Consider the following 92,191-nt stretch of genomic DNA (forward strand, 5'->3'; position numbering starts at 1 on the left):
GGGCCTCGTCGACGTTGATATCGCTGATGGTCATGTCACCGCATAGACGTGCCGAAGGATCAGGCACACTATGCCAAAAAAATCAGGTGGTTGGCGACATGCCATCCGCAGCCACCTGAATAGTTACGGGGCAGCTACGCCCAGAAGAAGGCGAGCTTCGTCGATCGTGGCAAGCATCTGGTGCTGCATGCCCCGCACCCTTCGCCGCTGTCGGCACATCGTGGTTTCTTCGGCACGCGCCACTTCTCGCAAGCCAACGCCTTTCTTCAGGAGCGCGGCGCGGCGCCCGTCGACTGGCAATTGCCTGTCAGCGTCGCCTGACCCCCGGCTCGTCGCGTACAATACCGGCGTTTCCTCCATTTAGACGAAGGCGCCATCATGAGTGTGCATCCCATCTCCCACCCCCTGGTCAAACACAAGCTCGGACTGATGCGGGCGGCCGACATCAGCACCAAGAGCTTCCGTGAGCTGGCTTGCGAAGTGGCGAAGTTGCTGACCTACGAGGCGACTCAGAACCTGGAGGTGGAACCGGCGACCATCGAGGGATGGAATGGTTCTCCGATCGATGTCGAACAGATCAAGGGCAAGAAGGTCACCATCGTTCCCATCCTGCGCGCCGGCCTGGGGATGCTCGATGGCGTGACCGACCTCATTCCCAGTGCGCGTATCAGCGTCGTGGGGCTCTATCGTAACGAAGAGACGCTGGAGCCGGTTCCCTATTTCGAGAAGTTCGTGAGCGACCTGGACGAACGTCTGGCGATCGTGATCGACCCGATGCTGGCCACCGGGGGATCGATGGTGGCTACGCTGGACATGCTCAAGGAGCGTGGCTGTCAGCAGATCAAGGTGATCGTGCTGGTCGCCGCTCCGGAAGGGATCGAGCGGGTGCAGAAGGCGTATCCCGATATCGAGATCTACACCGCGTCCGTCGACGAGCGTCTCGACGAGAACGGCTATATCGTCCCTGGGTTGGGTGACGCCGGCGACAAGATCTTCGGTACGCGGTGATCGAGCGTGCCGAGGTCACGGGAGTGCTGCTCGCGGGAGGGCGCGGGCAGCGCATGGGAGGCGTCGACAAGGGCTGGCTGAGCCTCGGTGGCCGACCGCTGGTCGGGCATGCGTTACAGCGCCTCTCGCCTCAGGTCGGTCAGATCGTCATCAGTGCCAACCGTCACGTGGATCGCTATCGGCGTCTGGGCTACCCCGTGGTATCCGATCCGATGCCCGACTATCCCGGCCCATTGACCGGCGTGCTGGGTGCCCTGCAGACGGTTTCCACGCCTTGGGTTCTGTTGGCGCCCGTGGACATGCCCTGGCTGCCGGCCGACATGCTGAGCCGACTTGCGAACGGGATCGGCGAGGCGGATATCGCGGTCGCGCATGATGGCGAGCGGCTGCAGCCCTTGATCGCGCTGGTGCGCAGCTCGCTACGAGAGGATCTGTCGCAATGGCTGGAGGCGGGCGGCGGCAAGGTCGTCGCCTGGTATGATCGGCATCGCTGGTGCCAGGTCGACTTTTCGGCCCACCGCGCACGGTTGGCCAATCTCAACACCCCGCAGCAGCATGCCTGGGCGGAGCAGCACGAGGCTCACGTGAACGCGTCGCAGGGCAGCCATGATGGATAGCGGCGTCGAAGGGCTCGAATGCGATATTCCCTTGCTGGGTATCGCCGCCTGGAGTGGCACCGGCAAGACGACACTGCTGGAAGCCTTGCTGCCGCGACTGCGCGAACGGGGCTGGCCGACTGCCGTCATCAAGCATGCCCACCACGAATTCGATGTCGATAAGCCCGGCAAGGATAGCCATCGTCTGCGCGAGGCGGGAGCCGCGCCGATGGTGGTGGCGTCCGGCAGCCGTTTTGCGCTGATGATGGAAACGCCCGGTCGACAAGAGCCCGATCTGCCGCTGTTGGTAGCGCAGGTTGCGGCCCTGAAGCCAGCGTTGATTCTGGTCGAGGGCTTCAAGACCTGGCCTATCCCCAAGCTTGAGCTGTATCGCGGTGACCACGACCGGCCGCTGGCTGCCGGCACCGATCCCTGGGTTCGGGCGCTGGCCTGCAAGCCGGAGGAGATGCCTTCCGAGATTCTCGATCGGTTGCCGGCGGGGATGGCATATCTGGATCTGGATGATCTCGATGGCATTCTTGACTGGATCGTCGATTGGGCAGCGGGACAGCGCAGCGCAAAGCGCTGAATGGCAGCGGTGCAAATTGCTGAAACCCTGGAATGTCCCCGAATCTTGCCCGATGAATGACAGGCGTCGTTACGCCATCCACACTACACTCAACGTTTGATCCAATGACTGGAAAGCGAGGCGAATTCAGCATGACGCTCACGCATCTCAACGCGCGTGGTGAAGCGCACATGGTCGATGTCGCCGACAAGCAGGAGACGCGGCGGGAGGCACGGGCGCGTGGCAGCGTTCATATGCAGGCAGCGACCCTGGCGCTGTTGTCCGAGGGCGGGTTGCCTAAGGGCGATGTTCTGGCCACGGCGAGAATCGCCGGCATCCAGGCGGCCAAGCGGACCCATGAACTGATACCGCTCTGTCACGCCTTGGCACTGTCGAAGGTCACCATCGAATTTACGCTGGATGCGGCCGAGAACTGCGTTCATGTCGAGGCATTCTGTCGGCTCAATGGGCGCACTGGCGTCGAGATGGAAGCGCTGACGGCGGTCTCGGTGGCGTGCCTGACGCTCTATGATATGTGCAAGGCAGTCGACAAGGGCATGACCATCGACGGCGTACGTCTGGAAGAAAAGCGCGGCGGACGTTCGGGGAACTGGTCGCGGGAGCCGATGCCCGAGGCGGCGGTGGCGTCTGACAATGACTCGTCGCCGGAAGCGGGAAAGTCAGAGGCGATATCGCCGACGAGCGGAGTGAAGATTCAGTTTCTGGCGGAGCTACGCGAACGATTCGAGACCGCCGAGTGCTTTCTGGCGTGGGCCCGGCTTCCTTCCCATGACATCGCCGGTGTCAAGCTGGCATTGATCAATCAGGATCCGAAGTACAAGGCGTTGCTGAATCAACGTGTCCTGTGCGCGCGCAACGAAGCCATGAGCCAGGTCGGAGCCACGGTTTCGCCTGGTGACGAAATCGCGTTCTTTCCTCCGGTTACCGGCGGTTGAACGAGAAGGAGCCGTCATGAAGATTGCCATCAACGTACAGGAAGACGCTTTTGACACCAGGGTGGAACAAGAGCGTCTGACGGAAGGGCGTTCCGATATCGGTGCCATCGTCAGCTTTACCGGGTGGGTCAGGGATTTCAACGAACGACCTGATGTCACTGCACTGACGCTGGAGCATTTTCCCGGAATGACGGAGAAGGCGCTGCATGAGATCGGCATCGAAGCCGGGCAACGTTGGCCACTGCAGGGCGTTACCATCATTCATCGGGTCGGGCGTCTCGCACCCGGGGATGCTATCGTTCTGGTCATGACTGCCAGTGCGCACCGCCGCGCGGCGTTCGAGGCGTGCGATTTCATCATGGATTATCTGAAAACACGGGCCCCTTTCTGGAAAAAGGAGCATACCGATAACGGCTCTTACTGGGTGTCCGAACGGCAAAGCGACCGCGAAGCCGCGAGTCGCTGGGAGCATTCATGACCGTTTTGATAGACAAGTTCTCGCGTCAGGTTCGTTATGTCCGGATCTCGGTGACGGATCGGTGCGATTTTCGCTGCGTCTACTGCATGAGCGAAGAGATGACCTTCCTACCTCGCGCAGAGGTTCTGTCGCTGGAAGAGCTGTCGCAGGTGGCGAGAGCCTTCACGGAGCTGGGCGTGGAAAAGATTCGCCTGACCGGCGGCGAGCCTCTGGTGCGCAAGGGGATCGATGATCTGGTAACGGATATCGGCGCGCTGCCGGGGTTGAAAGACTTCGCCATGACGACCAATGGTGCCGGGCTTCGTCGTCACGCCCGGGCGTTGCGTGAAGGTGGCATGACTCGTCTCAACGTCAGCCTGGATTCGCTGGATCCGGAACGTTTCAAGCGGCTGACGCGAACGGGAGATTTGGCCAAGGTCATCGACGGCATTCATGCGGCGCAGGATGCCGGCTTCGAGCGTATCAAGCTCAATGCGGTCATATTGCGCGGTCGCAATGATGACGAGATTCTCGATCTGGTGGACTTCGCCCGCGAAGAGCAACTGGATATCAGTTTCATCGAGGAAATGCCGCTGGGTGATGTATCGGATCATTCCCGTGGCGAGACTTTCTATTCCAGCGACGACGTTCAGACATCGATCGAGTCTCGCCACGCTCTGATTCCGTCGCCGGAAACGACATTGGGGCCCTCGCGTTACTTCCGGATGCCCGACAGTGACAGCCGGGTGGGTTTCATCTCGCCTCATAGTCATAACTTCTGCAGTACCTGCAATCGGGTTCGCGTGACGGTCGAAGGCCGATTGCTGCTCTGCCTGGGCAACGAGCATTCGGTGGATCTGCGTGACACCTTGCGCCGTTATCCGGGAGAGCTGGAACCCTTGAAGGATCAGATTATCGCAGCCATGGATTTGAAGCCGGAGCGCCATCACTTCTCGACTGATGGTGACGTACAAGTTGTCCGCTTCATGAATATGACCGGCGGTTAATGCACTTTTCTCCCTGCCCCCCCCAAAACATTTTCTCGACAAAAGGCACGCGAATAACGCGTGCTTTTCTGATTTAATTTCTTGCCAAAAAGGGCAGTAAGAATATACTTTTATCAAAACAGTCGGTGTAATGCCGTATCGGAATCTAGCAAGGAGAGGACGATGTCCACCGAATCACTGGAACGCATTGCTCGCAACAAGAACGTTGCTCGAGCTGCAGCGCGTCAACTGAGCATGGAGCAGTTGCACAAGCTGTCCGAAGTCATCGGGGAAGTGATCGAACAGAAGCAGCAGGAAGATCATCAACGCCTGCGAGAGGAAGCCGACAAGCAAAAGAAGTTGGCTGAGATCCGCGAGGCGATGAACAATGCCGGATTGTCTATGGATGATCTTGTCGGTGAGCAGCCGCGCAAACGCCGGGGTCGTCCGCCCAAGAATGCCAGCAAGGGCTGATTCCGCGCGTGATGCCATGTCGCGTGGTGTTGCCTGTATGGTCGCACGCGACGTAGCTGCCGACTGAGTGACTCTATCGGGTCTCTAATGTTCGTTTTATATAAAGCGCGTCTGCTGTAAAGCAGGCGCGCTTTTCTGTTTAAGCACATCCGAGGTGCCGGCCAAACTTCTTTCTCTAGGCACCTGACCTGGCTATTTCGAAATACGCTTGTGTTCGTGCGATATATCAAACCAGGTTTACGCCGCTTTCACGGCAGCAGGCGCTAGCGTGAGGATGCCGTGCGCACTTCATACTCCGGCTGAGGGTCGACCGGCATTAATTGAAGGTGAATTTCCGGGAGAACGGGAAGGTGGTCCTGTAGCCAGTCACGCAGCGGGCCGAAGAGCTGTTGCCGCAGTTGCAGCAGCGTATCCGCCTTGATCGAATCTACGCGCTCATCGAGCCAGTCAGCCAGGGCGTCCTCGTCCAGGGGTAGCGATATTTCGCTATCCCACATCAGCCGGCCGATTCGAGTCCAGCCCGTCGCGGTCGGTAGCACGTTCATTGCAATCGACAGCGAATGCGCGTGCTGACGAGCGGAAACCGGATGCATGCGCTCACCGGGACGGGCGCGCGAGGCAATCAGTTGCGGTCGTAGGTGGTGCTGAGCTCTGGGTACCAACGTTTCCGCTTCCAGGGCAAGCACGGCGCCGTTCTTGACCAGTTGGGGGACTTCAATGCCGAGCTCGGACGCCAGTTCGCGATGGGCTTCCTGGTGCGAGGCTTCTCCATGCACCGGCAGCAGCAGTTTTGGCTGTATCCAGCGGTAGAGCTGACGCAGCTCTTCTCGCGCCGGATGTCCCGAGGCGTGAAGGGCAGGATCGGTATGTTCGTCGTGCACGTTGACGCCGAGCCTTTTGAAGCCGGCCTTGAGCCGTTCGATGGGGCGCTCGTTGCCCGGAATGGCCCGGGCCGAGAAGATGACGTCATCGCCCGGTTGCAGGTCCAGGGCGGGGTGCCTGCCCTGGGCCATGCGTGACAATGCCGAACGGGGCTCGCCCTGACTTCCGGTGGCGATGATCAGGACTTCCTCGGGAAGGAGGTAGCCGAGATCGTTCGCCGGCACTCGGGACGGGAAGTCATCCAGATACCCGAGTTGCAGGGCAATCGACACCATGCGTTCCATCGAACGGCCCAGCAGTGCCACTCGCCGCCCGCTGCGTTCCGCAATGCCGCCCAGCGCCTTGATCCGGGCGATATTGCTGGCGAAGCAGCTGACGATGACACGACCGCGACAGTTGCGGATGACCGCCTCCAGCGCGCTTGCGGCTTCCGCTTCGCTGCGCGAGTGGCCTTCCACATCGGCGTTGGTGGAATCCGCCACCACCAGGTCCACCGGAGCCAGCGCCTGGAATTGGGCGGCGGATAGCGGCGGGCCGATGAGCGGGCGCTGGTCCTGCTTCCAGTCGCCGGTATGCAGAATGCGATGGCGCGGCGTGATGATCGAGAGGGCGCAGCTTTCCGGTATCGAATGCGTCACCGGCAAAAAGGTGACCTCGAAAGGGCCGGTCGTCACGCTGGCGCCGGGCTGGATAGGCTTGAGCGCGTCGGTCTTGAGCCCCTGTTCGATGAACTTGGCTCGCAGCAGCTCGAGGGCCAGCGGGGTGGCGTAGACGGGGCAGTTCCAGCGTGGCCAGATCCAGGCGAGGGCGCCAAGGTGGTCTTCGTGGCCGTGGGTGATGTAGACGGCAGAGGGCACCATCGCCTGGGTTGCCAGATGCTCGACATCGGGAATCTGCAAAGGCTGATCCGGCAGATCCTGACGAATCATCATGCCGCAGTCGACGGCTATCCAGTCGTTTTCGTAACCATAGAGCGACAGATTCATGCCGATCTCACCGCAGCCACCCAGAGGGTGGAACAGCAGTGGTGGGTAAGTGCGGGGGCGGATCTGCGCGCGCGGACGAAACATCGGCATCCTTAAAGGGTGAAATCTGGCTTCACTATAAGTCATGCGTCTCGACCCGCTCAAACCCATCGCGGCGCTGGCCGACGCTCGGCATTGGGGTACAATGCCGCTCTCGCTGACGTGGCAGGCCGTGCCGGGGCGCGCCGAGCCCTATCCGTTGTGCTGAACAGGGCTCCAGGGCGTTTCCGAACCAGGGCATGTTTTCGAGTCAAAGCGTCTTTTCGAGTCAAAGCGTCTTTTCGAGTCAAAGCGTCTTTTCGAGTTAAAAAATAGTTCCGAGAGCCATGTCGCACAATTACCGTTTGATCGTTTCCTGTCCCGATCGCGTGGGCATCGTTTCGCGCGTGTCGGGCTTCATCGCTGCCCAGAACGGCTCGATCGTCGAAGCCAACCAGCATTCCGACCTGGATACGGGGCGCTTTTTCATGCGTTACGATATCCAGTCCAACGCCCTGAGCGCGGATGCTTTCCGGGCTTCGTTCGCGCCGATTGCAGATGAGTTCGAGATGGACTGGCGGCTGAGCGATTCTGCCCGCCGCCCGCGGGTGGTGATCATGGTGTCGCGGGAGTCTCACTGCCTGGTCGATCTACTCTACCGCTGGTCGGCCGGAGAGCTAGACTGTGACATTCCTTGCGTGATCTCCAATCACGAGGATCTGCGGCCGCTGGCGGCGTGGCACGGTATCCCGTTCCATCACGTGCCGGTCGATCCTCGGGACAAGGGTCCCGCCTTCGCCCGGACCGAACGTCTGATCGAGGAGGCCGAAGCCGATAGCGTGGTCCTTGCCCGCTACATGCAGATCCTGCCGCCGGATATCTGCCAGCGCTACGCCGGGCGTGTGATCAATATCCACCACAGCTTTCTACCGTCGTTCGCTGGCGCCAAGCCCTACCATCAGGCGTTCGATCGTGGCGTCAAGCTGATCGGCGCGACCTGCCACTATGTCACCGAAGAGCTCGATGCAGGGCCGATCATCGAACAGGACATCCAGCGCGTATCGCACTGCCACACGCCGCAGGATCTGGTGCGCCTGGGGCGTGACGTGGAGAAGTCGGTGCTCTCGCGGGGGCTGCGCTGGCACCTGCAGGATCGGGTGCTGATCCACGGCAACAAGACCGTAGTGTTCTCGTGATGCCTATTGCTTGAGGCTCATGGCGACACCGAGCCGGGATCGGTGTCGTCGAACAGCCCGAGCTGGCGCTGGTCCGGTTCCGGCATCAGACGTACCCCGACGCCCAGCAACCGAACCGGCCGCTCTCCCCGACGCCAGGCGCTCTTCAGCAGTTCATGGAACCGTGCGTGGACGATACCGCGAGCGCCTGTTTCCTGCGTCGTGCTGGCAAAGTCATTGAAACGAATCTTGACGAACTGCTTGGCAATGGCCGGGTCGCCGTGCCGTGCCAGGCGGTCGTGGAGCTTCTCGATTAGAGGCTCCAGTGCCTGGTGACAGTCGACGAGACCGGGAAGATCGTGGTCGTAGGTAGTCTCGACACTGACCGATTTGCGTTCGCGGGAGACGTTGACCGGCCGCTCGTCGATGCCGTGGGCCAGCTCATATAGCCTCTGGCCGAACTTGCCGAACTGATCCAGTAGCCGGTCCAGCGGCTGGGTTCGCAGGTCGTGGCAATTGGCGATTCCCATGGCATCGAGTTTGGCGGCCGTCGCCGGGCCGACACCGTGAAGCTTCTTGACGGGGAGATCGGTGATGAAAGACTCCGTTTCCTCCGGCGGGATCACGAACAGGCCATCGGGCTTGTCCCAGTCACTGGCGATCTTGGCGAGAAACTTGTTGGGCGCGGCGCCGACCGACACGACGATTCCCGTTCGTGCGAGTGCCTCTTCCTTGAGCCAGCGGGCCATCCAGGTAGCGCTGCCCTGGAACTGCGTGACCGCCGTGACGTCGAGATAGGCTTCGTCGAGAGAGAGCGGCTCGACCAGCGGCGTCAGCTCGTGGAAGATGGCCTGAATCTGTCGCGAGACTTCGCGATACTTGTTGAAGTCCGGCGATAGCACTTTCAGTTGAGGGCAGAGACGTACCGCCCGTGCCGTGGGCATCGCGGAGTGTATGCCGTACTTCCTGGCCGGATAGTTGCAGGTGGCGACGACACCACGACGATTGGCGCTACCGCCGATCGCCAGGGGGATATCTCTCAGGGCAGGATTGTCACGCATCTCCACGGCAGCATAGAAGCAGTCGCAGTCGGCATGCAGAATCTTGCGCATGAAACCGGAGGCCCGCGCCTCAATGCAGGCCGGAGCCGTTGCCGCCGCGGATGACGCCGACCCCCAACCCCTCGATTTCCAGGTGCTGGTGTTCGAGATCGACTACGATCGGCGCGAAGTCGGCATTCTCGGCGCTCAACGTGACGCGATTGCCTTCGCGCTGGAAGCGTTTGACGGTGACGTCGTCGTCTATCCGGGCGACGACGATCTGGCCGTCGCGTATCTGCTGGGTGCGGTGCACGGCAAGCAGGTCGCCGTCGAAGATGCCGGCATCCTTCATCGAGAGACCGCGTACGCGGAGAAGGTAGTCGGCACTCGGCGAAAAGTAGTCGGCCGGCAATGGACAGTAGCGATCGATATGCTCGGTGGCGAGAATCGGGCTGCCGGCCGCGACGCTCCCGATGATCGGCAAGCCGGGAGACTGGGGCTGGGACTCCGCGGGCTCGGTCTCGTTGCCATTGGCCGGCAGCCGGATGCCGCGGGACGTTCCGGGGATCATGCGGATGACGCCTTTTCGGTCCAGCGCCCGCAGGTGTTCCTCTGCAGCGTTGGGAGAGCGAAAGCCCAGGGCCCGAGCGATTTCGGCCCGCGTCGGGGGGTAGCCGAATTCGCTCATCGTCTTGACGATGAAGTCATAGACGTTTTGCTGCCGTGCGGTGAGCGGTCTCGCCATTGGTTTCTCCCGGGCCTGTGCCATCATTGTGATCGTCGATCAGGCGTGTTCATGTATACAGCCTGGAATTGTATCCAGTCATTGCCGGTGAGGGAAGTCCTTCGGCGCTCGAGTCGTCGGCGTTGCGACTTGGGCCCGACCAAATGCTGGATTGTGCCTCTTGTCGCGGAATGATTAGAATCGTAATCGTTCTAAGTTGTTGTTCTTTGGTTGCCGTTCTCTGGCGCGAGGTATGACATGGCCCAACCCGATACCGTTACGCGTATTCTCGATACGGCGGAGGTCCTTTTTGCCGAGAAGGGTTTCGCCGAAACCTCGCTGCGCAACATCACTACGCGGGCCAAGGTCAATCTGGCCGCGGTGAATTACCATTTCGGATCCAAGAAGTCTCTCATCCAGGCGGTGTTTGCCCGCTATCTCGATCCGTTCTCCGAACGCTTGAACGCGGCGCTCGACGAGCTGGAGGCCCGCTATCAGGGCAAGCAGGTACCGCTGGAAGTGCTGCTCGAGCAGCTCGCTATCACGGTTCTGGAGGTGCCCGCCGAGCGCAACAGTCTCAAGGTGTTCATGAAGCTTCTGGGTCTGGCATATGCGCAGGCGCAGGGCCATCTGCGGCGCTATATCCAGGAGCATTATGGCGAAACCTTTCGTCGCTTCGTGGAGTGCCTGCGTCTGGCAACGCCGGACCTCCCCGATGCCGAAAGGTTCTGGCGCCTGCATTTCATGCTGGGCACCGTGGTCTTTACCTTGTCCGGCCTGGATGCCTTGCGGGATATCGCCGACAGCGAGTATCAGGAGCACATGTCGGTACGGGAACTGATCCGGCATCTCCGTCCCGTGGTGGTTGCCGGCATGCAGGCACCGCTACCCGAGTCGCTGGAGAAGCTCGGTTCGGCCGCCGAGTAGGCCAATGGGCCCCAGTAGCGGGCTGCCTCTGTCATGCATCCCCCGTGTCGTCTAGAATCGGGCGCTCAATGGTCTCAGGTGTTTGCTATGACTCAACCTCTCGGTCCGGTCATGCTGGATGTCGAAGGCACTCGGCTACGTGATGAAGAGCGGCAGTTGATCTCTCGTGCAGAGGTCGGCGGCGTACTGTTGTTTGCTCGAAATGCACCGGACGTTGCCACTACCCAACGGCTGATCGGCCAGATCCGCGAATGTCGTCCCGATATCCTGGTTGCCATCGATCAGGAAGGTGGCCGGGTACAGCGATTGAAGGAAGGAGTGACACAAATTCCGTCCATGGCCACGCTGGGGCGGCAATTCGCCGAGTCTCCCGAAGCGGCGCTGACGCTGACGCAGGATACTGGCTGGCTGCTGGGTATGGAGATGGCGGCTTGCGGCTTCGATGTGACCTTTGCCCCGGTTCTGGATCTCGACGACGACCAGTCGCCGGCCATCGGTTCGCGGAGTTTTTCGCCGGATCCCGAGGTAGTGACGGCCTTGGCTGGCGCGTTCATCGAAGGGCTTCACGAGGCGGGAATGGTGGCGATCGGCAAGCATTTTCCCGGCCATGGCGGGGTGCGCCAGGATTCCCACTTCGATGTTGCGGAAGATCCGCGCTCGCTGGCGGAGCTGCGCGAGCACGATCTGATTCCTTTCACCCGGCTGGCCGGCAAGCTGGATGGCATCATGCCGGCGCATGTCATCTATTCGGCCTTCGATGATCGGCCGGCCGGGTTCTCGCCCAGCTGGCTCGGCATGCTGCGGGAGGAGCTGGGTTTCAAGGGCGCCATCTTCTCGGATGATTTGACCATGGCCGCGGCGCATGCCGCCGGATCGCCCAGCGAGCGGGCCGAGGCCGCCTGGAGCGCCGGTTGCGACATGGCCGTGATCTGCAACGCGCCCGATGCGGCGCGCGAGGTCGTTGCCGCCTGCGAAGGCCGGCAGGCCCAGCGCATCGCCAAGCTGCGCTATGCGCGCGCGCGTCCCAGCCTCGAATCGCTGGCCGCCATCTCCCGGTGGCGGCGTACCCACGTACGTCTGGAAGCGCTCAGCGAATCCGAATGACGTGCACCGTTTCTCGTTCTTCGGCGGCAGCGCTCGATGGTCTGCCGCCGCTCATTGCATGGTGAATCGTAAACGATGACTCAATCCCCACCGATCGACGCCCTGAGCTCGATGCAGGAAGTCATGGACAGTGCGGACTGTCTGATCGATCAGGCTCAGGTCGAGCGAGCGCTGGACCGCATGGCGGCCGATATCACGCGCGAACTGGGAGACAAGCTGCCGGTTTTCTACTGCGTCATGAACGGTGGTCTGATCACCACCGGGCATTTGCTGACGCGGCTCGGGTTTCCTCTGGAAGTCGATTATCTCCACGCCACGCGCTATCGCGGCGGGATGCGAGGCGGCGAGTTGTTCTGGCGGGTGTCACCGGAAGTGCCCATGGCCGGTCGTCACGTGGTGATCGTCGACGACATCCTCGACGAGGGCGCGACACTGGCGGCGATCCTGGATTACTGTCGGCAAGCTGGCGCGGCGAGCATTTCGACAGCGGTGCTGGTCGACAAGCGTCACGACCGCAAGGCATCGCCCGATCTCAAGGCCGACTATTGTGGCCTGGAAGTCGTCGACCGCTATGTCTTCGGTTTCGGCATGGACTACAAGGGTTACTGGCGTAACGCGCCGGGGATCTTCGCGCCCAAGGGGATGTGACGCGCGCCCGACCTGTTGGCGAATCGCCCGCCCGAGCACGTCGGGCGTTGCGATTTCCCAATCTCCTCTTGTTCACAATCTTCTCTTGCTCCGTTTCGGCCCGCTCAACGCGGGCTGAATCGTCTCTGTAGCCCGGTCTCGTTCATCATCCGCGTCGAGATCTCCTCGATCGAAAAGCGGGTGGTATCGATGTAGGGAATGTTGTGGCGTCGGTAGAGCGCTTCGGCCTGGCCGATCTCCTGCATGCATTGATCCATCGAGCAGTAGCGGCTGTCGGGACGGCGTTCGGTTCGAATCGCCGATAATCGGCGAGCGTCGATGGTCAGTCCGAACAACTTGTGGCGATGCTTGGCCAACGATGGCGGCAGGTTGAGGATGCCGTTTTCGTCCAGGTCGTCTTCCGTCAGCGGGTAGTTGGCCGCGCGGATGCCGAACTGCAACGCCAGATAGAGCGAGGTCGGCGTCTTGCCACACCGGGAGACGCCGATCAGGATCACGTCCGCCTCCTGGTACTGGTGCGTGCGCGCACCGTCGTCGTTGTCCAGCGCGAAATTCACCGCCTCGATACGATGCATGTAGACATCGTCGCGGCCGATCGCATGGGTACGGCCGACCGTGTAGGTCGAATGGGTCTCCAGTTCTTCTTCCAGCGGGGCGAGAAAGGTGGAAAAAATATCGACCTTGAACGCCGATGCCTGGGAGACGATGTCACGAATCGACTGATCGACGATGGTGTCGATGACGATGGGGCGCATGCCGTCGCGTTCGCCGGTCGCTTCGATGATGCTGACCAGCGAGCGTGCCTTGTCGAGGGTGTCGATGTAGGGCTTGGTGACCTGGATGAAATCCGTATTCTCGAACTGCGAGAGCAGGCTGCGACCGAGCGTTTCCGCGGTAATGCCGGTACCGTCGGAGATGAAGAAAGCAGTGCGGGGCATGGCGTTCATCCGTGTGTGTCGATGGCTCATTGTCGGCCGAAATTCCCTGTCCGGGCAACTCGCTGGCATTCCGGGTGCGGCTTGCCGTGGTCGACTACAGAAATCCTGAAAAACTCGGGATTCTTGTAGAAATACTCCAAACTCTACGCCTTTAAACTTCTGGCTAAGCCGAAAATCGCCTGTTAGCTTCTGGCTCCATCGAGGTGCAGCGGAACGCGCCACATGCCGTTGAAGATGGTCCGTGGACCATGGCCGGACGAGACTACCAGGAGATGACTTTGGAACCGTTCATCATCACTTTCGAGCAATTGGGGATGTCCGACGTCGAGCGCGTCGGTGGCAAGAATGCGTCGCTGGGAGAGATGATCTCCAACCTGGCGGACGCTGGCGTCACCGTGCCGGGCGGGTTCGCGACCACGGCGCATGCCTATCGCGAGTTTCTGGCCCATGACGGCTTGAACGATCGAATCAACGCAGAGCTCGCCAGGCTCGACGTCGACGACACCGAAATGCTGGCCAAGGTGGGCGAGAAAGTCCGGCAGTGGGTGATCGACACGCCGTTGCCGCCCGCCTTCGAAAGCGCGCTGGCCGATGCCTATCAGACGCTGCAGGCGAAGCATCCCAATCTCAAGGTGGCGGTACGCTCATCGGCGACGGCAGAGGATCTGCCCGACGCCTCGTTCGCCGGACAGCAGGAAACCTTTCTCAACATCGACGGCTTCGACAACGTCAAGCGGGCGGTCCACGAGGTCTTTGCCTCGCTGTTCAACGACCGCGCCATCTCCTATCGTGTGCACCGCGGCTACGCCCACGAGAACGTGGCGCTTTCCGCCGGCGTGCAGAAGATGGTGCGCTCCGAGACGGCAGCGTCCGGCGTGATGTTTACCCTCGACACCGAATCCGGCTATCGGGATGCGGTCTTCGTCACCGGTGCCTGGGGCCTGGGCGAGACGGTCGTGCAGGGTGCGGTCAACCCTGACGAGTTCTACGTGCACAAGCCGACACTGGCGGCCGGCAGGCCTGCCGTGCTGCGCCGTACGCTGGGTTCCAAGCGGATCAAGATGGTCTACACCGATGACGCCGCGGCGGGCCGGTCGGTCAAGACCGTCGATGTCGCCCATGCGGACCGCCAGCGGTTCTGCCTGAGCGACGAAGACGTGATGGAGCTGGCGCGCCAGGCCGTGACCATCGAGCAGCACTACGGCCGGCCGATGGATATCGAATGGGCGCGTGACGGCGACGACGGCAAGCTCTATATCGTCCAGGCCCGACCGGAAACCGTGGTGTCGAATCTCGAAGGTGGCACGCTGGAGCGGTTCACGCTCAAGAGCAAGAGCCGCGTGCTGGTCGACGGTCGCGCCATCGGTCAGCGCATCGGCCAGGGCAAGGTCAAGCTGGTGGAATCGCCGGAAGACATGCACAAGGTGCAGCCCGGCGACGTGCTGGTGACCGACATGACCGATCCCGACTGGGAGCCGATCATGAAGCGGGCCTCCGCCATCGTCACCAATCGCGGTGGTCGAACCTGTCACGCGGCGATCATCGCCCGCGAACTGGGCATCCCGGCGGTAGTCGGCTGCGGTGATGCCACCGAACTGCTGGAAGACGATGTCGAGGTGACGGTTTCCTGCGCCGAGGGCGACACCGGCCATGTCTACCAGGGCAAGCTCGACTTCGACTGCCAGACCACCAGCGTCGACGCCATGCCGGAAATTCCGTTCAAGATCATGATGAATGTCGGCAATCCGGACCGGGCTTTCGCCTTCGCGGGACTGCCCAACGAAGGTATCGGGCTGGCGCGGCTGGAGTTCATCATCAATCGCATGATCGGGGTGCATCCGCGCGCGTTGATGGACTACGACACGCTCTCGCCTGACCTGAAGCAGACCATCGATCTCCGCACGGCAGGCTATGCCGATCCGGTCAGCTTCTATGTCGACCGGCTCGTCGAAGGGATCTCTACCCTAGCGGCGGCGTTCTATCCCAAGCGCGTGATCGTGCGGCTGTCGGACTTCAAGTCCAACGAATACGAGAACCTGATCGGCGGCAAGCTCTACGAGCCGGGCGAAGAGAACCCGATGCTCGGCTTCCGTGGCGCCTCGCGCTACATCTCCGACGATTTCCGCGCCTGTTTCGAGCTGGAGTGCCGAGCCTTGAAGCGCGTTCGCGACGAGATGGGGCTGAACAACGTCGAGATCATGGTGCCGTTCGTGCGTACGCCCGCCGAAGGCAAGGCCGTCGTCGATCTGCTCGAAGCCAATGGTCTCAAGCGTGGAGAGAACGCTCTCAAGGTCATCATGATGTGCGAGCTGCCCTCGAACGCGCTGCTGGCAGACGAGTTTCTCGAGCACTTCGACGGCTTCTCCATTGGCTCCAACGACCTCACACAGCTGACGCTGGGGCTGGATCGCGATTCCGCCATCATCGCGCACCTTTTCGACGAGCGTGACCCTGCGGTCAAGAAGCTGCTGTCGATGGCGATCCAGGCCTGCAAGGCACAGGGCAAGTACGTGGGGATCTGCGGCCAGGGCCCGTCGGATCACCCGGAACTGGCCAAGTGGCTGATGGAGCAGGGGATCGATTCCGTGTCGCTGAACCCGGATGCAGTGCTGGAGACCTGGTTCATGCTGGCGGGCGAAACGCTGGGCTGAGCCCGACGACAGAACCACCGAGCCGGTGCGATACTCTCGCGCCGGCTTTTTTCTGCGCAGAGATATTGTCCGGGGCCGTTGGCATCTGTGCCGCGAGCTGCGTTGCCTCAGGTGCGAATCCAGTTGCGCAACTTCACCAGCAGCAGTTCGCCGTCGGACATCTCGCGGCGCGCTTCCAGAATGCCGGTCAACGCGTCGGGTCGATCGGTAATAATGTTGTCGACGCCCATGTCGATATAGCGCGACATGTCGCCAATCCCGTTAACGGTCCATACCGCGACTTCACGGCCCGTGTCGTGGATGGTTCTCAGCAAGCTCGGTGTGGCCTGAGTGTGGCGCAATCCGATGATATCGGCATCGGTGGTATTGAGCGCGCCGGGCAGCACGAACTGCAGAAAGAGCGTGGTGCGGATGTCGTCGTCGATCGTCTTGACCCGTTCGATGACCTCCGGCGACAGCGAGGCGAGGACGGCCCGGTCCGCCATGTCGGCAGCGTTCAACTGCGCGATCACCTTGCGGGTCAGTTCCTCGGCCGTGCCGGGCGCGGGCTTGAGCTCGACGTAGAGCCCGATACGGCCCCGCGCGTTGTCGAGAATCTGCTGAAAGGTCGGGATGCGTTCGCCGACGAAGGCATCGCCAAAGTAGGAGCCCACGTCGACCTGCTCGATCTCCGCCAGCGTCATGTCGCTGATCCGGCGATCGACGCCGGTCAGTCGGCTTAGATTGTCGTCGTGGGACACGACGATCCGGCCGTCACCGCTCAGACGCACGTCCAGCTCCAGGTAGTCGGCGCCGTCGGCAATGGCCTGGTTCATCGATGCCAGCGTATTCTCCGGCGCCACCAGCGAACTGCCGCGGTGGGCGGTGATGGTCACATGGTCGTTGATCTCGAAGCCATGCAGTATCCAGCCCGCCTGGCCGAGCGCAAAGATCAGCAGCAGGATCTCCGCGCCCCAGGCAATGAAGCCGGAGCGGTGTGGTGCCGGGGTAGGGCGGAATACCGGGGCGTGATCGCTGGCGCGGTGGTAGAGCGTGACGACCAGCATGCTATTGGCGGCGATACCCAGGAAAGTCAGGGCGATGGTGGCGAGAATATAGAGCGCCAAGTAAAGCAGCATGCCGGGAATCAGTACGCTGGCGCGCTCCGGCAGATGGCCCAACAGTGGACCGCCGAGGGAATTGAAAACCAGCGTGAAGCCGACCGGAAGCGCCGCCACCGCGATGGCCATGCCGACTGCCAGCAGCGCCATACGCCAACGTCGCCTCCGGGTCAGTTCGCGGCTGCGCTTCAGCGCGGCAACGGGTTTCAGGTTGTCGAGCATCATCGCCGGCAGTGCCAGGAACCAGCGAAAATAGAGGGCGGCGCTCAGCAGGACGAGGATCAGAAAGATGGGCGTGGCGACGGCCAGGAACTCCCACAGGACCGGCGGCTTGAGATGAATCAGGATGTAGGGTTCGATATCACCGAGCATGACGTCATAGAGGTGGGCCAGCCCTACGGCAAACGGCGCGGCCAGAAGCAGATGGCTGCCTACCTGAAGAAAGGTGAGCGCCACCAGCGCCGGGAATCGGCGCAACACGTGCCATAGCGAGCCCATGGCCGCCCGATAGCGGTTGCCGGCCGGGTTCGAGACGACGAGCATCATCCCGGCCTGTTGAAGGAAGATCACCAGGAAGCTGAGCCCCGTTGCCGTGAGCAGCCATATCAACCCCCAGGGCGAAAGCGCAACGTCCAAGATCTGACCGTTGCTGAGCACCGGGCGACCGATGCGGTGAAGCAGGCCGGAGAGGGTGTTGGCCGACAACGGCACCCAGACGGCCGATGCCAGCAGCGTGAAGAAGAGATGAAAGGCGACCAGCGAGCGCAGATGGACGCGAATCTGTCGGGCGATGTCCTGAATCAGTGATCGAGGGGCTAGCATGGCTTGGAGGCGGCGTTCCTTCCTGAATCGAGTGGGTGCGGCGGAGTAACGGCAAGGATGAATGGATTGTCAGTGTTGTCGTCAAACCGTCATCCGCGCAAGTCCAGGCGTGTCTGGCATCGAACGAAAAAGCCGCCCTTGGCGGACGGCTTGAAACGGTTCCGGGACAAGCACTGCCTAGAATTGCCAGCCTACCGAGGCGGTAAACGAATCCATTTCGTAATCGCTGTCGAAGTCGTAGCGTTCGTACTCCGCACGCAACAGCAGCGGATGGAAGTTGAGCTGGGCGCCGGCGCCGTAAACGGGATCGATGCCGTCGTTGTCGTCGAGATCGACTGAGGCGTTGCCAAGATGACCGTCAACATCGGTTTCCCACTTCGCCATGCCCGCCTTGGCGAAAAGCTCGAACCAATCGGTAATCGGTAATTTCCCGACCAGGCTGAGGCCATAGGCCTTGCTCTCGAGATCCGTATTCGACACATCATTACCCTTTAACCTGACCTTGCCGAGATCGGCGTAGAAGGCTTCGGTAGCGAAGTAGCGGTTGTATTCGTAGCCGACGAACGCCTTGTAGACGTTGTCGTCGTCATCGACATCGAAATCGTCGCTGCCGGATTCGATGAAGTCGCCGACATCGCTGTCATCGTTCTTCAGCGAGCTGAAACCGGTCCCTACGCCGAGATAGAGGCCGTCGGCATTGGCTGCCTGCGCTGTCGAAGCCAGGGCAACCAACGTTACGGAAGCCAGGGGGAGGGCGAGCAAAGCCTTGAATTTCACGTTGTGACTCCTTGTAGAAACTGTCGCGGTCCGTGTGTGTAGAGAGGTATCAAGCCTTCAGCATGAATGGTCTGCTCAGCCAATCGTGAGAGAGTATGGAAATCACGATTTGGGCAGACCGTGGCAAATATTGGCAGAACAGCGATGATACGCATACCCGTACATGGCCTCATGTAGACCGGAATGGCCGAGCAGACGTCGAAATCGACATGGCAGCCGCTGGAAAACGGGATAACCATCACGCCTTGCTTGTGCTTGCCAGAAGCTTTCCCATGACCGACAGTCACTTGTCTCCATTTTCCCATCAGGTCGAATGCCATGTTCTCTGCTATCAAACAATGGTTGCCAGCCTTCCGGACCGATAACAGAAAGCGCATCGTCATCTGTGGCAGTGATAGCGCGCACTATGGGCTGTTGCAACGACTTCGTTCCCACTGCGATGTCCTTGCGTTAGTCACCACCGAACCCTGGCAGCACGGTATTCGTCTCGACGACGTGCCGCTTCGCTATCCCAGCGAAGTGCCGTCTCTCTACCGTCGCCTATCCATCGACTACCTGGTCATTGCCACGGAAGACGACCGACTGGAAATAAAGCGTGCCACGGCCGACGATGCGCATTGGCAGCCGCAATGGCGTGTCGGCGAGTCGCTATTGGAGGAACTCGGTGCGAGGGAGCGGCAGCGTTAGTCTTGTCACGATGCCCGTTCGCCACCAGTAAGGTGAAACCGGGCATCCGGCGAAATGAAGAGACAAAAAAAACGCCCCGCATGGCGGGGCGTTTCGGTGACCTCTTCTTGAAGCTGCGAGCATCGGAAGAGACGTGTCAGGCTTCCTGGGCGACCGGAATGACAGTAGCGGCCGCTTTCTGGAAATCCTCTATCTCATGGAAGTTCAAGTAGCGGTAGATTTCTCCCGCCATGGCATTGAACTCGCCCATGGTAGCTTTGTACTCCTCGACCGTTGGCAGGCGACCTTCGACGGCAGCGATTGCCGCGAGCTCTGCCGATGCCAGGTAGACATCGGCGCCGTCGCCCAGACGGTTGGGGAAGTTACGGGTAGAGGTGGATACGACGGTGGATTTCGGCGCCACGCGTGCCTGGTTACCCATGCACAGCGAGCAGCCCGGCATTTCCATGCGCGCGCCCGCCTTGCCGTAAATACCGTAGTAACCTTCCTCGGTCAGCTGATGTTGGTCCATCTTGGTCGGCGGCGCAAGCCACAGACGCGTCTTCAGGCTACCGGCGGGCTGCTTCTCGAGCAGTTTGCCGGCGGCACGGAAGTGACCGATGTTGGTCATGCACGAACCGATGAACACTTCGTCGATCTGGGTGCCGGCCACTTCGGAGAGCAGGCGGGCGTCGTCCGGATCGTTGGGTGCGCACAGCACCGGCTGGTCGATCTCGGCCAGGTCGATCTCGATGACCGCGGCGTATTCGGCGTCGGCATCGGCACGCATCAGGCTCGGATCGGCCAGCCAGGCTTCCATCGCCTCGATGCGGCGTTCCAGCGTGCGGCGATCGCCGTAGCCTGCGCTGATCATCCACTTCAGCAGCGTGACGTTGGAGTTCAGATACTCGGTAACGCGATCTTCACCCAGCGTAATGGTACAACCGGCGGCGCTGCGCTCCGCGGAAGCATCGGAAAGCTCGAAGGCCTGCTCGGCGGTGAGATCTTCCAGACCTTCGATTTCCAGAATGCGGCCGGAGAAGATGTTCTTCTTACCGGATTTGGCGACGGTCAGATGGCCCTGCTGGATAGCGTAGTAGGGAATCGCATGGACCAGGTCGCGCAGGGTGATGCCCGGCTGGCGCTCGCCCTTGAAGCGCACCAGCACCGATTCCGGCATATCCAGCGGCATCACGCCGGTGGCGGCGGCAAAGGCCACTAGGCCCGAGCCCGCCGGGAAGGAGATGCCCATCGGGAAGCGGGTGTGCGAGTCGCCGCCGGTGCCGACGGTATCGGGCAGCAACATACGGTTGAGCCAGGAGTGGATGATGCCGTCGCCAGGACGCAGCGAGACGCCGCCACGGTTCATGATGAAGTCGGGCAGGGTGTGATGCGTCTCGACGTCTACCGGCTTCGGGTAGGCCGCCGTGTGACAGAAGGACTGCATGACCAGATCGGCCTGGAAGCCGAGGCAGGCCAGATCCTTCAGCTCGTCCCGCGTCATCGGGCCGGTGGTGTCCTGAGAACCGACGGTGGTCATCTTCGGTTCGCAGTACATGCCCGGGCGAACGCCATCCATGCCGCAGGCCTTGCCGACCATCTTCTGCGCCAGGGTGAAACCCTTGCCGGTGTCGACCGGCTGCTCCGGCTTGCGGAAGATGTCGGAGTCCGGCAGCCCGAGCTCGTTGCGGGCCTTCTCGGTCAGACCGCGACCGATGATCAGCGGGATACGGCCGCCGGCACGGACTTCGTCGAGGATGACCTGGGTCTTGAGCTGGAAGGTGGAGACGACTTCGTCGCTGTCGTGCCGGGTCACCTTGCCTTCGTAGGGATAGACGTCGATGACGTCGCCCATCTCGAGCTTGTCGACATCCATTTCGATCGGCAGGGCGCCGGCATCTTCCATAGTGTTGAAGAAGATGGGAGCGATCTTGCCGCCGAAGCAGAAACCGCCGGCGCGCTTGTTGGGCACGTGGGGAATGTCGTCGCCGAAGAACCACAGCACCGAGTTGGTGGCGGACTTGCGCGAGGAGCCGGTGCCGACCACGTCACCGACATAGGCGACCGGGAAGCCTTTGGCCTTGACCGCTTCGATCTGCGACATCGGGCCCTTGGTACCGGCGACTTCCGGCTCGATGCCCTCGCGCGGGTTCTTGAGCATGGCGTTGGCATGCAGTGGAATGTCCGGGCGTGACCAGGCATCCGGGGCAGGGGAGAGATCATCGGTGTTGGTCTCGCCCGGCACCTTGAACACGGCGATGCTGATTTTCTCGGGCAGAGCCGGTTTGGCAAGAAACCACTCGGCTTCGGCCCAGGATTCGAGCACGCCTTGAGCAATGGCGTTGCCGTTCTTGGCGCGTTCGGCGACATCGTGAAAGGCGTCGAACATCAGCAGTGTGTGCTTAAGCTGCTCGCCGGCTTCCTGAGCGAGCTCGCTATCGTCGAGCAGTTCGACCAGCGTGGCAATGTTGTATCCACCCTGCATGGTGCCGAGAAGCTTGACCGCATGAATCTTGTCGATCAGTGGTGAGGTCGCTTCACCCTTGGCGATAGCGGTGAGAAAGCCTGCCTTGACGTAAGCGGCTTCGTCGACGCCCGGTGGTACGCGATCGGTGATCAGTTCGAGGAGAAATGCCTCTTCGCCAGCTGGCGGCTGTTTCAGCAGCTCGATCAACTGGGCAGTCATTTCGGCGTTCAACGGCTTCGGCGGCACGCCTTCGGCGGCGCGCTCCTCGACATGTTGGCGGTAAGCTTCAAGCACGGTGGAGAGCCTCATCTAGTGTTAGAGCCCGCATGAGCGATGTGTATTCGTAACCGCTACGTGGGTACGTTTCGGTCGGTAAATAGATCGGCTGCGGTGGGCGCAGCGAAGTCTACGTGAAACTGTCGACAATGTTAAGAAGCCGTCTTTGCTCGGGCTGGGCAGGGGGAGAGTGGAGAGTGGAGAGTGGAGAAAGTAACAGAGAAAGTCACAGAGAAAGTCAATGTCACCATGGTCGAGCAGATGGGTGTCGAAGTCTGACCGGCCAGGCGCTACCATAGGGCGAAAATTCAGCGAATCCACTTTGATTCAACGCACTGATGCTTACGCGTCTCATCACGCTCGAATCAACGATCCGGCGGAGGGCGCCGGTCGGCGAGGCCCCGACCCGCTTTTCGGCGGGTCGCGTCGTATCAGGACGCGCTGTCCGGATCGTCGTCTGCCCATGTGCTCCGCTTTTATCATGTACTCGACATGGCCTGTCGAGTGTTCGACGAACGTCAATGACGACTGAACGAATGACTGCTTATACCGATTGCACTACCGACGACCTGCTGCCTGCCGAGCTGCTCGATTTTCTGCCGTGTGAAACTCCGATGCGTTGGATAGAGGCAGCGCTGGAGAACCCCGCGTTGTTGCTGATCGACCACGCACAGTGCGAGAAGAAGGCGGCGTCGACGGCCATGAGTCTGATGTTTCGCTACGTGGACCGCCCCGAACTCTTGACCAAGATGTCTCAGCTCGCCCGCGAGGAGCTTCTGCACTTCGAGCAGGTAGTGGGGCTGATGCAGGAGCGGGGTGTCGACTATTCCCACATTCAGGCCTCGCGTTATGCGGAGGGGCTGCGCGAGCACGTGGCGCGCGAGGAGCCGCACCGCCTGATCGATATCCTGATCGTCGGGGCCTTCATCGAAGCGCGTTCCTGTGAACGTTTCGCCAGATTGATTCCCTACCTTGATGAGACGCTTGCCAAGTTCTATCGCTCGCTGGTGCGGTCGGAAGGGCGCCATTTCGAGGATTACCTGGGGCTTGCCGAGCGCTATGCGGGAAAGGAGGTCGTCGCTGAACGGGTGGCCCGCTTTGCGATTCACGAAAAGGCCCTGATCGAAGGCGAAGACGCCATGTTTCGCTTTCATAGCGGCGTGCCAAAACCCCGTGCCTTCTGATCGCCGCTTTGGAACCATGACTCTCGGGCCATGGCACGCCGACGGCCGTCTCGTTCGTGACCACCGGGCGGCCGTACCTCTCACCGGATGAATGGAAAGCAATGAACCCAGGTTCAGCCACAACAACAATCTCGCTCTTCGGGCACTTCGGTTACCAGCAGGGCGAGCGGGCTCTGACGCAGTTCAGCTATGATAAGGTGAAGGCGCTGCTGGTCTATCTCCTGATGCAGGAGACACCGGTCAGTCGCGCCGCCCTGGCTGAAATGCTATGGCCGGATCAGGGCGTCAAGTCCGGCCGAACCAACCTTCGTCACGCCTTGCACTGCCTGCGTCACAGCCTCGGTGATCTTGCCGAGGTGTCCCTGTCCGTCACCCGGCAGACGATCGCCTTCGATCTGCCGGCATCCGTCATCTGGGATCTCCGCGCGGCGGATGATTTGCTTCAGCAGCCACCCAGCGTAGCGACCCTGGAACGGTTACTCGACTACTACCGGGGTGATCTGCTGGCGGAGCTTCATCTGGGGCAGTGTGTCGCCTTCCAGCAGTGGCTGGTGCGTACGCGAGGTGAGTGGCGCCAGCGTCTGATCGAATATGCGGAGCGGGTTCTGGAGACTGCCTCGGCGCTACCGGAGGCGCTGCTGCGTACCTTGATTCATCGTATTCCCGACTATGGCCCCTTTCATGAACGTCTCGTCCGGCAACTCGCCGAGCATGGACAGTTTGCTGCCGCTCGGGAACAGTTCAACGCTTTCCTGCAGCATCTTGCGCTTTCGGGACAACAGCCGGAGCCCGGCTTCTTGCAGTTGGCGCGATTCTGGTCGGAAGTGCCGACTCAGGGGCTGGCTGGCGCCGATTGGCTGAGTCAGGGGAGGTCGCCCGCCGCTCAAGCGGGGCAGCAGGGCGCCTTGGGTTATGCCGCGGAAGACATCGATTACCGCCAGATTACAGTGATGGCGATTGCTCTCAGGCCGGTAGATGCCGGGAATGATCTCGGCCGGGCGCTGGCATGCCTGAAAGCGCAGGGGCGATTGTTTCAATGGCTGGAAACCCAGTGCCGACATCTGGGCGGTTTCTGGCAGGCCGCCGTGGGCAGCGGGGTCGGTTTGGCATGTTTTGGTACTCATGGGCCGACGCATCAGTTGGCCGAACTGGTGGCGCTGTTCGAGCACTGCCGACAAGGCTTGAACCGCGAGCTCGACAGTGTGTGGGAAGGTGACGATTTACCCCCGCGGTTCACGCTGACGGCCGGGCTGGATAGCGGGCGCGTGATCTGGTTGCCGGAGCGGCAATCGATCGATCCGTTCGGTGACGTGACGCAGGTGGCGTTGGCCATGATGGCGGCAGCGCAGAGCAGCGAGCTGGTGATATCGCTCAATGCGAGCCAGCATTTGCCGCCCGCGTTCGATCTCCAGTCTCGTTTGACGCCGCGCCTGATCAGCAGTGACGGCCGTGTCCAGCGGCGTGGGCTGGTGCTTGGCGTGGAGTCCTCCAGACGCGAGGCATTGCCACCCAGTCTGATGGGGCGCGAGGCGGAGCTGCGCCAGTTGCGCGATGCGCTGGCTCGGGTTTCGTTGGGGTTGCGCCAGAGCCTGCTGGTGCTGGGGGATACCGGCATCGGCAAGTCCGCCTTGATGATCCATTTTCGTGAATATCTCCAGCACGAGGATGTCGCGGTGTTCTGGCGGCCCACGACTCGGCTTTCCAGCCAGACCTCGTACGGGCTGATTCAGTCGCTGCTCAGATGGTATCTGGCACAGGAGCCGGATAGCGAAGCGCTCGGCAAGCTGATCGATCGCACTGCTGCACTGGAGAAGATCGGTAACGAACGCCGGCGACTGCTGATCGATGTGCTGGGTCGCGAACCCCTGGCGCGCGAAGACGCCGACGAGGCAGTGGAACTGGTCACCCAACTGGTCCAGGCGTTGATTCTCGAGATGACGGCATCTCGTCGTCCGCTAGTGATCATCGTCGATGACCTGCAGTGGCTGGATGAGCCCTCGCTCAAGGCGTTGCAGAACCTCCAGGCCAGATTGCCGATCCATACCGCTTTCCTGCTGGTGGCCTCGCACCAGAATCGAGAAGTGCCTTCCGTCAGGTTGAACTGGGACCAGCAAGTGATACTGGCACGCCTGGATGCGCGGCAGTCCGAAGACATGCTGGAGTATCTGGCGCGTCGCCATCGCCTCAAGCTCGGGCCCCGGTTGCGCGAACAGTTGGTCCAGCGCTGCGAGGGTGTTTCGCTCTATCTGCAGGAAATCTGCCGCCGGTTGGAAATCGATCGGCGCGAAGGCCGGCGGCTGGATGTCGACAGCCTGCCGAGCGGTTTATTGGGGCTGCTGGCCAGCCGTATCGATCAGTTGCAAGGCGACCGCCAGGTTGCTCACATGGCAGCCATCTTTGGCCGGCAGTTCGAAGCCGGCATGCTGCGCGACTGTCTGGAAGTCGATGACGGTACTCTCAAGGCCGCGCTGGAGCAGATGCGGCGGCTGGAGATCATCGAGCCCTGCGAAACCTATCCTTACGATTTCCAGTTCACGCATCCGCTGCTGCAGGAGGCAGCCTATCTTTCCTGTCCGCAGGACGTGCGTATCGTCCTGCACCAGCGGGTGGTCGAGATGATCGAATCGCGTCATCCCGCCTGGATCAGCCGTCATCCCGGCGACTTCGCCGAGCACCTGCGGCGAAGTGGCGATCCGGCGCGTGCCGCGCGTTACTTCGAGATGGCGGCCCGAAGCGGGCTCAAGGTGAGTGCCAGCCGTACGGCGCTGAGGCTGGCGGAGTCCGGCCTGGCCTGCCTGAACGAGGTGCCCGCCGGTGGCGCCGAGCGTCAGATCAGTCTGCTGACCGTCAAGGGACAGGCGTGTTATGCCCTGGAGGGGCACGGATCGCGCGCGGCGCATGAGAGTTTCCTTCAGGCTCAGGCGCTCTGGCAGAGTGCAGATCTGGACGACGAGGCTGCCGATGACCAGGCGTTTCTGGTGACCTGGGGGCTCTGGGTCGGCGCCAGCCAACGTCACGCCAACCGCGACGCGGAGTCGCTGGCCATGCAGCTGCGCGAGCTGGCCCAGCGCATCGACGACCCCCGTTACCAGCGCCTGGCGCTCTATGCCCGGGCTCACGGAGAGTACTGGAGCGGCAGGATATCGCTTGCCTACGAACATCTAGACCAGATCGACCCGTTGAATCAGCCGATGGTGCTGGAATGGTTGCCATACTCCGATCATCCGCAGGTGGCGGCAGCCTGCTACCAGAGCTGGGCGCTCTGCCTGCGCGGCGACTACCTGCGCGCGGAACAGCAGATGGAGACCGCCATTCGCTTGGCCGAGTCGGTTCGCCATCCGGGATCGCTGGCCCTGGCACTGATTTTTGCCGCCTCGCTCTACCGGCAACTGGGGCATATCCATTTGGCCACGGAGCGCGGTCGTCGAGCGTACGAAATGACCCGGACCGAGGATCTCCAGCGCTGGCATTGGGAGGCCGACTGCGTACTGGGTTGGAGCCAGTCGCTGGCGGGGGAGACGTGCGGCCTGAAACGAATCGAGGCCTGCATCGCGCAGTTGAGCGAGCTGACCGGCCGGGAGCCGCATCAACGGCCTTTGCTGTGGTACGGCGACGCCTGCCTGGCGCTCAACGATGTCGCGCTTGCTGTGACGTATCTGGAGCCTTGCCTCGACCAGGCGCGAACCAGACGTTCGCTGATGATGCCGCAGCTTGCGCTGCAGATGGCTCGCGCCAGGCATCGCATGGGGGACGACATGAAGACAGTTGCGGCCCTGATCGAGGAGGCGGGAATCTGGGCGGTCGAGGCGGGCAGCGCCCATATGGAGCTGAAGAGCCTGGAAATGTGGCTCTCGTTGGTCGATTCCGGCGACAAGGAAAAGCAGCAAGCGCTGCGTTATCGGCTGGGAGAAGTGGCGCTGTCCGATGCGCCGATTCTGACTCGCTGGCGGACGCTCCTGGACAACGTCAGCGCTGCTTCCCGGACCCCGGATTATCAGATGTAGCCACTTTTTGGCCGTAGTCATTGGGCGGCTGTCGCTGCAGGCATCGCTACGAGGGATGATCGGTGCGGTGTGGGACTGGCGTCGTCGTAGGAATGACCTGTATAGCCGCAGAAAAGCAGACGCCCGGCTCGAGTCTTAGAGCCGGGCGTTGGCATTGGCTGGCCGGTTCCGAAATGCTCAGATGGCGAACGACTCGAGTGTCAGCGCGTCGTCTTCGACTCTCAACTGCCAGCCCACGCCGGGACGCCAGTCGCCGATGACGTAGCGCTTTGCCGGCTCGCCACCGACGGCGAGATCGTGGACGGCCGGACGATGGGTATGGCCGTGAATCATGACCTTAACCTCGTGAGCCTGCATGGTCTCGACGACGGCTTCGGGCGTGACGTCCATGATGTCTTCCGCCTTGTTGGTATTGGCTTCGCCGGATTGCTGGCGCAACTGCTTGGCCAGCCCCAGGCGCTCCTCGACCGGCATCGCCAGGATCTGCGCCTGCCAGGCCGGATTGCGCGCCTGCTGGCGGAAGGCCATATAGGCTTCGTCGCGGGTGCAAAGGTTGTCGCCGTGCATCAGCAGAACGCGCTGACCCGCGAGTTCGACCACGGTCGGGTCGTCGAGCAGGGCGCAGCCGCTGTCAGCCGCGAACGACTCCCCGATCAGGAAATCCCGATTACCGTGCATGAACGCCAGCCGCGTGCCGGCATCGCTGCAGGCCTTCAGTTCGGCAATGATCTGCTGTTCGAACTCGCCACGGTAGTCATCGCCGATCCAGGCTTCGAACAGATCGCCGAGGATGGTCAGCGATGATGCCTGTCGGGCCGGACCCCGAAGGTAGTCGATGAACCCCTTGGCGATATCCGGCTGGGAGGGGTGAAGATGGAGGTCGGCAATCAGCAGTTGCATGCGAGAGATCGTTCCTTTCGATAGTCGGCCAGTATCGGGATGAAGGTCAGGCGGTGACTTCGGCGCGTTCGATGATGACGTCTTCCGTGGGAACGTCACTGTGCATGCCACGACGCCCGGTAGCGACCTGACGGATGCTGTCGACGACATCCATGCCTTCGATCACGCGGCCGAACACGCAGTAACCCCAGCCCTGCAGGCTCTTGTCGCGATGATTGAGGAAGTCGTTGTCGCCGACGTTGATGAAGAACTGTGCGCTGGCGGAATGCGGGTCCTGAGTGCGCGCCATGGCCACCGTGCCCTTCTGGTTGGTCAGGCCGTTGTCGGCTTCGTTGTCGATCGTGGCGCGAGTCGGTTTTTGCTCGAAATCGGTATCGAAGCCGCCGCCCTGGACCATGAACCCGTCGATCACGCGGTGAAACAGTGTGCCGTCGTAGTGGCCGTCCTTGACGTACTGCTCGAAGTTGGCGGCGGTCTTCGGGGCTTTTTCGAAGTCGAGTTCGAGCGTGATGGTGCCGTGATTGGTATGCAAGACGATCATCGGAAATCCTGGGTGATTCTGGGCTGTCGGGAGGTGGCGGACGGCTTGGCGCCGGCCGCGCGCGTCGCGCTATAATAGCCGTTTTGGGCCGCTGGAAGAAACCGCGGTACGCGCGTGTTAACCTGCTGCCATCAGGGCCGTGACGTCGGCCGATCATTCGAATCACAGAGGTTGCCTGCATTCCATGAGCGTCGAAAGCAACACGAGCGCCGAGAGCCCCAACCACAACCCCGAGATCCAGCACGGTGCCGATGTCCAGCAAGGGGCATCGAACTTCCTGCGTAACCAGATTCGGGACGAGATCGAGTCGGGCCAGGCCAAGACGATCGTGACTCGCTTCCCGCCGGAGCCGAACGGGTTTCTGCACATCGGCCATGCCAAGTCGATCTGGGTCAACTTCGGCCTGGCGGAGCAGTTCGGCGGACGCTGTCACCTGCGTTTCGACGACACCAACCCGGCCAAGGAAGAGCAGGCATACATCGACGCCATCCAGGAGGACATTCGCTGGCTCGGCTACGAATGGAGTGGGGTGGTGCGCTTTGCCTCCGACTACTTCGATCAGTTGTACGCCTGGGCCCAGCACCTGGTGCGGGAAGGGAAGGCGTACGTCGACGATCTCTCGCCGGAGGAGATCCGCGAATACCGGGGCACGCTGACCGAGTCGGGCCGCCCGAGTCCGTACCGTGATCGTAGTGTCGACGAGAATCTCGATCTGCTCGAGCGCATGCGCCTGGGCGAGTTCGACGAGGGATCGAAAGTGCTTCGGGCCAAGATCGACATGGCCGCGCCGAACATCAATCTGCGCGATCCGATCCTCTACCGCATTCGTCATGCGCATCACCACCAGACTGGCGATGCGTGGAAGATCTATCCCTCCTACGACTTTACCCATGGGCAGTCCGACGCCATCGAGGGCATCACGCATTCGCTGTGCACGCTGGAGTTCGAGGACCATCGACCGCTGTACGAATGGTTCCTGGATCACTTGCCGGTTCCGTCCAGACCCCGGCAGACCGAGTTCGCGCGGATGAACGTCAACTATACGGTGACGTCCAAGCGCAAGCTCAAGCTGTTGGTCGACCAGAACGTGGTCGATGGCTGGGACGATCCGCGCATGCCGACGATCTCCGGGCTGCGCCGTCGGGGCTACACGCCGGCGTCGCTGCGCAAGTTCTGCGACATGACCGGTGTCAGCCGTGCCGCCAACGTGGTCGACATCGCGATGCTGCATTTCGCCATTCGCTCGGATCTCGAGGACAACGCGCCGCGGGCCATGTGCGTTCTCAACCCGCTGAAGGTGGTGTTGACCAACATCGCGGCGGATCACGACGAGGTCTTCGAGGTGCCCGGGCATCCGGCGCGCGAGGACATGGGCATGCGCCGGCTGCCATTCACCCGCGAGATCTGGATCGATCGTGACGACTTCATGGAGGAGCCGCCGAAGAAATTCTTCCGCCTGGCGCCCGGCAAGGAAGTCCGTCTACGCAACGGCTATGTCATCCGCTGCGACGAGGTGGTCAAGGGTGAAGACGGCGAGATCGAGGCGCTCCACTGCAGCGTCGACTTCGACACCCTGGGCAAGAATCCGGAAGGGCGCAAGGTCAAGGGCGTCATTCACTGGGTCAGCGCGGAGCATGGCGTACCGGTGGAGGTCCGTCTGTACGACAACCTGTTCCTCGACGAGGCGCCGGACCGTGACAAGGACGCCGATTTCCTCGAGCACCTGAATCCGGAGTCGCTGATTGTCGTGGAAGGCATCGCCGAGCCGGCGCTGGCGGATGTCCAGCCCGAAGCGCGCTACCAGTTCGAACGCGTTGGCTACTTCTGTGCCGATCGTCACGCCTGTCGTGATGGCAAGCTGGTGTTCAACCGCACCGTGGGGCTCAAGGATAGCTGGGCCAAGATTCAGAAGAAGCAGGGCTAAGGTAACGACAACATGAGCGCGCTGGAGATCTACAACACGCTGACGCGACGCAAGGCGGCGCTGGAGACGATCGAGCCCGGCAAGTTGCGGATGTACGTCTGCGGCATGACGGTCTACGACTACTGCCACCTGGGCCATGCCCGCGTCATGGTGGCGTTCGACGTGATTACGCGCTGGCTGCGTCAGACCGGGCTGGACGTGACATACGTTCGCAATATCACCGATATCGACGACAAGATCCTCAAGCGCGCGGAGGAGAATGGTGAGTCGATCTCGGCACTGACCGAGCGCATGATCGCGGCGATGCACGAGGATGAAGCACGGCTTGGCGTGCTGCGCCCGGATGCGGAGCCGCGCGCGACCGGCCATATCCCCGAGATCGTGGCGATGATCGAGCGGCTGATCGAAGGCGGTTATGCCTATGCGGCCGATAACGGTGATGTCTACTATCGGGTCCGGCGCTTCGCCGACTACGGCAAGCTCAACAACCGCAATCTCGACGACATGCGGGCTGGCGCCCGAGTCGATGTCGATGCGCACAAGGAAGACCCGCTCGACTTCGTCCTGTGGAAAGCGGCCAAGTCAGGCGAGGCGAGCTGGTCGTCGCCGTGGGGCGAAGGGCGGCCCGGTTGGCATATCGAGTGCTCGGCGATGTCGACCTGCTGCCTGGGCGAGACCTTCGACATCCATGGCGGCGGGCCGGATCTGACCTTTCCGCATCATGAGAACGAGATCGCCCAGAGCGAGGCGGCGACGGGCAAGCCCTACGTCAACGTATGGATGCACGCCGGGGCCGTGCGCGTCAATCAGGAGAAGATGTCCAAGTCGCTGGGCAACTTCTTCACCATCCGTGATGTATTGGAAGTGCACGATCCGGAAGTGGTTCGCTACCTGCTGGTAGCGAGCCACTATCGCAGCCCGATCAACTACGCGTTGGAGTCGCTCAACGAGGCGCGCAAGTCCCTCGAGCGCTTCTATCACGCGCTCGATGGCGTCGAGCTAGTCCACGGCGATGTCGAGGGAATCTACGCCGAGCGTTTTTCGACGGCGATGAATGATGATTTCAATACGCCGGAAGCGCTATCGGTGCTGTTCGATATGGCCCGGGAGATCAACCGGCTGCGCGACGCCGAGCCGGCGCATGCCGGGGCGTTGGGGCAGGAGCTCAAGCGATTGGCCAGCGTGCTGGGGCTGCTCGAGCGGGAACCTGCCGAGTTCCTCAAGGCGGGGGCTGCCGATTTGCCGCTGAGCGAAGCCGAGATCGAGTCGCGCATCGAGGCGCGGGCCGCAGCCAAGGGCAATCGGGATTTTGCCGAAGCCGACCGGATCCGCGACGAGCTGGCAGCGCTGGGTATTGTGCTCAAGGACTCTCGCGAAGGTACCCGTTGGAGTTTCGAGGCGCCTCCGGCGTGATGGCGTGATGCCCCTGAAACGACAAACCCCGCCAATCGGCGGGGTTTGTCGTTGGGGGTGTCGTCATGATTCGGGAAACGGGATCATTGCCCGGCCAGGCGGGCGATGATCGCATCGACCATCTTGGCGGAGTGGGTTGCCGCTCGTTCCAGAAAGGCATCGAAAGAGAGTTCGGACTGCTTGCCGGCGATGTCCGACAGCGCTCGAATGACCACGAACGGACACTCGAACAGGTGGCAGGTCTGGGCAATGGCGGCCGCTTCCATCTCTACGGCCAGCATCTGGGGGAAGTGTGCGCGCACGGCGTCGACCCTCTCCGGGTCTGCCATGAAGCTGTCGCCGGTACAGATCAGGCCTTCGTGGACGCGCAGATCCCCGAGGCTTTCGATGCAGGCGCGTGCCGTCTCGATCAGCTTGGGATCAGGGGCAAAGCCTGCCGGCATGCCGGGAACCTGGCCCATTTCGTAGCCGAAAGCGGTGACGTCGACATCGTGATGGCGCACCTCGCTGGAGATGACCACGTCGCCGACTTCCATGGCCGTGCCGAAGCCGCCGGCAGAGCCGGTGTTGATGACGGCGTCCGGCCGGTAGTGGGTCATCAGCTGCGTCGCGCCCACCGTGGCATTGACCTTGCCGATGCCTGACTGGAGTAGCACGACCCGAAGTCCGTGGCGCTCACCTACATGAAAAGTGCCGCCGGGATGATGTTCGATCCGGGCGTTGTCCAGCTGGGAAGCGAGCAGGGCGACTTCCTGCTCCATGGCGCCAATGATGCCGATAGTCTGCATGCGTTATCCGTCGTGTTGGTCCGTCAGATCAGTGCGTAAGGTTGAAGTGTCGTCGGTGCGTCATTGCGCATCGTGAAGTTCGGCCGCTTGCAGGGTGTTCTGCAGCAAGGTGGCGACCGTCATCGGTCCGACACCGCCGGGCACCGGGGTGATCCAGCTGGCGCGCTCGGCTGCGGTGTCGAAATCGACATCGCCCACCAGAGTGCCGTCTTCCCGACGGTTGATGCCGACATCGATGACAATGGCGCCGGGTTTGACCCAGTTGCCATCGATCAGGCCGGGCTTGCCGGTAGCGACCACCAGCAGATCGGCCTGTCGGACCTTGTCTTCGAGCCCCTGGGTGAAGCGATGACAGATCGTGGTGGTGCAGCCGGCGAGCAGCAACTCCAGTGCCATCGGCCGGCCGACAATATTGGAAGCGCCGACGATGGTGGCGTCCAGCCCTCGGAGCGGGATCCCGCTCTGTTCGAGCAGCGTGATGATGCCCTTGGGCGTGCAGGGGCGCAGTAACGGCAACCGCTGCGCCAACCGGCCCAGGTTGTACGGATGAAAGCCGTCGACATCCTTGTCCGGGCGAATGCGCTCGAGCAAGGGGTTGGCATCGAGATGCGCGGGTAGCGGAAGCTGTAGAAGGATGCCGTCGACGGCGGGGTCGTCGTTCAGGCGATCGATCAGCGCTTCCAGGTCCTGCTGCGTCGTGGTGGTCTCGAGCCGGTGGCTGAAGGAGAGAATGCCGGCGTTCTCGCAGGCACGGTGCTTGTGGCTGACATAAACCTCCGACGCCGGGTCATGACCGATCAGTATGACGGCCAACCCCGGGCGACGCAGCCCGCGCTGGGTTCGATGCTCCACGTCGACTTTCACTCGATTGCGGATTGAGCCGGCAATGGCCTTGCCATCGATCAACTGAGCGGTCATCGACTTTCCTTTATGAGTGCTGTAGGGGTCGGCGGAAGGCCGACGAAGGTCGGCAATTTTCGCATGCCCAGAGATGCAGTCAACGCGCGACGGGGCGTTAGTGAGATCTGCGGCATTTTTTGATGCCGTGCTGCGAGAGGCAATCGAGGTTAAGTGCACGTAAGGGCTTGACCCGACAGAAAGGATCCGTAGAATACGCAGCGCATCGAGGGGCTCGTAGAGTCATCGGGCATGAATGGCATCATACGGGGTATAGCGCAGTCTGGTAGCGCGCCTGCTTTGGGAGCAGGATGTCGGGGGTTCAAATCCCTCTACCCCGACCATGATGATACCGCTCGTGCCGGTGGAAATGCAGCCGGTATTGGAATGCGCCTATAGCTCAACCGGATAGAGCAACGGCCTTCTAAGCCGTAGGTTGCAGGTTCGAGTCCTGCTGGGCGCGCCATTCATCACTTGTTGATGTGGCCCCGGTCGATGCGGAATTGGTATGGTGGGTGTAGCTCAGTGGTAGAGCCCCGGATTGTGGCTCCGGTGGTCGTGGGTTCGATCCCCATCATCCACCCCATGCCGATCAGCTTCAAGAAATGGTGGGTGTAGCTCAGTGGTAGAGCCCCGGATTGTGGCTCCGGTGGTCGTGGGTTCGATCCCCATCATCCACCCCATTTCTTTCTCGATTGTCATCCCTTCTTTTTGATAGCACCTCTAGTTTGTTATTGCGCTCCCGTCTGGGTCTTATCTCCGGTTTTGGGGTTCGATACGCCTGCAAAGTTGGTCTTGAGTCGATTTTTATGGCCTCGGGCTTGTATTTCATCCCCATTGGCACCATTTACCGCGCTAGTCTGCTTGCCAGTAGGCATGGGGATTCATAAAATCGCCCTCTTGTTTTGAAATGAGTGCTTTGAAATGACAGTTTTGAAGCCTGGTTTTTGAGTTGCAATCACAGAACGCCCCCGTCGGTAGAGGATCATCTATGCAAGTTTCCGTTGAGACGACATCCCAGATCGAACGTCGCATCACTGTTCAGGTTCCGGCAGCCGAGGTTGACGAGGCCGTTTCTGCTCGCCTGCAAGACACCGCCAAGCGCGTTCGTCTGAATGGCTTTCGTCAAGGGAAGATCCCGATGGCGGTCGTGCGTCAGCGCTACGGCAAGGACGTGCGCAACGAAGTCGTCAGCGAGCTCATGCGCCAGCACTACGTGCGGGCGATCACCGAGCAGAGCCTGAACCCGGCCGGTTATCCATCGATCGAACCCAAGGTCGATCAGACGGGCAAGGATCTGGAGTTTGTCGCGACGCTGGAAGTCTATCCCGAGATCGAACTGCAGAGCATCGACGGTACGGTCGTGGAACGCCCCAAGACGGAAATCACTGACGCCGATATCGACACCATGATCGAAACGTTGCGCGGTCAGCGCGCCAAATTCCAGCCGGTAGAGCGCGCGGCGGAAAATGGCGATCAGGTCAAGATCGATTTCCAGGGCTTCCTGGGAGACGAGCCGTTCGAAGGTGGCGCTGCCGAAGGTCACGAGCTGGAGCTGGGCTCCAACCGTTTCATCCCCGGCTTCGAAGAGCAACTGATCGGTGCCAAGGCTGGTGAAGAGAAGCGTATCAGCGTGACCTTCCCGGAAGACTACCAGGCCGAACACCTGGCGGGTCAGGAAGCGACCTTCAAGGTGACGGTCCACGAGGTCTCCGCCAAGGCGCTGCCGGAAGTCGATGCCGACTTCATCAAGGAATTCGGCGTGGAAGACGGCGATGCCGACAAGTTCCGTGCCGAGATCAAGAGCAACATGGAGCGCGAGGTCAAGCAGGCGGCGCAGAATCGCGTCAAGCAGCAGGCTCTCGATGCGCTTCAGAAAGCCAATGACGTCACCGTGCCCCAGTCACTGGTCGACCAGGAGACCGAAGGGCTCAAGCGTCAGGCGGCTCAGCAGTTCGGTCTTGGCGAAGACTTCGATGTCAGCCAGTTGCCCAACGAGCTGTTTGCCGACCAGGCTCGTACTCGCGTCAAGGTTGGTCTGTTGCTGGCAGAAGTCATCAAGCAGCACGAGCTGGATGCCAGTGACGACGAGATCCGTGCGCGCGCCGAAGAACTGGCATCTCAGTATCAGCAGCCCGAGCAGGCCGTCGAGCAGTACATGAAGAACGATGAGCTCAAGGGGCAGATCAAGTCCGCGGTGCTGGAAGACAAGGCCGTTGACAAGCTCCTCGAGCAGGCTCAGGTTAACGAAGTCAGCATGAGCTACGAGCAAGTGCTTCAGGCGGCTCAGCAGGCCGAGCAATCGGCTGAAGAAGACGAGGCCGAGGAAAGCGATTCCAAAGCATGATGGGTGCTTGGTAAGCGAGCGGCCCGGCAGAAGCCGGGCCGCTAGTCGATGGGCCTGACAATCACCAGCTGTAAGGAAATCGCGATGCGTAACGAGTTCGACATCAGTAATGCCGGCGGCCTGGTCCCGATGGTGGTGGAGCAGAGTGCGCGCGGCGAGCGGTCGTACGATATCTACTCTCGTCTGCTCAAAGAACGTGTCATCTTCCTGGTCGGCCCGGTCGAGGACTACATGGCCAACCTGGTCGTGGCACAGCTGCTATTCCTCGAGTCCGAAAATCCTGACAAGGATATTCACCTCTACATCAACTCGCCGGGTGGTTCAGTGACGGCGGGCATGTCCATCTATGACACCATGCAGTTCATCAAGCCGGATGTCTCGACGGTCTGTATCGGCCAGGCGGCTAGCATGGGCGCGCTGTTGCTGGCTGGTGGCGCGAAGGACAAGCGCTTCTGCCTGCCGCATTCGCGCATGATGATCCATCAGCCGCTTGGGGGTTATCAGGGGCAGGCAGCGGACATCGAGATCCACACCCGTGAAATCCTGACCATTCGCCAGAAGCTGAATCGTATCCTGGCGAACCACACGGGTCAGGATATCGACAAGATCGCCCAGGACACCGACCGTGACAACTTCATGGATGGTAGTCAGGCCGTCGAATACGGCCTGATCGACGCCGTGCTGGATAAGCGTCCGGTATCCTGATAGCGTTTGAGTCAAGGTTTCACACGACGGCGCGCTGCGCCGTCGTCCTGACGAGGTACACGAATGGCCGACGGTAAAGGCAAAGACGACAACGGCAAGCTGCTGTATTGCTCGTTCTGTGGCAAGAACCAGAACGAAGTTCGCAAGCTCATCGCAGGCCCGTCTGTCTACATCTGTGACGAGTGTGTCGATCTCTGCAATGACATCATTCGCGAGGAGGTTCTGGAAGCCGACGCCGAGAGCGATGAAGACCGTCTTCCCGTACCCCGAGAGATCCGTAACACGCTCGACGACTATGTGATTGGTCAGGACCGTGCCAAGATGGTGCTGTCCGTTGCGGTCTACAATCACTACAAGCGTCTGCGTAGTGGTGGCAAGAGCGACAGCATCGAGCTGGGCAAGTCCAATATTCTGCTGATTGGTCCGACGGGCAGCGGCAAGACGCTGCTGGCGGAGACGCTGGCGCGTCTGCTCAACGTTCCGTTCACGATCGCGGATGCCACGACGCTCACCGAAGCGGGCTACGTGGGCGAGGACGTCGAGAACATCATCCAGAAGTTGCTGCAGAAATGTGACTACGACGTCGAGAAGGCCCAGCGCGGGATCGTCTATATCGACGAGATCGACAAGATTTCGCGCAAGTCGGACAATCCCTCCATCACGCGTGACGTATCCGGTGAGGGCGTCCAGCAGGCGCTGCTCAAACTGATCGAAGGGACGACGGCTTCCGTTCCACCACAGGGTGGCCGCAAGCATCCACAGCAGGAGTTCCTGCAAGTGGACACCGGCAATATCCTGTTTATCGTCGGCGGTGCCTTCGCGGGCCTGGACAAGGTCATTCGCGACCGTGCCGAAAAAGGCGGTATCGGTTTCAACGCCGCGGTGAAGAGCAAGGAGAGCAACAAGGGTGTCGGTGACATCCTTGCCGGCGTCGAGCCCGAGGATCTCGTCAAGTTCGGGCTGATTCCCGAGTTTGTCGGGCGTCTGCCGGTGATCGCGACGTTGACCGAACTGACCGAAGATGCGCTGGTCCAGATCCTGACCGAGCCCAAGAACTCGCTGGTCAAGCAGTATGCGCACCTGTTCGAGATGGAAGGGGTGGAGCTGGATTTCCGCGAGGACGCCTTGCGAGCCGTGGCGCACAAGGCCATGGAGCGCAAGACGGGCGCACGGGGGCTACGTTCGATTCTGGAGTCGGTGCTGTTGGAAACGATGTACGACGTGCCGTCACTCGACGGCGTTACCAAAGTCGTGATCGACAGCTCCGTCATCGCCGGCGACAGCGAACCGTTGCTGATCTACTCCAAGCAGGAAGAGAGTCGCGTTGCCAACAAGGACGGATGATCGGGGCGCGTCGTTACCCGTCCATCTGTCTAGCGAGGGGGCCTGATGGCCCCCTTTTTTATGGATTCGGTCTTTCATGGATTCGCTAGTCTATCGGTTGCTACTTGCATCTGAACGATGACGCCCCCACGTACTTCTCATATTGATATTGCCGCTCTGGTGGCTCACCCATCCGAAAGTTTGTCGAGGAAATGCTGTAATGGCGCAGAGCTCTGACCAGACATTGACGCTTCCGCTCTTGCCGCTACGTGACGTGGTGGTCTATCCCCAGATGGTCATACCACTGTTCGTTGGGCGGGAGAAATCGATCCGGGCGCTGGAGACCGCAATGGAGCACGACAAGCGCGTGCTGCTGGTGGCTCAGCGTGAGGCGGCGCATGACGATCCTGGTGTCGACGATCTTTTCAGTATCGGCACGGTGGCGGATATCATGCAGCTGCTCAAGCTTCCCGACGGTACGGTCAAGGTACTTATCGAAGGAAGCTTTCGGGCCGATATCCAGAAGGTCCTGCAGGACCAGGAAGGCTTCATCAGCGCCCAGGCAGTGGCGCGCGATAGCGAGCCATTGAGCGAGCGTGAGCAGGAGTCCCTGGTTCGCGTACTGCTCAATCAGTTCGAGCAGTACGTCAAGCTGTCCAAGAAGGTGCCTGGCGAGGTTCTCTCTTCGCTACAGGAGATCGAGGATCCCAGCCGACTCGTCGACACGATCTGTGCGCACCTGTCACTGAAGATCGATGACAAGCAGGAACTGCTCGAGATGGATCGCGTGCGCGATCGGGTCGAACACCTGATGACACTGATCGAGTCCGAAATCGATCTGTTGCAGGTCGAGAAGCGCATCCGCTCGCGGGTCAAGGATCAGATGGAGAAGTCCCAGCGCGAGTACTATCTCAATGAGCAGATGAAGGCCATCCAGAAAGAGATGGGCGAGCTCGAGAACGTACCCAACGAGGCGGAAAAGTACGAGCAGCGCATCAAGGAAGCCGGGATGCCTCAGGAGGCCGTCGACAAGGCCACCCAGGAGCTCGGCAAGCTCAAGATGATGTCGCCCACCTCTGCCGAAGCCACCGTCGTCCGCTCCTATCTGGATTGGGTGCTGTCCGTGCCGTGGAAAAAGCGGACTCGGGTGAAGCATGACCTGCCGCATGCTGCCAAGGTACTGGACGAAGACCATTATGGTCTGGAAGAAGTCAAAGAGCGCATTCTTGAATACCTTGCCGTACAAAAACGGGTCAAGAAGCTCAAGGGGCCGGTGCTGTGTCTCGTCGGTCCTCCCGGCGTAGGCAAGACGTCACTCGGTCAGTCGATTGCGCGCGCCACGAACCGGCGCTATGTTCGCCTGGCGTTGGGGGGCGTCCGCGATGAGTCCGAGATTCGTGGTCACCGACGTACCTACATCGGCTCGCTGCCGGGTAAACTGATTCAGCGCATGAGCAAGGCAGGGGTACGTAACCCGCTGTTCCTGCTCGACGAAGTCGACAAGATCGGCATGGATCATCGTGGTGATCCTTCCTCTGCGCTGCTGGAAGTGCTGGATCCTGAGCAGAACGACAAGTTCAACGACCATTATCTCGAGCTCGACTACGACCTGTCGGACGTGATGTTCATCTGCACGGCCAACTCGATGAACATTCCCGGTCCGTTGCTGGACCGTATGGAAGTCATCCGTCTGCCGGGCTATACCGAGGACGAGAAGCTCGCGATCGCCAAACGCTACTTGATCCCCAAGCAGCTCAAGGCGAACGGTCTCAAGGAGGGCGAGCTGACGTTCAGCGATGAATCCGTGCTCGAGCTGATCCGTTACTACTCCCGCGAAGCCGGCGTGCGTGAGCTCGAGCGCCAGATCGCCAAGGTGAGCCGCAAGGTGCTGCGTGAGCGCCTGGAAGCGGTGAAAGGCCAAGGTGCTCAGGCCGGGCTGACCCTGGCGGCGGACGATATCGAACGCTACGCGGGTGTGCGTCGATACAGCTATGGCCTGGCGGATCAGGAGCATCAGGTCGGTCGTGTCACGGGCCTGGCCTGGACTTCGGTCGGCGGCGAGCTGCTGTACATCGAGTCTGTCGTGACGCCGGGCAAAGGGCGAGTCAACAAGACTGGCTCGCTGGGCGACGTCATGAAGGAGTCCGTCAGTGCCGCTCATACCGTGGTGCGGGCGAGAGCGCGCCAGTTCGGTATCGACCCCGAGCGTTTCGAAAAGGAAGACCTGCATATTCACGTTCCCGAGGGCGCTACGCCGAAGGACGGTCCGAGCGCGGGTATCGGTATGGTAACGGCCATGGTGTCAGCCTACACCGGGCGTCCCGTACGCTGTGACGTCGCAATGACCGGTGAAGTGAATCTGCGCGGCGAGGTCATGCCGATCGGCGGGCTCAAGGAGAAATTGCTGGCTGCACGGCGCGGTGGTATAAAGATCGTACTCATACCGGAAGAGAATCGTCGGGACCTCAAAGAGGTGCCCGAGAACATCAAGAATGCATTGGACATTCGTTCGGTGAAGTGGATTGATGATGTGTTGTCAACGGCATTGACGAACCATGTCAACGACGATGATAAACTCGCCGAAGATGTAGCTTCTTCGCAAACCAATGTCAGCACACATTGATCTCATCGATGCGTAAATTTCGTACGCCAGGCCCGATATGACGCGGTTTTTCTGATGATCTCGATTGACAGCAGAAACTCGGCATTGCTATAAAATGCCCACTTGTTGTGATCGTGATCGCGTCTCTGATTACGCATCGATGTCCTGTTAATTTCGTATACAGTCAAGGGGTGAAGTGTGAATAAATCCGAGCTGATTGAAGCCATTGCTGCGTCTGCCGACATTCCCAAGGCGGCTGCAACGCGTGCTCTCGATGCAATGATCGAGTCCGTGTCAGACAGCCTGAAGAAGGGCGACTCCGTAGCACTGGTAGGGTTCGGGACTTTTGCGGTGAAAGAGCGCGCAGCGCGTACTGGCCGTAACCCGCAGACTGGCAAGCCGATCGAGATTAGCGCTGCCAAGGTGCCGAGCTTCAAGGCAGGCAAGGCGCTGAAAGACGCGGTGAACTGAGTTTCGCTCCGTCGCGCGGACCGACGTTCCGGCGTGCATGGAAAACCGAGGTCTTCCAGCCGGTAAGAGTTCGCAAAACATAAGCGCATCGCCCCAGCGATGCGCTTTTTTATTGTCGTGCTGCAAGAGCGAAACTTTTGCAGAAAGGATAGCCAATGTTTCGTGTACGGATGCGCTGTGGTGACATGGCGGTGTACGATACGCGCGCGACACATTGGGTAATCGACATGCGAGGACAGCATGCTGCAACGAATTCGTGAGGGTTCCCAAGGTTGGGCGGCAAAAGTCGTCGTGGGGGCTATCATCGTGACTTTTGCGCTTTTCGGCGCGGAATCCCTGGTCAGCTACTTCTCGGCGGGCAGTAACGATGCGGCAACCGTCAATGGTGAATCCATCAGTCGTCAGGCGGTCGAGACGCAAGTGCAGCGGGGTATTCGCTCCGGGCAGGTGCCGCCCGAGCAGGAGCGGCAGTTTCGCGGACAGGTACTCGACCAACTGATCCGCCAGCGAACGCTGGATCAATATGCCGACGAGGGCGGTCTGCATATCTCCGACAGTCAGTTGGACCAGCTCATCGTCTCGCTGCCTGAGTTCCAGGATCAGGATGGCCGCTTCTCCGAAGAGCTATTTACCAATCGACTGGCGCAGGCCGGCTATACGCCCGCTTCCTTCCGCCGTGAACTGCGCGCGGACACGCTGCGTCGGCAGGTTCAGCAGGGGCTTGCGGCATCAGCTTTCCTGTTGCCGTCGGAAAAGGCGCGACTGGCATCGTTGCAGCAGCAGCAGCGAACATTTCGCTACGCGCAGTTGAGCCCCGCCGATCTCGACCAGCCCGTTGCTCCGAGCGATGCCGACCTCCAGCAGTACTATGACCAGCATCAGGAAGATTTTCGGCGCCCGGAGCAGGTCAAGGTCAACTATCTGGTATTGAACCAGGAGGACGTGGCCAAGGATGTCGAGGTTACCGACGAGCAGCTGCGCCAGGTCTATGAACAGGCCAAGGCCGCGGCCCCGCGTGAGGTTTCCCATATTCTGGTGACGTTCGGCGACGACCGGACCGAACAGGAAGCCCGCGACCGCATTGCCGAAGTGCAGCAGCAACTCGAGCAGGGAACGGATTTCGCCGCGCTGGCGCGTGAGTATTCCGATGATTCCTCGTCTGCTGGCGATGGGGGCGATCTTGGCGCGATCCAGAAAGGGTTCTTTGGCGATAGCTTCGACGACGCCGCGTTCTCGCTCGATCCGGGACAGGTATCCCAGATCGTGCAGACTCAGTACGGTCTTCATCTCATCAAGGTGACGGGGGTCGACATTCCCTCTTTCGAGGAGGATCGCGAGACGCTTGCCCAGCAGGTAAAGCTCGAGCAATCCGAGTCGCTGTTCAACGAGCGGGTGCAGAAGCTGACCGACGATGCGTATCAGGCAGACGATCTCGAGTCGGTCGCAGAAGAAATGGGGCTGACGGTTCAGACCAGCGACTGGTTTTCTCAGGATGCCGGTGGTGAAGACGTGCTCTCCAACCCTGATGCCGCCGCTGCTGCGTTTTCCTCGGATGTGCTCGAGGATGGCTATAACAGTGATGTCATCGAGACGGATGACCAGCAACGTGTCGTGCTGCGGGTCGTGGACCATCGTGAGGCAAGCACGCTACCGCTCGACGAGGTTCGTGACCAGGTCCTGGCGGCAGTCAAGATCGAGCAGACTCGGCAGCAGTTGCAGGCCCGAGCGGAAGAGGTGTTGGTGGCGCTACGCAACGGGGATGATGTACCGGGGCTCGACTGGCAACAGGCCGATAGCGTGACTCGCGATGCCGATAGCGTACCGGCGCCGATTCTGCAGGAAGCTTTCCGCCTTTCCCGCCCGCAGGCGGGTGCGGTTACCTGGGGGCAGACCGAAAGTCAGAGTGGCGTTGCCATTGTCGGCGTCGAGGCGGTCACGGCAGGTGACGCCAGTTCAGACGATGCGGATTTCGTGACGCGCCTGGCGCAGCGGCTGCAAGCCCAGATCGCCATTCAGGGCTTGAGTCAGACGCTGGAGGAAGAAGCCGACGTCGAGCGTCACTGAGGTATCGAGACAGGGCGGAGGCGTTAGTCTGGGTTCATCGAACCGTCACTGCGACCTTGCCCGACTCCTGCCAACCCTCCTAGGCTGAACGGTATATCTACCGTTGGCCAGGAGGGTTTTTCATGACAGTCACCCGATACTTTGCACTGCTCGAGATCCCGCAAGGATTACCGCAGCCGAGTCAATTCGCCATCAGAGAAGAGGCGTTGTCGGACCTCGCGCCGAACGAAGTTCGCATCCGCAATCGCTGGCTATCGGTCGATCCCTACATGCGCGGCCGGATGAGCGGTGTCACGACTTATGTCGAGCCCTACGCGCTTGGCGAGCCGATGTCCGGCGGCGCCGTGGGCGAAGTCATTGCTTCTCGTCACCCGCACTTTCAGCAGGGAGACCGAGTTCGACACATGGCGGGTTGGCGAGATGTCGCTCAATTGCCAGGGGAAGAGGTCGAGCCGCTGCCTAAGTTCGACGTGTCGGAACAGGCTTACCTCGGCGTGCTGGGAATGCCGGGCATGACGGCCTGGACCGGGCTCAACCTCATTGCCGAGCTACAGCCACGGCAGCGCGTCCTCGTGAGCGCGGCTTCGGGCGCCGTGGGCTCGTTGGCCGTGCAGCTAGCCAAGGCGGCGGATTGCCATGTCGTCGGCGTCGCTGGCAGTCCGGCCAAGTGCGACTGGCTGGAATCGATGGGCGTCAAGGCAGTCAACTACCGGAACAAGGATGTCGAGGCGCTGACACAGGCACTCCACGAAGCTTCCCCCGAAGGATATGACATCTACTACGAAAACGTGGGTGGCCCTCTGCTGGAGGCGGCGCTCGCCAATCTTCGCGATCATGCTCGCATTGCGATCTGCGGGATGATCGACCGTTACAACGCGACAGGGCCGTCGGGTGGTCCCGGCAATCTCAACCAGTTGCTGTTTCGCAAGGCGCGCATGGAAGGGTTCATCGTCGGCGAACACTGGAGTCACTATCAGACGTTCCTGGAGCAGGTGGCCCCGGAGGTCGAGCGGGAGGCGATCCGTTACCGCGAAACTGTCATCGAGGGGCTGGAGCAGATGCCTGACGCCTTCCTGAAGCTTTTCTCGGGAGAGAACGAGGGCAAGATGCTGGTCCGCCTTCCCTGAACCCGGAAGCCTCGATGATGGGGAGGGCGCCTACTGAGTGGCGCGCTCCCATTCCCCCAGAATTCTGAGTGCCTGCTCGCGGTCATCGCTGCACAGCTGCCTGTCGTACTCGAAGTGATGGCAGACAGCCGGGCGCCGAGAATCTCCGAACAGTCGGCACAGGTTGTTTTCGTCCAGCTGTACGCAGCGCTCCCCGGCGGGTTTGCCGTTGGGCATGCCGGGGATGGGCGAGGTGATCGAGGGCGCGATGCAACACGCGCCGCAGCCGATCCGACAACTCATTGTGTTTCGGTCTCCTTAACCTGCCGTAGCCGTACCACGGCTCTCGGCGAGAGCGCCTTTGTCGATCCCTTCGAATGCCTGCACCCGAATATGCGCGCCGGTGGATTGCGCAATCTGATGGGCCAGCCAGGCCGCGATATTTTCGACGGTCGTGGGCGCTGGCAAGATGTGACAGCGCTCTTTCGGCAACTGGAGCTGAAACTGCCCCTGTCCGGAGCGGTAGCGAACGCGCATGACGTCATCGTTGCGGCGAGGGTCGACGATATCGGCATCGTCGACGAGATAACCATTGTCCAGACGTTGCGCCCAAAACGCTTCCAACTCCGGGTCGCGTTGGCCGTCGCGCCAGATTCTCAGATGCGAACGGTGGCCATGGGCGATGCGCTGGCAGTTCCCCTTGTGGTGCTTGAGGCCATGGCTGTAGCTATAGATCGCGCCGTCGGCCAGTTCCTCGCGCAGTCGAATGCGGATCGCCTCGACGCGAGGTGGCGGCCTCTTGCTGAGTTCGTTACTGAGATGCGCTCCCAGCCGCTCCGCAGTGATTTCCCCCCAGGGGAATAGCGTGAAGCCTTGGCGAGGAGCGCGCACCTCGAAGGGGAAGGGGAGTTCCGCCGCCATGTGCAGCCCTTCGCTGCACTCCTCGATCCTGACGCCCGCCGCCTGGGTTGGCACGAGCAAGGTGTGGTCCAGGCCGGCGTCGAGACGTGACTTGATCCAGGGTTTGACCTCGCCGAAATCGAACAGCATGCCGTCTTCCCCCAGTTCGCCGTCGAGCTCGACATCGACGTGCCAGCTGGCGCCGCTCAGGCCGCGTTGAGGTGACCAGATCGAGGCGTCGATATTGGTCAGGTTGTTCACGAACAGGGTCATCAATCGATTCCTGCAATCTTGTGGGTCTGCAGCGACAGTCGCCATTGAGGATGGCGCATGCAGTACTCGACCGTCGCCTCCATCGGGCTGCCATCGGTGATGATGGCACCTGGTGCGAGATCCATCGGCTGCAGAAAGAAATGGGTGAAATTCAGTCCGGCGAACGTTTCAGGGTCGACGCCGGCCTGGGGGTAGACCAGCTTGAGCTCGTCGCCTCGGGTCTGGCGTAATGTCGTGTCGCTTTTCGGACTGACGCAGATCCAGTCGATGCCTTCGGGTGCCTGGATCGTGCCATTGGTCTCGACGGCGATCTCGAATCCTCTGGCATGCATGGCATCGATCAATGCCGCGTCCAGTTGCAGCAGAGGTTCGCCACCGGTGAAGACCACGTAACGTGTGAAGTTGCCTCGGGCGGGCGTCGGCCAGAGTTGTTCGAGATGTGAAGCCAATGCGTCGGCGCCGTTGAATTGGCCGCCATTCTGGCCGTCGGTGCCGACGAAGTCGGTATCACAGAAAGTGCACTGGCTGTCGGCACGATCCCGTTCCCGGCCAGACCAGAGGTTGCATCCGGTAAAACGGCAGAAAACGCTGGCGCGACCGGCTTGGGCGCCTTCCCCCTGCAGGGTGTAGAAGGCTTCTTTGACGCTATACATGCAGATTTCCGTACTGGGGGCTATCAGACGCGGCGTGCTGGATATCGCTGCAAAGCCTGGCGGTCAATCCTGGCGCCAGGCCTCGGTGTCAGATCTCGTCGTAAGCTTCCGGGTATCAGCGCTTGGCGTATGGGAGTGGATCCGTCTTTCCCATGCTGGCAAACGCAGCGAGCCGCTCTCGACAGCTGCCGCATTCGCCGCAAGCGGTGGCTTCGCCCAGGTAGCAGGTCCAGGTCTGAGCGTAATCCAGACCCATTTCGAGCCCGTCGGCAAGAATCTGGGCTTTATCGCTATGCAGATACGGCGCTTCGATCCTGACGGCCTCGAAGTTGGCGATGGCGGCGACATCATTCATGCGCTCGACGAAAGCCGGGCGACAGTCGGGATAGAGGACATGATCGCCGCCATGGGCGCCGTAGAAACAGATCGGTGCTCCGATGTTGACCGCATGCCCGATTGCCAGCGACAACAGGATCATGTTGCGGTTGGGGACCACGGTATCCGCCAGGTTGTCCTCGGCGTAGTCCGCCTTCGGCATGGCTCGATCGCTGTCGGTCAGTGCCGAATTGCCGATCAGCTGATGAATGGCACGGATATCGACGATTCGGTGCGAGACACCCAAATCGCTGCATACCTGGCGAGCGACATCGAGCTCGCGAGCATGACGCTGACCGTAGTGAAACGATAGCGCATGGACGTCATGGCCCTCGCGCAACGCTCTATGCAAGACCGTGTAGGAGTCCATGCCGCCGGAATAGATCACGACGGCCGGTCTGGACGTAGTCTGGGAAGTCGAGGATGTCATGCTGTCAACCTATAACAAGCAAGCTGTCTGGAACTTGAAGTGATGGAGGGCGGCCGACGCGGCGTACGATCACGTCGCGAAGGCGCCTCTTTCGCCGACCAGGGGGGTTAGAAAGCGTTGTCTCAGCGTCTCTTGTGACGATCCCTGGGCGAGCAGATGAATGAGCTTGCAGTGGGCTGCTTCCGGCGTCATGTCATCGCCGGACAGAATGCCGATTTCCTCGAGTATTCGACCAGCGGCGTAGGTGCCGAGATGGACGCCGCCGAAGGGACATTGGCTGATGGCGACCAGCACCTTGCCTTCCGCGCTGGCGCGGGCCAGAACACCGAGTAGTGCTTCGTCTTCCGGCAGATTGCCGCTGCCCCAGCACTCGATCACGACGCCACGTATGCGGTCGTCATCCAACCATCGGTCCACGTCCTGAGCACGAATGCCCGGCCACAAGGTCAGGCGAACGACCACCGGCGTCGGGCCGGTGGCCAGTTCGAAACGAGGAGCACCCTGAATGCCACTGCAGCGTGCAGCGTAAATGACCGGGGCGTGATCCACTATTTCGCCCAATAGCGGCCAATTGGGGCTTTCGAAGCCCTGAGCGTCCTGAGTGTACCATTTTCGTGTCCGGCACCCTCGCATCAGGCGATTTGCGAAACTCACGCAGACTTCTCGCAAGTCGGTTTGTGTCGCGAACATCAACGAGGCTTCCAGATTGTCGAGTGCGTCGCTGCCCTCGATACCCAGTGGCTTCTGCGAACCCGTGACGATGACCGGTTTGGACAAGCCCTGAAGCTGAAATGCCAGACTGGACGCACACCAGGCGAGAGTATCGGTGCCGTGAAGCACCACGAACCCGGCATAATCCTGATATCGCTCGGTGATCAGCAGTGCCAGCGCAGCCCAGTCGGCTGGCGTGGCACTGCTGGAGTCGATCGGGCGTGGTGTTTCCCAGACTGCATACCGGGGCAGCTTGCCCTGTCGGTCGGGCGGCAGCGTCGACAGCGCTGCCGCCATGCGGGAACCGAAGTTACCGGCGGCCACCAGGCCGCGGTCGCTGTCGCGCATGCCGATGGTGCCGCCGGTGTAAATCACCAGAATAGGGAGAGGGGCTTGGTCGTTAGCTGTGAGGCACATGGCTGTCTAGAGATCGTGACCCAGGAGGACCTGACAGATCGACGAGAAGGTACGTGCTTCCGGCGGGTGGTTCAGGTCGACGCCCAATGCTCGGCTGATATTGGAGGCCGAGATGATGCCGCGAATCCTGCCGCCGCCGCTGCCGTCCGGCTCGGTAATCAACACGTGCTGATCGCCCGAAGACTTCAGCGTTTCGACCAGATCGCCGACGCTGGCGTGGGAGATCTTGGCATACGAGAGCGAATGCAGCTCGCTACGCGGGGTCTGGATCATCTCTGCGGTGACTTCGTCCCGGCCGATCTGGTGTTTCTGCATCGCCAGTGTGATGCGACGCCCGCCAATCAGTTCGCGGGCATTGACCACGCCGGTGAAATTGCCGCTGGCATTGACCAGCATCAGCAGGCGTACGCCGGCCTGCTTCATCGTTTCCAGCGCTTGCGCAATAGAGCTCCCGGTAGGCAGGGTATACGGATGACTGACGCTGAAATCTGTGACCAGCATGGTGGCGGAACTTTCCAGCGTCACGGATTGCGTCTGGGTTACCGGCTGTACAATGCCGCTGACACCATCCAGGTTTTCCAGGATCAGCGCCGAAAAATGGACCTTTGAAGGGTGAAGTGTGTTGGCCATCGAGAAATCTCCAGCAAGCCAAAATGTTGAAATCGAGATTGGGAGGTCAGGTCCGAAACTGGATTGAAGCGTTACAGATACTGACGTAGATCGCCGCGCACGCTGTCCAGGAAAGTGATGAAACGGGTATCGCGTTCGTCGTCCTGACGATCGATACGGCAACCCAGTTTCATGGTCTTCTGGACCAGAAGTTCGTCGTAAATGTCCAGCGTGACCTTTTTGGGGCTCTCCGCGGAGGGGGGGATATCGCCGTCTTCCAGGGTGAAGGTTTCGAAAAGTGTGGCGCGAACTCGCGTCGTGCCACCTTCGGCCAGCACGCGACGCACAAACAACCAGCCTTCGCAGGCGAAATTGTCGCCGTTGTCACGTTGACGCTGGAACACCGTGCGATAGCTCGCTCCCTCTTTCGCGGCGCGATCCGCCATGCTGCGATAGGCTTCGGTAACGCGAGACGCCATCGCACCGGTATCCGCCAGCTTGCGCAGTGCCGCCTGGTGTTCGCGCCCCAGTTGTTCCTGGCGCTGAAAACGCTGCCACAGGCGATAATTGGCATGCAGGGAGTTCGCGTCCATGTTGTCTCCGGATAGTGGCGAATAGGTCGGCGGCCTATGATCGCTTAAATGGCGGCTACCTGACCACCCACGGTTCGCCTTTCCCCACACCGGCGGAGCGAAAAAAGAAGATCAGTCAGCGCTAAAGTTTACGGATCATCGGCCGATCAGGAAATCAACATACTAAAGTGCGCCTAAATCGGCGCCTGCTGTCGTGATCGGCGTGTTACAAATTGCGCCAGGCAAAGAGAGGTTATATGGCTTCCATATCGTCACTAGGTATCGGTTCCGGACTGGATCTGAGCGGGTTGCTCGATGACCTGGAAAGCGCAGAGCAGGAAAAGCTCACGCCGATCGTCTCGCAGCAGCAGAGTTACAAGACCAAGCTGTCGGCCTTCGGTACGCTCGAAAGCTCGTTGACCGCGTTGCGCGACGCCGCGACCAAGTTGAGCGATCCCGAGACGTTTACCGCGGTCAAGAATTCGATGACCGGCGATGCCGTGACGGCCAGCACCACCGGCGATGCGGTCGCGGGTCGCTATCAGGTCAGTGTCTCGCAGCTAGCGCAGTCCCAGTCGGTAGTATCGAAGGGCTACGGACTCGAAGTCTCTCTGGAAATGTCTGGCACGCTGACTTTTAGCGTTGGAGAAGATAGCTTCAACGTAGAAGTGGCGGATGGCGACACCCTGGCGGATCTCCGCGATGCGATCAATGCTAAAAAGGGTGGGGTGAGCGCTACGATCATCAACGACGGAACGGCTTCTCGCTTAGTGCTTTCGTCAACCGAAACGGGAACTGACTCGGTGATGTCGGTTAAGTCGGCAGCCGACGGGGATGCGTTAGATCAGGCCTTTGGGTTTACAACGGCTGTCTCGACTGACGAGGCGACGGGCGAAAAGACGACGACTTTTACCGCTGCTTCCGGTGGTACTATGGAAGAGGCCGTTAAATCGCAGAATGCTGAATTGACGGTCAACGGTATCGATATCACCAGTCAGTCCAATACGGTCGAAGATGCCCTTCAGGGCGTGACGTTCAATCTGACCTCGACCACGGAAAGCGCAGAGACGCTTAGCGTATCCAAGGATACGGCTTCGATGACGAAGGCCGTCAAAGCCTTCGTCGATGCTTACAACAGTTTCCAGAGCACCGCCGACAATCTGACCTCCTACGATTCCGAGTCGGATACCGCAGGGACACTGCTGGGCAACTCGACCATGCGCAGTATCGAGTCCCGATTGCGCAGCGTTCTCAGCTATAGCGATAGCGAGGGTGCGTTCTCGATGCTGTCGGATCTCGGGATCGAGCGGCAGTTGGACGGCACGCTGGAAATCGACGACGACAAGCTCAGCGACGCCATTACGAACGACAGTGATGCCGTCAGCCAGTTCTTCTCTGGTGCCGATGGCGAGAGTGGTCTGGTCGCCAGTATCGACGACACCATGGGGTCGATCCTCGACGACGGCGGCTTGCTGCAGACTGCCACCGACGGTATCGATACCACGCTCAGCAGTCTGGATGATCGATATACCCGGATGCAAGAGTCCATCGATGCCACGGTCGCCCGTTATCGAACGCAATTTGCCAGCCTGGATTCGCTGGTGTCACAGATGAACTCGACCAGTGATTATCTGACACAGCAGTTCGATGCCCTCAGCGCGCAAACCAATCAGTGATAGAGCGATAAAATGATGAATATCAGGCGTGGTGCCGGTGCGTATGCCAGGGTCGGGGTCGAGTCGGCGGTCATGTCCGCCGATCCCCACCAACTGATCGTCATGCTCTTCGATGGGGCGCAAGCAGCCATCAATAGCGCCCGACTGCATATGGAAGATGGCAATCGTGCGGCCAAGGGGGCAGCTATCTCCAAGGCGATAGACATCGTCAATAATGGTCTGGCGGCAGCGCTGGACCATGAGCGCGGTGGGGATATCGCTGCCAACCTCGGGCAGCTTTACGATTACATTGCACGACTGCTGTTGCAGGCCAATTTGCGTGACGATATCGCCAAGCTGGACCAGGCGGCGGTACTGCTCGACGATATCGGTTCCGGCTGGCGCGAGCTTCGGCATTCGTCGGCCGAGTTGGCTGGAGGAGCATGATCACATGACATCAGGCTCGCCGGTGATCGACCAGTATCATCAGTTGCTGGAAGTGTCGACCCAGATGCTGGGTCTGGCGCGGGAGCAGCAATGGGACGCGCTCGTTCAATGCGAGGCGGGCTATCTGGTGTCTTTGCAGCGTGTGAAATCTCTGGATCGCGAGCAGTCGTTGAATGGCTCGGAGCGTGAGCAGAAGCGCGATCTGCTCGAGCGGATTCTGGAGCAGGATGCCGAGACTCGTCGCATGCTGGAGTCCCGCCGGGAAGAGCTGAGCCATCTTATCGGCAGCTCGCGGCGGCAGCAGGCGCTAGGGCAGGCGTATCAGGCGGGACGAGGCAGCATTGCTTCGCGCCTGCGCGCGGTGCCAACCGATGAACGGCCGTGAGCGGCATCACGCCGCTAATCGACACCCTGCTGCATCAAGTTCTCGGCAGACGGGTCGATACGCCGGTTGTCAAGGATCAGCCATTGCCGGTTTCAGCGACGGCATCGACGGATGCCATCCAGCCGGCGCGTAGCGACTCGAGATTGCATCAGCAGGGCGGGGAAAGAGTTGCCGCCATGCCCTCTGGCGCAGGGCGTGAAGGTGTCTCTCAGCTACCAGTAGCCCCTGGGCTGGCGAAAGTCCCCTCGGCGCAGTTGCACTTGAGCCATACCGCGACCGAGATTGCCGATATCCTCTCGCGCTTTCCTGCGACTCAATCCCCCTCGATTCGGCCATTATTGGCGCTCATGGCTCATCCGATAGAGAAGCCCGACATGCTGGCGGCGTCGCTTTCACAGAGCGTGCGGGAAAGCGGCGTTTTCTATGAGTCGCATCTGTTGCGCTGGATGTCCGGTCAATACCCTCGTGCATCATTGATGCGTGAGCCCCAGGCCTGGCTGAGTCTGACCTTTCGACCGTTCACGCCAACGTCTTTGCTGACAAGTTACGGCTTCCCCTTTGCCGCAAAAGATGGTCGAGCAGCGCCTCGGCCCGGCGCTTCGTCCGGGACGATGACCGGGGCGAATTCGAGCACCCAGTCCGCCTCGTCATCGAGCGTGGGCCGTGGGGGCGATGTTCTCGCAGCTTCCATGGTTTCCGACCGAAGCTTGCCGTCTGCCGCGCGGAGCGGTACTGCCGGGGAGTGGGCGTCCTCGGGGAAGGGCATGGCGGAGGATCCATCGTCGCTTTCGATGACGCGCGCCCACCAGTTATCGCAGTCCTCATCGGATGCGCTGCAAGCACTGGTTCGGCAGCAGCTGGAACTGATCGCGGCACCCAATCTGCGCTGGGAAGGGCAGCTTTGGCCTGGCGTGCCCATGACGATGATACTGACCGAGCTTCCGCGCGAGAACGTTCATGACGATGCTGGCGACTCCCCCGATCGATCCGAGCAAGAGGAGGGTGCCAGCGACTGGCGCGCCGAAGTTCAGGTTCGTCTGCCATCTCTGGGCGTTATCGATATCGTCTTTATGACGCGTCGCAATGCCGCGCTGCAGGTGGAGATCAAGCCTGCCGAGGGGGCAGCTCGAGTTCAGCTCCGCCAGGAGCTGGTGCCAATACGCGAACGGCTGGCGTCACTGGGAATGAGCGTGGAGCTGGTAGTAGGAGCATCGGAGTATGAGTGACGACGATAGCGTGTCCGATTCCCGGCGTCGTGCGGTCGCTCTGGCTTATAGCGGCGAACGCACGGATGCGCCACGGGTGGTTGCCAAAGGCTACGGGAATCTGGCTGATCGTATTCTCGAGCTCGCCAATCAGGAAGGGGTCTTCGTCCATGAGTCCCCTGAGCTGGTCGCTCTCCTGATGCAGGTCGACCTGGACGCCCGTATCCCCGAGTCGCTCTATCAGGTGATAGCAGAGTTGCTGGTGTGGATCGGGCAGATCGACCGCTCGATAGTATCCAGGGCAGACGAAAAGCGTTGATTTCTGGCTGCAAGATTCAACGCTGAAGTATCCTAGTGTATCACTTCGCTTCAAAGCCTTGTGTAACGTACATGTTCTTACATGTATTGTGGTTTTGATATTGTCCAATAATAACAATAGCTTATATAAATAAAGGTTTTGCGATGCGAGATCAATCCGTTACTTAGATACAAATTTGGTTACGGAGCTTGATTTTTTTCATCAAAAAGTCGCAAACTAGCTCCATCATAAAGAGCTGATGTGGCCGATGGCTGCAGGCAGATGAAGCATCCGGTCAACGGGTGCCAATAAGACGATACGCAGGGAATCCAAGCATGCACTCGAATAGTCTTCTGGATGACATCCAGGATCTCAATCTTTCCTATCTTCTGCTGGTTCAGCGTCTGCTGAATGAAGACCGCGAGACGGCCATGTTTCGACTGGATCTGAGTGCTGATCTGGCGGATATCATTGGCAGGCTGTCGATCAAGCAGTTGACCCAGCTGTCGCGTAGCAACCAGCTGCTTTGCAACTTGCGCTTCACTGACGCGGATCAGTTGAATCTGCTGATTCATAACCCGCGCGCGCAGGGGCTTGAGCAAACTCACGCCTCACTGTTGATGGCTGGCGCGAGCCATGCCCGGTCTTCTGTTCAGCAGAGGAACTGAGTCATGGCGGATAAAAGTCTCGTTGCAGAAATGCTTCAGGTACAGCTGGCAATTGAATTGATCGAGCTGGGTGCTCGCTTGCAGGTTCTCGAGACGGAGACCGATCTGAGTCGCGGCCGTCTGATCAAGCTGTACAAGGAAGTCAAGGGAATGTCGCCGCCCAAGGGGATGTTGCCGTTTTCGGCTGACTGGTTCATCACCTGGCTACCGAATATCCATTCTTCGCTGTTCTACAATATCTATCGCCGTCTCAATGAGGAGTTGGGGTGCGAGCGGATGCCGGCATTCGTCAAGGCCTATCGACTTTATCTCGAGCAGGTCGAGCTTGATGGAGTGGAGCCGACTCTGGGGCTGACGCGTGCCTGGACGCTGGTTCGGTTTTTCGAAAGCGACCTGCTGCAGTTGTCCCGATGCAAGGGTTGTCATGGCGATTTCGTGGCGCACGCACATAGCCCCATGCACGATTATGTCTGCGGTATCTGTCAGCCGCCGTCCCGTGCAGGCAAGACACGCAAGGCCAAAGAAGTGGCCAAATCGGCAGGGCGTACCTTCATTCCCGTGGAGTTGCCGCTGGCTCGACGCTTGGCGGTCTAGTTCGGAAATGTCTTCAAAAGGCGGGCCATCATGGCCCGCCTTTTTTGTTTGCGTGTTTTTTATTCCTGGCATGAGCATGATGTCGATGGATTTGTCGCACTGTTGTCGACGAATCACGCTTTTCTGATATTTCTACCCTCAAGAGCAGCGGTCCCGCTGCCGATACAGTTATCAGGTTCGCCACGCACTGTATTCGGGAGCATTTCCGTGCTGATTCTACTGGGCTACATCATCGTTTTGGGTAGTGTGTTCGGTGGCTATGTCGCCATCGGCGGGCACCTTGGTGCCCTGGTGCAGCCTGCCGAGTTCGTCATGATCATCGGCGCTGCACTTGGGGCTTTCGTATGCGCCAATAATGGTAAGGCGATCAGGGCAACGCTGCGTTCATTCTCGAAGCTCAAGCGCACCAAGCGCTACAACAAGATGATGTACATGGAGCTGATGGCGCTTCAGTACCGGCTTCTGACCAAAGCGCGTCGCGATGGCATGCTGGCGATCGAGCGAGATATCGATTCGCCGCAGGACAGCGCCATTTTTGCGGATTATCCCAAGATTCTGTCGGATCCCATGATCATGGCATTCCTGACCGATTATCTGCGCCTGATGGTCAGTGGCAACATGGATCCGTTCGAAATCGATGCGTTGATGGAACATGAAATCGAGACCTTTCAGCATGAGGCAGAATTGCCGTCGCATTCACTCGCTGCGGTTGGTGACGGCTTGCCGGCCTTCGGGATCGTTGCTGCGGTCATGGGTGTCGTCCATGCGCTAGGGTCCGCCGATCAGGGAGCAGCCATCATGGGGCAGATGATCGCTCAGGCGCTTGTGGGGACCTTCGCCGGCATCCTCATGGCTTACGGCTTCGTAACGCCGGTGGCGCACCATATCAATCTTCAGGTGGGCGAAGCGACCAAGATGCTGCAGTGCATCCGGGTGACGCTGATGGCCAGTCTCAACGGTCTGGCGCCTCAGTTGGCGGTCGAGTTTGGCCGTAAGGCGCTATTTACCGCCGTACGCCCCTCGTTTGGTGAGCTGGAAGAGCACGTGAGATCCAGCGGCCAGACGCTCAAGGGAACAGGGACGGATGGCGCATGAGTGGTGGAGGGGATCGTCGACCGATTATCGTCAAGCGCAAGCGGGTTCAAAGCGCCGGACATCACGGCGGATCGTGGAAGATTGCCTACGCCGATTTCATGACGGCGTTGATGGCCCTGTTCCTGGTGCTGTGGATATTGTCCACCGTCAACGATCACGAACTCGAAAGTATCGCCGAATACTTCCGTACCCCGTTGGCCGTCGCCTTGACGGGTGGGGACAAAACGACAGCGAGCACCAGTGCTATCCCGGGTGGCGGTAAAGACCCGACCAAGACCGAGGGTGAAGTGCGCCGTGTGAGCCCTCATGAGCAGACACGCCCGAGCGATGAGCAGCGTAACTTGCGCTTCCTGCGCGATCGCTTGGAACGCGTAATTCAGAATGACCCGCAGCTTCGCGAGCTACGCTCGCAGCTGCGTATGGATTTCTCGCCGGAAGGGCTGCGAGTGCAGATCGTGGACAGCGACAAGCGTCCGATGTTCGAACTCGGTAGTGATCGGCTGGAACCTTACATGCAGAAGATACTCCAGCGGATCGCGCCGGTGCTCAACGAAATGCCCAACCCGATCAGTATTAGTGGTCACACCGATAACCTCCCTTATGCCGGGGGGGAGAAGGGATACAGCAATTGGGAACTCTCCGCCGATCGTGCCAATGCCTCGAGACGTGAACTGGTGGCCGCCGGTCTTTCTTCCGACAAGTTGTTGAGAGTGGCGGGTATGGGGTCGCGCGTCACACTCCCGAATACTCGCCCCAGCGATGACGTCAATCGGCGTATCAGCATCGTGGTGCTGGACAACCGGGCGGCCAAGGCAATCGAACAGCAGGAACAAGCGCCGCTTTCCGATAGCGTACCGGCGCCCGCCGAGGGGAGTGGAGTGACGGCGACCGGGCAGGATTCAGCGGACTGACGCAAACGCGTTCACGCCCTTATTTGCGGGGCTTCTATGGCAGGTGCTCATGGATATTTCAGATTTTTACGAGACTTTCTTTGAAGAAGCCGAAGAGCTGCTGGCGGATATGGAGCGCCTGCTGCTGGATCTCGATGTCGACGATCCGGATGTCGAGGATCTCAACGCGATCTTTCGCGCGGCACACTCCATCAAGGGCGGCGCAGGTACTTTCGGGTTTACCGTCCTGCAGGAGACGACCCACCTGCTCGAAAACTTGCTGGACCATACCCGGCGTGGCGAACTTAGTCTGCGGCGCGATATCGTCGACACGTTTCTGGAAACCAAAGATATGCTTCACGACCAGTTGGATGCCTACCGTAATGGCGGCGAACCCGATGCCGAGGCGTTCGAACGGATTTCACGTGTCCTGCAGCAGATAGCGCTGGATGAATTGGGCCAGCAGAAAGCGGTAACCAAGACGACAGCGGCACCGGCCGCCGAACCGGCTCCAGCGCCGACGCCAGAGGTCGAGGCACCTCGGCAGCCTGCCGATGACCAGGCGACTCGAGATGGCGCGGAGAACGCAAAGCGACGGCTCTCGATCGCGTTGGTGGGGGTCAGCGACAAGGATCGTGCCCTGCTGGTCGAAGAGTTGCAGCATTTCGGCACGATCGTTTCGCAGTCGGGGGATGCGCAGCGCTACCAGGTGTCTCTGGACAGTGCCGAATCCCAGGACGATATCGAAGCCGTTCTCTGCTTCATCATCGAGCCGGAGCAGCTGTCGATCGAAGTTGACGGCAGCGCCTCCCCCGGCGCTGGTACGGAGACCCCGGAGGCGCCAGCAGAGCGCGAGCCAGCCGAGCAAGCGCCAGCGCCGGTAAGCGAACCGGCAGCACCAGCGATTCCCGAACAGACCACCAGCCCTGAGCCAGCCAAGAGCCAAGCCGCTCCGGCTCGTGCTGCCGGAAAGTCTGGCGGCAAGAGTGCCAAAGGTAGCGAGTCCAGCACGATCCGGGTGCCGGTCGACAAGGTGGACCAGATCATCAATCTGGTCGGTGAGCTGATCATTACCCAGTCGATGCTCGAACAGACGGCCAGCGATCTGGATATCGTTTCCCATGGCCCCTTGGTCAACGGCATGAACCTGTTGCAGCGCAACGCGCGGGATCTGCAGGAAGCGGTAATGTCGATTCGCATGATGCCGATGGACTATGTTTTCAGTCGATTTCCTCGCCTGGTTCGGGATCTGGCCGCCAAACTGGACAAGGATGTCGAACTGGTGACGGAAGGCAAGTCCACCGAGCTCGACAAGAGTCTGATCGAACGCATCATCGACCCCTTGACTCACCTGGTACGCAACAGCCTGGATCACGGGCTGGAGTCGCGGGAGAAGCGGGAAGCCGCCGGCAAGTCACCGACCGGACGTCTCACCCTGTCTGCCCAGCATCAAGGCGGCAATATTCTGATCGAAGTGATCGACGACGGTGCCGGGCTCAACCGGGACAAGATTCTGGCCAAGGCGAGATCCAACGGCCTGGCGATCAGCGATACCATGAGCGACGACGAGGTCTGGCAACTGATCTTTGCGCCAGGTTTCTCGACCGCCGAGCAGGTCAGCGATGTTTCCGGGCGTGGTGTCGGTATGGATGTCGTGAAGCGCAACATCCAGGAGATGGGCGGGCACGTCGAGATCCTCAGCAAGCCCGGCGAGGGGACGACGACGCGGATCGTGCTGCCGCTGACGCTGGCGATTCTGGACGGCATGTCCATTCGCTGCGGCCGGGAGACGTTCCTGCTGCCGCTCAATGCGGTGCTCGAATCGCTACAGCCTCAAGCCGAGGATGTCTACTCGATGGCGGGCGACGATCAGCTTCTCAAGGTCCGCGACGAGTATCTGCCGATCATCGCGTTACACCATGCCTTGGATGTGGCCGGCGCCAAGACCGAATTGACCGAGGCCATTGCGGTCATCGTCCAGGGCGAGGGCCGCCGCTATGCCTTGCTGGTCGACGACCTGATCGGCCAGCAGCAGGTCGTGGTCAAGAACCTTGAAACCAACTATCGCAAAGTGCCGGGGATTTCCGCCGCTACCATTCTCGGCGACGGTAGCGTTGCGCTGATTCTCGATATTGCCGATCTCCATCGCCTCGATCGTCGCAAATCGCAACAGCGTCACGAGGCGAAACGCCAACACTTACATGAGGTAGCGCGAGTATGAGCCCGCAAGCGAACATGGATGCCCACATCGCTGACGCAGTGAGCAGTGAATATCTGGTCTTCTCCCTCGGCGATGAGGAGTATGCCGTCGATATTCTCAAGGTACAGGAGATCCGCGGCTACGAAAATGTTACCCGGATTGCCAACGTGCCCGAGTTCATCAAGGGGGTGACCAATCTGCGTGGCGTCATCGTACCCATCATCGATCTGCGACTGAAGTTCCATCTCGACAAGGTCGAATACGGCGGGCAGACGGTAGTGATCGTGGTCAATGTCGACGATCGTATCGTCGGCATTGTCGTGGATGGCGTCTCGGATGTGATGAGTCTGTCGCCGGATCAGATCAAGCCGGCGCCGGAGTTCGGTGTCACGCTATCGTCGGATTATCTCAGCGGCATCGGCAGCCTGGACGATCGCATGCTGGTACTGGTCGATATCGAAAAGCTGCTGACCCACGAAGAAATGCAGTTGGTCGAACGTACGGCCGAACGTGCCTGACTTTTGCCAAGAAAGCTCGTTATCAACCGCAGCCTCGGCTGCGGTTTTTGTATCCGAGGGAAATTCGTCAGCTTTTTAAGGCTTTGGTCTAATAAAGGTAAAGTTAATTCGTTGGCGGGCCGATAAAGCTTCTGTCGCGCTGAGAAATCGGCTTCATCGGGAGCGAGCGTGGCGCCCATCAAGCAACTTTTCGAGCAAATCGGATGAGATGCCAATGCTGAGTTTTCGTGAATGGACGATGCGTCGGAAGTTATGGACCACGTTAGGGCTAATGTGGGTTGGCTTGATCATGGTGGCGGGTTGGTCGCTCTATTCCATGCGGGAAAACCTGCTGGAGCAGCGTGTTCAAAGCCTGCAGTACTTCATCGGTAGCGCAAAGCAACTGGTCGATAATTACGTTGATCAAGCTGAAAATGGTGCGTTGAGCGAAGCGGATGCCAAGCAGCTTGCACGCAATGCCCTGGCGCATCTCAGTTTTGGCACCGATGGTTACATTTTCGTCTTCGATTCCAACCTGGAAATCGTTCAGCATCCGAGACGCGCGGTCGGCGACAGCATGCGGGATTACCAGGATCCCAACGGTGTCTATCTCTACCGGGACATGTTTGCTGCCGCCCAGCAGCCCGAAGGCGGGCTCGTATCCTACGCCTCGCGTCGCAGCGACGGCGATGCCATGTACGACAAGCTCAGTTATGTCATGCGCGTGCCGCAGTGGGACTGGCAGATTGCCACGGGTGTCTACGTCGACGATATCGATGCCATGCTGATCGATGGCGCCGTGGTCTATCTGGCACTCATCGCGGTGGTTGGTGGTCTGCTCTCTCTTATCGTCGCCTGGATCATCCGCAACGTGCTTGGCCGGCTGGGGGGCGATCCCGGGCATGCGCGCAACAGCATCCAGAAGATTGCTGCGGGAGATTTTTCCCAGGCATTGGTGCTCAAGCCGAAGGACACCGACAGCCTGCTGTTCGCGATAGAAAGCATGCGCCAGCGACTCTCGAGAACCTTTGCCGATATTCGCGCCAGCGCTGAATGGGTCAACGTCGGTGCCGGACAGATCGCGAGCGGCAATCAGGACCTGGCAGTACGCACCGACCAGCAATCCGCGGCCATCGTCGAGACGGCCTCCAGCATGGAGCAACTGACCCAGACGGTTCGTCATAACGCCGATAACGCCGAAGCGGTGACCCGAGCCGCAGCGCAGACACGTCAGCGCGCACAACAGGGCGGCGACATGATGCGAGATATCGAAACCACGATGTCGCACATCCAGGATGGCTCGCGTCAGATGGCGGAAATCGTCGACATGATCGACAACATTGCGTTCCAGACGAACATCTTGGCACTGAACGCCTCCGTGGAGGCTGCGCGTGCCGGCTCGGCCGGGCGCGGATTCGCCGTCGTTGCCGAAGAGGTTCGCAACCTGGCCAGTCGTAGCGCAGAAGCTTCGCGAGATATACGGACGTTGATTACCGGCTCGAGCGAGCAGGTGGACAGCGGTGCCACGCTGATCGAGCAGGCGGCACGCACCATGGAGGAGATCGTCTCCTCGGTGACCAGCGTCAGCGGTCTGATGGACGAGATCGCCAATGCCTCGCGCGAACAGCACAGTGGGATCGAACAGGTCAACCAGGCGATCACGGAACTCGATCAGGTCACCAGCCAGAATGCCGCTCTGGTACAGCAGACGGCCAATGCCTCGCAGTCATTGTTGAGTCAATCGCAAAAGCTCGAATCGACGCTGGAGCAGTATCGCGTCGCGGCAACCGACATTGATCGCAATACAGAGCTGGCGCAGTGGCAACCGAACGCTGACCGAGAGCGACATGACGCTAAGCAACTCGTGTGAGCCGGTATTGCCGCGGAAGGCTCAAGAGTATTTCCAATCGGCCGATAACAATCCGCAACGACAACGTTTGATCTGCCCTTGTCTTTCGGCAGATCGTGAGTGGGCATAACAACACCAGGGATGCAGTGATGCGAAACAACCAGCCTGTCATCGACCAGGAATTCGTCATAAACGAATCGGATTACCTGATCTCGCGAACCGATCTGAAAGGCAGGATCACCTACGCCAACCCGGCTTTCATCAAGGTCAGCGGATTTACCCGGGAAGAACTGATCGGTGCACCTCATAACATCATTCGTCACCCGGACATGCCTCCGGCAGCTTTCGCGAATCTCTGGGAAACGCTGCAGAAGGGCGAGAACTGGTCAGGAGTCATCAAGAATCGCCGCAAGGATGGGTCGCATTACTGGGTTCAGTCGACCGTTACCCCCATCGTCGAAGGGGGCAAGGTCGTGGGCTACACCTCGGTGCGGGTCAAGGTCACCGATAAATCTCGCCGTCTGGCGGAAAAGCACTATCCACAGTTGCTGGCGGGGCGCAAGCGGGGCGTCAAGCTCGACCATGGCGAGTTGAAGCCGCGGGGAATGCTCCCGGCGATCCGGCGTCTCAACTTGCGCTCGCTGAAAGGGCGACTGGTCACGATGACGGTGCTGGCGCTGGTTGTGCTGGCGGGCAGTGGTGGGGTTTCGCTGTTTGCGCTGCATCAAAGCGGCCAGCGATTGGAGCAGCTGACCAACAACGGGTTGGAGGATCTGGCGCGGCTACAGAAGATCGATCAGCTGATGTCGAAAGGGCGATCTCTGGTCGACAAGCCGGTCAGCAACCCGATGGCGGCTGACCTGGCGCCGGTCAATGAGCAGGTCGATGCGCTTATCGCCGAGCTCAACAAGACCTGGAATGCCTACTATCAGGATCGTCCCGCCAACCAGACGGCAACGGCGGAAACCTTTGCCGCCGATCTTCAGAGCTACGTGGATGATGGCCTGAAAGGCGTCATGACGGCGCTCAACGGGGGGGATTTCTACCAGTCCTACGTGGCATACAACGACGTGCTGGAGGCCAACAGCGATCAGATCAGCAGCGATCTGAACGCCCTGGTGGAAGCAAAGCGTGCGAGCGGGACGGAGATGGCAATCAGCGCTGCCGAATCCCAGCGCACCATCATGATCATCTTGATCTCGTTGCTGGCCGTAGGAGCCATCCTGCTGATCACCGTAGGCCTGACGACGATACGCGCAACGCTGAAGCCGGTGCGCGAGGCCCTGGAATTCGCGCTACAGATCGCCTCGGGCAACCTGGGTGCCACATTGAAACAACGCAGTAACGATGAAGTGGGACGTCTGATCGGGGCGCTCAATCGCATGCGCCAGAGTCTGGGCACGATCGTGGGCGACGTCAATTCGAACGTGGCGGTTGTGGTCCCGGCCACGCGGGATATCGCCAGCGGTAACGAAGATCTCTCCTCACGTACCGAACAGCAGGCTGCTTCACTGGCGGAGACCGCAACCAGCATGGAGCAGATGACGGCGACCGTGAAACAGAATGCCGACAATGCTCGCCAAGCCAGTCAGCTGGCAGATGGCGCGACCGACACCGTACGCCGAAGCGGCGAGGTGATGGGGCAGGTCGTTGGCACCATGGATCGTATTACCGATAGCTCGCGCAAGGTCGCCGATATTATCGGCGTGATCGACTCGATCGCGTTCCAGACCAATATCCTGGCACTCAATGCCTCCGTCGAGGCGGCGAGAGCCGGCGAACAGGGGCGTGGTTTTGCCGTGGTGGCCGGCGAAGTGCGCAACCTTGCCAGCCGCAGCGCCGATGCCGCGAAGGAAATTCGCAGTCTCATCGATAGTTCGACCCAGGAGGTGGGGCGTGGTGCCGATCTGGTGCGTCAGGCCGAAGGGTCGATCGATGAAGTGGTCAATGCCGTGACGCGTGTCAATGACATCATCAGCGAGATCTCCGCGGCCTCCGAAGAGCAGACCAGCGGGATTCAGCAGATCAGCCAGGCGGTCACGCAAATGGACCAAGTGACCCAGCAGAACGCCGAACGAGTGCAAATCACGGCAACCACTGCCGCCGAGTTGCGAGCCAGCGTCGAACATCTGACCACGTCCATTGCCGTGTTTCGTCTTGCGGGCAGCGGTGACGAGCGCGTGGTTCGAATCGAAAACCCTGCCTCCGTCACGCATGCTGACGACAGGCAGCATAAAACCAAGCCGGCGAAATCCCTGGCCAAACAACCGGCGGCCGATCGTCGTGCGGCGACGGATGACAATGAGGAGTGGGAGGCATTTTGAAAACCGAGGCAGCCATGTTCTCGAGCCCCGGATCCCAAGGTGGCAACGGTGACAATGGCACGGGTTTCACGCGAGACCTCGATTTTACCCCGCGCGATTTCGAGCGGGTTCGGGATCTGATCTACCGCCGTGCCGGTATCGTCATGGCGGATAATAAACGAGAAATGGTCTATAGCCGCCTGGCCAAGCGGCTACGCCTGCATGGCATGAATCGTTTCAGCGATTATCTGGACAGACTCGAGCGCCGGTCCGATTCCAAGGAGTGGGAAGCTTTTACCAACGCCTTGACCACGAACCTGACGGCCTTCTTCCGTGAAGCCCATCATTTCCCGGCATTGGCCGAAGAAATACGTCGACGCGGACCCGGCATCAAAATCTGGTGTGCCGGTGCCTCTACCGGGGAAGAGCCTTATTCCCTGGCGATGACGGTGAGAGAAACGCTGGGTGCCGCGGCATCTCAGGTGAAGATCCTGGCGACGGACATCGATACCGAAGCGCTGAACGTCGCTCGCGCCGGTATCTATCCGCTGGAAGTGGTGGAGAAACTCGGTGAGGCCCGTTGTCGGCAATTTTTTCAGCGTGGTAGCGGGGCCCGCGCCGGCAAGGCGCGAGTGCGCCCCGAACTGGCGGCCATGATCGATTACCGGCCGCTCAATCTGGTCACGGGAACGTGGTCCATCAATGGCCCGTTCGACATCATTTTTTGCCGCAACGTCATGATTTATTTCGATAGAGAGACACAGACGAATATCCTGCGTCGTTTTGCGTCCCAAATGAAACCGGATGGCCTGCTGTTTGCCGGTCACTCCGAGAATTTCTCCTTCCTGAGTCAGGCTTTTCGCTTGAGAGGCCAGACCATTTATACGTTGGCATCGCCGTCGGCGCGAACGACGCCGGACGTCTCGCGCTAGGGAGTGAAACGGTGAACCCGAAGATCAAAGTACTTTGTGTCGATGATTCGGCGCTCATTCGCGACTTGATGACCAAGATCATCGATGCCCAGCCGGACATGACCGTGGTTGCCACGGCGCCGGACCCGCTGGTGGCGCGGGACCTGATCAAGAAGCACAACCCCGACGTCCTGACGCTGGATGTCGAAATGCCGCGCATGGACGGGCTGGATTTTCTCGAGCGTCTGATGCGCTTGCGCCCGATGCCGGTGCTGATGGTTTCCTCGCTGACGCAGCGGGGCTCCGAAATCACGCTGAGGGCGCTGGAGTTGGGTGCCGTCGATTTCGTCGCCAAGCCGGAAGTCGGGATCCGGGACGGCATGCTGGAATATGCCGGCATGATCGCCGAGAAGATCCGGGCTGCCGCGCAAGCCCGGCCAAGCCGCCAAGGCGCTCTGGCCAAGCCGGCGGCACCGCGTGAAGTATTGAAGGCCCCGATGCTGTCGAGCGAAAAGATCATCATTATCGGCGCCTCGACGGGGGGGACCGAAGCCATTCGCCAGGTCATCGAGCCGTTGCCGGCGAACAGCCCCGCAGTGTTGATTACGCAGCATATGCCGGGAGGCTTTACGCGCTCCTTCGCTGAACGGCTCGATCGTCTTTGCCGGGTCACCGTCAAGGAAGCCGAAGACCGTGAGCGTGTCCTGCCCGGGCATGTGTATATCGCACCGGGGGACTGGCACATGCGCCTGACTCGCTCGGGAGCGAACTACGTGATCGCGCTCGATGACGGTCCTCCCGTCAATCGCCACCGGCCCTCGGTCGATGTGCTGTTCCAGTCAGCCGCCATCTGTGCTGGCCGTAATGCGCTGGGTGTCATCCTGACCGGGATGGGACGTGACGGTGCTGCCGGGCTTCTCAAGATGCGCGAGGCCGGCGCCCATACCGTGGCACAGGACGAGGCGAGCTGCGTGGTATTCGGCATGCCCAAGGAAGCGATCGCGCTTGGCGGGGCGACTGACGTCATTGCACTGAATGATATTGCGGGACACCTGGTTCAGCAGATGCACTTGGCCGGACGCGCGCAGCGCGTATAAACAGGACGTTTAAAGCGAGCGGGCATGCTGCCGATAACCTGACCATGCCCGCCTAATGAAGTGAAGAGGAAAGATGATGGCTGACAAGAACATGAGCATCCTGGTAGTGGATGATTTCCCGACCATGCGTCGGATCGTCCGCAGTCTGCTCAAGGAACTCGGGTTCGAAAATGTGGAAGAGGCCGAGGATGGGCAGGAAGCATTGACCAAGTTGCGTGCCGGTGGCTTCGAATTCGTGGTCTCAGATTGGAACATGCCCAATCTCGATGGTCTGGAGATGCTCAAGGAGATCCGTCAGGATCCCAAGCTCTCCTCGCTGCCCGTACTGATGGTGACGGCCGAAGCCAAGAAAGAAAATATCATCGCGGCTGCCCAGGCCGGCGCCAACGGCTACGTCGTCAAACCGTTCACTGCGGCGACGCTCGAGGAAAAGCTCAACAAAATTTTTGAAAAACTGGGCAAGTGACGCCTACGGAGGGTAGATCATGAGTGGTGCCAACCCTCAAGGCAGCGGTGCGGAAAGCGTGGCTCCCGACGATCTGATTCGCCGTATTGGCCATCTCACTCGCATGCTGCGTGAGAACATGCGTGAGCTGGGCCTCGATAAAGAGGTGGAAAAGGCGGCACAGGCGATTCCCGATGCTCGTGACCGGCTCAGCTACGTCGCGTCGATGACCGAACAGGCGGCGGAGCGCGCGCTCAATGCCATTGATCATGCCCAGCCTCTGCAGAATGCGCTCGAGAGTGAAGCGATCGCCCTCGACAAGCGTTGGGACGAGTGGTTTGCCGAGCCCAAGGCGCTCGACGAAGCCAAGGCGCTGGTCAAGGACACCCGTTCCTATCTGCAGAACGTGCCAAAGCAGACCAGTGCCACCAATGCCCAACTGCTCGAGATCATGATGGCGCAGGATTTTCAGGATCTCACCGGCCAGGTCATCAAGAAGATGATGGACGTGATCCACGAGATCGAGCAGCAGCTGGTGCAGGTACTGATCGATAACGCGCCCGAGGGAACCGAGCGTCGTGAGCGCGCCACTCGCGTGGCCGAGCAACCCGACTCGCTGCTCAATGGCCCTCAGGTCAACCCGCAGGCTGCCGATGTCGTCAGTAGTCAGGATCAGGTCGACGATCTGTTGGACAGTCTCGGGTTCTGATCCCGGCCGGGAAGGCCTTTCCTCGCCTTCGCAAATGTCTAGCCTCCCGAAATAGCAGGGTGTTCATCCTGCTATTTCTCCGTTTGATACTCCTTCTCTCCAAGCAGAATAGCGTCCAGGTATTCATCCCCTTCCGTGGCGGAGTGCGCGCTTGGCCGAGCAGAACGACAGCGATCAGGAAAAGACCGAACCGGCGACGCCCAGGCGAATCGAGAAAGCGCGAGAGGAAGGGCAGGTCGCGCGGTCACGTGAACTCGCCACTTTCCTGCTGCTGGTCAGCGGTGTGCTGGGTCTATGGGTCATGGGCAATAATCTCTATGACGAGTTGAGCCTCGTCATGGAGCAGTCCTTCCTTTTCGACCATGGGCTGGCATTCGACAGCGCCCGGATGTTGAGCCACGTCTGGGTGTTGGGGCAACATACGCTGGTTGCGTTGCTGCCTCTGTTTCTGTTGTTCACGACCGCGGCGATCCTGGGGCCGACGATGCTGGGTGGCTGGCTGGTCTCGGCGAAATCGCTCAAGCCGCAGCTCGGCAAGCTGAACCCGTTCAAGGGTTTGAAGCGCATGTTCTCGACCCAGGCGCTGGCGGAACTGGCCAAGGCCATCGCCAAGTCGGTACTGGTCGGCGGCGTCGGCGTGGCGTACCTGTGGGCGCAGCACGATACGCTGATGGGTCTCATGGAGATGCCGATCCAGCAGGCGCTGGCCACGGCGATGCGCTTGGCGGCCGTGGGCTGTGCGCTCATCGTGACCTCTTTGATACTGGTCATCCTGATCGACGTTCCCTACCAGCTCTGGAGCCACAACAAGAAGCTGCGCATGAGCCGCGAGGACATTCGACAGGAACACAAGGAGACCGAGGGCGACCCGCACGTCAAGGGCCGCATACGCTCTCAGCAGCAGGCCATGGCGAGACGGCGGATGATGAGCAAGGTGCCGACCGCCGACGTGATCGTGACCAACCCGACGCACTATGCCGTGGCACTGAGCTACCAGCAGGATTCCATGTCCGCTCCCCGGGTCGTCGCCAAGGGGGCCGATCACGTCGCCGCCAAGATCAGGGAGCTCGGCGACGAAAATCGCATACCGCGACTGGAGGCGCCGCCGCTGGCGCGTGCGCTGTATCACCATGTCGATCTGGAACAGGAGATCCCTGGCGATCTCTATACGGCGGTTGCCGAAGTCCTGGCCTGGGCCTTCCGCCTCAAACAGGTCGAAACCGACGGCGGCGATATTCCGCCAACGCCCCGCGACCTGCCCGTGCCGCCAGCGCTAGACGAAGCGGCGTCAGATTCTTCCAAGGAGAGTGAATGAACGCGCTCACCCAGTGGTTCGGTCAGCGCAAGTGGCCGGCTGACACGCAGTTCAAGATCCTGGCCGGCCCTGTGCTGATCATCATGATCTTGAGCATGATGATCCTGCCGTTGCCGCCATTCGCGCTCGATCTCTTTTTCACCTTCAATATCGCGCTGTCGATCATGGTGCTGCTGGTCAGTATGTTCACGGAAAAGCCGCTGGACTTCGCGGCGTTCCCGGCGGTCCTGCTGTTCTCGACGCTGCTGCGACTGTCGCTGAACGTGGCATCCACCCGTGTAGTGCTGATGGAAGGGCACGAGGGGGGCGATGCCGCAGGCAAGGTGATCGAGGCCTTTGGCGAGTTCCTGATCGGCGGCAACTTCGCCGTCGGCCTGGTGGTGTTTTTGATTCTGGTGGTGATCAACTTCATGGTCATCACCAAGGGCGCCGGGCGAATCGCCGAGGTGGGGGCGCGTTTCACCCTGGATTCCATGCCCGGCAAGCAGATGGCGATCGATGCCGACCTCAACGCCGGTCTGATCGGCGAGGAAGAGGCTCGCAGGCGGCGTACCGAGATCAATCAGGAGTCGGAGTTCTACGGCTCCATGGACGGTGCCAGCAAGTTCGTCCGCGGTGATGCCATGGCCGGCCTGTTGATCATGGTGATCAACCTGATCGGCGGGTTGATGATCGGCGTGGCGCAGCATGGCCTGCCATTCGGCGAAGCCGTGAAAACCTATACATTGCTGACCGTGGGCGACGGCCTGGTCGCCCAGATCCCGGCGCTGGTGATCTCGACGGCGGCGGGCGTCACGGTCTCCCGCGTCAATACCGATCAGGACGTCGGTCAGCAGCTGTTGAGTCAGCTTTTCAACAATCCGCGCGTCATGTTCCTTGCGGCTGGCGTCATGGGACTGCTCGGTCTGATCCCCGGCATGCCGAACGTGGTCTTCCTGCTGTTTGCCATCATCCTGGGGGCGCTGGGCTGGTGGATGTCCCGGCGCGAGCAGGTCAAAGCCGTGCGCGCAGTGGAAGAAAAGGCACCGCCGGCAGTACAGGAAACGCCGGAGGCGAGTTGGGACGACGTTCAACTGGTCGATACCCTGGGCCTGGAAGTGGGGCACCGCCTGATCCCGCTGGTGGATCAGCGCCAGCAGGGGGAACTGCTGGGACGCATCAAGAGTGTGCGCAAGAAGTTCGCCCAGGACGTCGGGTTCCTGCCGTCGGTCGTCCATATTCGCGACAATCTCGAACTGAGCCCCAACGCCTACGTGATCACCCTGAAGGGCGTGGAAGTCGGTCGTGCGGAGGCGTTTCCGGGCAAGTGGCTGGCGATCGACCCGGGCCAGGTTTCCGGATCGCTGGATGGAACCCGGACCCAGGACCCTGCGTTTGGCCTGACCGCCTACTGGATCGATACGGCGCAACGGGAGCGAGCCCAGATCTACGGCTACACCGTGGTGGACGCGAGCACCGTGATCGCCACGCATCTCAACCATCTGCTGCATGAAAACGCTGGCGACATGCTGGGACGCGCCGAGGTCCAGCAGCTTCTGGACAAGGTGGCGGAGCAGCAGAAGTCGCTGGTGGAAGACGTGGTGCCCAAGCTGCTGGCGCTGACGACGTTGCAACGCATCCTGCAGAACCTGCTTGCCGAAGACGTCCCGATCCGCGACATGCACACGATTCTCGACGTGCTGGCGGAGTACGCGCCGCAGCAATCCGATGCCAACGAGTTGACCGCGCTGGTACGCGTTGCGCTGGGCCGGGCGATTACCCAGCAGTGGTTCCCGGGACGCGAGCCGATGCACGTAATGGGGCTGGAACCCCGGCTGGAGCAGGTTCTGGCTCAAGCGCTCAACAACGGCGGCGCGCTCGAACCGGGGCTGGCCGATACGCTGATGCAACAGACCGCCGCTGCGGTGGAGCGACAGCAGAGCCGTGACGAGCCCACCGTGCTGGTCGTTCAGCATGGCCTGCGGGCGCTGCTGGCACGTTTCCTGCGTCGTCAGATCAAGTCCCTGGTCGTGCTTTCTCAGGCTGAAATTCCTGATGACCGCAACTTGCGAGTCACCACGACCATCGGGGCATCGTCATGACTGGCGGTGTCCGGTCGATGAGAACGGGGACCCTGTCTACGATGCCACGGGCGTCGTCTCTGTTAAGAGCGTTTTCCCTGGTGCCGAACGTGCGCTCAAAGGCCACCTGCATGCTAGGCGGTGCGATCACCACGGTTGTGATGGTCATGGGTACGATCGCGCCGGCCTGGGCGGCCCAGGCCACTTGGGTAGGCCAACTGCCGCGCCAGACGATCGTGGTGTCGGAGCGACCCTTGGAAAGTGCGCCGATCACGCTGCCGCCGTCGGCGGAACAGGGCGAAATCGCGAATGTTCGTTGGGTGTTCGAGACCGATACGCCAGCGCCGACGTTGAAGACCTGGCTCTGCCATGGGCAGCTCTGTCTACCGCTGGCTCGGTCGCGAGGGGAAACGCAGCGCTTTTCGGGGCGAGCCACGTCCATTCCGTTCCGTCTGCGTTTCCTGTGGCCACCGGGAAAGCATGCCAACGGCAACCGGGTAATCTCCGGCGGCCAGCTGATCGTCGACTACCGCCAGTGAGGCCGACAAACAGCCGAAATAGCCGCTGGAAAACGGGCAGTTTGCCGTCTTGGCTCGGCGTCCGCGCGGCATAATGGGATATAGGTCATGCGTCCCATGACCGTAAGGTGTTTTGCACGAGGCCATTCGATGTATACCGCACAGGGCAAAATCGATCAGCACGCATTGATTGAGCAGTACATGCCGATGGTGAGACGCCACGCGCTCTCCCTTCAGGTGCGCCTACCCGCCAGCGTGGAACTCGATGATCTCGTTCAGGCCGGCATGCTCGGTCTGCTGGACGCCATGGGGCGCTACGACAATTCGCACGGCGCGAGTTTCTCGACCTATGCCAACCAGCGCATTCGCGGCGCGATGATCGACGAGCTGCGTAGCCGTGACTGGATGCCGCGCAGCGTACGGCGTAACGCCCGGGCGCTGGACCAGGCCGTGCGTCGGCTGGAGCAGCACTTGGGGCGGGCGCCGGACGAGCGCGAAATCGCCCAGGAGATGGGCATGTCCCGTGACGACTATCACCAGCTGCTGGCCGATGCCAACAACGGCTTTCTGCTGGCGTACGACGAGAGCGACACCGAGAACGGCATCGCCTCGGTTGCGGAAGGTAACCTGCCATCGCCGTTGGAGGCGCTGCTCGATGCAGACAACCGTACCAATGTGATGGCAGCGATCGATGCCTTGCCGGAGCGGGAAAAGCTGTTGCTGGGGCTCTATTACCAGGAAGAGCTCAACTTGAAGGAGATCGGCGCTGTGCTCGGCGTCAGCGAATCCCGCGTCTGCCAGTTGCACAGCCAGGCGGTAGCGCGTCTACGCAGCCGTCTGAACCACTAATCGCCTGAACCACTAGTCGCCTGAATCACTAATCGTCTGAGCTCCGATCGAGATCGGGCGCTCTGCCCAAGCCGGAACACTCGACAGATCCCGAGCGCCTATCCAACCGGGCATGGCTACGTTGTCATGCCCGGTTGGATAGGCGCTTTGACGTTGGGCGTTGCTTAGTCGGCGGCTGGCGACGTCGTCGAGACAGCGCGGATGTCTTCGGCGATTTGCCGCGCCACGTCGTCCCACACGGTACCCAGAGTGCGCACCAGCGCAGGATAGCCGTCATCGCTCAAGGGTTGCGCGACCTCGAAGTGGCGCTGTGCCACCAGGTCGTTGCCATCATGGAGCTGCCATTCCCCCGATGCCACCGCCTGACCGTCATAGCGGCCCTGAAACTGGTCGACACTGAGCGTCAGTCGTTGCGCACCCGCTTCGCTGCGGGCGGTGTTCAGGACTACGATATCCGGCAGATTGGCCGCCAGCGATTGCCGCAGACGGCGTGTCAATTGCTGCCCCAGCGACTCGGCCCACAGGTTCTGGTTGGCCGCGTTGAGTTCGATATCGCTGGTCTGCATGACGATCCCTTCCTGGTCGAGGTAGCTGGCCACCTCGACAGGACCGACCGCCAGCGTGGCCGCTTGCGGAGAAGGTTCGCTCGCCTGCTGCGGACTGTCGGCCTTCGGCAAGGTATACCGGTTGGTCGGCGTCGACTGGGAGGCGCAGCCGGCAAGCGCCGCGGCGGCGATCGCCAGCAGGGCGGTGGCGCCAACTCGGCGCCAACGGGGCAGGGACGACTTCATCATTGGGGAGCCCTCGGCACGGGATCGGTTTGAACTTCACGGTCGAAAATCAGCGCGTTGGGTTTTTCGCTCAAGGTCTTGGCGACTGGCTGCAGATCCCGCGTCAGCATCTCCAGCTGCTTGAGCGTGTCATTCAGCTGACGATACCCCGAAGAACCGGCAGAGAAGCCATTCAGCGTATTCTGAAGTTCCTGCAGCGTGTCATTGAGACTGCCTGGCAACTGCTGGGTCGCAGGGTCGGAGACGATGGCATTGACCGACTCGGCGATCTGGCGCACCTGTTCGAGCGTCTGCTGGGAGGTCTGCATGGTCTCGTCCAGACGATCGAGGATCGGTTCGACCTGCAGCTCGTTGAGCTTGTCGAGCAGGTTGGAGACCTTCTGTTCGATCTGGGCAAAGCCGCCGGAGATGGTGGGGAACACCGGCTTGTCGTCGAACGTCATCGCCTCGTAGGGAGGTGCGTCGTCGCTGAAGTTCAGGTCGACGAACAGCGCGCCGGTGAGCAGATTGCCGGCCTTGAGCGTGGCGCGCAGGCCGTGCTCGAACATGCGTTCGAGGCGGGCACGCCAGTCCTCGGCGTCGAAATTCGCCATGGCGTCGTCGAAGCGCTGTGGCTCGATGCGAATCAGTACCGGAATCGCGAAACGGTTCAGCGTATCCGGCTGGGGAGCGGAGAAGCGCCAGGGCACGGCTTCCACGGTCCCCACGCGCACGCCGCGGTACTCGACCGAGTCGCCTCGGCTCAAGCCGCGTACGGTGTCGTCGACCAGCAGCACGTATTCGAGGTAGCGGTCGAAGGTGCCTTCACGCGCGCTTTCCTCGTCGCTGAAGAGTTGGTAGGTCGCCTCGGATTCGGCGGGATGCCCCATGGCGACATCCTCCGGCACGCCGAAGGTCACGCCGCCGCCGATGAGCGATTCCATGGATTCCACGTTGACCCGAAAGCCCTGGGAGTCGAGGCGCACGTCGACACCCGACGAGATCCAGAAGCGTGTGGTGTCCGTGACCAGAACGTCATAAGGCGACTGGATGTAAAGGCGATGGCGCATTTCCTTTTCTTCGGGATCGAACTCGGTGTTCTCCACGCGCCCGACGGTGAATCCCTGATAGGTGATGGGGTCGCCGGCGCGCAGGGAACTGCCCACCTTGCTGACCAGGTTGACGCGAATGCCCGGCGCATCGGGCGGAGCCACGGGCGGTTGGTCGAGTACCTCGAATTCACGCTGGGCGGTTTCGCCGTTGCCGGGCAGCAGCTGGATATAGGCCCCCGAGAGCACGGTGCCCAGTCCGCTGATGCCTTCCCGGTCGATACGCGGCTTGACGACCCAGAAGCGCGCCTCGTCATTCAGCATGCGTTCGGTATCGGGCTTCATGCGGGCCGTGATGATGGTGTGGGACATGTCTTCGGAGAGTGTCACGTCCTCGACGCGGCCGACCTCGACGTTGCGCGTCTTGATCAATGTCTTGCCGGCCTCGATGCCCTCGGCGTTTTTCATCTCCAGGGTGATCGTGGGGCCGAGTCCCGAGAGATTGTCGTAGAGCATCCATGCGCCGATGAGAACCGCCACGAGCGGTACGATCCAGATCGGCGAAAGCCGCCGGCGATGGTGGCGCGTCGCGCGCAGGGGAGCATCAGGCATCGTCGGGTTCCTTGCGTGGAGAAGCGAGGGCGGCGATGCGGGACATCCCGCGCCGCCGCGGTTTTTCGGGCAGATCGTCCCAGATCATGCGGGGGTCGAAGCTGATCGCGGCCAGCATGGTAAGGATGACCACGGAAGCGAAAGAGAGCGCGGCGGGGCCGGGCGCTATCGACATCAACTCGCCGGCGCGTATCAGTGCCACCAGGATGGCGACCACGAAGACGTCGACCATCGACCAGCGGCCGATGAATTCGGTCATGCGGTACAGGCGAACGCGCGTGACGTTGCGCAGCGGTTCGCCCCGGTGGCGGACGGCGTAGCATAGCCAGCCCAGCGCGAGAATCTTGCCGATGGGCACGACCACGCTGGCGGTGAAGATGATCACGGCGATGGGGATATCACCATGCTGCAGGAAGAGCATGACCCCGCTGATGATCGTCGAGGGGGAGCTGTTGCCCAGCGACGTGGTGGTCATGATCGGGTACAGGTTCGCCGGTATGTACATCACCACCGCGGCGAGCAGCAGGGCCAGCGTGCGCTGACGGCTGCGGGGCGTGCGAGCGTGAAGGGATTCACCGCAGCGTTGGCAGTGCCCGCGTCCGTTGGCATCGAGACGATTGACCAGGCCGCAGGTGGCGCAACCGCTCAATCCCTGGGGCGAGGCCGGCTCACCCGGGCGTGCGCCCGCAGGCGCCAGGGGTTCGCTGGCCAGCGAGAACCACATCCAGTCGGTATCGAGGGACTGCGTCGTCAGCAGCAAGAGCAGGGCGTAGGCGCAAAACGTCCAGAAAGAGAGACCCAGGCTGACCTCGGCCATGCCCGCGACCTTGATCAGGCTCACCAGGGCGGCGATGACGAAGACATCGGCCATCATCCAGGGGGTGAGGTGTTTCAGCGCCCGGGCGACACCCCGCGAATGCGGCAGGAAGCGCCGACTCAGCAGCCCCAGCGAGAGCCACATCACGCCGCACAGGTAGACCGTGGGCAGAATGATCACGGTCAGCAGCACGCAGATCGCCACCAGCGGCTCATGGAAGCCGACCAGCGTCGAGGCGGTCTCGGTCAGCTCGATACGGTTGCTGACGCCACGGGCCTCGAAGCTGACGAAAGGAAACGCCACCGACAGCAGCAGCATGATGAGCGCGCCGATGGCCAGGGCCAGGCTACGCTCGGCGGGCTTGTGATGGCGGACGGCCAGGGTGTGCTCGCAGCGGGGGCAGTCCGCTTTCTGGCCGGGCTTCAGCGCCGGCAATGCCACCAGCAGATCGCATTCGTGACAGGCGCGCAGACGCCGCCGCGAATGACGAGTCGTCGCCACGTGCGGCGCGCGCGCTGGATGAGCGGTCTGTGACGAAAACGTGTCGGCCAAGCTGAGTCTCGCGTTGATATTCCAGGGTGTCGGACATGATGCGTGATGGCTCGAGCCGTTGGTTCAGACGCACCAGTCCTGAAGGAGGACTCGAGTATTGATCGATTGCCCACCGTCGGTACCATCGATCTCACGCTACTATAGCAACTTGAGCAACTCGCAGCGTTGTCGTTCCGCTATGCTTTTGCCTCAATGCCTGGTATCTAGAGTGGCGTGTGGCGACGCGGATCGACGATCAGGCGTGGTCAGGGCAGCGAACAGCGTACATTCACATGCGTATGTTTGTCAGTAGCTTGGCGCCGACGGCCCTGGGGCATGCGTTTCCGGCATGCGACGACACACACCATCCCTATATCAGGTGCAAGGAGATTCTATCGTGCTAATGGCGATCACCGCCGTCGCTCTCGGGCTGGCGGTATTGGTATGGAGTGCCGACCGTTTCGTCGATGGCGCGGCCGCGACGTCGCGTCATCTGGGATTGTCGCCCTTGCTGATCGGCATGGTGGTCATCGGACTCGGTACCTCGGCGCCGGAATTGATGGTGTCGGCGCTTTCCGCCTGGCAAGGCAACCCTGGCCTGGCGTTGGGCAACGCCTATGGCTCCAACATCGCCAATATCGGCTTGATCGTGGGGTTCGTGGCCCTGCTCAGCCCGTTGATCATGCACTCGCAAGTGCTGCGTCAGGAGTTGCCGTTGCTCATGCTGGTGACCTTGGCATCGCTCTGGTGCCTTCAGGACGGCGCCGTGTCGCGCTGGGACGCGGTGCTGCTTCTGGCAATGCTGGCAGCCTTCTTGACCTACAGCATCATACGCGGTCGGCAGCAAGGCAGTGATACTCTCGCCGACAATACGACGGCCGACCTCGATACCCAGGCGATGACGCTCAAGCGAGCGATTACCTGGACCCTGGTGGGCCTGGTCCTGCTGATCGTCAGCTCACGTCTGCTGGTCTGGGGGGCGGTGGATATCGCCTCGGCATTCGGGGTCAGCGACCTGGTCATCGGCCTGACCGTGGTTGCCATCGGTACGTCGTTGCCGGAGCTTGCCTCTTCCATCAGCGCGGTGCGCAAGAATCAGCATGACCTGGTGATCGGTAATGTGGTTGGGTCGAACCTGTTCAACACGCTGGCGGTGGTGGGGCTAGCGGGCGTCATTCATCCCATCGACGTCGATCCGGATGTGCTGGTACGGGACTGGCCGGTCATGGCCGCTCTGACGCTCGTGCTGCTGGTGTTCGGGATCGGTTTCAAGGGCCAGGGGCGCATCAATCGTCTGGAGGGGGCTCTGCTGCTCGTCAGTTTCGTGGCCTACACCGCATGGCTGGTCTACAGCGTGGTCGGTGGTTGATTCCTCGCCGGGGAGAGAGCCTCAGCGCTGGACCTGACGATCGAACCGCAATGCGCTCCTCAGCGCGATCTGGCCGATGACGGCAGCCGTGGCGAGCACCACGGCCGCGGCCAGGGCCGGGTCGTCGCCGAGTCCGGCCAGCGCCGTGCAGAGCGCGCCGATGCCCATCTGGGCGAACCCGTAAAGACCGGCGGCGGAACCGACGACCTTGGGGTTGATGCCCACCGCCAGCGTCAACGCGGTCGGCCCGGTCATGCCCACGCCAAAGGTGAACAGCAGCACCGAGACTTCGAGAGTGACCGCCGACGCCCAGCCGGCCAGCACGATGACCAGCATCGAGATGCCCCCGGTCAGGCTGAGCAGGCTCGCCGCCAGCATCAATCGAACCAGACCGATGCGGTGGATCGTGCGGTTGGTGATGAAGTTGCCCAGCGAAATACTCAGGATCAGCAGGGAAAGGTAATACGCCACGTGGCTTGCCGGCTTGCCCAGCTGTTCGACGAAGATGAACGGCGCCGAGGCGACGAAGGCAAACATGGCGGTGGTGACGCAGCCGCCGCCGATGGCATAACCGATGAAGGCCGGCGAGCGGATCAGCGTTCGATATTCATGCGCCAGATTGAGCAGATCGATCCGGCCGCTGGGCTTCGCGGTCTCCGGCATCAGCCGCCAGACGAACAGCAGGTTGCCCACGCCCATCAGGCACAGTGCCAGCAGCACGGTACGCCAACCCAGCGTGGTGGTCAGCAGGCTGCCGATGAGCGGTGCCATGGCCGGCCCGATGGCCACGACCAGATTGAGCACTGCCAGCCGTTGCACGGCGCGGTCCGGCGCAGCGGTGTCGCGGATCATGGCGCGGCCCAGTGCCAGCCCGGCACAGCCGCCGAAGGCCTGGAAGAAGCGCGCCGTGATCAGCGTCTCGACGCTTTGCGCCTGCCAGGCAACGATCCCCGCCACGCTGTAGATCAGCATGCCCAGCATCAGTGCCGGTCGTCGGCCTACCGCGTCGGAGAGCGGGCCGTAGAAGAGTTGGCCGATCGCCAGCCCCAGAATGTAGAGGCTGATGGTCAACTGCATCTGGGCGTTGTCGGCGCTCAGCGCCTCGCCGGCAATGGGCAGTGCCGGCACGAAGATATGCATGGCCAACGTACCGGCCAGCGTGATGAGCACCAGCATCCATAGCGCTGGCACTGCGCGTGCCGGCGTGGCTTGGGTTGCGGAAGAGGACGTCGATGTGGCGGGATCGGTCACGAAGCGCCTCGTGAAATGGCGGTGGTTGTCGAGCAATCGAATAGCGCAGTAGCCATTAGGACCTTACGCGATTCGACTTTGTATGACTATTTGACCAAAGCCTTGCGTCTGACCGGAACGCTTGCGCGTCGTCGAAACGCTTGCGCGTCGCCGAAACGCTTGCATATCGTCGGCAAGAGCCTGGTTCACGAACAGCACCCGACGAATGAAGGGACTCCGCGCGGAGCAGCAAGGGCGGGCGAGGAGAGAGCCGGGTAGGCCGATTCGATCCTGTCAGGCTGACAGATTGTCGCAGAGATGAATTCCATCGAGGCCATGACGTCGCACTCGGTAAGCCTCGAGGCTGGTCGCAAGCCCTCGTCGTTGGCGACTTCCGGCACTATTGCCTAGGTTGTCTAGGGAGAAAAAGGGAAAGGTCGACGCTGGCATGCGACATCAGGACACGGCGGCCGACGGAAACACTTTCCTTATGATGTAAAGCGATGTTAAGCATCGACGGCTGCAATGGTCGTTCGACGGGCAAACAGAACGAAGAAACATCTGTCGTCGGGGCATGAGGGAACCGCTGCCCTGAACGCTTGCGAGGAGTCAGCCATGGCATTAGATCCTATCCTGTTGTCACGATTGCAGTTCGCTTTCGTGGTCTCTTTTCATACCATATTTCCGGTCTTCACGATCGGTTTGGCCTCATACGTGGCCTTGCTTCAGGGCCTTTACGTAGCCACCGGTGAAGCCGTGTGGGATCGGTTGGGATTATTCTGGACCAAGATCTTCGCCGTCGTCTTCGCCATGGGTGTGGTGACGGGAATCGTCATGGCATTCCAGTTCGGCACCAATTGGAGCAACTTCTCCCAGTTCGCCTCGAACTTCATCGGACCGATGTTGAGTTACGAGGTCATCACCGCCTTCTTCCTCGAGGCCGGCTTCCTCGGCGTGCTGCTGTTCGGTCGTCATCGGGTGTCGCCTTCGGTGCACTTCTTCGCAGCGCTGATGGTCGCCGCGGGGACGTTCATCTCGGCATTCTGGATTCTGGCGACCAACAGCTGGATGCAGACCCCGCAAGGCTACGAGATTCGCGAGGGCATGGTGCATGTCACCTCCTGGATCGAGGCCATTTTCAACCCTTCCTTCCCGTATCGCTTCGCGCATATGGCGATGGCGGCGTTTCTGACCGGCGGGTTTGTGGTTTGCGGCGTCAGTGCCTGGTTCCTGCTGCGGCGGCGTGATGTGGAAGCGCACAAGCGAGCGCTTTCCATGACCATGTGGTTGCTGCTGATTCTGACCCCGCTACAGGCCTGGATTGGTGACGAGCACGGGCTGAACACGCTCGAGCATCAGCCGGAGAAGATCGCGGCCATGGAAGGTAACTGGGAAACCCAGTCCAATGTGCCATTGCTGCTGTTCGCGCTGCCGGATCGCGACCTCCAGGCCAACCGCGCCGAGATCGGCATCCCCAATGGCGCCAGCCTGATTCTGCGCCATGATGCCGACGGCGTGGTGCCGGGGCTCAAGGATATCCCCGTCGACCAGCAGCCACCGGTGTGGATCGTCTTCTACAGCTTCCGCGTCATGGTCGCGCTCGGTATGTTGATGATCGCTTTCGCCGTGGCCGGACTGGTGCTGCGCCGGGGCGATCGAATCTATACCTCGCGCTGGTTTCTGCATGGCTTGCAGGGGATGAGTCTGGCACCGTTCGTTGCGGTATTGGCGGGGTGGTACGTGACCGAGGTCGGCCGCGCGCCGTGGCTGGTCTACGGTGTGCTCTCCTATGCCGATGCCGTAACGCCATCGTTGTCCGGATGGATGGTGTTGTTGACTCTGATCGGCTATATCGCGGTTTACGCGGTGATCTTCTGGGCCGGCGTCTACTACCTCTTCAAGGTCGTGCGTCAGGGCCTGGATGAGCTCGGCGAAGACGAGGAGATGCACGATTACGACCGCCCCGAGCGTCCGCTTTCCGCTACCCGTGTTCCCTTTGACGGCAGCACCGCCTCGTCCAGGAGTTAAACCATGGAAATGTTCGATCTTTCACTATTTTGGGCCGTCATCATCGCTTTCGGCATCATCATGTATGTGTTGATGGATGGGTTCGACCTGGGCTTGGGCATCCTGTTTCCGTTTGCGCCGGACGAGGATGCCCGAGACGTGATGATGAATTCCGTCGCGCCGGTGTGGGATGGCAACGAAACCTGGCTGGTGCTGGGCGGCGCCGGGCTCATCGCGGCCTTCCCGCTGGTCTACACCATCTTGTTGCCGGCGCTTTATCTGGGCGTCTTCCTGATGCTGGCCGGCCTGATCTTCCGCGGGGTGGCGTTCGAATTCCGCTTCAAGTCCAAGCGCACGCGCGGCTGGTGGAATGCCGCGTTCGCCGGTGGCTCCTTCGTTGCAGCGTTCGCGCAGGGCTGCGTGGTGGGTGCCTATATCCAGGGTTTCGAAACCGCCGATCGTGTCTACACCGGTGGGGCGTTCGACTGGCTGACACCATTCTCCATCCTGACCGGTCTCGGGCTGGTGGTCGGCTATACCCTGCTGGGCGCGACCTGGCTGGTGCTGAAGTCGGAAGGGCACGTTCGCGAATGGGCGCGAGGTCTGATTCCCAAGCTGCTGATCGGCGTGCTGGCGGTGTTCGTCATCGTCAGCCTGTGGACCCCATGGATCGATCCGGGCGTGTTCGATCGCTGGTTCGACCACATGCAGGTGATCTGGCTGCTGCCGTTCGCGGCGCTGCTGTGCGCCGTGGGCATCTATGTGGCGACTCGTCGCCGGCGTGAAGGCCTGGCCTTCCTGCTGACACTGGGCCTGTTCATCTTCACCTACCTGGGGCTGCTGGTCAGCCGCTGGCCTTACGTGATTCCGCCGGACTACACGCTCTGGGACGCCGCCTCGGCGCCGGAATCCCAGTTCTTCATCCTGATCGGCGTGCTGTTCGTGGTACCGATCGTGCTGACCTACACCGCGTGGTCCTACTGGGTCTTCCGCGGCAAGGTCCGCGTGGGTGAGGGCTACCATTGAGTGCTGCGAGGCGAACCACGGGTCCGTCACGTATGAACGCTTCACGTACGGGCACTTCACGTACGGGCGCTTCACGTACGAGCGCTTCACGTACGAGCGCTTCGAGAGCGTGGTTGAAGCAGCAAGCGGCCGGTGTCCGGCCCTGGTATCGAGGCGCCGTCGGCTGCGGCCTGCTGGCGGGCCTCGCCACCTTGGTTCAGATGGGCGCACTGGCCTGGGTCGTCGACGATGTCGTGTCGAACCAGGCCACGCTGGGCGATGTCGCCTTCGGCGTCGCGCTGATCGTAATCGCCATTGCCGCTCGTGCCGTGGCGCAATGGGGGCAGGAGGTCTGCGGTCAGGCTTGCGGCCTGCGGGTCAAGCAGCAGGTGCGGGCGCGTCTGCTGGTGCGCCTGCAGCAACTGGGGCCGGTGCGCCTGGCTGCCCGCCACAGCGCGGGGCTTGCCAGCCAACTGGTGGATCAGGTCGAGTCGCTGGAAGGCTATTATTCCCGCTTCCTGCCGCAGATGGTGTTGGCGGCGCTGATTCCGCTGGTCTATCTCGTGGTGGTGTTCTGGCTCAACTGGCTGGCGGCGATCTGGTTGCTGATCGCCGCCCCCTTGATTCCGCTGTTCATGGCGCTGATCGGCATGGGCGCCCAGCGTCTCAACGAGGCGCAGTTCCAGGCGGTCACCCGGCTTTCCGGTCATTTCCTCGATCGGGTGCGGGGGATCGCCACCCTTCAGCTCTTCGGGCTCGCCGAGCGCAGCGTCGAAGAGGTCAGCGAGGTTGCCCACGACTATCGCCGGCGCAGCCTCAAGACGCTGCGGGTGGCGTTTCTGTCATCGGCGGTACTCGAATTCTTCGCTGCCGTGTCGGTGGCCGTCGTGGCCATCTATATCGGTCTCGGCCTGCTCGGCTACATCCAGTACGGGCCGGCCGAGCAGCTCGATCTGTTCAGCGGGCTGTTCATCCTGCTGCTGGCGCCGGAGTTCTTCCAGCCGCTGCGCACGCTCTCCCAGCACTATCACGATCGGGCCTCCGCCCTGGGGGCCGCCGAAGGGCTGGTGTCACTGCTCGAACCGGATGCCGACGAAGCCGCACCTGCGGAAAGCACCCGGCCCGACGAGACGGCCAGTCGTGAGCTTGTCCCGGGTGCCGTCGAGCTCGTGGACGTCGAACTGCGCCATGCAGGGCGCGAACGGATTCTCGGGCCGCTGTCGCTGCGTATCGATACCGGTGAAGTAGTGGCGCTGATCGGCCCATCCGGCAGCGGCAAATCCAGTCTGCTGCAACTGATCGCCGGCTTCATCGCGCCCAGCGCGGGTCGGGTCGAGGTGCGGCGCGATCCGGCCATCGCCTGGCTGGATCAGCGCCCGCTGATCATCCAGGGCACGCTGGCCGAAAACCTGCGGCTGGTCGCGCCCGACGCCAGCGACGAGGCGTTGCGCAGCGCATTGACGCAGGCCGGGCTGGGCCAGTGGCTGGCATCGTCACCGGGCGGGCTCGAGACGCCGCTGGGCGAACGCGGTGTCGGGCTTTCCGGTGGCGAAGGGCAGCGGCTGGCGCTGGCCCGGGTGTTTCTCTCCCCGGCCAGGCTGGTGCTGCTGGACGAGCCGACGGCGGCGCTGGACCCGGAAACCGAACAGCACGTGATCGCGGGGCTGACGCAACTGGCGGCGAGCGGGCGGACCCTGATCGTCGCCACCCACCATCCGGCGATCATGGCGATGGCCGGTCGGGTCTTCGCGATCGAACAGGGGCGGTTGTCACGGATCGAGCGCTCGGCCGATGCGCGGGAGACGAACTCATGAAAGCACTGCTATCTCTGCGACCCTGGCTCGGCGTCCTGGCCGAGCGGCGCGGGCGCCTGCTGCTGGGGGCGCTGCTGATGCTCGCCACGCTGCTCAGCGCATTGGGACTGCTGTCGCTCTCCGGCTGGTTCATTACCGCCACGGCAATCGCGGCGGTTAGCGCCTCGGGCTATCTGGACGTGTTCACGCCGGGGGGCGGGATTCGATTCTTCGCCGTCTCGCGCACGGTCAGTCGCTATCTGGAGCGGCTCTACAATCACGATACGATATTGCGGCTGCTGGCCGATCTGCGCGGGCGCGTGTTCGCGAGGCTGGTCACGCTGGATGCGCGCACGCTGGCACGGGCACGCGCTTCCCAGTGGCTCAACCGGCTGACGGCGGATATCGACACCCTCGACAACCTCTACCTGCGCCTGCTGGCGCCGCCGCTGGTCGCGCTAATCAGCATCCTGGCCTTCGCGGCCTTCGCGGCGGCGTTTCTGCCCATCGCGGGAATCGTCCTGCTAGCCGTTCTGTTGCCGCTGGGGCTGGTTGCCACCGCCGGCTGCGCCTGGTGGGGGTGGCGAGCCAGCCATCGCCGGGTCGACCGTCAGGAACGACTGCGCGTCCGCGCGATCGAGCAGGTCGAAGGGCTGGCGGAACTGACCAGCTACCGCGCACTGGATGCCCACCGCGCGCTCTGGCATCGCGAAGAGCGGGCGCTGCTCGACGATCAGCGCCGACTCGGCCAGCGCACGGCAACGGGCAATCTCGTCGTCACCGTGGGAATCCAACTGGCCACGCTGGCCGTGCTGCTGCTGGGGCTCGAAGCCTTTCGTAGCGGGCAGGTGAGCGGTCCGGTCATGGTGATGCTGGCGCTGGGGACGCTCGCGGTGAGCGAAGGCCTGGGCAACCTGCCGATGGCCTTCACGCAACTGGGGGCAACGGTGAGAGCGGCGGAGCGACTCAACGCCCAGGCCGAACTGAAGACGCCGCTGACCGGCGAGCGCTTGACCTCGGGCGGCGCGGCGCCGTCGCTGAGCTATCGAAACGTCGAGGTCGCCCACGGAGCGCGAGTCGTGTTCAGCGGCCTGAATCTTTCCCTCGACCCCGGCCAGCGTATCGGCATCATCGGCGCCTCGGGGATCGGCAAGTCGACGCTGGCGCAACTGGCCGTGCGCGCCTTCGACCCACAGGGTGGACGTGTCGAATTCGATCATCAGGATATTGCCGGGCTCGCCCCCGACTCCCTGCGAGCGCGGATCGGTTATCTCACCCAGCGCAGCGAGCTGTTCCACGACACCCTGGCCGCCAACCTGCGCATGGGCGACCCGGACGCCAGCGATGCGCAGCTGTGGGATGCGCTCGAGCGTGTCGAACTCAAGGCCTGGGCGGAGGCGCTGCCGGAAGGGCTGGAAACCTGGGTTGGCGAGCAGGGGCGCCAGCTTTCCGGCGGTCAGGCGCGCCGGGTCGCACTGGCGCGGGTGATGTTGCGCGATTCGCCGCTGGTGATCCTGGACGAGCCCTTGAGCGGCCTGGACGCCGCCACCGCGGCGTCGCTCGCGACGGCACTGGACGCCTGGCTGGCCGGACGCACGGCGCTATTGCTGGGGCACGACGAAGCGGCACTGCCCCGCTGCGACCGCTACTGGCGGCTGGTGCCGGGCAAGCAGGGCACACAGCTCCTCGGTTAGCAGCGGCTTTTCGACGACCGAAACCTGCGTGTTTTGGCGTTTACAGCAAGAATTCCGGAGCCGGTCCCGCCGGCTTCCGGCCTTCGAGCGGATCGATGAGCTGCGAGAAAGTGCTTGCCAGTTCTCGGGGCCAGATAGTCCGCAAACCTTGGATTGCGCAAGGTCCGGTCGAGCGTATCGGCTGGCAGGAATCGCTGCATTTCCTGCTGGAACGCCGCTCCCTGAATGATCCCCGGGAGGCGTTCGATCAAGTCTTCTGCCTTGGCGACATAGTCCGTTATTCGGTAGTCGGACAGTTTCTTCTGGACCAGGGTAGCGTCTGGCTGCGCACCTTGCTGTTTCAGCCATTGCAGGTCCCAGATATCGCGGTTACGGACGTAGCGCCGGGTATTGACCAGCGATACCAGTTTGTCGGCCATCACCTCGTCCATTGTCTCGGTGAGGACCAGCAGATCTGCATAGCCGTCAGGCAGGAACGGGTAGTGTAGCTGCAAGCCCCGTGCCTGCCGCGTGTAGGCAGGGATGTTGGCGATCTCCAGCTTGATTTTCTGCTTGGCCAGGTCACGACGGGCTGGTGCGGTAGTGACGGCCACCTGCCATTTGTCGACTTTCACTTCGGCATAGCGGGGATCTTCGCGGAGGGTTTTCGGTTGCTTGACGGTCACTTCCAATTGAGGGTAAGCGGATTAAATGGTTGATCTTACCTTTGCATGAGAGTGAGACAGACCGGCATCTCATCGGATTATCTGGTTGATGCTTCACCTACTGCTGGTGCATGTTTCCTTCGCTAATTCCAGCAAGAACCCCACACGCCTCAACTTCCCGGTCATCGTTGCAACTCGCTCTCAGTGAAACGAGTTGTTTCTCAAGCGCTTGCAGAGCGGTTATCTGCGACCGCACATGAGAGATGTGATCATCGAGCAAGGCGTTGACGGCGGTACAAGGCTGATGAGGGTCGTCCTGATAGCTCTGTAGTTCGTGAATTTCTGCCAGTGACAGATCCAGGATGCGGCAGCGACGAATAAAGGCCAGCCGCTCAACGTGTTTCTCGGTATAGACACGGTAACCGTTCTCCTGCCGATCAGGCGGCGGCAACAAGCCCTGCCGTTCGTAGAAGCGGATCGTCTGTGTATCTACCCCTACTGACTGTGCCAACTGACCAATACGCATCGGGTTCCTCCGCAACGGATTCTCTACGCTATTGACCTTATAGCTACTATATAGTTTTAAATGAAAGCCCGATCACATTCAAGTGGAGTCATATCATGAGTAAAAACTGCGGAGGCCCCTGTGGCGACGATGCAAGGCCTGCGGCGGATACCGATATACAGGCCTCCTCCGAGGCGCCAGGGAGATGGGTCAGTGTTTATGCCGTGCCGAAGATGGACTGTCCATCAGAAGAACGAATGATTCGCCTAGCCCTGAACGGCTTTGAGGAGATTCGGGCGCTGTCCTTCGACTTGTCGAACCGCCGGCTGAAGGTCGTGCATGACGGCGAGGTCGAGCCCGTCACCTCGAAACTGAAGACCTTGGGGCTAGGCGCCTCGCTTCAGGAAACCGTCGCTGCAAATCCGGAGACCATCAAGGCCGCCGAGTTTTCGGCAGCTTCTGCTAAGCAAGAATCCGGGACCCTGCGCTGGTTGCTCGGCATCAATGCACTTCTGTTCGTGGTGGAAATGACTGCCGGTCTGATCGCCCAGTCCACCGGCCTGATTGGAGAGTCCCTGGACAATTTTGCCGATGCGGCGGTGTACGGGCTTGCCCTTTATGCGGTTGGACATAGCGTGAAAATGCAGGTACGTGCCGCGCATCTTGCTGGTGTACTGCAACTGATCTTGGCTGTGGGCGCGCTCGTAGAGGTGGTGAGACGCTTTGTATTCGGTAGTGAGCCTGAATCGCTGGTGATGATGGCTATCGCATTCGTCGCATTGATTGCCAATACCAGTTGTCTGCTGCTCATATCCAAACATCGGGAGGGCGGGGCGCACATGAAGGCAAGCTGGATATTCTCGGCCAACGACGTGGTGATCAACCTGGGGGTCATCACCGCCGGCGCCCTGGTCGTGTGGACCGGTTCCAATTATCCGGATCTAATTATCGGCACCATCGCGGGGCTCGTCGTGCTTAACGGTGCCAGGCGCATTCTGGCGCTCAAGGGTTAAATAATGCTCATTATTGGCAAAAAGCTCTCGCCGTACGCCCTGTTGTCCATATCGGGCCTGCTGGCAACGTCTGATCAAGCTGTAAAGTGGCTGGTGCAGCAATCAATGGCCTATGGCGAGTATGTTTCGGTGACCCCGTTCTTTAACTGGGTGCACCTATGGAACACCGGTGCCGCATTCAGTCTTTTTGCGAATGGTGGAGGCTGGCAGCGCTACTTTTTTATCGGAATCGCGGTAGTGGTCTCGATTTTTCTGATCAAGCTGATCCTTGAAAATCGTCATAAAGGAGAAGCCATCGCTTACAGTCTTATCCTCGGTGGCGCCATGGGCAACCTGATTGACCGGGTCTTTCGCGGCTATGTTGTGGATTCCTTTGATTTCTATTGGCGAGACTGGCATTGGCCGGCCTTCAACCTGGCTGATATTGCAATTGTCCTCGGTGCCTTACTTTTCGTTTCCAGCAGCTTGTTGGGTAAAAAAGCAAACACCAATGCCGAGTCGGATGGATCTGACTGACACCTACGCCTATACAACACCATGACCGAACTTCCCGACAACATCCTTCACCTGCCGCAATACCAAGTACTGGGCTGCAAATCAACCGACGACGAAATGCACTTCCAGGTGGACGTGCCCGATCCCATCGCCTGCGAGGAATGCGGCGTGCAGGGTGAGTTCGTACGGTTCGGCAAGCGTGACGTTCCCTATCGTGATCTGCCCATCCACGGCAAGCGGGTCACTCTCTGGGTGGTCCGCCGCCGATACACCTGCCGGGCCTGCAAGACAACATTCAGGCCCCAGCTACCGGAGATGGTGGACGGATTCCGTATGACACTGCGGCTGCATGAGTACGTGGAGAAGGAATCCTTCAACCACCCCTACACCTTTGTGGCGGCACAGACCGGCCTGGACGAGAAGACGGTGCGCGACATCTTCAACGCCCGCGCCGAGTTCCTGGGGCGCTGGCACCGCTTCGAGACGCCCCGCATTCTGGGCATCGACGAGCTGTACCTGAACAAGCGCTACCGCTGCATCCTGACCAACATCGAGGAGCGAACCCTGCTCGACCTGCTGGCTACCCGCCGTCAGGACGTGGTGACCAACTACCTGATGAAGCTGAAAGACCGGCAGAAGGTCGAGATCGTCAGCATGGACATGTGGAACCCCTAGCGGGCAGCGGTCAAGGCTGTGCTGCCCCAGGCCCGTATCGTGGTCGATAAGTTCCATGTGGTGCGCATGGCCAACGATGCCCTAGAGAGAGTGCGCAAGGGCCTCAGAAAGGAGCTGAAACCGTCCCAGAGCCGGACTCTCAAGGGAGACCGGAAAATCCTGCTGAAACGCGCTCACGAAGTCTCAGACCGGGAGCGCCTCATCATGGAGACCTGGACAGGCGCGTTCCCGCAACTGCTGGCCGCCTACGAGCACAAGGAGCGCTTCTACGGCATCTGGGACGCCACCACACGGCTCCAGGCAGAAGCCGCCCTGGACGAGTGGATAGCCACCATCCCGAAGGGGCAAAAGGAAGTCTGGAGCGATCTGGTCAGGGCAGTGGGAAACTGGCGCGAAGAGACCATGACCTACTTCGAGACGGACATGCCCGTCACCAACGCTTACACGGAGTCCATCAACCGACTGGCCAAGGACAAGAACCGTGAAGGGCGCGGTTACTCCTTCGAGGTGATGCGGGCACGAATGCTCTACACCACGAAGCACAAGAAGAAGGCACCGACTGCGAAGGTCTCTCCTTTCTACAAGAAAACCATCGGTTACGGACTGCCGGACTTCGCAGAGGAACTCAACTACGGAGTCGATCTATCAACCATCTGAGGGTGGTATCAGATTGATGGGGTGAAGGTGCCCCATCAACCATTAAATCCGTATACCCCCAATTGATAGCGTTGGCTGACGTAATCCTCGATGCATGTTTTGATGCGCGAGACGTCCCGGCTGTTGAATGCCGTCCCGCCCACGAAGTCGAGATATTCGCTGAATCGCGGAGCGCCATAGCAAAGTCTCAACGAGGTCCCGCCTTGAAATGTCAGTCCTTCGAGTAACCGCTCGCGGTCGAGCGCGAACAGAATATCGAAATGGAGCAGCTCCTTTTCGACGACCGGCCGCATTGCACGACGCGCGGGATCTTCCATGGCCAAGTCGACAAGCGCGGCAAAATCCGCAGGTTCGATGCGCTTCATGACATATCTTGCTCCCTGTCGAGCGACTGATGCTCATCGGGCACCAGCGCTGCGGTATCTACCAGATGGGTATTGCGACCGACGCGTTTGAGGTCGGCCCAGGCCGCCTCCGGCGTCGCAACTTTCAACGGACGTCCGACATCTCGCATCCGCTGCAGCAATTCCTGTACCGGGCGCTTGGTATGAGTGAATTCGAGCGTTCCGTAAGGCGTCCGATAGAGGCCTTTTCGCCCGGTAGTCATGATCGTCAGCCGGTCGACCGGTATCTGCGATATCGCACCATAAGCCGATAAAGCCGACTCCAGGCTCACGTAGCTGTACTCGCCACGTCGCATGGTTTTGGCGATTTCCTCGAGCCGATCGGCTTTTGTCCGCCTTGATCGAGCATAAACGTAGATGCCCCTGTGGACGCCTTCGAGTACGCCGAATCGGCGTAACCGACCGATACTCTCCTGCAATGTCTTGGGGCTATCCTCGGGGAATACCTTGGCCAGACCGGCTAGCGTGTAGACACATCGCCCTTGTCGATCCCAGCGATCCAGTCGATCACGGGCGGTATTGAGGTTCATAAGTGAACACCAGATCTGGTTTTGTATAGATTATGCGTCCACTTACCTCTTAGCAATGCTTTAAAACGTAGACATTTTGCCAATAGTGTCGACATTGCGAATGGCGCTATCGTGGTGGCTTCTCACGAACGGCATCGACGGTGCCAGGAGCCAAAGACATGTCCGCCTTCCAATGGGACGACCCTTTCCTGTTCGGCCAGCAGCTCAGCGACGAAGAGCGCCAGATTCAGCAGCTGGCGCGCGATTACTGTCAGGAGCGCTTACAGCCACGCGTGCTCGAGGCCTTCGAGAAGGATCACTTCGATCGCGAGATCCTGCGCGAGATGGGCGGGCTGGGCCTGCTGGGCGCGACGGTGGCCGAGAGCTATGGCGGCGCCGGCGCCAATCACGTCGCTTACGGGTTGATCGCCCGAGAGGTCGAGCGGGTCGACTCCGGCTACCGTTCCGCCATGAGCGTGCAATCCTCGCTGGTGATGTATCCGATCGAGGCCTACGGCACCGAGGCGCAGAAGCAGCGCTACCTGCCCGAGCTGGCCAGCGGCGAAATGGTGGGCTGCTTCGGCCTGACCGAGCCCAACGCGGGCTCCGACCCCGGCAGCATGCAGACCCGGGCGAAGAAGGTCGAAGGCGGCTACCGCCTCAGCGGCCAGAAGATGTGGATCACCAATAGTCCGATCGCCGATATCGCCGTGGTCTGGGCCAAATCCGATGCCCACGAGGGCAAGATCAAGGGCTTCGTGGTCGAACGCGGTGCCGAGGGCTTCTCGACGCCGACCATTCACGCCAAGGCGTCGCTGCGCGCCTCGGTGACCGGCGAGATCGTGCTGGATGACGTCTTCGTGCCGGAAGAGGCGCTGTTGCCCGGCGCCTCCGGGCTCGGCGGGCCGTTCGGTTGCCTCAACAAGGCCCGCTACGGCATCAGCTGGGGCACCATGGGCGCGGCAGAATTCTGCTGGCACGCTGCCCGTCAGTACACGCTGGATCGCCAGCAGTTCGGGCGTCCGCTGGCAGCGACTCAGCTGGTCCAGCTCAAGCTGGCGGACATGCAGACCGAAATCGCCCTGGGGCTGCAGGCCTGTCTGCGCGTCGGCCGTCTGCTGGACGATGGCCAGGCCACGCCGGAGATGATCTCGCTGATCAAGCGCAATCACTGTGGCAAGGCGCTCGATATCGCCCGCGTCGCGCGGGACATGCACGGCGGCAACGGCATCTCGCTGGAGTTCGGCGTGATCCGCCACATGATCAACCTGGAGACGGTCAATACCTACGAGGGCACGCATGATGTCCACGCTCTGATCCTGGGCCGCGCCCAGACCGGCATCCAGGCGTTCGGGTGAGCGCGATGAGCGACGTCACCCAGCCGCTGGCCGGGCTCAAGGTGCTGGATCTCTCGCGGGTGCTGGCCGGCCCGTGGTGTACGCAGCAACTGGCGGATCTCGGCGCCGAAGTGGTCAAGATCGAAAGGCCAGGGCAGGGCGACGATACCCGCGCCTGGGGGCCGCCGTGGCTGGAAGATGCGGAGACGGAATCGATGGCGGGTTCGGGGCAGGAGACCAGAGCCTCCGCCTATTTTCTCAGCGCCAATCGCGGCAAGCGCTCGGTCGCCATCGATCTTTCGACGGCCGAGGGGCAGGATCTGGTCCGCCGGCTGGCAACCAAGGCCGACGTGGTGATCGAGAACTTCAAGGTCGGCGGGCTGGCCGCCTACGGGCTCGATTACGCCAGCCTCAAAAGGCTCAAGCCGGAGCTGGTCTACTGTTCGATCACCGGTTTCGGACAGGACGGCCCCTACGCCGGCCGCGCCGGTTACGACTTCCTGATCCAGGGCATGGGCGGGTTGATGAGCCTGACCGGCGAACCCGAGGACCGCGGCGGCGAGCCGATGAAGGTGGGCGTCGCGATCACCGATATCTTCACCGGGCTCTACGCCGCCAATGCCATTCTCGCCGCGCTGCGTCGACGGGATGCCACCGGCGAGGGCGGCTATATCGACATGGCGCTACTGGATGTCCAGGTCGGCGTGCTCGCCAATCAGGCGCTCAACTACCTGACCAGCGGGCAGACGCCGCAGCGCATGGGCAACGCGCATCCCAACATCGTGCCGTATCAGGCCTTCGCCGCGTCGGATGGTCACCTGATCGTCACCGTGGGCAACGACACCCAGTTCCGGCATCTCTGCGAGGCGCTGGGCGAGGGCGAGTGGGCGGCGGACCCGCGCTTCGCCACCAATGCCCAGCGGGTCGCCCACCGCGAGCTTCTCGTCGCGCGCTTGAGCGAACGCCTGATCGCCAGGCCGAGGGACGAATGGCTTGTACTGCTGGAAGCCCACGGCGTGCCTTGCGGCCCCATCAATACGCTGGATCAGGTGTTCGACGATCCGCAGGTGCGCCACCGGGAAATGGTGGTGGAGCGCACCATGAGCGACGGCCACCGTGCGCGGCTGGTCGCCAACCCGATCACGCTGGACGGGCAGCGGATGACCTCTCCCCATTCGCCACCGCGCCTGGGCGAGCACACCGAGAGCGTGCTGAGCGATTGGCTGGCGCTGGATACCAAGGTTTTGGCGGATCTGCGTCGCACCGGCGCGATTTCCTGAGCGGGGAAGGCCCGGGCCGCTTGAATCCAGAAACGCTTGAATCAGAGTAACTATTCAGGTCACGCTGCCTGATCCAGGCCGTCCCGACGCATGAATTCGGGCACTTCACCGGCAAACAACTGTTCCAGTGCGGTGTGCGCTGCCAGGCCCTGCTTGACCGCCGTCGAGAGGAAGCTGCGCATCCGGCAGAAGATCTCGGCACCTTCCCAGGAGCGGAAACAGCCTGAAATCTTCTGCTGGACCTTGGTCATCCGCAGGTCACGCTCCCCTTGGTTATTGGTGAAGGGCGCGGCGGGGTCGTCGAGGAAACGCAGCACGTCGTCCTCGTACGCCTGGAGACGTTCGAGCAG

The 92,191-nt window shown here is 61.1% G+C and carries 82 protein-coding genes, 4 tRNA genes and 2 pseudogenes; 60 read left to right on the plus strand and 28 right to left on the minus strand.

Annotation, left to right across the window (positions count from 1 at the left end; all coding sequences use genetic code 11):
* Window positions 1-123: 123 nt before the first annotated feature.
* The 8 genes and pseudogenes from R3F72_RS12225 to R3F72_RS12260 all read left to right on the plus strand — a co-directional run.
* Window positions 124-321, plus strand: a pseudogene (locus tag R3F72_RS12225) (uracil-DNA glycosylase); the annotation flags it as partial.
* Between the two features lie 57 nt (window positions 322-378).
* Complete coding sequence (upp, locus tag R3F72_RS12230; protein ID WP_087718805.1) at window positions 379-1,008, plus strand: uracil phosphoribosyltransferase; 630 nt, start codon at window positions 379-381, stop codon at window positions 1,006-1,008.
* On the plus strand, window positions 1,005-1,625 hold the full coding sequence (gene mobA, locus R3F72_RS12235) for a molybdenum cofactor guanylyltransferase MobA (protein WP_087718806.1): 621 nt from the start codon (window positions 1,005-1,007) through the stop codon (window positions 1,623-1,625). The genes upp and mobA overlap by 4 nt, the downstream gene beginning before the upstream one ends.
* The gene (gene mobB, locus R3F72_RS12240) at window positions 1,618-2,193 is read left to right on the plus strand and encodes a molybdopterin-guanine dinucleotide biosynthesis protein B (RefSeq protein WP_303854917.1); all 576 of its coding nucleotides are present in this window, start codon (window positions 1,618-1,620) and stop codon (window positions 2,191-2,193) included. The genes mobA and mobB overlap by 8 nt, the downstream gene beginning before the upstream one ends.
* 131 nt (window positions 2,194-2,324) lie before the next feature.
* Entirely contained in the window at window positions 2,325-3,128 is an 804-nt protein-coding gene (gene moaC / locus R3F72_RS12245; protein WP_303854915.1) for a cyclic pyranopterin monophosphate synthase MoaC, read from the plus strand.
* Between the two features lie 16 nt (window positions 3,129-3,144).
* Window positions 3,145-3,606, plus strand: coding sequence for a molybdopterin synthase catalytic subunit MoaE (gene moaE / locus R3F72_RS12250; RefSeq protein WP_087718809.1), 462 nt, complete (start codon window positions 3,145-3,147; stop codon window positions 3,604-3,606).
* On the plus strand, window positions 3,603-4,592 hold the full coding sequence (moaA, locus tag R3F72_RS12255; RefSeq protein ID WP_087718810.1) for a GTP 3',8-cyclase MoaA: 990 nt from the start codon (window positions 3,603-3,605) through the stop codon (window positions 4,590-4,592). The genes moaE and moaA overlap by 4 nt, the downstream gene beginning before the upstream one ends.
* Window positions 4,593-4,754: 162 nt before the next feature.
* Window positions 4,755-5,045 carry an H-NS family histone-like protein gene (locus tag R3F72_RS12260; protein ID WP_087718811.1) on the plus strand — a complete coding sequence of 97 codons (291 nt, stop codon included), beginning with the start codon at window positions 4,755-4,757 and terminating at the stop codon, window positions 5,043-5,045.
* Window positions 5,046-5,308: 263 nt separating this feature from the next.
* Here the strand turns inward: R3F72_RS12260 and R3F72_RS12265 are convergent, their stop codons facing one another.
* A complete protein-coding gene (locus tag R3F72_RS12265; RefSeq protein ID WP_256961184.1) occupies window positions 5,309-6,997 on the minus strand; it encodes a ribonuclease J in 1,689 nt (562 codons plus the stop codon).
* A 281-nt stretch (window positions 6,998-7,278) separates the two neighbouring features.
* Here R3F72_RS12265 and purU point away from each other — a divergent pair, with 281 nt between their 5' ends.
* Window positions 7,279-8,127 carry a formyltetrahydrofolate deformylase gene (purU, locus tag R3F72_RS12270; protein ID WP_087718812.1) on the plus strand — a complete coding sequence of 283 codons (849 nt, stop codon included), beginning with the start codon at window positions 7,279-7,281 and terminating at the stop codon, window positions 8,125-8,127.
* Between the two features lie 17 nt (window positions 8,128-8,144).
* On the opposite strand, the gene dinB is transcribed toward purU, so the two are convergent.
* Together dinB and lexA are read right to left on the minus strand one after the other, a co-directional pair.
* Window positions 8,145-9,218 (minus strand): DNA polymerase IV, encoded by a 1,074-nt coding sequence (gene dinB, locus R3F72_RS12275; RefSeq protein ID WP_087718813.1) that lies wholly within the window; start codon window positions 9,216-9,218, stop codon window positions 8,145-8,147.
* A gap of 19 nt (window positions 9,219-9,237) precedes the next feature.
* A complete protein-coding gene (lexA, locus tag R3F72_RS12280) occupies window positions 9,238-9,891 on the minus strand; it encodes a transcriptional repressor LexA (RefSeq protein WP_087718814.1) in 654 nt (217 codons plus the stop codon).
* 237 nt (window positions 9,892-10,128) lie between these two features.
* Between lexA and R3F72_RS12285 the strand changes: the two genes are divergently transcribed.
* From R3F72_RS12285 to R3F72_RS12295, 3 genes are all read left to right on the plus strand, one after another.
* Window positions 10,129-10,797, plus strand: coding sequence for a TetR/AcrR family transcriptional regulator (locus tag R3F72_RS12285; RefSeq protein WP_087718815.1), 669 nt, complete (start codon window positions 10,129-10,131; stop codon window positions 10,795-10,797).
* A gap of 87 nt (window positions 10,798-10,884) precedes the next feature.
* A complete protein-coding gene (nagZ, locus tag R3F72_RS12290) occupies window positions 10,885-11,901 on the plus strand; it encodes a beta-N-acetylhexosaminidase (protein WP_087718816.1) in 1,017 nt (338 codons plus the stop codon).
* Window positions 11,902-11,976: 75 nt separating this feature from the next.
* A complete protein-coding gene (locus R3F72_RS12295; RefSeq protein ID WP_071230163.1) occupies window positions 11,977-12,549 on the plus strand; it encodes a hypoxanthine-guanine phosphoribosyltransferase in 573 nt (190 codons plus the stop codon).
* A 104-nt stretch (window positions 12,550-12,653) separates the two neighbouring features.
* On the opposite strand, the gene ppsR is transcribed toward R3F72_RS12295, so the two are convergent.
* Entirely contained in the window at window positions 12,654-13,487 is an 834-nt protein-coding gene (gene ppsR / locus R3F72_RS12300; RefSeq protein WP_332779772.1) for a posphoenolpyruvate synthetase regulatory kinase/phosphorylase PpsR, read from the minus strand.
* 278 nt (window positions 13,488-13,765) lie between these two features.
* On the opposite strand from ppsR, the gene ppsA reads away from it, so the two are divergent.
* Entirely contained in the window at window positions 13,766-16,138 is a 2,373-nt protein-coding gene (gene ppsA / locus R3F72_RS12305) for a phosphoenolpyruvate synthase (RefSeq protein ID WP_087718818.1), read from the plus strand.
* A 107-nt stretch (window positions 16,139-16,245) separates the two neighbouring features.
* On the opposite strand, the gene R3F72_RS12310 is transcribed toward ppsA, so the two are convergent.
* The 3 genes from R3F72_RS12310 to R3F72_RS12320 form a co-directional block, all read right to left on the minus strand.
* Window positions 16,246-18,060, minus strand: coding sequence for a glycerophosphodiester phosphodiesterase (locus R3F72_RS12310; protein WP_332779773.1), 1,815 nt, complete (start codon window positions 18,058-18,060; stop codon window positions 16,246-16,248).
* A 177-nt stretch (window positions 18,061-18,237) separates the two neighbouring features.
* Complete coding sequence (locus tag R3F72_RS12315; protein WP_303854907.1) at window positions 18,238-18,837, minus strand: porin family protein; 600 nt, start codon at window positions 18,835-18,837, stop codon at window positions 18,238-18,240.
* Window positions 18,834-19,157: a hypothetical protein gene (locus tag R3F72_RS12320; RefSeq protein WP_303854906.1), complete on the minus strand. Its 324-nt coding sequence runs from the start codon at window positions 19,155-19,157 to the stop codon at window positions 18,834-18,836. The genes R3F72_RS12315 and R3F72_RS12320 overlap by 4 nt, the downstream gene beginning before the upstream one ends.
* Between R3F72_RS12320 and R3F72_RS12325 the strand changes: the two genes are divergently transcribed.
* Entirely contained in the window at window positions 19,156-19,524 is a 369-nt protein-coding gene (locus tag R3F72_RS12325; protein ID WP_087718821.1) for a nucleoside-diphosphate sugar epimerase/dehydratase, read from the plus strand. The two genes, R3F72_RS12320 and R3F72_RS12325, sit on opposite strands and share 2 nt — an antisense overlap.
* A 136-nt stretch (window positions 19,525-19,660) precedes the next feature.
* Here R3F72_RS12325 and acnB read toward each other — a convergent pair whose 3' ends face one another.
* Window positions 19,661-22,264, minus strand: coding sequence for a bifunctional aconitate hydratase 2/2-methylisocitrate dehydratase (acnB, locus tag R3F72_RS12330; RefSeq protein WP_303854902.1), 2,604 nt, complete (start codon window positions 22,262-22,264; stop codon window positions 19,661-19,663).
* Window positions 22,265-22,782: 518 nt separating this feature from the next.
* Between acnB and R3F72_RS12335 the strand changes: the two genes are divergently transcribed.
* Together R3F72_RS12335 and R3F72_RS12340 are read left to right on the plus strand one after the other, a co-directional pair.
* Window positions 22,783-23,430, plus strand: coding sequence for a tRNA-(ms[2]io[6]A)-hydroxylase (locus R3F72_RS12335; protein ID WP_332779774.1), 648 nt, complete (start codon window positions 22,783-22,785; stop codon window positions 23,428-23,430).
* 101 nt (window positions 23,431-23,531) lie between these two features.
* The gene (locus R3F72_RS12340; protein WP_332779775.1) at window positions 23,532-27,434 is read left to right on the plus strand and encodes an AAA family ATPase; all 3,903 of its coding nucleotides are present in this window, start codon (window positions 23,532-23,534) and stop codon (window positions 27,432-27,434) included.
* A 177-nt stretch (window positions 27,435-27,611) separates the two neighbouring features.
* Here the strand turns inward: R3F72_RS12340 and R3F72_RS12345 are convergent, their stop codons facing one another.
* Both R3F72_RS12345 and R3F72_RS12350 read right to left on the minus strand, forming a co-directional pair.
* On the minus strand, window positions 27,612-28,334 hold the full coding sequence (locus R3F72_RS12345) for a UDP-2,3-diacylglucosamine diphosphatase (protein ID WP_303856783.1): 723 nt from the start codon (window positions 28,332-28,334) through the stop codon (window positions 27,612-27,614).
* Between the two features lie 46 nt (window positions 28,335-28,380).
* The gene (locus R3F72_RS12350) at window positions 28,381-28,875 is read right to left on the minus strand and encodes a peptidylprolyl isomerase (protein WP_087718825.1); all 495 of its coding nucleotides are present in this window, start codon (window positions 28,873-28,875) and stop codon (window positions 28,381-28,383) included.
* Window positions 28,876-29,059: 184 nt separating this feature from the next.
* Here R3F72_RS12350 and R3F72_RS12355 point away from each other — a divergent pair, with 184 nt between their 5' ends.
* Window positions 29,060-30,799, plus strand: a complete 1,740-nt coding sequence (locus R3F72_RS12355; RefSeq protein ID WP_087718826.1) for a glutamine--tRNA ligase/YqeY domain fusion protein — start codon at window positions 29,060-29,062, stop codon at window positions 30,797-30,799.
* A 21-nt stretch (window positions 30,800-30,820) separates the two neighbouring features.
* A complete protein-coding gene (cysS, locus tag R3F72_RS12360; RefSeq protein ID WP_179208872.1) occupies window positions 30,821-32,212 on the plus strand; it encodes a cysteine--tRNA ligase in 1,392 nt (463 codons plus the stop codon).
* 83 nt (window positions 32,213-32,295) lie between these two features.
* Here cysS and mtnN read toward each other — a convergent pair whose 3' ends face one another.
* On the minus strand, window positions 32,296-33,000 hold the full coding sequence (gene mtnN / locus R3F72_RS12365) for a 5'-methylthioadenosine/S-adenosylhomocysteine nucleosidase (RefSeq protein WP_332779776.1): 705 nt from the start codon (window positions 32,998-33,000) through the stop codon (window positions 32,296-32,298).
* 60 nt (window positions 33,001-33,060) lie between these two features.
* Window positions 33,061-33,918, minus strand: a complete 858-nt coding sequence (folD, locus tag R3F72_RS12370) for a bifunctional methylenetetrahydrofolate dehydrogenase/methenyltetrahydrofolate cyclohydrolase FolD (protein WP_087718829.1) — start codon at window positions 33,916-33,918, stop codon at window positions 33,061-33,063.
* Window positions 33,919-34,164: 246 nt separating this feature from the next.
* On the opposite strand from folD, the gene R3F72_RS12375 reads away from it, so the two are divergent.
* From R3F72_RS12375 to R3F72_RS12425, 11 genes are all read left to right on the plus strand, one after another.
* Window positions 34,165-34,241 (plus strand) — tRNA-Pro (locus R3F72_RS12375).
* Window positions 34,242-34,286: 45 nt separating this feature from the next.
* Window positions 34,287-34,363, plus strand: a tRNA-Arg gene (locus tag R3F72_RS12380).
* 45 nt (window positions 34,364-34,408) lie between these two features.
* Window positions 34,409-34,483, plus strand: a tRNA-His gene (locus R3F72_RS12385).
* A gap of 22 nt (window positions 34,484-34,505) precedes the next feature.
* Window positions 34,506-34,580: transfer RNA gene (locus R3F72_RS12390), tRNA-His, on the plus strand.
* 308 nt (window positions 34,581-34,888) lie between these two features.
* A complete protein-coding gene (gene tig / locus R3F72_RS12395; protein WP_332779777.1) occupies window positions 34,889-36,244 on the plus strand; it encodes a trigger factor in 1,356 nt (451 codons plus the stop codon).
* A gap of 84 nt (window positions 36,245-36,328) precedes the next feature.
* The gene (gene clpP / locus R3F72_RS12400) at window positions 36,329-36,949 is read left to right on the plus strand and encodes an ATP-dependent Clp endopeptidase proteolytic subunit ClpP (RefSeq protein WP_071230174.1); all 621 of its coding nucleotides are present in this window, start codon (window positions 36,329-36,331) and stop codon (window positions 36,947-36,949) included.
* 63 nt (window positions 36,950-37,012) lie between these two features.
* Complete coding sequence (gene clpX, locus R3F72_RS12405) at window positions 37,013-38,293, plus strand: ATP-dependent Clp protease ATP-binding subunit ClpX (protein ID WP_087718831.1); 1,281 nt, start codon at window positions 37,013-37,015, stop codon at window positions 38,291-38,293.
* 199 nt (window positions 38,294-38,492) lie between these two features.
* Entirely contained in the window at window positions 38,493-40,895 is a 2,403-nt protein-coding gene (gene lon / locus R3F72_RS12410) for an endopeptidase La (protein WP_332779778.1), read from the plus strand.
* Window positions 40,896-41,072: 177 nt separating this feature from the next.
* On the plus strand, window positions 41,073-41,345 hold the full coding sequence (gene hupB / locus R3F72_RS12415; RefSeq protein ID WP_071230177.1) for a nucleoid-associated protein HU-beta: 273 nt from the start codon (window positions 41,073-41,075) through the stop codon (window positions 41,343-41,345).
* Between the two features lie 240 nt (window positions 41,346-41,585).
* Complete coding sequence (locus R3F72_RS12420; RefSeq protein ID WP_332779779.1) at window positions 41,586-43,409, plus strand: SurA N-terminal domain-containing protein; 1,824 nt, start codon at window positions 41,586-41,588, stop codon at window positions 43,407-43,409.
* Between the two features lie 122 nt (window positions 43,410-43,531).
* Window positions 43,532-44,536: an NADP-dependent oxidoreductase gene (locus R3F72_RS12425; protein WP_332779780.1), complete on the plus strand. Its 1,005-nt coding sequence runs from the start codon at window positions 43,532-43,534 to the stop codon at window positions 44,534-44,536.
* Window positions 44,537-44,566: 30 nt separating this feature from the next.
* Here the strand turns inward: R3F72_RS12425 and R3F72_RS12430 are convergent, their stop codons facing one another.
* From R3F72_RS12430 to R3F72_RS12460, 7 genes are all read right to left on the minus strand, one after another.
* On the minus strand, window positions 44,567-44,818 hold the full coding sequence (locus tag R3F72_RS12430; RefSeq protein ID WP_087718835.1) for a YkgJ family cysteine cluster protein: 252 nt from the start codon (window positions 44,816-44,818) through the stop codon (window positions 44,567-44,569).
* Window positions 44,819-44,833: 15 nt separating this feature from the next.
* Window positions 44,834-45,688, minus strand: coding sequence for a 6-carboxytetrahydropterin synthase (locus tag R3F72_RS12435; protein ID WP_087718836.1), 855 nt, complete (start codon window positions 45,686-45,688; stop codon window positions 44,834-44,836).
* Window positions 45,688-46,341 carry a 7-carboxy-7-deazaguanine synthase gene (gene queE, locus R3F72_RS12440; RefSeq protein WP_332779781.1) on the minus strand — a complete coding sequence of 218 codons (654 nt, stop codon included), beginning with the start codon at window positions 46,339-46,341 and terminating at the stop codon, window positions 45,688-45,690. Before queE ends, R3F72_RS12435 begins: the two co-directional genes overlap by 1 nt.
* Before the next feature lie 115 nt (window positions 46,342-46,456).
* Window positions 46,457-47,146, minus strand: coding sequence for a 7-cyano-7-deazaguanine synthase QueC (gene queC, locus R3F72_RS12445; RefSeq protein ID WP_332779782.1), 690 nt, complete (start codon window positions 47,144-47,146; stop codon window positions 46,457-46,459).
* Between the two features lie 69 nt (window positions 47,147-47,215).
* Entirely contained in the window at window positions 47,216-48,274 is a 1,059-nt protein-coding gene (locus R3F72_RS12450) for an asparaginase (protein ID WP_087718839.1), read from the minus strand.
* Between the two features lie 6 nt (window positions 48,275-48,280).
* The gene (locus R3F72_RS12455; RefSeq protein WP_332779783.1) at window positions 48,281-48,904 is read right to left on the minus strand and encodes a CBS domain-containing protein; all 624 of its coding nucleotides are present in this window, start codon (window positions 48,902-48,904) and stop codon (window positions 48,281-48,283) included.
* A gap of 71 nt (window positions 48,905-48,975) precedes the next feature.
* Window positions 48,976-49,476, minus strand: coding sequence for a hypothetical protein (locus R3F72_RS12460; protein WP_332779784.1), 501 nt, complete (start codon window positions 49,474-49,476; stop codon window positions 48,976-48,978).
* 236 nt (window positions 49,477-49,712) lie between these two features.
* On the opposite strand from R3F72_RS12460, the gene fliD reads away from it, so the two are divergent.
* From fliD to R3F72_RS12565, 21 genes are all read left to right on the plus strand, one after another.
* Entirely contained in the window at window positions 49,713-51,131 is a 1,419-nt protein-coding gene (gene fliD, locus R3F72_RS12465) for a flagellar filament capping protein FliD (protein ID WP_332779804.1), read from the plus strand.
* A 15-nt stretch (window positions 51,132-51,146) separates the two neighbouring features.
* Entirely contained in the window at window positions 51,147-51,557 is a 411-nt protein-coding gene (fliS, locus tag R3F72_RS12470; protein ID WP_332779785.1) for a flagellar export chaperone FliS, read from the plus strand.
* Window positions 51,558-51,561: 4 nt separating this feature from the next.
* A complete protein-coding gene (fliT, locus tag R3F72_RS12475) occupies window positions 51,562-51,942 on the plus strand; it encodes a flagellar protein FliT (RefSeq protein WP_071230189.1) in 381 nt (126 codons plus the stop codon).
* Window positions 51,939-53,168: a hypothetical protein gene (locus R3F72_RS12480; protein ID WP_332779786.1), complete on the plus strand. Its 1,230-nt coding sequence runs from the start codon at window positions 51,939-51,941 to the stop codon at window positions 53,166-53,168. The genes fliT and R3F72_RS12480 overlap by 4 nt, the downstream gene beginning before the upstream one ends.
* Window positions 53,161-53,466 (plus strand): EscU/YscU/HrcU family type III secretion system export apparatus switch protein, encoded by a 306-nt coding sequence (locus R3F72_RS12485; RefSeq protein WP_332779787.1) that lies wholly within the window; start codon window positions 53,161-53,163, stop codon window positions 53,464-53,466. The genes R3F72_RS12480 and R3F72_RS12485 overlap by 8 nt, the downstream gene beginning before the upstream one ends.
* A gap of 314 nt (window positions 53,467-53,780) precedes the next feature.
* The gene (gene flhD / locus R3F72_RS12490; protein ID WP_087718848.1) at window positions 53,781-54,113 is read left to right on the plus strand and encodes a flagellar transcriptional regulator FlhD; all 333 of its coding nucleotides are present in this window, start codon (window positions 53,781-53,783) and stop codon (window positions 54,111-54,113) included.
* A 3-nt stretch (window positions 54,114-54,116) separates the two neighbouring features.
* Window positions 54,117-54,707 carry a flagellar transcriptional regulator FlhC gene (gene flhC / locus R3F72_RS12495; RefSeq protein WP_332779788.1) on the plus strand — a complete coding sequence of 197 codons (591 nt, stop codon included), beginning with the start codon at window positions 54,117-54,119 and terminating at the stop codon, window positions 54,705-54,707.
* 207 nt (window positions 54,708-54,914) lie between these two features.
* Window positions 54,915-55,802, plus strand: coding sequence for a flagellar motor stator protein MotA (gene motA / locus R3F72_RS12500; protein ID WP_332779805.1), 888 nt, complete (start codon window positions 54,915-54,917; stop codon window positions 55,800-55,802).
* On the plus strand, window positions 55,799-56,713 hold the full coding sequence (gene motB / locus R3F72_RS12505; protein WP_087718851.1) for a flagellar motor protein MotB: 915 nt from the start codon (window positions 55,799-55,801) through the stop codon (window positions 56,711-56,713). The genes motA and motB overlap by 4 nt, the downstream gene beginning before the upstream one ends.
* A gap of 49 nt (window positions 56,714-56,762) precedes the next feature.
* Window positions 56,763-58,913 (plus strand): chemotaxis protein CheA, encoded by a 2,151-nt coding sequence (gene cheA, locus R3F72_RS12510; protein WP_332779789.1) that lies wholly within the window; start codon window positions 56,763-56,765, stop codon window positions 58,911-58,913.
* The gene (locus R3F72_RS12515; protein ID WP_332779790.1) at window positions 58,910-59,410 is read left to right on the plus strand and encodes a chemotaxis protein CheW; all 501 of its coding nucleotides are present in this window, start codon (window positions 58,910-58,912) and stop codon (window positions 59,408-59,410) included. Before cheA ends, R3F72_RS12515 begins: the two co-directional genes overlap by 4 nt.
* A gap of 271 nt (window positions 59,411-59,681) precedes the next feature.
* Window positions 59,682-61,259 carry a methyl-accepting chemotaxis protein gene (locus R3F72_RS12520; protein WP_332779791.1) on the plus strand — a complete coding sequence of 526 codons (1,578 nt, stop codon included), beginning with the start codon at window positions 59,682-59,684 and terminating at the stop codon, window positions 61,257-61,259.
* Window positions 61,260-61,387: 128 nt separating this feature from the next.
* The gene (locus R3F72_RS12525; RefSeq protein WP_332779792.1) at window positions 61,388-63,562 is read left to right on the plus strand and encodes a methyl-accepting chemotaxis protein; all 2,175 of its coding nucleotides are present in this window, start codon (window positions 61,388-61,390) and stop codon (window positions 63,560-63,562) included.
* A 14-nt stretch (window positions 63,563-63,576) separates the two neighbouring features.
* A complete protein-coding gene (locus tag R3F72_RS12530) occupies window positions 63,577-64,473 on the plus strand; it encodes a CheR family methyltransferase (RefSeq protein ID WP_332779793.1) in 897 nt (298 codons plus the stop codon).
* 11 nt (window positions 64,474-64,484) lie between these two features.
* Window positions 64,485-65,549 (plus strand): protein-glutamate methylesterase/protein-glutamine glutaminase, encoded by a 1,065-nt coding sequence (locus R3F72_RS12535; RefSeq protein WP_332779794.1) that lies wholly within the window; start codon window positions 64,485-64,487, stop codon window positions 65,547-65,549.
* A 76-nt stretch (window positions 65,550-65,625) separates the two neighbouring features.
* Window positions 65,626-66,015: a chemotaxis response regulator CheY gene (gene cheY, locus R3F72_RS12540; RefSeq protein WP_071230202.1), complete on the plus strand. Its 390-nt coding sequence runs from the start codon at window positions 65,626-65,628 to the stop codon at window positions 66,013-66,015.
* 19 nt (window positions 66,016-66,034) lie between these two features.
* Window positions 66,035-66,703, plus strand: a complete 669-nt coding sequence (gene cheZ / locus R3F72_RS12545) for a protein phosphatase CheZ (RefSeq protein WP_087718858.1) — start codon at window positions 66,035-66,037, stop codon at window positions 66,701-66,703.
* 151 nt (window positions 66,704-66,854) lie between these two features.
* The gene (gene flhB, locus R3F72_RS12550; RefSeq protein WP_332779795.1) at window positions 66,855-68,018 is read left to right on the plus strand and encodes a flagellar biosynthesis protein FlhB; all 1,164 of its coding nucleotides are present in this window, start codon (window positions 66,855-66,857) and stop codon (window positions 68,016-68,018) included.
* Entirely contained in the window at window positions 68,015-70,099 is a 2,085-nt protein-coding gene (gene flhA, locus R3F72_RS12555; protein ID WP_087718860.1) for a flagellar biosynthesis protein FlhA, read from the plus strand. Before flhB ends, flhA begins: the two co-directional genes overlap by 4 nt.
* 110 nt (window positions 70,100-70,209) lie before the next feature.
* Window positions 70,210-70,617, plus strand: a complete 408-nt coding sequence (locus R3F72_RS12560) for a flagellar protein FlhE (RefSeq protein ID WP_332779796.1) — start codon at window positions 70,210-70,212, stop codon at window positions 70,615-70,617.
* Window positions 70,618-70,746: 129 nt separating this feature from the next.
* Complete coding sequence (locus R3F72_RS12565; RefSeq protein WP_087718862.1) at window positions 70,747-71,445, plus strand: RNA polymerase sigma factor FliA; 699 nt, start codon at window positions 70,747-70,749, stop codon at window positions 71,443-71,445.
* Between the two features lie 164 nt (window positions 71,446-71,609).
* Here the strand turns inward: R3F72_RS12565 and R3F72_RS12570 are convergent, their stop codons facing one another.
* From R3F72_RS12570 to R3F72_RS12580, 3 genes are read right to left on the minus strand one after another with little or no spacing between them, the layout of a single operon-like run.
* Window positions 71,610-72,239 (minus strand): PqiC family protein, encoded by a 630-nt coding sequence (locus R3F72_RS12570; protein WP_256961188.1) that lies wholly within the window; start codon window positions 72,237-72,239, stop codon window positions 71,610-71,612.
* Window positions 72,236-73,876 carry an intermembrane transport protein PqiB gene (pqiB, locus tag R3F72_RS12575; protein ID WP_087718863.1) on the minus strand — a complete coding sequence of 547 codons (1,641 nt, stop codon included), beginning with the start codon at window positions 73,874-73,876 and terminating at the stop codon, window positions 72,236-72,238. The genes R3F72_RS12570 and pqiB overlap by 4 nt, the downstream gene beginning before the upstream one ends.
* Window positions 73,869-75,245: a PqiA/YebS family transporter subunit gene (locus R3F72_RS12580; protein ID WP_442978349.1), complete on the minus strand. Its 1,377-nt coding sequence runs from the start codon at window positions 75,243-75,245 to the stop codon at window positions 73,869-73,871. The genes pqiB and R3F72_RS12580 overlap by 8 nt, the downstream gene beginning before the upstream one ends.
* Before the next feature lie 376 nt (window positions 75,246-75,621).
* On the opposite strand from R3F72_RS12580, the gene R3F72_RS12585 reads away from it, so the two are divergent.
* Window positions 75,622-76,593, plus strand: coding sequence for a calcium/sodium antiporter (locus R3F72_RS12585; protein WP_303854410.1), 972 nt, complete (start codon window positions 75,622-75,624; stop codon window positions 76,591-76,593).
* A gap of 21 nt (window positions 76,594-76,614) precedes the next feature.
* Here the strand turns inward: R3F72_RS12585 and R3F72_RS12590 are convergent, their stop codons facing one another.
* The gene (locus tag R3F72_RS12590) at window positions 76,615-77,844 is read right to left on the minus strand and encodes a multidrug effflux MFS transporter (protein ID WP_303854411.1); all 1,230 of its coding nucleotides are present in this window, start codon (window positions 77,842-77,844) and stop codon (window positions 76,615-76,617) included.
* Window positions 77,845-78,438: 594 nt separating this feature from the next.
* Here R3F72_RS12590 and R3F72_RS12595 point away from each other — a divergent pair.
* From R3F72_RS12595 to cydC, 4 genes are all read left to right on the plus strand, one after another.
* Complete coding sequence (locus R3F72_RS12595) at window positions 78,439-79,851, plus strand: cytochrome ubiquinol oxidase subunit I (protein WP_332779797.1); 1,413 nt, start codon at window positions 78,439-78,441, stop codon at window positions 79,849-79,851.
* A 3-nt stretch (window positions 79,852-79,854) separates the two neighbouring features.
* On the plus strand, window positions 79,855-80,856 hold the full coding sequence (gene cydB / locus R3F72_RS12600) for a cytochrome d ubiquinol oxidase subunit II (protein ID WP_303854414.1): 1,002 nt from the start codon (window positions 79,855-79,857) through the stop codon (window positions 80,854-80,856).
* A 113-nt stretch (window positions 80,857-80,969) separates the two neighbouring features.
* Window positions 80,970-82,649, plus strand: a complete 1,680-nt coding sequence (gene cydD / locus R3F72_RS12605; protein WP_332779798.1) for a thiol reductant ABC exporter subunit CydD — start codon at window positions 80,970-80,972, stop codon at window positions 82,647-82,649.
* A complete protein-coding gene (gene cydC / locus R3F72_RS12610; protein ID WP_332779799.1) occupies window positions 82,646-84,322 on the plus strand; it encodes a thiol reductant ABC exporter subunit CydC in 1,677 nt (558 codons plus the stop codon). The genes cydD and cydC overlap by 4 nt, the downstream gene beginning before the upstream one ends.
* Here the strand turns inward: cydC and R3F72_RS12615 are convergent.
* Window positions 84,319-84,987: a nucleotidyl transferase AbiEii/AbiGii toxin family protein gene (locus R3F72_RS12615; protein ID WP_256961189.1), complete on the minus strand. Its 669-nt coding sequence runs from the start codon at window positions 84,985-84,987 to the stop codon at window positions 84,319-84,321. The two genes, cydC and R3F72_RS12615, sit on opposite strands and share 4 nt — an antisense overlap.
* Window positions 84,988-85,084: 97 nt before the next feature.
* Entirely contained in the window at window positions 85,085-85,492 is a 408-nt protein-coding gene (gene cadR / locus R3F72_RS12620; RefSeq protein WP_332779800.1) for a Cd(II)/Pb(II)-responsive transcriptional regulator, read from the minus strand.
* 95 nt (window positions 85,493-85,587) lie between these two features.
* Between cadR and R3F72_RS12625 the strand changes: the two genes are divergently transcribed.
* From R3F72_RS12625 to R3F72_RS12635, 3 genes and pseudogenes are all read left to right on the plus strand, one after another.
* Window positions 85,588-86,484, plus strand: coding sequence for a cation transporter (locus R3F72_RS12625; RefSeq protein ID WP_332779801.1), 897 nt, complete (start codon window positions 85,588-85,590; stop codon window positions 86,482-86,484).
* A gap of 3 nt (window positions 86,485-86,487) precedes the next feature.
* Entirely contained in the window at window positions 86,488-87,000 is a 513-nt protein-coding gene (gene lspA / locus R3F72_RS12630; protein ID WP_011233887.1) for a signal peptidase II, read from the plus strand.
* A 21-nt stretch (window positions 87,001-87,021) separates the two neighbouring features.
* Window positions 87,022-88,311, plus strand: a pseudogene (locus R3F72_RS12635) (ISL3-like element ISPpu12 family transposase).
* Window positions 88,312-88,346: 35 nt separating this feature from the next.
* Here R3F72_RS12635 and R3F72_RS12640 read toward each other — a convergent pair.
* A complete protein-coding gene (locus tag R3F72_RS12640; protein WP_179208966.1) occupies window positions 88,347-88,676 on the minus strand; it encodes a nucleotidyl transferase AbiEii/AbiGii toxin family protein in 330 nt (109 codons plus the stop codon).
* Complete coding sequence (gene abiEi / locus R3F72_RS12645; protein ID WP_087720957.1) at window positions 88,673-89,245, minus strand: type IV toxin-antitoxin system AbiEi family antitoxin; 573 nt, start codon at window positions 89,243-89,245, stop codon at window positions 88,673-88,675. The genes R3F72_RS12640 and abiEi overlap by 4 nt, the downstream gene beginning before the upstream one ends.
* Before the next feature lie 158 nt (window positions 89,246-89,403).
* Between abiEi and R3F72_RS12650 the strand changes: the two genes are divergently transcribed.
* Window positions 89,404-90,582: an acyl-CoA dehydrogenase gene (locus R3F72_RS12650; protein WP_332779802.1), complete on the plus strand. Its 1,179-nt coding sequence runs from the start codon at window positions 89,404-89,406 to the stop codon at window positions 90,580-90,582.
* 5 nt (window positions 90,583-90,587) lie between these two features.
* A complete protein-coding gene (locus R3F72_RS12655) occupies window positions 90,588-91,841 on the plus strand; it encodes a CaiB/BaiF CoA transferase family protein (protein WP_332779803.1) in 1,254 nt (417 codons plus the stop codon).
* Between the two features lie 59 nt (window positions 91,842-91,900).
* Here the strand turns inward: R3F72_RS12655 and R3F72_RS12660 are convergent.
* The coding region (locus R3F72_RS12660; RefSeq protein WP_332778557.1) for an IS66 family transposase at window positions 91,901-92,191 on the minus strand (291 nt) is incomplete at its 5' end.

This window comes from Salinicola sp. 4072 (genome assembly GCF_036663415.1).
GTDB classification, from domain to species: Bacteria; Pseudomonadota; Gammaproteobacteria; order Pseudomonadales; family Halomonadaceae; genus Salinicola; species Salinicola salarius_A.

Bases quoted from the DNA above. Each gene is read 5' to 3' on its own strand.
- cydC (WP_332779799.1), top strand. From the start codon at position 82,646: ATGAAAGCACTGCTATCTCTGCGACCCTGGCTCGGCGTCCTGGCCGAG.
- R3F72_RS12565 (WP_087718862.1), top strand. From the start codon at position 70,747: ATGTATACCGCACAGGGCAAAATCGATCAGCACGCATTGATTGAGCAG.
- upp (WP_087718805.1), top strand. From the start codon at position 379: ATGAGTGTGCATCCCATCTCCCACCCCCTGGTCAAACACAAGCTCGGA.
- R3F72_RS12320 (WP_303854906.1), bottom strand. From the start codon at position 19,157: ATGGCATTCGACCTGATGGGAAAATGGAGACAAGTGACTGTCGGTCAT.
- R3F72_RS12350 (WP_087718825.1), bottom strand. From the start codon at position 28,875: ATGATCGTCTTGCATACCAATCACGGCACCATCACGCTCGAACTCGAC.
- R3F72_RS12430 (WP_087718835.1), bottom strand. From the start codon at position 44,818: ATGAGTTGTCGGATCGGCTGCGGCGCGTGTTGCATCGCGCCCTCGATC.
- R3F72_RS12295 (WP_071230163.1), top strand. From the start codon at position 11,977: ATGACTCAATCCCCACCGATCGACGCCCTGAGCTCGATGCAGGAAGTC.
- R3F72_RS12435 (WP_087718836.1), bottom strand. From the start codon at position 45,688: ATGACCCTGTTCGTGAACAACCTGACCAATATCGACGCCTCGATCTGG.
- R3F72_RS12520 (WP_332779791.1), top strand. From the start codon at position 59,682: ATGTGGGTTGGCTTGATCATGGTGGCGGGTTGGTCGCTCTATTCCATG.
- R3F72_RS12655 (WP_332779803.1), top strand. From the start codon at position 90,588: ATGAGCGACGTCACCCAGCCGCTGGCCGGGCTCAAGGTGCTGGATCTC.
- R3F72_RS12570 (WP_256961188.1), bottom strand. From the start codon at position 72,239: ATGATGAAGTCGTCCCTGCCCCGTTGGCGCCGAGTTGGCGCCACCGCC.
- fliT (WP_071230189.1), top strand. From the start codon at position 51,562: ATGACATCAGGCTCGCCGGTGATCGACCAGTATCATCAGTTGCTGGAA.
- moaA (WP_087718810.1), top strand. From the start codon at position 3,603: ATGACCGTTTTGATAGACAAGTTCTCGCGTCAGGTTCGTTATGTCCGG.
- queE (WP_332779781.1), bottom strand. From the start codon at position 46,341: ATGTATAGCGTCAAAGAAGCCTTCTACACCCTGCAGGGGGAAGGCGCC.
- moaE (WP_087718809.1), top strand. From the start codon at position 3,145: ATGAAGATTGCCATCAACGTACAGGAAGACGCTTTTGACACCAGGGTG.
- motB (WP_087718851.1), top strand. From the start codon at position 55,799: ATGAGTGGTGGAGGGGATCGTCGACCGATTATCGTCAAGCGCAAGCGG.
- R3F72_RS12595 (WP_332779797.1), top strand. From the start codon at position 78,439: ATGGCATTAGATCCTATCCTGTTGTCACGATTGCAGTTCGCTTTCGTG.
- R3F72_RS12640 (WP_179208966.1), bottom strand. From the start codon at position 88,676: ATGAAGCGCATCGAACCTGCGGATTTTGCCGCGCTTGTCGACTTGGCC.
- R3F72_RS12420 (WP_332779779.1), top strand. From the start codon at position 41,586: ATGCTGCAACGAATTCGTGAGGGTTCCCAAGGTTGGGCGGCAAAAGTC.
- R3F72_RS12515 (WP_332779790.1), top strand. From the start codon at position 58,910: ATGAGCCCGCAAGCGAACATGGATGCCCACATCGCTGACGCAGTGAGC.
- clpX (WP_087718831.1), top strand. From the start codon at position 37,013: ATGGCCGACGGTAAAGGCAAAGACGACAACGGCAAGCTGCTGTATTGC.
- clpP (WP_071230174.1), top strand. From the start codon at position 36,329: ATGCGTAACGAGTTCGACATCAGTAATGCCGGCGGCCTGGTCCCGATG.
- abiEi (WP_087720957.1), bottom strand. From the start codon at position 89,245: ATGAACCTCAATACCGCCCGTGATCGACTGGATCGCTGGGATCGACAA.
- mobB (WP_303854917.1), top strand. From the start codon at position 1,618: ATGGATAGCGGCGTCGAAGGGCTCGAATGCGATATTCCCTTGCTGGGT.
- R3F72_RS12450 (WP_087718839.1), bottom strand. From the start codon at position 48,274: ATGTGCCTCACAGCTAACGACCAAGCCCCTCTCCCTATTCTGGTGATT.
- R3F72_RS12560 (WP_332779796.1), top strand. From the start codon at position 70,210: ATGCTAGGCGGTGCGATCACCACGGTTGTGATGGTCATGGGTACGATC.
- R3F72_RS12340 (WP_332779775.1), top strand. From the start codon at position 23,532: ATGAACCCAGGTTCAGCCACAACAACAATCTCGCTCTTCGGGCACTTC.
- R3F72_RS12265 (WP_256961184.1), bottom strand. From the start codon at position 6,997: ATGTTTCGTCCGCGCGCGCAGATCCGCCCCCGCACTTACCCACCACTG.
- tig (WP_332779777.1), top strand. From the start codon at position 34,889: ATGCAAGTTTCCGTTGAGACGACATCCCAGATCGAACGTCGCATCACT.
- R3F72_RS12260 (WP_087718811.1), top strand. From the start codon at position 4,755: ATGTCCACCGAATCACTGGAACGCATTGCTCGCAACAAGAACGTTGCT.
- R3F72_RS12310 (WP_332779773.1), bottom strand. From the start codon at position 18,060: ATGCTAGCCCCTCGATCACTGATTCAGGACATCGCCCGACAGATTCGC.
- ppsR (WP_332779772.1), bottom strand. From the start codon at position 13,487: ATGCCCCGCACTGCTTTCTTCATCTCCGACGGTACCGGCATTACCGCG.
- R3F72_RS12355 (WP_087718826.1), top strand. From the start codon at position 29,060: ATGAGCGTCGAAAGCAACACGAGCGCCGAGAGCCCCAACCACAACCCC.
- flhD (WP_087718848.1), top strand. From the start codon at position 53,781: ATGCACTCGAATAGTCTTCTGGATGACATCCAGGATCTCAATCTTTCC.
- flhC (WP_332779788.1), top strand. From the start codon at position 54,117: ATGGCGGATAAAAGTCTCGTTGCAGAAATGCTTCAGGTACAGCTGGCA.
- lexA (WP_087718814.1), bottom strand. From the start codon at position 9,891: ATGGCGAGACCGCTCACCGCACGGCAGCAAAACGTCTATGACTTCATC.
- R3F72_RS12625 (WP_332779801.1), top strand. From the start codon at position 85,588: ATGAGTAAAAACTGCGGAGGCCCCTGTGGCGACGATGCAAGGCCTGCG.
- cheA (WP_332779789.1), top strand. From the start codon at position 56,763: ATGGATATTTCAGATTTTTACGAGACTTTCTTTGAAGAAGCCGAAGAG.
- R3F72_RS12455 (WP_332779783.1), bottom strand. From the start codon at position 48,904: ATGGCCAACACACTTCACCCTTCAAAGGTCCATTTTTCGGCGCTGATC.
- nagZ (WP_087718816.1), top strand. From the start codon at position 10,885: ATGACTCAACCTCTCGGTCCGGTCATGCTGGATGTCGAAGGCACTCGG.
- cheZ (WP_087718858.1), top strand. From the start codon at position 66,035: ATGAGTGGTGCCAACCCTCAAGGCAGCGGTGCGGAAAGCGTGGCTCCC.
- cydB (WP_303854414.1), top strand. From the start codon at position 79,855: ATGGAAATGTTCGATCTTTCACTATTTTGGGCCGTCATCATCGCTTTC.
- R3F72_RS12650 (WP_332779802.1), top strand. From the start codon at position 89,404: ATGTCCGCCTTCCAATGGGACGACCCTTTCCTGTTCGGCCAGCAGCTC.
- R3F72_RS12325 (WP_087718821.1), top strand. From the start codon at position 19,156: ATGTTCTCTGCTATCAAACAATGGTTGCCAGCCTTCCGGACCGATAAC.
- flhA (WP_087718860.1), top strand. From the start codon at position 68,015: ATGAACGCGCTCACCCAGTGGTTCGGTCAGCGCAAGTGGCCGGCTGAC.
- R3F72_RS12285 (WP_087718815.1), top strand. From the start codon at position 10,129: ATGGCCCAACCCGATACCGTTACGCGTATTCTCGATACGGCGGAGGTC.
- queC (WP_332779782.1), bottom strand. From the start codon at position 47,146: ATGACATCCTCGACTTCCCAGACTACGTCCAGACCGGCCGTCGTGATC.
- R3F72_RS12530 (WP_332779793.1), top strand. From the start codon at position 63,577: ATGTTCTCGAGCCCCGGATCCCAAGGTGGCAACGGTGACAATGGCACG.
- lon (WP_332779778.1), top strand. From the start codon at position 38,493: ATGGCGCAGAGCTCTGACCAGACATTGACGCTTCCGCTCTTGCCGCTA.
- mtnN (WP_332779776.1), bottom strand. From the start codon at position 33,000: ATGCAGACTATCGGCATCATTGGCGCCATGGAGCAGGAAGTCGCCCTG.
- cadR (WP_332779800.1), bottom strand. From the start codon at position 85,492: ATGCGTATTGGTCAGTTGGCACAGTCAGTAGGGGTAGATACACAGACG.
- fliS (WP_332779785.1), top strand. From the start codon at position 51,147: ATGAATATCAGGCGTGGTGCCGGTGCGTATGCCAGGGTCGGGGTCGAG.
- R3F72_RS12425 (WP_332779780.1), top strand. From the start codon at position 43,532: ATGACAGTCACCCGATACTTTGCACTGCTCGAGATCCCGCAAGGATTA.
- dinB (WP_087718813.1), bottom strand. From the start codon at position 9,218: ATGCGCAAGATTCTGCATGCCGACTGCGACTGCTTCTATGCTGCCGTG.
- R3F72_RS12460 (WP_332779784.1), bottom strand. From the start codon at position 49,476: ATGGACGCGAACTCCCTGCATGCCAATTATCGCCTGTGGCAGCGTTTT.
- R3F72_RS12345 (WP_303856783.1), bottom strand. From the start codon at position 28,334: ATGCAACTGCTGATTGCCGACCTCCATCTTCACCCCTCCCAGCCGGAT.
- R3F72_RS12525 (WP_332779792.1), top strand. From the start codon at position 61,388: ATGCGAAACAACCAGCCTGTCATCGACCAGGAATTCGTCATAAACGAA.
- fliD (WP_332779804.1), top strand. From the start codon at position 49,713: ATGGCTTCCATATCGTCACTAGGTATCGGTTCCGGACTGGATCTGAGC.
- R3F72_RS12485 (WP_332779787.1), top strand. From the start codon at position 53,161: ATGAGTGACGACGATAGCGTGTCCGATTCCCGGCGTCGTGCGGTCGCT.
- purU (WP_087718812.1), top strand. From the start codon at position 7,279: ATGTCGCACAATTACCGTTTGATCGTTTCCTGTCCCGATCGCGTGGGC.
- folD (WP_087718829.1), bottom strand. From the start codon at position 33,918: ATGACCGCTCAGTTGATCGATGGCAAGGCCATTGCCGGCTCAATCCGC.
- cheY (WP_071230202.1), top strand. From the start codon at position 65,626: ATGGCTGACAAGAACATGAGCATCCTGGTAGTGGATGATTTCCCGACC.
- R3F72_RS12335 (WP_332779774.1), top strand. From the start codon at position 22,783: ATGACTGCTTATACCGATTGCACTACCGACGACCTGCTGCCTGCCGAG.
- lspA (WP_011233887.1), top strand. From the start codon at position 86,488: ATGCTCATTATTGGCAAAAAGCTCTCGCCGTACGCCCTGTTGTCCATA.
- pqiB (WP_087718863.1), bottom strand. From the start codon at position 73,876: ATGCCTGATGCTCCCCTGCGCGCGACGCGCCACCATCGCCGGCGGCTT.
- moaC (WP_303854915.1), top strand. From the start codon at position 2,325: ATGACGCTCACGCATCTCAACGCGCGTGGTGAAGCGCACATGGTCGAT.